Annotated in this window: 118 protein-coding genes, 1 tRNA gene and 17 pseudogenes (2 of these 136 only partly in view); 95 read left to right on the top strand and 41 right to left on the bottom strand. The window is 48.4% G+C overall.

Features of this window, described 5'->3' with window-relative positions:
• A protein-coding gene (locus ACYF68_RS11855; RefSeq protein WP_344704168.1) for a DUF2929 family protein crosses the window boundary here: on the bottom strand, positions 1–191 show its 5' portion. The gene continues 7 nt to the left of window position 1, outside the view; only the first 191 of its 198 coding nucleotides appear in the window; its start codon is at positions 189–191; the stop codon falls past the left edge of the window.
• Positions 192–673: 482 nt separating this feature from the next.
• Between ACYF68_RS11855 and ACYF68_RS11850 the strand changes: the two genes are divergently transcribed.
• The 8 genes and pseudogenes from ACYF68_RS11850 (at position 674) to fabF (ending at position 9,159) form a co-directional block, all read left to right on the top strand.
• Positions 674–1,720 (top strand): ABC transporter ATP-binding protein, encoded by a 1,047-nt coding sequence (locus ACYF68_RS11850; protein WP_461047077.1) that lies wholly within the window; start codon positions 674–676, stop codon positions 1,718–1,720.
• A pseudogene (locus ACYF68_RS11845) lies at positions 1,720–2,648 on the top strand (ATP-binding cassette domain-containing protein). The gene ACYF68_RS11850 and the pseudogene ACYF68_RS11845 overlap by 1 nt, the downstream one beginning before the upstream one ends.
• A gap of 7 nt (positions 2,649–2,655) precedes the next feature.
• A complete protein-coding gene (gene opp4B, locus ACYF68_RS11840) occupies positions 2,656–3,618 on the top strand; it encodes an oligopeptide ABC transporter permease (protein ID WP_461047075.1) in 963 nt (320 codons plus the stop codon).
• 264 nt (positions 3,619–3,882) lie between these two features.
• Positions 3,883–4,716 (top strand): annotated as a pseudogene (locus ACYF68_RS11835) (ABC transporter permease).
• 287 nt (positions 4,717–5,003) lie between these two features.
• Positions 5,004–6,551, top strand: coding sequence for an oligopeptide ABC transporter substrate-binding protein (locus ACYF68_RS11830; protein WP_461047073.1), 1,548 nt, complete (start codon positions 5,004–5,006; stop codon positions 6,549–6,551).
• Positions 6,542–6,850 (top strand): hypothetical protein, encoded by a 309-nt coding sequence (locus tag ACYF68_RS11825; protein WP_461047071.1) that lies wholly within the window; start codon positions 6,542–6,544, stop codon positions 6,848–6,850. Before ACYF68_RS11830 ends, ACYF68_RS11825 begins: the two co-directional genes overlap by 10 nt.
• Positions 6,851–6,962: 112 nt before the next feature.
• Positions 6,963–7,925 (top strand): beta-ketoacyl-ACP synthase III, encoded by a 963-nt coding sequence (locus tag ACYF68_RS11820; protein ID WP_461047069.1) that lies wholly within the window; start codon positions 6,963–6,965, stop codon positions 7,923–7,925.
• The gene (gene fabF, locus ACYF68_RS11815; RefSeq protein ID WP_461047067.1) at positions 7,918–9,159 is read left to right on the top strand and encodes a beta-ketoacyl-ACP synthase II; all 1,242 of its coding nucleotides are present in this window, start codon (positions 7,918–7,920) and stop codon (positions 9,157–9,159) included. The genes ACYF68_RS11820 and fabF overlap by 8 nt, the downstream gene beginning before the upstream one ends.
• Before the next feature lie 84 nt (positions 9,160–9,243).
• Here the strand turns inward: fabF and trpS are convergent, their stop codons facing one another.
• Positions 9,244–10,242: a tryptophan--tRNA ligase gene (gene trpS, locus ACYF68_RS11810; RefSeq protein ID WP_461047065.1), complete on the bottom strand. Its 999-nt coding sequence runs from the start codon at positions 10,240–10,242 to the stop codon at positions 9,244–9,246.
• 286 nt (positions 10,243–10,528) lie between these two features.
• Between trpS and spxA the strand changes: the two genes are divergently transcribed.
• The 4 genes and pseudogenes from spxA to pepF all read left to right on the top strand — a co-directional run bounded on the left by spxA (position 10,529) and on the right by pepF (position 14,636).
• Positions 10,529–10,927 (top strand): transcriptional regulator SpxA, encoded by a 399-nt coding sequence (gene spxA, locus ACYF68_RS11805; protein ID WP_344704150.1) that lies wholly within the window; start codon positions 10,529–10,531, stop codon positions 10,925–10,927.
• 169 nt (positions 10,928–11,096) lie between these two features.
• Complete coding sequence (locus ACYF68_RS11800) at positions 11,097–11,747, top strand: adaptor protein MecA (protein ID WP_461047063.1); 651 nt, start codon at positions 11,097–11,099, stop codon at positions 11,745–11,747.
• A gap of 66 nt (positions 11,748–11,813) precedes the next feature.
• Positions 11,814–12,769, top strand: a pseudogene (locus tag ACYF68_RS11795) (competence protein CoiA).
• Positions 12,770–12,837: 68 nt separating this feature from the next.
• Positions 12,838–14,636 (top strand): annotated as a pseudogene (pepF, locus tag ACYF68_RS11790) (oligoendopeptidase F).
• 644 nt (positions 14,637–15,280) lie between these two features.
• Here pepF and ACYF68_RS11785 read toward each other — a convergent pair.
• From ACYF68_RS11785 to ACYF68_RS11770, 4 genes are read right to left on the bottom strand one after another with little or no spacing between them, the layout of a single operon-like run.
• Positions 15,281–16,072, bottom strand: a complete 792-nt coding sequence (locus ACYF68_RS11785; protein WP_461047062.1) for a DsbA family protein — start codon at positions 16,070–16,072, stop codon at positions 15,281–15,283.
• Between the two features lie 13 nt (positions 16,073–16,085).
• The gene (locus ACYF68_RS11780) at positions 16,086–16,457 is read right to left on the bottom strand and encodes a globin domain-containing protein (protein WP_344704128.1); all 372 of its coding nucleotides are present in this window, start codon (positions 16,455–16,457) and stop codon (positions 16,086–16,088) included.
• Positions 16,441–16,893 carry a CYTH domain-containing protein gene (locus ACYF68_RS11775; RefSeq protein WP_461047060.1) on the bottom strand — a complete coding sequence of 151 codons (453 nt, stop codon included), beginning with the start codon at positions 16,891–16,893 and terminating at the stop codon, positions 16,441–16,443. Before ACYF68_RS11775 ends, ACYF68_RS11780 begins: the two co-directional genes overlap by 17 nt.
• 13 nt (positions 16,894–16,906) lie before the next feature.
• Positions 16,907–17,044, bottom strand: a complete 138-nt coding sequence (locus ACYF68_RS11770) for a CYTH domain-containing protein (RefSeq protein ID WP_461047058.1) — start codon at positions 17,042–17,044, stop codon at positions 16,907–16,909.
• A 118-nt stretch (positions 17,045–17,162) separates the two neighbouring features.
• Between ACYF68_RS11770 and ACYF68_RS11765 the strand changes: the two genes are divergently transcribed.
• The 6 genes and pseudogenes from ACYF68_RS11765 to fabI all read left to right on the top strand — a co-directional run bounded on the left by ACYF68_RS11765 (position 17,163) and on the right by fabI (position 23,219).
• Positions 17,163–17,504: a UPF0738 family protein gene (locus tag ACYF68_RS11765; protein WP_461047056.1), complete on the top strand. Its 342-nt coding sequence runs from the start codon at positions 17,163–17,165 to the stop codon at positions 17,502–17,504.
• Positions 17,505–17,531: 27 nt separating this feature from the next.
• The gene (locus tag ACYF68_RS11760) at positions 17,532–18,155 is read left to right on the top strand and encodes a GTP pyrophosphokinase (protein WP_461047054.1); all 624 of its coding nucleotides are present in this window, start codon (positions 17,532–17,534) and stop codon (positions 18,153–18,155) included.
• 26 nt (positions 18,156–18,181) lie between these two features.
• Entirely contained in the window at positions 18,182–18,976 is a 795-nt protein-coding gene (locus ACYF68_RS11755) for an NAD kinase (RefSeq protein WP_380569870.1), read from the top strand.
• 103 nt (positions 18,977–19,079) lie between these two features.
• A pseudogene (gene mgtE, locus ACYF68_RS11750) lies at positions 19,080–20,424 on the top strand (magnesium transporter).
• Positions 20,425–20,434: 10 nt separating this feature from the next.
• A pseudogene (locus ACYF68_RS11745) lies at positions 20,435–22,293 on the top strand (cation:proton antiporter domain-containing protein).
• Positions 22,294–22,452: 159 nt separating this feature from the next.
• Positions 22,453–23,219, top strand: a pseudogene (gene fabI, locus ACYF68_RS11740) (enoyl-ACP reductase FabI).
• Between the two features lie 434 nt (positions 23,220–23,653).
• Here fabI and ACYF68_RS11735 read toward each other — a convergent pair.
• The 3 genes from ACYF68_RS11735 to ACYF68_RS11725 form a co-directional block, all read right to left on the bottom strand.
• Positions 23,654–24,016 carry a 2'-5' RNA ligase family protein gene (locus tag ACYF68_RS11735; protein ID WP_461047624.1) on the bottom strand — a complete coding sequence of 121 codons (363 nt, stop codon included), beginning with the start codon at positions 24,014–24,016 and terminating at the stop codon, positions 23,654–23,656.
• 214 nt (positions 24,017–24,230) lie between these two features.
• Positions 24,231–24,956 carry an alpha/beta hydrolase-fold protein gene (locus ACYF68_RS11730; protein WP_461047052.1) on the bottom strand — a complete coding sequence of 242 codons (726 nt, stop codon included), beginning with the start codon at positions 24,954–24,956 and terminating at the stop codon, positions 24,231–24,233.
• A 65-nt stretch (positions 24,957–25,021) separates the two neighbouring features.
• Positions 25,022–26,584: an alanine/glycine:cation symporter family protein gene (locus ACYF68_RS11725; RefSeq protein ID WP_461047622.1), complete on the bottom strand. Its 1,563-nt coding sequence runs from the start codon at positions 26,582–26,584 to the stop codon at positions 25,022–25,024.
• A 144-nt stretch (positions 26,585–26,728) separates the two neighbouring features.
• Here ACYF68_RS11725 and ACYF68_RS11720 point away from each other — a divergent pair, with 144 nt between their 5' ends.
• Both ACYF68_RS11720 and ACYF68_RS11715 read left to right on the top strand, forming a co-directional pair.
• Positions 26,729–27,817, top strand: a complete 1,089-nt coding sequence (locus ACYF68_RS11720; protein WP_461047050.1) for an AI-2E family transporter — start codon at positions 26,729–26,731, stop codon at positions 27,815–27,817.
• A 192-nt stretch (positions 27,818–28,009) separates the two neighbouring features.
• Positions 28,010–28,660 carry an MBL fold metallo-hydrolase gene (locus tag ACYF68_RS11715; protein WP_461047048.1) on the top strand — a complete coding sequence of 217 codons (651 nt, stop codon included), beginning with the start codon at positions 28,010–28,012 and terminating at the stop codon, positions 28,658–28,660.
• A gap of 62 nt (positions 28,661–28,722) precedes the next feature.
• Here ACYF68_RS11715 and ACYF68_RS11710 read toward each other — a convergent pair whose 3' ends face one another.
• Complete coding sequence (locus ACYF68_RS11710; RefSeq protein WP_461047047.1) at positions 28,723–29,118, bottom strand: hypothetical protein; 396 nt, start codon at positions 29,116–29,118, stop codon at positions 28,723–28,725.
• 77 nt (positions 29,119–29,195) lie between these two features.
• Here ACYF68_RS11710 and ACYF68_RS11705 point away from each other — a divergent pair, with 77 nt between their 5' ends.
• The 6 genes and pseudogenes from ACYF68_RS11705 to ACYF68_RS11680 all read left to right on the top strand — a co-directional run bounded on the left by ACYF68_RS11705 (position 29,196) and on the right by ACYF68_RS11680 (position 34,726).
• Positions 29,196–29,879: a gluconate 2-dehydrogenase subunit 3 family protein gene (locus tag ACYF68_RS11705; protein WP_461047045.1), complete on the top strand. Its 684-nt coding sequence runs from the start codon at positions 29,196–29,198 to the stop codon at positions 29,877–29,879.
• Entirely contained in the window at positions 29,801–29,977 is a 177-nt protein-coding gene (locus tag ACYF68_RS11700) for a hypothetical protein (protein WP_461047043.1), read from the top strand. Before ACYF68_RS11705 ends, ACYF68_RS11700 begins: the two co-directional genes overlap by 79 nt.
• Positions 29,977–31,704: pseudogene (locus ACYF68_RS11695) on the top strand (GMC family oxidoreductase). The gene ACYF68_RS11700 and the pseudogene ACYF68_RS11695 overlap by 1 nt, the downstream one beginning before the upstream one ends.
• A gap of 164 nt (positions 31,705–31,868) precedes the next feature.
• Positions 31,869–32,603, top strand: a complete 735-nt coding sequence (gene tatC, locus ACYF68_RS11690) for a twin-arginine translocase subunit TatC (RefSeq protein ID WP_461047041.1) — start codon at positions 31,869–31,871, stop codon at positions 32,601–32,603.
• 109 nt (positions 32,604–32,712) lie between these two features.
• The gene (galU, locus tag ACYF68_RS11685) at positions 32,713–33,606 is read left to right on the top strand and encodes a UTP--glucose-1-phosphate uridylyltransferase GalU (RefSeq protein WP_461047040.1); all 894 of its coding nucleotides are present in this window, start codon (positions 32,713–32,715) and stop codon (positions 33,604–33,606) included.
• A gap of 139 nt (positions 33,607–33,745) precedes the next feature.
• The gene (locus ACYF68_RS11680) at positions 33,746–34,726 is read left to right on the top strand and encodes a nuclease-related domain-containing protein (RefSeq protein ID WP_461047038.1); all 981 of its coding nucleotides are present in this window, start codon (positions 33,746–33,748) and stop codon (positions 34,724–34,726) included.
• 376 nt (positions 34,727–35,102) lie between these two features.
• Here ACYF68_RS11680 and ACYF68_RS11675 read toward each other — a convergent pair whose 3' ends face one another.
• From ACYF68_RS11675 to ACYF68_RS11665, 3 genes are all read right to left on the bottom strand, one after another.
• Positions 35,103–36,251 carry a CapA family protein gene (locus ACYF68_RS11675; protein ID WP_461047036.1) on the bottom strand — a complete coding sequence of 383 codons (1,149 nt, stop codon included), beginning with the start codon at positions 36,249–36,251 and terminating at the stop codon, positions 35,103–35,105.
• A 108-nt stretch (positions 36,252–36,359) separates the two neighbouring features.
• Positions 36,360–36,430: transfer RNA gene (locus ACYF68_RS11670), tRNA-Thr, on the bottom strand.
• An 82-nt stretch (positions 36,431–36,512) separates the two neighbouring features.
• The gene (locus ACYF68_RS11665) at positions 36,513–37,709 is read right to left on the bottom strand and encodes an MFS transporter (protein ID WP_461047034.1); all 1,197 of its coding nucleotides are present in this window, start codon (positions 37,707–37,709) and stop codon (positions 36,513–36,515) included.
• Between the two features lie 170 nt (positions 37,710–37,879).
• Between ACYF68_RS11665 and ACYF68_RS11660 the strand changes: the two are divergent.
• The 10 genes and pseudogenes from ACYF68_RS11660 (at position 37,880) to ACYF68_RS11615 (ending at position 46,299) form a co-directional block, all read left to right on the top strand.
• Positions 37,880–39,376: pseudogene (locus ACYF68_RS11660) on the top strand (UDP-N-acetylmuramoyl-L-alanyl-D-glutamate--2,6-diaminopimelate ligase).
• Positions 39,351–39,590 carry a YueH family protein gene (locus ACYF68_RS11655; protein WP_380569853.1) on the top strand — a complete coding sequence of 80 codons (240 nt, stop codon included), beginning with the start codon at positions 39,351–39,353 and terminating at the stop codon, positions 39,588–39,590. The pseudogene ACYF68_RS11660 and the gene ACYF68_RS11655 overlap by 26 nt, the downstream one beginning before the upstream one ends.
• Before the next feature lie 10 nt (positions 39,591–39,600).
• Positions 39,601–41,155: pseudogene (locus ACYF68_RS11650) on the top strand (peptide chain release factor 3).
• 239 nt (positions 41,156–41,394) lie between these two features.
• Positions 41,395–42,191 (top strand): annotated as a pseudogene (locus tag ACYF68_RS11645) (TerC family protein).
• A gap of 42 nt (positions 42,192–42,233) precedes the next feature.
• Positions 42,234–42,587 carry a hypothetical protein gene (locus ACYF68_RS11640; protein WP_461047032.1) on the top strand — a complete coding sequence of 118 codons (354 nt, stop codon included), beginning with the start codon at positions 42,234–42,236 and terminating at the stop codon, positions 42,585–42,587.
• A 41-nt stretch (positions 42,588–42,628) separates the two neighbouring features.
• On the top strand, positions 42,629–43,666 hold the full coding sequence (locus ACYF68_RS11635) for a S1C family serine protease (RefSeq protein ID WP_461047620.1): 1,038 nt from the start codon (positions 42,629–42,631) through the stop codon (positions 43,664–43,666).
• On the top strand, positions 43,663–43,902 hold the full coding sequence (locus ACYF68_RS11630) for a PDZ domain-containing protein (RefSeq protein ID WP_461047030.1): 240 nt from the start codon (positions 43,663–43,665) through the stop codon (positions 43,900–43,902). Before ACYF68_RS11635 ends, ACYF68_RS11630 begins: the two co-directional genes overlap by 4 nt.
• A 239-nt stretch (positions 43,903–44,141) precedes the next feature.
• Positions 44,142–45,416: a TrkH family potassium uptake protein gene (locus tag ACYF68_RS11625; RefSeq protein ID WP_461047028.1), complete on the top strand. Its 1,275-nt coding sequence runs from the start codon at positions 44,142–44,144 to the stop codon at positions 45,414–45,416.
• 29 nt (positions 45,417–45,445) lie between these two features.
• Entirely contained in the window at positions 45,446–45,757 is a 312-nt protein-coding gene (locus ACYF68_RS11620) for a hypothetical protein (RefSeq protein ID WP_461047027.1), read from the top strand.
• Positions 45,754–46,299: a hypothetical protein gene (locus ACYF68_RS11615; RefSeq protein ID WP_461047025.1), complete on the top strand. Its 546-nt coding sequence runs from the start codon at positions 45,754–45,756 to the stop codon at positions 46,297–46,299. The genes ACYF68_RS11620 and ACYF68_RS11615 overlap by 4 nt, the downstream gene beginning before the upstream one ends.
• A gap of 275 nt (positions 46,300–46,574) precedes the next feature.
• Here the strand turns inward: ACYF68_RS11615 and ACYF68_RS11610 are convergent, their stop codons facing one another.
• The 4 genes from ACYF68_RS11610 to ACYF68_RS11595 form a co-directional block, all read right to left on the bottom strand.
• Positions 46,575–46,751, bottom strand: a complete 177-nt coding sequence (locus ACYF68_RS11610; RefSeq protein WP_380570017.1) for a YkvS family protein — start codon at positions 46,749–46,751, stop codon at positions 46,575–46,577.
• Positions 46,752–46,852: 101 nt separating this feature from the next.
• Positions 46,853–47,284 carry a spore coat protein gene (locus ACYF68_RS11605; protein WP_461047023.1) on the bottom strand — a complete coding sequence of 144 codons (432 nt, stop codon included), beginning with the start codon at positions 47,282–47,284 and terminating at the stop codon, positions 46,853–46,855.
• Between the two features lie 38 nt (positions 47,285–47,322).
• Positions 47,323–47,529 carry a hypothetical protein gene (locus ACYF68_RS11600; RefSeq protein WP_461047021.1) on the bottom strand — a complete coding sequence of 69 codons (207 nt, stop codon included), beginning with the start codon at positions 47,527–47,529 and terminating at the stop codon, positions 47,323–47,325.
• A gap of 83 nt (positions 47,530–47,612) precedes the next feature.
• Positions 47,613–48,086 (bottom strand): sigma-70 family RNA polymerase sigma factor, encoded by a 474-nt coding sequence (locus ACYF68_RS11595; RefSeq protein ID WP_380569845.1) that lies wholly within the window; start codon positions 48,084–48,086, stop codon positions 47,613–47,615.
• Between the two features lie 208 nt (positions 48,087–48,294).
• Here ACYF68_RS11595 and ACYF68_RS11590 point away from each other — a divergent pair, with 208 nt between their 5' ends.
• From ACYF68_RS11590 to ACYF68_RS11580, 3 genes are all read left to right on the top strand, one after another.
• Positions 48,295–49,863 (top strand): competence protein ComK, encoded by a 1,569-nt coding sequence (locus tag ACYF68_RS11590; protein ID WP_461047019.1) that lies wholly within the window; start codon positions 48,295–48,297, stop codon positions 49,861–49,863.
• 751 nt (positions 49,864–50,614) lie between these two features.
• The gene (locus tag ACYF68_RS11585) at positions 50,615–50,851 is read left to right on the top strand and encodes a MarR family transcriptional regulator (protein ID WP_461047017.1); all 237 of its coding nucleotides are present in this window, start codon (positions 50,615–50,617) and stop codon (positions 50,849–50,851) included.
• Positions 50,852–50,888: 37 nt separating this feature from the next.
• Entirely contained in the window at positions 50,889–51,047 is a 159-nt protein-coding gene (locus ACYF68_RS11580; RefSeq protein ID WP_461047015.1) for a hypothetical protein, read from the top strand.
• 90 nt (positions 51,048–51,137) lie between these two features.
• On the opposite strand, the gene ACYF68_RS11575 is transcribed toward ACYF68_RS11580, so the two are convergent.
• The 5 genes from ACYF68_RS11575 to ACYF68_RS11555 form a co-directional block, all read right to left on the bottom strand.
• Positions 51,138–51,560 carry a GNAT family N-acetyltransferase gene (locus ACYF68_RS11575; RefSeq protein ID WP_461047013.1) on the bottom strand — a complete coding sequence of 141 codons (423 nt, stop codon included), beginning with the start codon at positions 51,558–51,560 and terminating at the stop codon, positions 51,138–51,140.
• Between the two features lie 11 nt (positions 51,561–51,571).
• Entirely contained in the window at positions 51,572–52,045 is a 474-nt protein-coding gene (locus ACYF68_RS11570) for a DUF2538 family protein (protein ID WP_461047011.1), read from the bottom strand.
• A 5-nt stretch (positions 52,046–52,050) separates the two neighbouring features.
• Positions 52,051–53,094 carry an LCP family protein gene (locus tag ACYF68_RS11565; protein ID WP_461047618.1) on the bottom strand — a complete coding sequence of 348 codons (1,044 nt, stop codon included), beginning with the start codon at positions 53,092–53,094 and terminating at the stop codon, positions 52,051–52,053.
• A gap of 175 nt (positions 53,095–53,269) precedes the next feature.
• Positions 53,270–53,461: a hypothetical protein gene (locus ACYF68_RS11560; protein ID WP_461047009.1), complete on the bottom strand. Its 192-nt coding sequence runs from the start codon at positions 53,459–53,461 to the stop codon at positions 53,270–53,272.
• A 97-nt stretch (positions 53,462–53,558) separates the two neighbouring features.
• Positions 53,559–54,872: a nucleotide sugar dehydrogenase gene (locus ACYF68_RS11555; RefSeq protein WP_461047007.1), complete on the bottom strand. Its 1,314-nt coding sequence runs from the start codon at positions 54,870–54,872 to the stop codon at positions 53,559–53,561.
• A gap of 322 nt (positions 54,873–55,194) precedes the next feature.
• On the opposite strand from ACYF68_RS11555, the gene ACYF68_RS11550 reads away from it, so the two are divergent.
• The 37 genes and pseudogenes from ACYF68_RS11550 to ACYF68_RS11370 all read left to right on the top strand — a co-directional run bounded on the left by ACYF68_RS11550 (position 55,195) and on the right by ACYF68_RS11370 (position 83,789).
• A complete protein-coding gene (locus ACYF68_RS11550; protein ID WP_461047006.1) occupies positions 55,195–56,526 on the top strand; it encodes a UDP-glucose dehydrogenase family protein in 1,332 nt (443 codons plus the stop codon).
• Between the two features lie 96 nt (positions 56,527–56,622).
• Positions 56,623–57,735 (top strand): glycosyltransferase, encoded by a 1,113-nt coding sequence (locus tag ACYF68_RS11545; protein WP_461047004.1) that lies wholly within the window; start codon positions 56,623–56,625, stop codon positions 57,733–57,735.
• A gap of 23 nt (positions 57,736–57,758) precedes the next feature.
• Complete coding sequence (locus ACYF68_RS11540) at positions 57,759–58,913, top strand: glycosyltransferase (protein WP_461047002.1); 1,155 nt, start codon at positions 57,759–57,761, stop codon at positions 58,911–58,913.
• On the top strand, positions 58,913–59,716 hold the full coding sequence (locus tag ACYF68_RS11535; protein WP_461047616.1) for a glycosyltransferase family 2 protein: 804 nt from the start codon (positions 58,913–58,915) through the stop codon (positions 59,714–59,716). The genes ACYF68_RS11540 and ACYF68_RS11535 overlap by 1 nt, the downstream gene beginning before the upstream one ends.
• Before the next feature lie 27 nt (positions 59,717–59,743).
• Positions 59,744–60,522, top strand: a pseudogene (locus ACYF68_RS11530) (ABC transporter permease).
• A 33-nt stretch (positions 60,523–60,555) separates the two neighbouring features.
• Positions 60,556–62,196: an ABC transporter ATP-binding protein gene (locus ACYF68_RS11525; protein ID WP_461047000.1), complete on the top strand. Its 1,641-nt coding sequence runs from the start codon at positions 60,556–60,558 to the stop codon at positions 62,194–62,196.
• 25 nt (positions 62,197–62,221) lie between these two features.
• A complete protein-coding gene (locus tag ACYF68_RS11520) occupies positions 62,222–62,758 on the top strand; it encodes a hypothetical protein (RefSeq protein ID WP_461046998.1) in 537 nt (178 codons plus the stop codon).
• An 88-nt stretch (positions 62,759–62,846) separates the two neighbouring features.
• Positions 62,847–63,305, top strand: coding sequence for a glycosyltransferase family 2 protein (locus tag ACYF68_RS11515; RefSeq protein WP_461047615.1), 459 nt, complete (start codon positions 62,847–62,849; stop codon positions 63,303–63,305).
• Entirely contained in the window at positions 63,302–64,369 is a 1,068-nt protein-coding gene (locus tag ACYF68_RS11510) for a hypothetical protein (RefSeq protein WP_461046996.1), read from the top strand. Before ACYF68_RS11515 ends, ACYF68_RS11510 begins: the two co-directional genes overlap by 4 nt.
• A gap of 56 nt (positions 64,370–64,425) precedes the next feature.
• Positions 64,426–65,019, top strand: a complete 594-nt coding sequence (locus tag ACYF68_RS11505; RefSeq protein ID WP_461046994.1) for a hypothetical protein — start codon at positions 64,426–64,428, stop codon at positions 65,017–65,019.
• Positions 64,902–66,149, top strand: coding sequence for a glycosyltransferase family 2 protein (locus ACYF68_RS11500; protein ID WP_461047613.1), 1,248 nt, complete (start codon positions 64,902–64,904; stop codon positions 66,147–66,149). Before ACYF68_RS11505 ends, ACYF68_RS11500 begins: the two co-directional genes overlap by 118 nt.
• A gap of 13 nt (positions 66,150–66,162) precedes the next feature.
• Positions 66,163–66,393 carry a hypothetical protein gene (locus ACYF68_RS11495; RefSeq protein WP_461046992.1) on the top strand — a complete coding sequence of 77 codons (231 nt, stop codon included), beginning with the start codon at positions 66,163–66,165 and terminating at the stop codon, positions 66,391–66,393.
• Entirely contained in the window at positions 66,324–67,514 is a 1,191-nt protein-coding gene (locus tag ACYF68_RS11490) for an ATP-grasp fold amidoligase family protein (RefSeq protein WP_461046990.1), read from the top strand. The genes ACYF68_RS11495 and ACYF68_RS11490 overlap by 70 nt, the downstream gene beginning before the upstream one ends.
• Before the next feature lie 42 nt (positions 67,515–67,556).
• The gene (locus ACYF68_RS11485; protein ID WP_461046989.1) at positions 67,557–67,970 is read left to right on the top strand and encodes a hypothetical protein; all 414 of its coding nucleotides are present in this window, start codon (positions 67,557–67,559) and stop codon (positions 67,968–67,970) included.
• Positions 67,883–69,016, top strand: coding sequence for an acylphosphatase (locus ACYF68_RS11480; protein WP_461046987.1), 1,134 nt, complete (start codon positions 67,883–67,885; stop codon positions 69,014–69,016). The genes ACYF68_RS11485 and ACYF68_RS11480 overlap by 88 nt, the downstream gene beginning before the upstream one ends.
• Positions 69,017–69,033: 17 nt before the next feature.
• Positions 69,034–69,192: a hypothetical protein gene (locus tag ACYF68_RS11475; protein ID WP_461046986.1), complete on the top strand. Its 159-nt coding sequence runs from the start codon at positions 69,034–69,036 to the stop codon at positions 69,190–69,192.
• Between the two features lie 144 nt (positions 69,193–69,336).
• On the top strand, positions 69,337–70,866 hold the full coding sequence (locus ACYF68_RS11470) for an acylphosphatase (protein WP_461046984.1): 1,530 nt from the start codon (positions 69,337–69,339) through the stop codon (positions 70,864–70,866).
• 21 nt (positions 70,867–70,887) lie between these two features.
• Positions 70,888–72,522 (top strand): acylphosphatase, encoded by a 1,635-nt coding sequence (locus ACYF68_RS11465; protein ID WP_461046982.1) that lies wholly within the window; start codon positions 70,888–70,890, stop codon positions 72,520–72,522.
• Between the two features lie 80 nt (positions 72,523–72,602).
• On the top strand, positions 72,603–73,037 hold the full coding sequence (locus ACYF68_RS11460; RefSeq protein WP_461046980.1) for a CapA family protein: 435 nt from the start codon (positions 72,603–72,605) through the stop codon (positions 73,035–73,037).
• Between the two features lie 15 nt (positions 73,038–73,052).
• On the top strand, positions 73,053–73,388 hold the full coding sequence (locus ACYF68_RS11455; protein ID WP_461046978.1) for a hypothetical protein: 336 nt from the start codon (positions 73,053–73,055) through the stop codon (positions 73,386–73,388).
• Positions 73,389–73,412: 24 nt separating this feature from the next.
• The gene (locus ACYF68_RS11450; RefSeq protein WP_461046976.1) at positions 73,413–73,601 is read left to right on the top strand and encodes a hypothetical protein; all 189 of its coding nucleotides are present in this window, start codon (positions 73,413–73,415) and stop codon (positions 73,599–73,601) included.
• Positions 73,602–73,619: 18 nt separating this feature from the next.
• On the top strand, positions 73,620–73,910 hold the full coding sequence (locus ACYF68_RS11445) for an ATP-binding protein (protein ID WP_461047612.1): 291 nt from the start codon (positions 73,620–73,622) through the stop codon (positions 73,908–73,910).
• A gap of 2 nt (positions 73,911–73,912) precedes the next feature.
• The gene (locus ACYF68_RS11440; RefSeq protein WP_461046975.1) at positions 73,913–74,104 is read left to right on the top strand and encodes a hypothetical protein; all 192 of its coding nucleotides are present in this window, start codon (positions 73,913–73,915) and stop codon (positions 74,102–74,104) included.
• Positions 74,105–74,150: 46 nt separating this feature from the next.
• Positions 74,151–74,471, top strand: a complete 321-nt coding sequence (locus ACYF68_RS11435) for a hypothetical protein (RefSeq protein ID WP_461046973.1) — start codon at positions 74,151–74,153, stop codon at positions 74,469–74,471.
• A gap of 9 nt (positions 74,472–74,480) precedes the next feature.
• Positions 74,481–75,170 carry a sugar-transfer associated ATP-grasp domain-containing protein gene (locus tag ACYF68_RS11430; protein ID WP_461046971.1) on the top strand — a complete coding sequence of 230 codons (690 nt, stop codon included), beginning with the start codon at positions 74,481–74,483 and terminating at the stop codon, positions 75,168–75,170.
• Between the two features lie 17 nt (positions 75,171–75,187).
• Positions 75,188–75,508, top strand: coding sequence for a hypothetical protein (locus ACYF68_RS11425; RefSeq protein WP_461046969.1), 321 nt, complete (start codon positions 75,188–75,190; stop codon positions 75,506–75,508).
• Entirely contained in the window at positions 75,484–76,080 is a 597-nt protein-coding gene (locus ACYF68_RS11420; protein ID WP_461047610.1) for an ATP-grasp domain-containing protein, read from the top strand. Before ACYF68_RS11425 ends, ACYF68_RS11420 begins: the two co-directional genes overlap by 25 nt.
• A 7-nt stretch (positions 76,081–76,087) precedes the next feature.
• Positions 76,088–76,855 carry an acylphosphatase gene (locus ACYF68_RS11415; protein WP_461046968.1) on the top strand — a complete coding sequence of 256 codons (768 nt, stop codon included), beginning with the start codon at positions 76,088–76,090 and terminating at the stop codon, positions 76,853–76,855.
• A 68-nt stretch (positions 76,856–76,923) separates the two neighbouring features.
• Complete coding sequence (locus ACYF68_RS11410) at positions 76,924–78,378, top strand: acylphosphatase (protein ID WP_461046966.1); 1,455 nt, start codon at positions 76,924–76,926, stop codon at positions 78,376–78,378.
• A 101-nt stretch (positions 78,379–78,479) separates the two neighbouring features.
• Complete coding sequence (locus ACYF68_RS11405; protein ID WP_461046964.1) at positions 78,480–79,661, top strand: YheC/YheD family protein; 1,182 nt, start codon at positions 78,480–78,482, stop codon at positions 79,659–79,661.
• A 448-nt stretch (positions 79,662–80,109) separates the two neighbouring features.
• Positions 80,110–80,940: a hypothetical protein gene (locus ACYF68_RS11400; RefSeq protein ID WP_461046962.1), complete on the top strand. Its 831-nt coding sequence runs from the start codon at positions 80,110–80,112 to the stop codon at positions 80,938–80,940.
• On the top strand, positions 80,910–81,368 hold the full coding sequence (locus tag ACYF68_RS11395; RefSeq protein WP_461046960.1) for an acylphosphatase: 459 nt from the start codon (positions 80,910–80,912) through the stop codon (positions 81,366–81,368). Before ACYF68_RS11400 ends, ACYF68_RS11395 begins: the two co-directional genes overlap by 31 nt.
• Positions 81,369–81,445: 77 nt before the next feature.
• A complete protein-coding gene (locus tag ACYF68_RS11390; protein ID WP_461046958.1) occupies positions 81,446–82,174 on the top strand; it encodes a hypothetical protein in 729 nt (242 codons plus the stop codon).
• 8 nt (positions 82,175–82,182) lie between these two features.
• The gene (locus ACYF68_RS11385) at positions 82,183–82,581 is read left to right on the top strand and encodes a hypothetical protein (RefSeq protein WP_461046956.1); all 399 of its coding nucleotides are present in this window, start codon (positions 82,183–82,185) and stop codon (positions 82,579–82,581) included.
• Between the two features lie 83 nt (positions 82,582–82,664).
• Complete coding sequence (locus ACYF68_RS11380; protein WP_461046725.1) at positions 82,665–82,982, top strand: transposase; 318 nt, start codon at positions 82,665–82,667, stop codon at positions 82,980–82,982.
• On the top strand, positions 82,979–83,644 hold the full coding sequence (locus tag ACYF68_RS11375; RefSeq protein WP_461047465.1) for an IS3 family transposase: 666 nt from the start codon (positions 82,979–82,981) through the stop codon (positions 83,642–83,644). Before ACYF68_RS11380 ends, ACYF68_RS11375 begins: the two co-directional genes overlap by 4 nt.
• 7 nt (positions 83,645–83,651) lie before the next feature.
• On the top strand, positions 83,652–83,789 hold the full coding sequence (locus ACYF68_RS11370; RefSeq protein ID WP_461047608.1) for an IS3 family transposase: 138 nt from the start codon (positions 83,652–83,654) through the stop codon (positions 83,787–83,789).
• A gap of 92 nt (positions 83,790–83,881) precedes the next feature.
• Here the strand turns inward: ACYF68_RS11370 and ACYF68_RS11365 are convergent, their stop codons facing one another.
• From ACYF68_RS11365 to ACYF68_RS11345, 5 genes and pseudogenes are all read right to left on the bottom strand, one after another.
• A complete protein-coding gene (locus tag ACYF68_RS11365; RefSeq protein WP_461046955.1) occupies positions 83,882–84,262 on the bottom strand; it encodes a WecB/TagA/CpsF family glycosyltransferase in 381 nt (126 codons plus the stop codon).
• Positions 84,210–84,641, bottom strand: coding sequence for a WecB/TagA/CpsF family glycosyltransferase (locus ACYF68_RS11360; RefSeq protein ID WP_461046953.1), 432 nt, complete (start codon positions 84,639–84,641; stop codon positions 84,210–84,212). The genes ACYF68_RS11365 and ACYF68_RS11360 overlap by 53 nt, the downstream gene beginning before the upstream one ends.
• A gap of 25 nt (positions 84,642–84,666) precedes the next feature.
• Positions 84,667–85,872 (bottom strand): ABC transporter ATP-binding protein, encoded by a 1,206-nt coding sequence (locus ACYF68_RS11355; protein WP_461046951.1) that lies wholly within the window; start codon positions 85,870–85,872, stop codon positions 84,667–84,669.
• Between the two features lie 136 nt (positions 85,873–86,008).
• A pseudogene (locus ACYF68_RS11350) lies at positions 86,009–86,829 on the bottom strand (ABC transporter permease).
• Between the two features lie 45 nt (positions 86,830–86,874).
• On the bottom strand, positions 86,875–88,059 hold the full coding sequence (locus tag ACYF68_RS11345; protein ID WP_461046950.1) for a CDP-glycerol glycerophosphotransferase family protein: 1,185 nt from the start codon (positions 88,057–88,059) through the stop codon (positions 86,875–86,877).
• Positions 88,060–88,193: 134 nt separating this feature from the next.
• Between ACYF68_RS11345 and ACYF68_RS11340 the strand changes: the two are divergent.
• From ACYF68_RS11340 to ACYF68_RS11330, 3 genes and pseudogenes are all read left to right on the top strand, one after another.
• Positions 88,194–88,391, top strand: a pseudogene (locus ACYF68_RS11340) (adenylyltransferase/cytidyltransferase family protein); the annotation flags it as partial.
• Positions 88,392–88,482: 91 nt separating this feature from the next.
• The gene (gene tagD / locus ACYF68_RS11335) at positions 88,483–88,878 is read left to right on the top strand and encodes a glycerol-3-phosphate cytidylyltransferase (RefSeq protein ID WP_461046948.1); all 396 of its coding nucleotides are present in this window, start codon (positions 88,483–88,485) and stop codon (positions 88,876–88,878) included.
• Positions 88,853–90,037 carry a CDP-glycerol glycerophosphotransferase family protein gene (locus ACYF68_RS11330; protein WP_461046946.1) on the top strand — a complete coding sequence of 395 codons (1,185 nt, stop codon included), beginning with the start codon at positions 88,853–88,855 and terminating at the stop codon, positions 90,035–90,037. Before tagD ends, ACYF68_RS11330 begins: the two co-directional genes overlap by 26 nt.
• 2 nt (positions 90,038–90,039) lie before the next feature.
• Here ACYF68_RS11330 and ACYF68_RS11325 read toward each other — a convergent pair whose 3' ends face one another.
• From ACYF68_RS11325 to ACYF68_RS11295, 7 genes are all read right to left on the bottom strand, one after another.
• Positions 90,040–90,897 (bottom strand): CDP-glycerol glycerophosphotransferase family protein, encoded by an 858-nt coding sequence (locus tag ACYF68_RS11325; RefSeq protein WP_461046944.1) that lies wholly within the window; start codon positions 90,895–90,897, stop codon positions 90,040–90,042.
• Complete coding sequence (locus tag ACYF68_RS11320) at positions 90,816–92,159, bottom strand: hypothetical protein (RefSeq protein WP_461046942.1); 1,344 nt, start codon at positions 92,157–92,159, stop codon at positions 90,816–90,818. The genes ACYF68_RS11325 and ACYF68_RS11320 overlap by 82 nt, the downstream gene beginning before the upstream one ends.
• Positions 92,160–92,176: 17 nt before the next feature.
• Positions 92,177–92,701: a hypothetical protein gene (locus ACYF68_RS11315; protein WP_461046941.1), complete on the bottom strand. Its 525-nt coding sequence runs from the start codon at positions 92,699–92,701 to the stop codon at positions 92,177–92,179.
• A 108-nt stretch (positions 92,702–92,809) separates the two neighbouring features.
• A complete protein-coding gene (locus ACYF68_RS11310) occupies positions 92,810–93,313 on the bottom strand; it encodes a pyrimidine dimer DNA glycosylase/endonuclease V (RefSeq protein WP_461046939.1) in 504 nt (167 codons plus the stop codon).
• Complete coding sequence (locus tag ACYF68_RS11305) at positions 93,313–93,753, bottom strand: YtoQ family protein (RefSeq protein WP_461046937.1); 441 nt, start codon at positions 93,751–93,753, stop codon at positions 93,313–93,315. Before ACYF68_RS11305 ends, ACYF68_RS11310 begins: the two co-directional genes overlap by 1 nt.
• Before the next feature lie 66 nt (positions 93,754–93,819).
• Entirely contained in the window at positions 93,820–94,440 is a 621-nt protein-coding gene (locus ACYF68_RS11300) for a flavodoxin family protein (protein ID WP_461046935.1), read from the bottom strand.
• A 64-nt stretch (positions 94,441–94,504) separates the two neighbouring features.
• Positions 94,505–95,575, bottom strand: a complete 1,071-nt coding sequence (locus tag ACYF68_RS11295; RefSeq protein ID WP_461046933.1) for a YkvI family membrane protein — start codon at positions 95,573–95,575, stop codon at positions 94,505–94,507.
• Between the two features lie 870 nt (positions 95,576–96,445).
• On the opposite strand from ACYF68_RS11295, the gene ACYF68_RS11290 reads away from it, so the two are divergent.
• The 4 genes and pseudogenes from ACYF68_RS11290 (at position 96,446) to ACYF68_RS11275 (ending at position 103,968) form a co-directional block, all read left to right on the top strand.
• Positions 96,446–101,350 carry a collagen binding domain-containing protein gene (locus tag ACYF68_RS11290; RefSeq protein WP_461046931.1) on the top strand — a complete coding sequence of 1,635 codons (4,905 nt, stop codon included), beginning with the start codon at positions 96,446–96,448 and terminating at the stop codon, positions 101,348–101,350.
• The gene (locus tag ACYF68_RS11285; RefSeq protein WP_461046929.1) at positions 101,350–101,766 is read left to right on the top strand and encodes a Cna B-type domain-containing protein; all 417 of its coding nucleotides are present in this window, start codon (positions 101,350–101,352) and stop codon (positions 101,764–101,766) included. Before ACYF68_RS11290 ends, ACYF68_RS11285 begins: the two co-directional genes overlap by 1 nt.
• Before the next feature lie 166 nt (positions 101,767–101,932).
• A pseudogene (locus ACYF68_RS11280) lies at positions 101,933–102,075 on the top strand (Cna B-type domain-containing protein); the annotation flags it as partial.
• A 15-nt stretch (positions 102,076–102,090) separates the two neighbouring features.
• Entirely contained in the window at positions 102,091–103,968 is a 1,878-nt protein-coding gene (locus tag ACYF68_RS11275; RefSeq protein ID WP_461047607.1) for a Cna B-type domain-containing protein, read from the top strand.
• A gap of 224 nt (positions 103,969–104,192) precedes the next feature.
• On the opposite strand, the gene ACYF68_RS11270 is transcribed toward ACYF68_RS11275, so the two are convergent.
• Positions 104,193–104,849 carry a class A sortase gene (locus tag ACYF68_RS11270; RefSeq protein WP_461046927.1) on the bottom strand — a complete coding sequence of 219 codons (657 nt, stop codon included), beginning with the start codon at positions 104,847–104,849 and terminating at the stop codon, positions 104,193–104,195.
• 612 nt (positions 104,850–105,461) lie between these two features.
• On the opposite strand from ACYF68_RS11270, the gene ACYF68_RS11265 reads away from it, so the two are divergent.
• The 6 genes and pseudogenes from ACYF68_RS11265 to ACYF68_RS11240 form a co-directional block, all read left to right on the top strand.
• Positions 105,462–105,596 (top strand): Wzz/FepE/Etk N-terminal domain-containing protein, encoded by a 135-nt coding sequence (locus ACYF68_RS11265; RefSeq protein WP_461046925.1) that lies wholly within the window; start codon positions 105,462–105,464, stop codon positions 105,594–105,596.
• 81 nt (positions 105,597–105,677) lie between these two features.
• A complete protein-coding gene (locus ACYF68_RS11260) occupies positions 105,678–105,869 on the top strand; it encodes a hypothetical protein (RefSeq protein ID WP_461046923.1) in 192 nt (63 codons plus the stop codon).
• Between the two features lie 36 nt (positions 105,870–105,905).
• Positions 105,906–106,055 carry a hypothetical protein gene (locus ACYF68_RS11255; protein ID WP_461046921.1) on the top strand — a complete coding sequence of 50 codons (150 nt, stop codon included), beginning with the start codon at positions 105,906–105,908 and terminating at the stop codon, positions 106,053–106,055.
• Positions 106,056–106,211: 156 nt separating this feature from the next.
• Positions 106,212–106,880, top strand: a complete 669-nt coding sequence (locus ACYF68_RS11250; RefSeq protein ID WP_461047605.1) for a CpsD/CapB family tyrosine-protein kinase — start codon at positions 106,212–106,214, stop codon at positions 106,878–106,880.
• On the top strand, positions 106,877–107,671 hold the full coding sequence (locus tag ACYF68_RS11245; protein WP_461046919.1) for a tyrosine-protein phosphatase: 795 nt from the start codon (positions 106,877–106,879) through the stop codon (positions 107,669–107,671). Before ACYF68_RS11250 ends, ACYF68_RS11245 begins: the two co-directional genes overlap by 4 nt.
• A 20-nt stretch (positions 107,672–107,691) precedes the next feature.
• Positions 107,692–107,904, top strand: a pseudogene (locus ACYF68_RS11240) (hypothetical protein); the annotation flags it as partial.
• Between the two features lie 130 nt (positions 107,905–108,034).
• Here ACYF68_RS11240 and ACYF68_RS11235 read toward each other — a convergent pair.
• The 5 genes from ACYF68_RS11235 to ACYF68_RS11215 all read right to left on the bottom strand — a co-directional run bounded on the left by ACYF68_RS11235 (position 108,035) and on the right by ACYF68_RS11215 (position 111,342).
• A complete protein-coding gene (locus ACYF68_RS11235) occupies positions 108,035–108,187 on the bottom strand; it encodes a hypothetical protein (RefSeq protein ID WP_461046918.1) in 153 nt (50 codons plus the stop codon).
• Positions 108,188–108,454: 267 nt separating this feature from the next.
• Positions 108,455–108,922, bottom strand: coding sequence for a hypothetical protein (locus ACYF68_RS11230; RefSeq protein ID WP_461046917.1), 468 nt, complete (start codon positions 108,920–108,922; stop codon positions 108,455–108,457).
• Positions 108,923–109,109: 187 nt separating this feature from the next.
• Positions 109,110–109,331: a hypothetical protein gene (locus tag ACYF68_RS11225; RefSeq protein WP_461046915.1), complete on the bottom strand. Its 222-nt coding sequence runs from the start codon at positions 109,329–109,331 to the stop codon at positions 109,110–109,112.
• Positions 109,332–110,161: 830 nt separating this feature from the next.
• Positions 110,162–110,476, bottom strand: coding sequence for an acyl-CoA dehydrogenase family protein (locus tag ACYF68_RS11220; protein WP_461046913.1), 315 nt, complete (start codon positions 110,474–110,476; stop codon positions 110,162–110,164).
• Complete coding sequence (locus ACYF68_RS11215; RefSeq protein ID WP_461046911.1) at positions 110,476–111,342, bottom strand: acyl-CoA dehydrogenase family protein; 867 nt, start codon at positions 111,340–111,342, stop codon at positions 110,476–110,478. The genes ACYF68_RS11220 and ACYF68_RS11215 overlap by 1 nt, the downstream gene beginning before the upstream one ends.
• A gap of 189 nt (positions 111,343–111,531) precedes the next feature.
• On the opposite strand from ACYF68_RS11215, the gene ACYF68_RS11210 reads away from it, so the two are divergent.
• The 5 genes from ACYF68_RS11210 to ACYF68_RS11190 all read left to right on the top strand — a co-directional run bounded on the left by ACYF68_RS11210 (position 111,532) and on the right by ACYF68_RS11190 (position 114,666).
• The gene (locus ACYF68_RS11210; RefSeq protein WP_461046909.1) at positions 111,532–112,275 is read left to right on the top strand and encodes an amino acid ABC transporter ATP-binding protein; all 744 of its coding nucleotides are present in this window, start codon (positions 111,532–111,534) and stop codon (positions 112,273–112,275) included.
• 80 nt (positions 112,276–112,355) lie between these two features.
• Positions 112,356–112,676: a transporter substrate-binding domain-containing protein gene (locus tag ACYF68_RS11205; protein WP_461046907.1), complete on the top strand. Its 321-nt coding sequence runs from the start codon at positions 112,356–112,358 to the stop codon at positions 112,674–112,676.
• On the top strand, positions 112,676–113,134 hold the full coding sequence (locus ACYF68_RS11200; protein ID WP_461046905.1) for a type 2 periplasmic-binding domain-containing protein: 459 nt from the start codon (positions 112,676–112,678) through the stop codon (positions 113,132–113,134). Before ACYF68_RS11205 ends, ACYF68_RS11200 begins: the two co-directional genes overlap by 1 nt.
• A gap of 31 nt (positions 113,135–113,165) precedes the next feature.
• A complete protein-coding gene (locus tag ACYF68_RS11195; RefSeq protein WP_461046903.1) occupies positions 113,166–113,891 on the top strand; it encodes an amino acid ABC transporter permease in 726 nt (241 codons plus the stop codon).
• Positions 113,884–114,666 (top strand): ABC transporter permease subunit, encoded by a 783-nt coding sequence (locus ACYF68_RS11190; protein ID WP_461046901.1) that lies wholly within the window; start codon positions 113,884–113,886, stop codon positions 114,664–114,666. The genes ACYF68_RS11195 and ACYF68_RS11190 overlap by 8 nt, the downstream gene beginning before the upstream one ends.
• Here the strand turns inward: ACYF68_RS11190 and ACYF68_RS11185 are convergent.
• Positions 114,648–114,947, bottom strand: a pseudogene (locus tag ACYF68_RS11185) (IS30 family transposase); the annotation flags it as partial. The gene ACYF68_RS11190 and the pseudogene ACYF68_RS11185 overlap by 19 nt on opposite strands.
• A gap of 352 nt (positions 114,948–115,299) precedes the next feature.
• Between ACYF68_RS11185 and ACYF68_RS11180 the strand changes: the two are divergent.
• Positions 115,300–115,343, top strand: the 5' end (the start) of a protein-coding gene (locus tag ACYF68_RS11180) for a LacI family DNA-binding transcriptional regulator (RefSeq protein ID WP_461046899.1). It continues 232 nt past the right edge of the window; the window shows 44 of its 276 coding nt (coding positions 1–44); the start codon lies at positions 115,300–115,302; its stop codon lies beyond the right edge, outside the window.

The raw sequence follows: 115,343 nt of genomic DNA, 5'->3' as shown, positions 1-115,343 counted from the left end.
TTATGCTGTACTTCGTCGGTATCTTCAGGTTTGAGCATGAAATCCAGAACGAAGATCGTCAGTGTGACGATTACTGCGAGCAGTAATCCGCTCCAGACATTCAGAGGGCCACCGCCGCCAAGGCTGTTGATTACAAAGTTAACCATCTGGGTCAGCATCAGTGCCCAGATGAAACTGATAAGATACTTCATGGTCCTGCCTCCACTACAAATTTATATATTTTAATGATACCCTAAATGGATTTCCATGTATAGTGGCAATCGATCGAAAATATTCCTTTGAATTTTATATTCATAAAATATTTATTCTCTAGACTGAAATGTGTTTAATTGAAAGCGATTTCATATTTTGTCGTTTTTTTATTTGAATACAGTTGAAAAGCATTATTTACTAGTGTATATTTAATTCTTGGAAATAGTTAAAAATTGCTACAATTCAAAAAATGGTTGTTGCGTTTTGAAATATAGGAACTTACAATAGTGTTAGAGACACTTAATCTGCTATTTATTGCTACACAATAAGTATTATCTCTTCGGAATAATATTACATGTTTGCGGCAGATGGATATAGGTGACTGCGAGTCGATCTCCAGCAGCCTCAGATTTAAGGTCACGAAAAGCAGTGGAGCGATAGAGCGCACATTATGAAACAGAGGAAGAATGGGTGAAATAGAATGTCTGAAAATTTGTTAGAGGTTAAAAATCTTACAACTGCCTTTAAAATAGGCGGCGAATACTTTCCGGCAGTAGACGATGTTTCATTGAATATTAAACCGAATGAAGTGCTTGCACTAGTAGGCGAGTCGGGATCTGGCAAAAGTGCGACGGCTTTTTCGCTTATGGGTCTTCATACTAAGGCACGCATGGAAGGAGAAGTGAATTTTCTCGGTCGGAATCTGCTCAAGCTAAACGAAGGCAAAATGAATAAAATACGCGGTGGCGACATGGCAATGATCTTCCAAGATCCGATGACGGCTTTGAATCCACTTATGAAAGTCAAACAACAGATCATCGAAACACTGAAAATACATAACACCAAACCAAAGAATGAGAGAGAATCATATGCTATAGAACTGCTAGACCGGGTGGGGATCCCACGGCCAAAAAGGGTTGGAGAAGCGTATCCGCATGAATTGTCGGGTGGCATGCGCCAGCGTGTGGTCATCGCCATCGCCATCGCAAACCGCCCGAAGATGCTGATAGCGGATGAGCCGACTACGGCACTTGATGTCACAATCCAGGCCCAGATATTGGACCTCATCAGGGAACTGCAGGAAGAATTGAATTCAGGTGTCCTACTCATCACGCATGACCTCGGTGTCGTCGCAGAAATGGCGGATCGCGTCGCAGTCATGTATGCCGGTCAAATCGTTGAAGTGGCACCTGCCAGGGAATTGTTCAAGAATCCCCAGCATCCCTATACGAAGTCGCTTCTCAATTCCTTGCCGACTGAAGATATGCTCGGTAAGAAGCTGCATGTCATCCAGGGCGTCGTCCCTGCACTCGACAAGATGGACCGCACAGGCTGCCGGTTTGCGCCGCGCATTCCCTGGGTCCCGGCTTCGGAACACGAATACAACCCACAGCTGCGTGAAATCGCACCAGGCCATCATGTACGCTGCACGTGCTATAAGAACTTCAGCCTGGAAGATGCAGGAGAGACTTATGTAGACATTGATGAGCATGGGTATGAAATGGCCACCCGGGGAGGAAATGTGTAATGAATCTACTGGAGATAAAAGATCTGAAAGTCCACTACCCGATAAAGGGGGGTTCTTCAACACAGTCAAAGACTATGTCAAAGCAGTCGATGGCGTCAGCATAAGCATACCGGAAGGTACGACATATGGTCTGGTCGGTGAGTCCGGTTCAGGCAAGACCACGACCGGCAAGGCGGTCATGGGCCTCAACCACGTTACCGCCGGAGAAATTTATTTTGATGGCCAGAAGCTTAACGAAAAAGGCCGTAAAGTGAATGTACGTGATGATATCCAGATGATCTTCCAAGATCCCTACTCTTCATTGAATCCACGTAAACGCGTTTTCGATATAGTGGCAGAGCCCATCAGGAACTATCATAAAAAATCGAAGAACGAACTGATAAATGAGGTCCTCGGCTTGTTGAACCGGGTCGGTCTGCCACCAGGCTCACTGTATAAGTACCCGCATGAATTCTCGGGCGGACAGCGCCAGAGGATTGGCGTGGCCCGGGCGATTGCATTGAACCCTAAGCTCATCATTGCGGATGAGCCTGTATCGGCACTGGATGTATCCGTACAGGCCCAAGTGCTCAACTTCATGCAGGACATCCAAAAGGATATGGACTTGACGATGATGTTCATCGCCCATGATCTGGGCGTAGTCCGCCATATGTGCCGCCATATCGGTATCATGTACCATGGCCGTCTCGTAGAGGAGGGCACGACTGAAGAAATATTCAGCAATCCCCAGCATATCTATACGAAGCGGCTGATTGCAGCAATTCCGGATACGGACGTGGATGAAGTGGAAAGGAATTTGGCCCTGCGCCAGAAGGTCAAAGAAGAGTACGATCAGAATTTCGACGAAAACCTCGACGAAGAAGGTCGGGCGTTCCCGCTGCAGTCCATTTCAAAGACGCACAGAGTTGCGCTACCGGTGAAAGGTTGATGAATATATGCTGAAATTTACAATTAGACGGTTGCTGATCACTTTCCCGCAGCTGGTCATTTTGAGTATCCTCGTATTCTTTCTTGGTTCGCTCATGCCGGGGGATGCACTCTCAGGTCTGCTTGACCCGAACATCCCTGCAGAGGCAATTCAGGCCAAAAGGGAAGAGCTTGGGCTTGATAACCCATGGTACATCCAATACAGGGACTGGATATTCGCCATGTTCCAAGGGGATTTCGGGACTTCGATATTCCACCAGAGGCCCGTCATGGACGTGATAGGGGATCGATTAATGAACACAGTATGGTTATCCCTGTTCTCCACCATCCTGATCTACTTGATCGGCTTGCCGCTTGGTCTCGTTTCAGGACGCTACAATGACTCTCTCCTTGACAATACAATCACCGGGTATACATACCTCGGATTCGCTACACCCCAGTTCATATTCGGCCTGGTCATCCTGTGGCTGTTCGGTTACAACCTCGGCTGGTTCCCGACCGGCGGTTCAGTCGGCCCAGGGCTCGAACCAGGCTCGATCGATTATATACTGAGCAAGATAAACCACCTTGTCCTGCCAAGTTTCGCAATAGCATTGATCGGTCTCGTCGGTACAGTGCAGTACCTAAGGAGCGGCATCATAGAAACGAAGCAGAAAGACTTTATTATACTCGCCCGTGCGAAAGGTGTGAAAGAATCGTCCGTCTACAACAGGCACATCTTCAGAAACTCAATCTTGCCGATCGCAGCCTTCTTCGGCTATGAGATTGTGGCCCTTCTTGGCGGTTCCATCTTCATTGAAATGATCTACAGCTACCCTGGCATGGGCCGGCTGTTCCTGGACTCCATTTCGACACGCGACTTCAGCGTAGCGAATGTTCTGATCCTGTTCTACGGCATCCTGGCCATCTTAGGTGCGCTGCTGTCCGACATCATTTTGAGCATCGTTGATCCTAGGATCCGAATAAAATAGGAAGGAGCGTAAAAATTGGATAATAAAGATAACTATAATAAAAATATAGATCATGAAAATGAAGAGTCTCGTTTGCATAACGAACAAAGAGAAGAGCGTCAGATCCAGGGGGATCCGTTCGAAGCCCATGATAAGGAAGCCCATGAATATGAAAAGGGCGACATGGACATGACAGTCAAAGCCGACATCCCACATGGCGCCTCCGGACATGGTGCACTCGACTCCAAAAATCTACCCAAGAGTCCGCCGGGCTGGAAAGTAATCATGAAGGAAGTGATTGCAGATAAGCTCGCGCTCTTTTCACTGATCCTATTCGTCATCATCACCGCGTACGTGTTTGGTCTGACGATGTTCCTGAACCGCCAGGAAATCGTCACGGTCGACCTTTTCGCGATTAATGAGCCGCCGAATGACATGTTCAGGCTCGGCACAGATTATGGTGGACGGGACATTTTCGGCCAATTGATCATAGGGACACGGAATTCATTGGCGATCGGTATGCTAGTCACTCTGATGAGTGTCGGCTTCGGTGTCGTCTATGGAGTGGTGTCGGGATACTTTGCAGGCCAGATTGATAACGCCATGATGCGTGTTGTGGACTTTTTCATGGTGCTGCCTTTCTTGATGATCATCATCGTGTTTGTAACAATCTCGCCATCCTATGACATCTTCTCATTCTCCTTCATCATGGCGGCCTTCCTATGGACAGGTACAGCCAGGCTGGTACGTTCATTGGCCATGCAGGAGAAGGAGCTCGACTACATCAACGCATCGAAGACACTTGGCAGTTCCCATATGAAAGTCGTCTTCACCCAACTGATTCCAAACCTGGTCGGGATCATCATCGTCAATGGGACGCTGTCCCTGGCGGCAAACATCGGAATAGAATCAGGTTTGTCTTTCATTGGATTCGGCTTTCCGGAAGATTATCCTTCACTTGGGACACTGATGGCCTATGCAACCAACTCCAGACACTCCAGCATAGACCTTGGATATGGGTGCCGGCTGCCATCATGATTCCTGGTTCTGATGCTATGCGTACGCAACATAGGAGAGGCAATGAGACGCGCTGGAGATGCAAGACAACGTAAAGCGTAAAGTCTTGTCCTACCCCCATTAATTTGGGGGTTCGGTTTTCAGTATAATTGTAAGCGATTTCATATACTTAACAGAAAATTTTCAAAAGAACAAAAAATTAATGCAATAATACACTTATAATGGAAAACTTTAACTGATAGCCGTTGATATTTCTGACAATTGTGATAATATTGTGGATGGATTACATTACATATCCACAAAGGCACGACACTTTTTGATACTAAGATTCAGCACAAAGCTGAACTGAGTATATATTGTTTTAATTTCATCAATAGGGAGGAAATAAGATGGGGAAATATTCATGGTCCAAATTGATGTTCTTCATGATGCTGGTACTTGTATTGGCACTTGCTGCATGCGGCGGGGGATCATCGGAAGAAGAATCGTCAGAAGACTCCGGCGACTCCAGTTCTGAAGGCTCATCAGAGGAATCGAAAGATGAGAGTGAGGCAGAAGGGGAAACTGGAGAAGTATATAATTATGAAGACTTCAACCAGGTCGTATCCAATGACGGAGAGGCAACTGGGGAAGGCACTTTGAAAGTCGGCCTGACTTCAGATACGCCTTTTGAAGGGACATTGAACTGGAACTTGTATCAGGGTAACCCGGATGCTGAAGTATTGGGATTGTTCGATGAGCCATTGCTTACAATGGATGAGGACTTCCAGTTTACAAACGACGGGGCACTGAACTTTGAAGTCAATGAAGACGACAAGACAGTGACATTCACAATGCAGGAAGGCGTCAAATGGCACGATGGCGAACCAGTTACAATCGATGACTACGTGTACTCATATGAAGTCATCGGTCATCCTGACTATCCGGGTATCCGCGGTGCTACCGATGGATTCACTCTGATTGAAGGGTATGATGAGTATAAAGCAGGAGATGCAGACTCCATTTCAGGCATCGAAGTAATCGATGACCAGACTGCTGTCTTCACATATAAGGAAATCGCACCATCACTTACAGCGGGCGGTTTCTGGTACTATGCAATGCCTGAACACCACTACGAAGGTGTCGAGATCGCCGATATGGCTGAAGCGCCTCAAACGCGTGAAAACCCACTCGGCATAGGACCATACAAAGTAGATTCTGTGACGCCAGGGGAATCTGTAGTCATGAGTAAGTTTGAAGACTACTGGAGAGGTGAACCAAATCTTGACGGCATCGAATTGAGCGTCGTATCGCCATCATCAATCGCGAACGCTCTTGAAACAGGTGAAGTGGATTATGCAATCAACTTCCCGACCGACCAATATCCGGACGTAGCTGAAATGGACGGTGTCGAATGGCTTGCCAATATCGATGGCGCCTATACCTACATCGGCTTCAAGCTGGGTGAATGGAACGAAGAAGAAGGCAAAGTGGACTACAAACCTGAAGAATCGAAAGTCGGCGATAAAGAACTGCGCCGCGCGATGTGGCACGCGATGGACAACGAAGCTGTAGGTAAACGCTTCTACAACGGCCTCCGTTGGGAAGCAACTACACTGATTACGCCGTATCATGCCGAATGGCACGATGACAGCATCGAAACACCGGAATATGATCCTGAGAAAGCGAAACAGATTCTGGATGATGCAGGTTATGAAGATACAGACGGTGACGGTTTCCGCGAAACACCAGAAGGCGAACCACTCGAATTGAACTTCGCTTCAATGTCCGGTGGGGATACTGCTGAACCACTTGCAAACTACTACATCCAATCTTGGAAGGATGTCGGCTTGAACGTCAGCCTGACAAATGATCGCCTGATAGAATTCAATACATTCTACGATATGCTTGAAAATGACGATCCTGAAGTCGACATCTACCAAGGCGCATGGGCGTAGGCTCCGATGTAGACCCGTATGGTCTATATGGTCCGGATGTGGCATTCAACTATCCACGTTACGAAACTGAAGAAAGCACTAAATTGATGGAAGAGGGCAACTCGCCTGATGCGCTTGATGTAGAGAAGAGGAAAGAAATCTACAATGAATGGCAGGCACTCATGGTTGAGGAAATGCCAGTCGTACCGACTCTTTACAGAGCATATGTCGTACCAGTCAATGATAGGGTTACAAACTTCGGCATTGAACTTGGACACGATGAAGAGACGCTTCCGTACAAATGGGGCGTAACTGAATAAGGTTGCACCCAGTAGCACCCATGCAGAGCATGGGTGCATTTTTGTTGTGCAGGATAATCGATTATGATAAATTAGTACCTAGTTATAATATGAGAGTATAAGGTGTGGTCTAATGAAAAATGTTGGCGTATTGGGGCTCGGAACCTACGTGCCGGAAAAAGTGTTCACCAATCATGATTTCGAAAAAATTCTGGATACATCAGATGAATGGATTACAGAAATGACAGGTATAAAAGAACGGCGCTTCGCTGAAGGAATGGAAACAAGTGATATGGCGTACGAAGCTGCGGAAGAAGCGATAGCAAACTCCGGGGTCGCCAAAGAAGATATCGATCTGGTCATTGTTGCGACATCGACCGGTCACCATAAATTCCCGACTGTCGCGACGACAATCCAAAACAAGCTCGGACTCGAGGCGGTACCATCAATGGACCAGCTCGCTGCCTGCACCGGCTTCATCTATGCCATGGTGACAGCCAGCCAGTTCATCGGGGCTGGCACATATAAAAATGTGTTGGTGGTCGGAGCGGACAAACTATCCAATATCACCGATTTCGACGATCGCTCCACTGCAGTGCTCTTCGGTGACGGAGCTGGGGCTGTAGTAATGGGTCAAGTGTCTGAAGGATATGGCATACGCTCCTTTGAACTCGGCAGCAACGGCAAAGGAGGACCTTATCTGTATGACGATGAGGACACCGGCGACATTCGGATGAACGGCCGCGAAGTGTTTAAATTTGCGGTCAGGCAGATGGGCGAATCGAGTGTCAATGTTACCGAAAAAGCAGGTCTTACAAAAGAAGATATTGATATGCTGGTGCCCCATCAGGCCAATATACGCATCATGAATGCTGCGCGCGAACGCATGGGGCTGCCTGAAGACCGTATGAGTGTGACAGTTGATAGGTACGGTAACACTTCAGCTGCCTCAATACCGTTAAGTATCCATCATGAAGTTAAAAATGGTAAGATAAAGGACGGAGACACCCTCGTTCTGGTCGGCTTCGGAGGCGGACTGACCTGGGGTGCAATTTGCCTGACCTGGGGAGATAATAAGGAGGAGACTCATGGATAAGAGAAGAGTAGTTGTAACAGGGATTGGAGCGCTGACGCCAATTGGAAACACAGCGCCTGAAACCTGGGAGAACGCCCTAAAGGGAGTAAATGGTATAGATAAGATCACACGGATAGACAACAGCGAATATAATGTCCATGTGGCAGGGGAACTGAAAGATTTCAACGTCGAGGACTATATTGACAGGAAAGAAGCGCGCCGCATGGACCGTTTCACCCAATATGCCATGGTGGCTGCTGATGAAGCAGTCGCAGACAGCGGACTCGACATTACAGATGACAACCGTGAACGCATCGGTGTCTGGATCGGCTCCGGCATCGGCGGCATCCAGGCCCTTGAAGACGGCTTCAAAGTCCTGTATGAGCGCGGACCACGCCGCGTGAGTCCGTTCTTCGTCCCAATGATGATTCCGGACATGGCAAGTGGCCAGGTGTCCATCAAACATGGCTTGAAGGGACCGAACGGTGCAACGGTTACAGCATGCGCCACAGGTACGAACTCGATCGGTGAAGCGTTCAAGTTCATCGCACGCGGTCAGGCTGATGCGATGGTCACAGGCGGGACCGAAGCGCCAATTACACGGATGGGCATCGCCGGTTTCCAGGCCAATAAGGCATTGACTACGGCAGAAGACCCTGACAAAGCATCCAGACCCTATTCCAAGGACCGTGATGGTTTCGTCATCGGCGAAGGGGCAGGCGTCGTCATGCTTGAGGAACTGGAACATGCCAAAGCACGCGGTGCCACAATATACGGCGAGGTAGTCGGCTACGGCACGACGGGCGACGCCCATCATATCACAGCACCGGCTGAAGGCGGCGAAGGCGGAGCGCGTGCAATGCAGGAAGCGATGAAAGATGCAGGCCTGAAACCGGAGCAGATCGACTACATCAACGGACATGGTACAAGCACGCCATACAATGACCTGTTCGAAACGATGGCAATCCGTTCGGTATTTGCAGATCATGCAGACAAACTGCTTGTAAACTCCACAAAATCCATGACGGGTCACCTGCTCGGCGCAACAGGCGGTATGGAAGCAATCATTACGGTGCTCAGTCTGAAAGAAGGCAAAGTCCACCCGACCATCAATCTGGAAACACCAGATCCTGAATGTGACTTGAACTATGTCCCTGAAGGCATGGTTGAAGCTGATTTGGAATATGCAATTTCCAATAGCTTCGGTTTCGGTGGGCACAACGCAAGCCTTGTATTCAAAAAGTATGTAGATTAATATTCAAATACAAAAGCGCCTCCCTTCATGAAGGGAGGCGCTTTTGTATGTTGGGTGAATCATTTTGTATGGAGATGATGAGCGCTATTTCCGCTTTCTGCCGAGCCCCATGGCCCGCTCCATCTTAGCGACTGTCTTATCCGCTTTGCGGGATGCCTTAACGGCGCCCGCGTCAAGGATGTCGTCAAGTGCGCCACTTTCAAGGTAGTGGTTGACCTTCTCCTGGAAATCAATGAGGAACTGCTCCACCACTTCCCCAAGGTCGGATTTGAATGTGCCATAATTGCTGTCCGCATATTCCTGCTCCAATTCCTGGAGGCTTTTGTCGGTCAGGGAAGCATAGATTGTCAGAAGGTTTGCGATGCCCGGTTTATTTTCCTTATCATATTTTATATCACTGCCCGAATCAGTAACGGCGCTGCGTATCTTTTTGGCAGCTGCTTTAGGGTCATCGAGAAGGGATATGAATCCCTTTTGGTTATCGTCACTTTTCGACATTTTTTTGGTGGGGTCGTTTAGGCTCATGATGCGGCCTCCGTATTCCGGGTGCTTGACTTCAGGGACGGTCAGGACATCATTGTATTTGGTGTTGAAACGTTCCGCGAGTGTGCGGGTGAGTTCAAGGTGCTGGCCCTGATCTTCCCCGACGGGTACGATATCGGTTCCATAGATCAGAATATCAGCCGCCATCAGTGAAGGATATGTAAGGAGGCCCACACTGATGCCGTCGCGTTGGTTTTGTTTACGTGCCTTATCCTTATATTGCGTCATACGCTCAAGTTCCCCGACATATCCGACGCACTGCATCATCCACGCCGCTTTCGCATGAGCCGGTACTTCGCTCTGTATGAACAGCGTGATCTTCTCGGGATCGAGTCCCGAAGCCAGATAGATTGCTGCGAGTTTTTTTGTATTATCCCGCAGTTTAAGACGATCTTGGGGCACGGTTATGGCGTGCTGGTCGACGATGCAGAAGTAGGCATCGTATTCATCCTGCAGCTCGACGAATTGCTTGTAGGCGCCGATGTAGTTGCCGATTGTAGGGATCCCGCTCGGCTGGACGCCGGAAAATAATGTTTTCATGTGTCATCACCTTTAAGTTAGTCATTACTCCTATAATAATAGACTTCTCGAAAGCTTGCAATAAAGCAGATGGCCTTGTATAAATATAAAACCATCATAAATTAATTGAAAATTTGCGGGATTATTAAGGAATTCTCATTTTATTTTAATGTTCGTGCAGTATAATACAAAGTGTAGATGAAGTTGAAGTCGGTTTTCCATTAAATTTAACCAATCGGGATTAAAAAGTGATGGAACCGGGTAAAGACTAACATTACAAATCTTTTGAAATTGGAGTGTGAGCCCCATGGTAACATTATTTACTTCTCCAAGCTGCACATCATGCCGTAAAGCGAAAGCATGGTTACAAGAACATGAAATTCCATATACTGAAAGAAATATATTTTCTGAACCCCTCACATTGGAGGAGGTCAAGGCAATTCTTCGCATGACTGAGGATGGCACGGATGAAATCATCTCCACCAGATCTAAGACGTTCCAAAAGCTTAATGTGGATATCGACACCATGCCGATGCAGGAGTTGTACACATTGATCATGGATAACCCTGGTCTATTGAGAAGGCCGATTATCATGGACGAAAAGCGTCTCCAAGTCGGCTATAACGAAGATGAAATACGTCGTTTCCTTCCACGCAAGGTAAGGACATTCCACCTCAAGGAAGCAAAACGTCTCGCCGAACTCTAAAAAGAGCACCCGAGATCAGCCATATACTTAAAGTGCTATGCCCGCAGATTGCTTGAAAACTGTGGGTATTTTGGCGTATAATGATATGACAATTCCAAAAGTGGTTTTACCCTGGCACATTAAGGTATAGTATAAGTAAGACCATACTTTATGGAGAGGAGTGAGGAGTATGAGGATTGAAAGGATCGATGAGTCTACGATCAAATTTTTCATCACCTACCAGGATATTGAAAAACGCGGCTACGATAAAGAAGATCTGTGGTTGAACCGTAAACGTGGAGAAGAATTCTTCTGGTCAATCATGGATGAAGTGAACCACGAGCACGAAGAAGAATTTTCAATGGACGGGCCGCTATGGATTCAAGTGCATGCCTATGACAAAGGAATCGAAGTGGTCGTGTCCAAATCTCAGGATGACAAACCATTCTCAATGGAGCAGAACCCTATGGATATAAATAATAAAGATGTTGAATCATTCCTTGAAAACATTTCAGGGGAGAAAGACCAGACGACGCCTGTTACGAAAGAGCCAGTAATGGTCAGGTTCGCAGACTTGGAAGACCTCATCAAGTATTCCTATGAAGTCGAAGTCGATGAAACACAGTATGAAGATCTGCTTATCGTCCATGAAGGCAGGTATTACTACCAGATATTCTTCGACCACCGTATGGATTATATGGATACTGAACGGATTGAAGCAAAACTTCTCGAGTACAGTGCACCTGCTGAAACATCCAGCCTCATTGTCGAAGAATACGGAAAAATCATCATGAGTATGAATGTGAGGGGCAAAGTAAGAAAAGTTTTTCAAGAAAATTAAATTATCTGCATCTAAAATAAATCATTTTTAACCTTTTCATCCATATATAGATGAGGAGGTTTTTTTATGTTTATAGCCCACGATGAAACTGGCGGCAACGTCACTGCAAGTGAAGCAGTCAAGAACAGAAAATATTTCTGCCCGGTCTGTCTCGAGCGGGTCGTATTGAAATCAGGCAATGTAAAGACACCCCATTTCTCCCACCATCGCATAGTAGACTGCATCAGGCATCTCTACAAAAAGGAATCATTGGCTCACTTGTCGGCGAAGCATGAACTGTACTTGAGCCTCAACAAAAATCACACTGCTGCAATGGAATATTATCTGCCCGAAATAGAACAGATTCCAGATCTGCTTGTAGGGAAGCGCGCCATCGAAATCCAATATTCCCGATTTCTCCAACACTCATCATCGAACGCTCGAAAGGGTACCATACACTCGGCATGGATGTTATATGGGTGCTTGACGAAACGGCGCTCCGCATTAACGCCGCGCATGTGATTCCAACCCATTTCCAGTTGTCGACACAGTTTCAACATGCCTTGTTTACATATCATGGCACGAACAGGCAATTGAAGAAATGGATGTTGCATCATCACATCGGCGCAGGCCGTTGGCTGTACCATGTAGAGGGTATGGATGCAGAAGCACTAATGTTGGACCATGAAGCAATGCCTAGACAGATGCATCAGATGAATGGGCAGGATATCAAACGGCTCATCCAACATGAACGCCGGCAGAAAAGTCGGTTGAACCCCACGCTTACATATATTTATCAGCTTGGCCTCGATCCGGCTGATCTGCCGAAGCATTTGCTGTACATTACAGAGTCCGAGCGCTGGATCATGAACAGTCCCCTCGAATGGAAGCTGTATTTGATGTTTGCCCTAGAGCGGGGGCGCTTGACGATTGAAGATTTCAGACGCTTCATACACCTGCGGGAAATCCAAGGGGCGCCTCAAAGCGAGCAGGTAATCCACAAGCTGCTTAGCGACTATAAGACGTTATACAATTCACAATAAGTTTCGAGACTTGAAATTTATACGCAATATTGAGAAAATTGGACTATCTGAAAATTGGAGGGTACATAATGGCAAAAGTAATAACACGTGAAGAACAACAGGAGAAGTATACATGGAATCTCAAAAATATCTTCGAGTCGGACGAAGCATTCGAAGAAAAGTATAAGGAACTGGAAGGTAGGCTAGACGAAGCGGAACAATTCGAAGGGGACATCGGTTCCCTGGAAAAACTATCAGAAGCGCTTCATACCCAGCGCGAGTTGACGGAGGAGATAGGCAAATTATTCGTCTACTCACACCTTAAGCATGACCAGGATACATCTAATGACACTTATAGCGGCATGGAAGCCAAGGCGCGCACACTGGTCGTCAAATTCAATACGGCATGGAGTTTCCTGGTGCCTGAAATCCTGCAGATTGATGAAGATACGCTCGAAGAATGGCGCCAGGATGAGCGTCTTTCCGAGTTCTCCTTCGATCTTGAAAAATTGAACAGGAAGCGGGAACATATACTCAGCGACAAGGAAGAGAAGCTTATGGCGCAGGCAGGGGAAGTGCTGTCCAACCCGACGTCGACATTCGGCATGTTCAATAACGCAGACTTGGAATTCCCGGATGCGATCGATGCTGAAGGAAATGCGCATACACTCACACAAGGCACTTACATTGATCTCCTCAAATCGAGCGACCGTGAACTGCGCAGATCAGCCTATGAAAATCTATATAAGACTTACGGTTCATTCAAGAACACATTGAGCCAACACTGCAGGGTGTAGTATCCACACATGTCTTCGAAGCACAGGCACGCGGCTATGAATCGGCGAGGCATCAGGCCCTCTCCAACAACTTCATTCCGGAGGAAGTGTATGATAACCTTGTGGCGACCGTCAACAAGCACCTGCATCTGCTGCACCGGTATACTGAACTGCGCAAGCAGCTGCTCGGGCTCGATACACTGAAGATGTATGATGTCTATACACCGATGGTGAAAGATGTCGATTTCAAGATGGAATATGAGGAAGCGAAGGAATGGATGCTCAATTCATTGGCACCGATGGGTGAAGAGTACGTAGGCATCGTCAAGGAAGGCCTCGAAAACCGCTGGGTCGACGTCTATGAGAATAAAGGCAAGAGAAGCGGTGCCTATTCCTCCGGTACCTACGGCACTAATCCTTTCATCCTCATGAACTGGCAGGATAATGTCAACAACCTATTCACCTTGACGCACGAATTCGGACACAGCGTCCACAGCTACTACAGCAGGCAGAACCAGCCGTCGAACATGTCCGGCTACTCCATATTCATCGCCGAAGTGGCGAGTAATTTCAACGAGGCGCTGCTTGCAGACTATATGTTCAGGAATCTTGAGGATAAAAAGAAGAAACTATATCTGTTGAATGAGCAGCTGGAAGGATTCAAGGGATCGGTATTCAGGCAGACGATGTTTGCTGAATTCGAACACAAGATCCATACGATGAAGGAAGAGGGCGAGCCGCTGACTGCCGGAAGCCTAAACGAAGTGTACGGGGCGCTCAACCGCAAATACTTTGGAGATGTGATGGAGTACGATGAATATATTGAAGTGGAGTGGGCACGCATCCCGCACTTCTATATGAACTATTATGTCTATCAGTATTCTACAGGTTACGCAGCTGCAGCCAGCCTCTCGAAGCAAGTGCTTGAGGAAGGCTCTGAGACAGCTGAGCGCTATATCAACGAATTCCTGAAGAAGGGGTCTTCAGACTATCCGATCAACGTCCTCAAAAATGCAGGTGTTGATATGACGACTGCTGAACCAGTTGAGAACGCGATGAAAGTATTCGAATCACAACTCGACCAGTTCGAAGCACTGCTCAAGGAAATATGATGATGGAATCCGAACCTCTTAGGTTCGGATTTCTTTAATTATGTAGACATGTAGACGAAAGTTGTACAAGTATAATCTGAATACGTTTTCATTTTGTCTGTATTGTGAAAAGACATGCAAAATGTTGTTTGAGGTCTTTAACCGTGGTATATTACGTATATGGAATTTTTCTCACTGAAACATACCCCTTTGTTGTAACAGTGAAAAATTTCTCCCATCCCCTTTGTTTGAGCAGCACACTAAAGAAGGTGTGCTGCTTTTTTTAAAAAAAGATGATAATATATATGAAGCACGGAATCCTTTTGGATTCCGTGTTTTTTTATTGGCGGAGAGACATGAAGAATGGATTGGGTGTCTAACTCCCGTTCGTCTGGGCGACGAAGGCGAATTAGCGGTCTAACTCCCGTTCGTCTGGGCGACGAAGGCGAATTAGCGGTCTAACTCCCGTTCGTCTGGGCAACGAAGGCGAATTGGCGACCTAACTCCCGTTCGTCTGAGCAACGAAGGCGAATTGGGGGTCTAACTCTCGTTCGTTCCGGAGACGAAGGCGAATTGACGAGCTAACACCTCACTCATTCCAGCAATCAAAAAAACCCCCTGGGGACCGGATTTTTATCCAGTTGACAGGGGGTGTACTGTTAAAATTATTCACTCAATGCTGACGATCCGCCGCGGATCTGATAGTAGAAGCCCGCTTCCGTCTCGACTTCTTCAATCAGCCGCTGCAGTCTGAGTTTTTTCAATTCATTTAATAAAAGACCGGTACGCCATTCGAAAACTGTCTTGAGTTCGTGGAAGCTGACGACTTCATATGTCTCAATGTAGTCGTGGATGCTTGGCAACGGATTCTTTTCTATTTCATGGTCGATGAGTTCATTGATGATATACGTGTAGATATGGTACGGGTACACACCTTCCACTTTAATGCCTTCCGCTTCGACATCTCCTGAAAAGAAGACGAGTGACGGAAGGGATTCGACATCCATTTCACGGTAGACCATCAGATCGCGTCTGAGGAGGCTCCGTACCGAACCTGATTGGGCATCTGCCGTGAACGACTTGACATCGAGTCCCGCAAGGCGCGCGCTCTCTTCCATATGTTCAATCGTGCAGATGTTGCGGTTCGGCATTATGCGGTTCAGCACATAGCGCATGAATGCGCGGGCTTTGTTGCGGCCTTGGATTTCGGCAGCTTTGTAGGCTAGTGCGATATTGTCGATATCTGTTGTGGATTGGGCCTGACATTTGGTCAGGACCTGAAGGGAAGGTGCAAGTATTTTTTTGACTGTCACATGCCCGCGATATTCAATCTGAAGCCGGTTGATGACGGGCTCCAGGGCGCGACAGTCTTCTGAGAACGGATCGAAAAAGTAGAATATCTCAATCTGATGGGATACGGGTTCTAATACAAGTGCCTGTTCTCCAGTTCTATTCATGTCCTCACCCTGCTTATTCTTCTATCGTATTCACCATATGATTGGCCGTCATTTCGTAACGCTTCATGATGAACGTGCGTAAATCACCATCAAGTCCGACGTCATCCATCGCTTTATCCATATTTTCAAGCCATGCATCCTTTGCTTTTGGAGTGATGCGGAATGGATTATGGCGTGCCTTCAGCATTGGATGTCCATATTCTTCCATGTAAAGGTTCGGACCACCGAGGAATTGTGTTTGGAATAATTTCTGCTTGTACGCCGTTTCGGTCAAATCTTCCGGAAACAAGTGGTTGATGCGTTCATCGTTACCCACATAACCGTAGAATATATCGATCATTTCATACAGCTTTTCACGGCCGATATCGTTATAGGGTATTGGCATAATTGTCACCTGTCCTGATTTCCGTCAGTTTATTGTAGAAACGCTCCACTTTGGTTATCTCTTTGCGCTGCTTGATATCATACTCCTTAAGGAGGTCCTGGAAGATGGTCTCACCCTTGTCCCGATTCGACACCTCATATTCCAACTCCAGATCTTCTGTATCAAGGTAATTGTTCTTATCCAGCACAAGCAGCCCATCCTTATACGGTACTTCCCGTCTCTCGGTCGATAAAGCACCATATATCCTGAGCTGCGTCGTATCGATATTGAAGCGCTCCAATTCGTTGCAGATGATTGCGGGGAGTTCCTCTCGTCGGATGTTCTGGTCGAAGCTGAGGTCGTTCTCCACTTCTCCATGGTATTCCATGACGCCTTTATCGGTCGGTTCTTTAAGGGTCATGACCTGGTTGCCGCGCGCTGCACGGATTCTGAGCAATAGGCGGTTGTGTTTAAGATCCAGAATCCGGGGTATCTATATAGAAATTGGTCTGTATGACCGGTTCGGCATTTTGGAAGAATGCTTTATCCAACCGGCCATATTCATCGCCTGTCAATAGATTTTTGAATTCTATCTCGAGTTCTTTCATTAAATCCACTCCTTAATGTATATTATCTATAAATTGAAAAGGACTGTAAAGTAAACAGTTTATGTCGTTATCAAATACCATTTACTATGGTAGAATAAAGTGCGCAAGGAGTGAGGAAATGGACATTTATGTTAATGAAATCAAATATGAAGATGAAGCGCTCAAATGCCTATCCGAAGAACGGACGGAAGGGCTTCAGGCAGCGGCGCGCATGACTGTCGACCCGGATGACCAGAGCTTCATCTATCTACTGGACGACGGCGAGGCATCCAGTAGAGTGCATTTTGGAGAAAAGACATGGCACATGCTGCGCGAGCACCACGGCAGCGAAATCATTTTGAACACCGATGTCATATTGACTGACTTCTGGGATCAGCTGGATCACCTGGTCGATACCATCGAAGGCAACAACTACGGGGAAGCATTCGAAAGGGCAGTCAAGGAAACATTCAAACAATAGAAGCGTTTTAAGACTGGAGTGTAGAGGATGGAACAATGGGAGAAGTTCCTCGCACCGTACAAGCAGGCAGTGGAGGAACTTAAGATCAAGCTTAAAGGCATGAGGCGGGACTACCAGCTCAACCGCCAAGCCTCCCCTGTAGAATTTGTGACGGCGCGGGTTAAACCAGTACAGAGCATAATCGAAAAGGCAAGTGCCCGCAACATACCTTACGACAAGCTGCAAGAGGGGATGTATGACATTGCAGGCGTCAGGATCATGTGCCAGTTCGTGGACGACATCGAATTGATATGCAGTCAAGTCCGCAACCGTACCGACATGAAAGTCGTCGAAGAAAGGGACTACGTGACGAACACCAAGGAAAGCGGCTATCGTTCCTACCACCTTATTGTGGAATATCCGGTCGAACGGATCGGCGGACCGGTGATCATACTGGCGGAGATTCAGATCCGCACCTTGGCAATGAACTTCTGGGCGACGATTGAGCATACATTAAACTATAAGTATAGCGGGGAATATCCACCGGAAATCAAGAAGCGTCTGCAGAATGCAGCAGAAGCGGCGTATCTGCTCGATCAGGAGATGTCTGAAATACGTGAAGAGATACAGGATGCACAAAAATACTACACAAAAAAACGCAGCATGCGCTAGCGCTCTATGGAAAGGCGGGGTGACACATGAAGTTCTTCATAGTGTCCAAGGGGGACACGAAATCGAACGCACTTAAAGATAAGATGATGAACTATATGATTGATATGAACATGGAACTGGATGACAAGAAGCCGGATATCGTCATTTCCGTCGGCGGGGATGGCACGCTGCTGCAGGCTTTCCACAGCTATCAGCACCTGCTCGACCATACGGCTTTCGTCGGTGTACATACCGGGCATCTCGGTTTCTATGCAGACTGGCTGCCCCACGAAGTGGAACGGCTCATCATCGCCATCCAGAATGATGAATTCCAGGTCATCGAATATCCACTTCTTGAAACGATTATACGGTATGAGTCGGAAGGGACCGAAACGAGGTACCTCGCACTCAACGAAGCGACCTTGAGGACGGATGACGGCACCACCTTGGTGATGGATGTCGACCTCAGGAATCAGCATTTCGAACGCTTCCGTGGAGACGGATTGTGCATCTCGACCCCGTCCGGCTCGACAGCCTACAACAAGGCGCTCGGCGGTGCACTGATCCATCCTTCGCTGGAAGCAATCCAAATCACTGAAATCGCGTCGATCAACAACCGGGTCTTCCGGACCGTAGGCTCACCGTTGGTATTGCCTAAACACCATACCTGTCAGGTGCTGCCGGTCAACAGCGAAGTCTACAAGATGACGATCGACCACATCAATCTTGTGCATAAAGGCGTCAAATCGATACAATTCAGGGTTGCTGATGAAAAAGTGAGATTCGCCCGCTTCCGTCCGTTCCCATTCTGGAAACGGGTGCACGATTCTTTCATATCGTAGGAAAAGCACTCGCAGGGTGCTTTTTTCTTTTGTTTTGATGTAGAATGAAATTCAATATGAACAGGTGGTGGCAAAATTGGTTGAGACAATCGAGAAGACTGAGATGGAGATGGAGTACGATGTGCTCCTGGATCACCTCAGGAATGAACGTATAGATGACTTCCGGGAGGCTTTCCTGGACCTGCATAATTATGATCAGAGTGAATTTTATCTTCTGCTTGAAGAAGAGGATCGGCAGCGGCTCTACCATTTCCTCAGCCCGGAAGAGGTAGGGGAGTTCTTCGACAGCCTGGAGCTTGATGCGGACGAGTATGATGAAATATTCGAAACGATGGACGCCCGCTACGCTGCAGATATGCTTGCAGAGATGCAGTACGACAACGCAGTGGATATATTGAGCGGCGTTTCAAAGGAAAAACTGACCTCATTCCTGACGCTGATGCCGAGGAAGGACGCGCAGGAAATACGCAAGCTGATGAATTATGAAGAAGATACCGCCGGTGGTATCATGACAACGGAGTTTGTCAGCCTCACTTCACTGATGACCGTCAGGGAGGCCATGCGCCACCTCAAGCTGAAGGCGCCGGACTCGGAGACGATCTACTACCTGTTCGTCGTCGATGAAGGACGCAAGTTGGCGGGGATCCTTTCTTTGCGTGAGCTGATCATTGCAGATGATGATGCCTATATCGGTGATATCATGATCGAGCGTGTCGTCTCCGCCCGCGTTTCGGACGATCAGGAGGAAGTGGCGCAGATTATGCGTGACTATGACTTCCTGGCGATGCCGGTCGTCGACTACCAGGGTCATCTGGTCGGTATCATCACAGCCGATGACATCATGGACGTCATCGACGAAGAGGCAAGTGAGGACTACTCCAGGCTTGCCGGTATGAGTGAAATCGAGCCGACTTCGGATTCTTCCTTCTCCACAGCCAAAAAGCGCCTGCCGTGGCTGATCGGTCTGACCTTCATGGGGATGATCACCGCCACGATGCTCACGCGCTTCGAAGATACGCTGGCGCAGGTTGCGATATTGGGTGCATTCATCCCGATCATTGGCGGGATGGCGGGAAACAGCGGCACACAATCTCTGCGGTTGCGGTGCGGGGATTGCGACCGGTGAAATAAAGGAATCGAGCAAGGTTAAACTTGCCCTCCGTGAGATGGGTTCTGGCTTGATAACAGGGTCGGTCTGCGGCATTCTTTTATTCACCATCATTACCTTATTGTATGATTCGTCAATTCTTGGTATGATCGTGGGCGTCAGTCTGCTGATTGCGATGACGTTGGCGACACTGCTCGGCACACTCATCCCACTGGTGATGGATCGTCTGAATATCGATCCGGCGGTGGCGAGCGGGCCGTTCATCACCACGTCAAACGATATCATCAGTCTGCTCATCTATTTCACACTTGCTAATGCACTAATGTCTTACCTCATATAAGGAGTAGCTTATGGAACACGGACCATCCGTAGTGTCGCTGGCCATCGTTGTGCTGGCGGCATTACTGACCCCTATACTCATCAGCAGATTGAAAGTCAGCTTCCTGCCGGTCGTTGTGGCGGAGATTATCGTAGGCGTCATCATCGGCGACTCCTTTTTCGATATCGTCGACGGCAACGACCCTTGGCTGAAGGTATTGTCCACACTTGGATTCATCTTCCTGATGTTTCTGAGTGGACTTGAAATCGATTTTGACGCATTTACGCAGAAAGCGAATCGCAGAAGAAATCGAAGATCCTGAAAAGGCCGTTGCCGAACATACTGATGCTGACGACGGGTATATTTGCAGCGATGCTCGGCCTGAGCCTCTTATTTGCGCTGCTTATGCGGGGCCTTGGGATATTTGATGATGTCTTTCTGCTCGTCATCATCATCTCAACCATTTCGCTTGGTGTCGTAGTGCCGACTTTGAAGGAGGCGAATCTGATCAGCACCCGGATGGGGCAGATCATCCTGCTGATTGCAGTCATTGCGGATTTGACGACGATGATAATGCTCGCCCTCTATTCCCAGCTCTACGCGGATGCAAGCAAGCCGTTGTGGCTGATGGGGATACTTGTGGCCTTCGCCATCCTATTCTATTTCCTCGGCCGTGTCATGAACGGCTCGGAGTTCATCAAATCTCTGAATAACGGTACGATGCAGATCGGGATGCGCGGCGTTTTCGCACTTATCATCATGCTTGTCGCTTTGGCTGAAGGTGTCGGGGCCGAGAATATACTCGGTGCCTTCATCGCCGGCTGTATCGTCAGCCTGCTGAAGCCAGATCAGGATATTGTCCATAAATTGGATTCGTTCGGCTATGGATTTTTCATCCCGATATTTTTCATCATGGTGGGTGTCGAGCTGAATCTGCCTGCGCTGTTTTCGGACAGCCGGGTGTTCGTACTGATTCCGGTGCTGCTGTTTGCGTTTCTGTTCAGCAAACTGATACCGGTGGCGTTCCTGCTGCGGTATTTTGACGTGAAGCGCGTCACGGCAGCCGGCTTCCTGCTGACCTCGACACTGTCGCTCATCATCGCAGCGGCAGTCATCGCTGAACAGATCGGCATGATAACGAATTCCGAGAGCGGCATGTTCATTCTGAGTGCCGTAATCGCCTGCATCATCACCCCGGTCGTCTTCAAGCAGCTCTATCCGGAAGGCGAGAATGAAGACCGCGTCATCAATGTGACGATTTTCGGCAACAACCAGCTGACAGTGCCGGTGGCGCACAGCATCGCCGGGGGTCTGTATAACGTCAGGCTCATCTTCCACAAGAATTTTTCCGACTCCAGGGAAAGGAATACAGAGAACCTCTCATTCCAGGAGATACCGGAGTATTCCGAAGAAGCCCTGGACGCAGTCGATGCATTCGACAGCGATATCGTGGTCGTCGGCGCCAATGCGGCGGACATCAATTGGCGTGTCGCGGAGATGGCTAAAAACCGCGGAGTGGAACGGATCATCTATAGAGTTGAAGATCCGACAAGGGAACAGGCCATCAAAGAACATGGGTATGAGCCTTTCTCTGCACTATTGAGCTCGAAGACGCTGCTGCGTGGATTGATCGAATCTCCACATATGATGGATCTGCTGACGGATGAAGAGACGGCCATCTATGAAATACAGATGAACAACTACCGCTACGATGAAATGATTCTCCGTGACTTCCCGTTCACTGCAGATATCATATTCCTTCGGATCATGCGTGGACAGGAGTCGATTGTGCCCCACGGGGACACCAGACTCCAGGTGGATGACCGTATATTCATGACCGGATCTAGGGAGTATGTGGAAGAACTGAAGCGGGAACTCGAACTATATTAACGAATGCACCCTTCGGGGTGCATTTTTTTCTTATAAGACTGTGCTTTCTTTTTTGTTGCAATCAGAGATGAAAAACTGTAGATTAGTAGTAGGTACTAACATTAAATCATAAGCGCGTGGATATGGATCCATGTGTGATGAAAAGGGAGTTTATGACTTATGAATCTCGAAGGTAAAACTTTTGTTATCATGGGCGTTGCCAATAAGCGCAGCATCGCCTGGGTGCCGCGCGGGCCCTCGATAAAATGGGTGCAAAACTGGTATTTACAATATTGAATGAACGCTTCAGGCGCGAACTGGAGAAAATCTTGGGTGACTTGGAAGGCAACCACGACATCATCGTGGAATGTGACGTCACGGACGACGAGCAGGTAGAGGCAGCATTCAAGGAAATCGGCGAGAAGACAGGCGGCATCGATGGTCTGATGCACGCGATCGCATATGCTGGAAAAGATGAACTCCAAGGTGGCTACAGCGATACGACCCGTGAAGGCTTCAAAAACGCGCTCGACATCAGTGCGTATTCCCTGGCAGTGGTATCAAAACATGCTAAAACAATCATGAATGAAGGCGGCAGCATCGCAACGATGACTTACCTCGGTGGAGAGCGCGCAATGCCTAACTACAACGTCATGGGAGTTGCCAAAGCAGCCCTCGAATCCAGCGTACGTTACCTTGCACTCGACCTCGGCGAGTCCGGCATCCGCGTCAACGCCGTTTCAGCCGGCCCGATCCGTACCTTGAGCTCTTCAGCAGTCGGAGATTTCAAATCCATCCTGAAGGAAATTGAAGAACGTGCACCACTTAAACGCAACGTTGATCAGCTGGAAGTCGGCAACACTGTCGCATTCCTGCTCAGTGATTTGGCGAGCGGCATCACAGGAGAAGTCCTCCATGTCGATTCCGGTTACCACATCATGGCTTAATATAGCTGAAGAAGCAGCACCTCCGGGTGCTGCTTTTTTTATTTCGGGATGTATCGGTTGTTGAGTTGAGTGGTGCTAATTCCCGTTCGTCGAGCAGACGAAGGCGAGTTGGGATGTTAATTCCCGTTCGTTGGGCGGACGAGGGCGAGTTGGGGTGTTAATTCTCGTTCGTTGGGCGGACGAAGGAGAGTTGAGACGTTAATTCTCGTTCGTCGAGCGGACGAAGGCGAGTTGGGATGTTAATTCTCGTTCGTTGAGCAGACGAAGGCGAGTTGGGATGTTAATTCCCGTTCGTCGAGCGGACGAAGGCGAGTTGAGATGTTAATTCCCGTTCGTCGCAACAAACGAACGAGAGTTACATCAACACTGACCGCCATCCAGCTTAAGCGGGCAATAAAAAAGCGTTCCAAATATATTGGAACGCCTCTTATCACTCAGCCTTCGCCGAGTTTATATGTTTCATATACCTGCCAGACGCCATTGTCGAGCTGGTAAAGAAGACTCATTTTATCAAGTGTTTCTTGGTGATCGATGCCCACCATGCTGAGTTGACCGAAGATGTCTTCGTACTCCTGGGTAGTCTGTCCCTGGGCAATCGTCAGGTGTGGCACGAAAGGATGGCTGTTTTCGCCATAGAATTCGCCATCATTCAAATCGTCATGGAGAGCGACAAGTTCATCATTCTTTTCTACTTTGAAATAGATGACTAGAGAGTTCGGTGAGAAACTTGAAACTTTCTTGATTTCGATGTCAGTTGGTTTGTGCTTTTTAGCAATTTCTTTCAGATGTTGTGAAATTTTTTCTTTTTCGGATTCATCCGCTTCAAACTTTTCTTTTAGAGTGATGTGTGGGGGATCAGTGCATAATGCGCATCATATCTTTTTCTATATTGGTTGACTTTATCCTGTAGCTGTTTAGATGGAAACATTGCTATTCCGAAATTCATCGTAATTCCTCCCTGCTTTGTTATACCTTAAGTATATCAAAGTTTTCTCAAAATGCCATAATATTCTAACTTAAGAAGTGTTTCATCGCTGGTTCCAAAATGGGTTTCCACGTTTTCCAGATGTGGCCCCCGTCCAACTCTTCATACTTATATTCAAGCAACCGGGTGGAAAGATGCTCATGCAGTTTGCGGTTCGGCGTCAGGAAATCGGCACGATCTTTCGAGATGCTTTCAAAATCATCCTCTTCCAACCCTATAGTATGGTACATGTCAAGATGCATGAGTGAACTTTGGGATTCGAAGCGGGCGATGAAATCATCATCTACGTACGGACTGAGTGCCAATACATTGGAAAATGTGGCCGGATAGGTGATGGCGACCGACAATGCGAAGCTTGCAGCGAGCGATTCCCCCATCAACGTGCGGGAAGTGCCGACTTTTAGTGTCGGGAAGTGTTCATCAATCCAACTCATCAGCTCATGGGCAGTGAAAGAAACGAATTTCTCATGGTGCTTGCCGTTCGGGCTGAAGTAGTCATAACGCCAGTCGACGTCAGGGTAGGGCACCCCGATGATGATGGCTCGGTCTATCTCTTCTGCTTCACGTAATTTTTCATACGTACGCTCAATCTGTCCGAAGCGGAAGAAGTCCTGGCCATCGAATGTAATGATGACCCTATGTTTATAAAGGTCTGAAAAGTTTTTTGGTATATAGTACTGGATTTCATAAGTGTCATTTAAAATTTCCGATTTGAAATCAATACTGTGTATTTTTCCTGGTGTCATTTCCATAAAAATTACCCCCTCTTGGTTATTCTACCAACAAGGGGGCAAGTGTGAAACATCAATGATGATATTTAACGCTCATCATCTCCGTAATTCATATTATATTCCTGTTCATCTTTAAGGCGTTTCGGATAGTCCACATGCCAGAAATCTGCCGATTTGACTGTGGCTGGGTCTGGAGAGTAGATTGCGTACTTTCCTGATCCCTTTTCCTTCTTCTGCTTCTCGAAGTCCTTCAGTGCGGCGATGGCCGGCTTCTGCAGGATGAGTATGCCGATGACGTTCAGCCAGGCCATGAGGCCTACACCGAGGTCACCCATATCCCAAGCAAGTCCCGCCGAGTTGATCGTGCCGTAGAATACCGAGCCGATCAGCAGTACACCCAGCAGGGTCTTCACGATCGGCCAGCGGCCTTTCGTCAGATAGACGAGATTCGTCTCTGCGATATAGTAGTATGCAAGTATTGTAGTATAACAGAAGAATAGAAGTGCAAATGAGATGAAATAAGAACCGAATCCGACGAAACCAGCCTGGAAAGTATCCTGGCCACTGAATGCCTTATCGAGGCCGGCCTGTGTATAGGCCACTGTGCCTTCTACGTTCTGTTCCCCACCCGGTGTTTCCTGATAGACACCACTGTCTACGAGGAGGCCACCTTCACCATCTGAAACATTGTACATGCCTGTCATAAGAATCATGAGCGCCGTCGCCGTACATACGAAAAGTGTATCGACATATACGGAGAATGCCTGTACAAGCCCTTGTTTGGCAGGGTGTGAAACTTCAGCTGCACCTGCTGCGTGAGGTCCGGTTCCCTGACCGGCTTCATTGGAGTAGATGCCGCGTTGGACGCCGATTGCGATCATCGCACCGATGATGCCGCCGAACTGCTGCTCCATGCCAAAGGCACTTTTGAAGATGAGAGCGAACATGGCAGGTACTTCCTGGATGTTCATGATGACCACTATTATGGCTACAATCACATATACGAGGGCCATGAACGGAACCACTGCAGTTGCAACGTTGGCGATTGATTTGATACCGCCGAAGATGACCAGGCCGACCAGCACTACAAGAATCGCGCCGATTACCCAGTGTGGCATGGTGAACGAGTTCGTCATGGAGCCTGCTATAGAGTTGGACTGGATGCCCGGAAGCAGGAAGCCGGTGGCAAGAATTGTTACAAGTGCGAAAACTGCGGCGTAGATTTTACCGAATTTCCCACCTATCCCCTTTTCTATGTAGTACGCTGGACCACCGCGGTACTGATTGTCTTCATTCTGCTTATAGATCTGCGCCAGAGTGGATTCCACAAATGCGCTGCCTGCTCCTAGAAAGGCAATGAGCCACATCCAGAATATCGCACCTGGGCCTCCGATGTAGATGGCTGTAGCGACCCCGACTATGTTTCCCGTACCGACACGGCCGGATAAAGATACCGCCAAGGCTTGGAAACTGGAAATTCCGACTGGTGATTTCTCCCCTTGGAACATAAGCCGGATCATTTCCTTGAAGTGCCTGATCTGGAAGAAGCGCATCCTCAAACTGAAGTACAGTCCTACGGCCAGCAGGCCGTATACAAGAGGCGAGCTCCAAACGAGGCCATTAAGAAAATCAACGATTGTCTGCATAATATTTCCCCTTCCCCTTTGTGCTGAATATTCTGATAATGTTAATTTTACTTGTATACAATTCATTTGTCCACATAAATATTATTCGGTATTCTAATTTATGATACAATGGGTTCTACTTTAACAACCTGTAAGGAGATTATGCCAATGACTAATAAAGTGTGGTTCCAAACTGGTATTGCAATCATCATTACACTGCTGATCATCATGCTGGTCATCAGGGTCCAGGTCATTTTTGAACCGATATTCACGGTAGTCGCGACGATTTTCTTCCCGCTTCTGCTGGGTGGCCTCCTGTATTATATCACTGAGCCGATACAGCGCTTCCTGGAAAAACGGCGTGCCGGGCGCCTGACGAGCATTCTGGCGGTTTTCGTCATCATCCTGCTAGTGATTGCTCTCCTCACCATCCTGATCGTGCCGATGGTGACGCAGCAGGTGCAGAACTTGATTTCCCGTGCGCCGGTAATTCAGAATGAGATAGAACAGCTGTTCAATTATGCGCTCTCCCAGCGGGATAAACTGCCGTTCGACCCGCAGAAATATATCCAGGACGCCCTGGACCGCGGTTCCGAGATGCTGTCGAACGTAGCGAGCAATGTCATGGCGATCCTGTCAGGTACGGTCAGTGTCCTGATTACGTTCATCCTGATTCCGTTCTTCTTCTTCTTCCTGCTGAAGGATCACGAAAAATTCGTGCCGGCCATGGTTTCTCCGTTCAAAGGCACATTCAAGCAGTTCATGACCGAGCTGCTGCATGACATCGACAATACTTTACGCGCATTCATCCAAGGGCAGATGCTGGTCAGTTTCATCCTTGGCATCATCCTCTATATCGGATACATCTCCATTGGGCTTGAATATGCACTATTGCTTGCGATATTTGCACTGTTCATGAATCTGATTCCCTTCATCGGACCTTGGATGGCATTCGTGCCGGCTGCGCTGCTCGCGTTGATCCAGGATCCGTTCATGCTGATATGGGTATCTCTGATTACCCTGATCGCCCAGCAGATTGAAAGCAACCTGATCACGCCGAACGTCATGGGGCAGACGCTGAACCTTCATCCGCTCACCGTCATCACGGTCGTCCTTGCAGCAGGTAATATCGCCGGATTCATCGGCATGCTGATTGCGATCCCAACCTATGCAGTGATCAAGACCGTCATCAGAAATATATGGAATTACCGTTCCAACATCAAAAACACAATGTTGTCAGAACCACGCAACACTTAGAACTGACGGGGGGATCCCCGTCTTTTTTGATGATGAAATGCCACATTGCCGCTTGGCTGGTGTAGAAAACGGGTATAAGTAATGGAATAATCCTGATGGGGGATGATGCCATGAAAGTGACGATAGTGGGCATGTGGAACGGTTTCCCAAATATCTGGAGCCGACATCCGGCTGTCTGATCAGAAAAACGGTGTGAACCTGCTGATCGATGCAGGAAGTGGCGTAGCCGCCCATGTACAGAAGTATGTTGATATCCACGCCATAGACCACATATTCCTGACGCACTACCATCATGATCATGCAGGGGACATCCAAGCTTTTGTACTGGCGCGCAAGGTTGCGCGGCAACATAAAAAGACCGATCGGAATCTGAAGGTGTATGGGCCGGAAGGTGGCCTGCCCGTACGTGAGATCCGCCGTGCACGATATAGTACATTCCAGCCCATCCGGGCTCAGAAGGCTTATACAGTCGGTCCTTTCAAACTGGAGTTCCACCGCAATGAACACAGTACGGAAACTTATGCAATACGGGTGACGGATGATACGGGTGCTGTCCTCGTCTATACGTCGGATACATGCTATCGGGGCAGCCTGGTGCGTTTTGCATTCGGGGCGGACCTGCTCATTACCGACTGTAGGCTGTATGAGGGCTATGACGGCAAAGTGGAGGGTCATATGAATGCAGAAGAGGCTGGACGCCTGGCTTCAAAGGCAGACGCCGCCGAGACGATACTGACAAATCTACCCCACCACGGCGCGTTGGAAGTACTGATTGATAGTGCCAAGCAGCACTCCATCAAAAATGTCAGATTGGCCGAGGCCGGCATGCAAGTTGAAATATAGAAGGCGTAAATTTTATATTCCTAACAAAAAAGGATGGTCCCCAAATAGGGTCCATCCTTTTTCTATGCGGCATCCGAAGTACGCCGCTCCTCTGAATCAATCTGATACAATACCCGGTTGATCTCCACCTGGTTGATCGCTTCCACAACGAAGTATGCAATGATGGAATAGATGATGATAACCGCAATCAGAAGCACATTCGATTGGATGACGCTTAAAACGAGCGCCGGCATGAAGACGAGAGCCATGAAGATGAGGAGCATCCCCATACGGTTACCGCTTATCGCCCGTTGGGCTGAGGCGACCTCTTCGCCATATTCACGGTTGATGCGTTCAAGGTCTATCGCAGACGGGTCCCGGTAGAGTTTTGTTATCCTGATATCTCCACCATATGGATTTTCGACATAACGCAAGTCCATATGACTGTTATTCCATGTCAGATACTTAAAAAAATTCACAATATTCCCCTAACTATTCAAAAGATTGTGAGTTTATTATATACTGTATACATATTTAATTCAAAGGGGTGTTTTATATGGCTCAGAAAGGATCGGATGACAAACAGTTTTCGAGACGCGATTTCCTTAAAACGACCGGTGTGGCGACAGGAGGCATCATAGGCGGCTCTTTGCTTGGTGGCTTTGTCGGCTATAATTTGGACGACGGCGACACCGCGTCAGACACCAGTGGCGAGAACAAGGGTGAGGGCGCGGCAGACGGCAGCGCAGAGAACCCGGGCAGGATCTTCTTCCATAATGATGCACAGTTCGAAACGATTTCACAGGCTATGGAGCGCATTTATCCGGAAGATGATATGGGGCCTGGCGCAATCAAGCTCGGTGCACCTTATTTCCTGGATATGCAGCTGGCAGGCGCATACGGCAACAACTCCAAGGAATACATGAAAGGGCCATTCTATGAAGGGGAACCAACCCAAGGCTACCAGTCGCGCCTGACGCGGGCAGAACTGTTCACTTTAGGCATAGAGCGCCTGGATACGGAAGCCAACGAGGCATTCGACGATGACTTTTCAAAACTTGATGGTGAAGACATGGATGAAGTATTGACGCGCTTCCAAAAGGGCGAAGCGGATATGGGGGTGCCCCGGCGACAGCAAAACCGGAGGATTTCTTCAATCTGTTGCGCTCTGCGACAATCGAAGGGGTCTACTGCGATCCGATGTACCGCGGCAACCGTGGTATGGAAGGATGGAAGATGAAACAGTTCCCGGGACACCAGCACCAGTATATCGATAAGATCGACAGCGGAGAATTTGAGGATATCAAACCGCAATCTCTATATGGAGGTAAGAGCTGATGGCAAAAGAACTTGAAAAAGTGGATGTATTGACGGTCGGTGTCGGATGGACAGGCGGCATCATAGCAGCTGAAGCAGCCAAAGAAGGCCTAAAAGTAGTGGGGCTTGAGCGCGGTAAGGAACGGGGTACGGAAGATTACCAGAATATCCATGACGAATACAAATACGCGATACGCTATGAATTGATGCAGGATGTCTCCAAAGAGACGCTGACATTCAGGAATTCTCCTGACCAGCGGGCATTGCCGATGCGCCAGCTCGGATCGTTCCTCCTCGGTGAAAACCTCGGTGGAGCGGGCACGCACTGGAACGGGCAGACATGGCGGTTCCTGCCGTACGACTTCGAAATCCGCAGCATGACGGAAGAGAAGTACGGAGAGGATAAACTGATGGAAGATGACGGTTACAGACTCCAGGACTGGGGCATTACATACGATGAGCTTGAACCCTACTTCGACCGGTTTGAGAAGACATGTGGCCTTTCCGGTGAGGAGAACCCACTCGGCGGCAAGCGTTCGGATGCCTATCCGACCCCCCGATGATCAAAACACCGATTCTTAAGAAATTCGAAAAAGCATCATCCGGGCTTGGTTACAGCCCAATCATGATGCCTTCAGCAAACTTGAGTGAAGCATTCGAAAACCCGGATGGCCAAAAGATCCAGGCTTGCCAATACTGTGCTTTCTGCGAACGTTTCGGCTGTGAATACGGCGCGAAGTCCTCTCCTGAAATCACGGTAATACCAACCGCCCGGGAGACCGGCAATTTTGAAGTGCGCACGCATGCCAATGTCGTTGAAATCCTGACGGATGAAGACGATGACAGCCGGGTGACCGGCGTCAAATATGTCGACACACGTACACGTGAAGAGTTTATCCAGCCGGCTGATGTCGTCGTCCTGAACAGTTATGTGTTCAACAACTACAAGCTCCTCAGGGTATCAGACATCGGCAAGCAGTATGATCCGGAGACGGAAGAAGGCACACTTGGACGCAGCTACTGCTATCAGATATTCGGCGGCGCAACGGGCTTCTTCGATGAACAGTTCAATACATTCATGGGGGCCGGTGCCCTTGGAATGGCATTCGATGACCATAATGGCGATAACTTCGACCACTCGGACCTCGACTTCCTGCATGGCGGCAACATCTCGGTCACGCAGACCGGCAGCCGGCCGATTGCGAATAACCCGCTCCGTCCGGACACGCCGTCATGGGGCAGCGAATTCAAAAAGGAATCCATTGAAAACTATACGCGCACGTTGAGTGTGTCAGGCCAGGGTGCAACGCTGCCGCATAAGGACAACTATATCGACCTCGATGAGACATATAAGGACGACTACGGTGTGCCGCTCGTCAAATTGACGTACAACTTCAAAGATCAGGACCGCGCCCGCCACCAGCATCTCGCCGAGCGTTCGGCTGAAGTGCTTGAAGAGATGGGGCGAAAGAGGTATCGAAAGCTGCAGAGCTCGGCGACTACAGCATCGTACCTTACCAGTCCACGCACAATACAGGCGGCACGATCATGGGGATGATCCTGAGAAGAGTGTCGTAAACAATTGGTTGCAGCACTGGGACCGCGATAATCTTTTTGTGGTCGGCGCGGGAAATTTCGTGCATAATAGTGGATATAACCCAACAGGTACTGTGGGTGCACTTGCATACCGCTGTGCTGAAGGGGTGATCCGATTCGCCAAGGAAGGCGGACGTCTTGAAGATAAGTAGGTGATATAAATGGATCCATATCAGAATATGAACATCAGCCCGTCTGATAAGCGTAAAGCGGAGAGGAATAAAAGCGCTAGCGCGGGGGCAATGGTGGAAATGGGAATGGGTCTGGCAATAATACGCCGACACCACCGGAAGAGCCGCCGCGGAAGCGGAAGCGGGTGACGCATGAAGAGCCCTTTGCGCCCCTCATGGATCATATCGAAGATCTGAGGTCTATGCTCCTCAAGTCGGCGATAGTGTTCGTCATCTGGTTCTTCACCATATTCTCCACTGTCGGCTGGTGGTTCCCGGTAGTGTCGAAGGGCGCGGATATCGTGGTGCTCGGACCGTTTGAAGTGATCCGCTTCTATATCCAGACCTCAGCGGCCATCAGCCTTGGGCTGAGCATCCCGTTCATATGCTGGTTCCTATGGCAGTTTGTACGGCCGGGCCTGGTCGAGAAGGAGACCCAATTCCTGAAGGGGTCCCTGCCAATCATGCTCATACTGTTCGTTATCGGAGTGTCGTTCGGCTATTTTGTCGTGCACCCGATCAGCTATTTCTTTCTGATTCAGATGGGGCAGGTCAATTTCGATGTGCTCGTGACGGCGGATGAATATATGTCCTTCCTGCTGATTACTACGATTCCTTTCGGTCTGATCTTCCAGCTGCCGATAGTCGTCCTGTTCCTGAGCCATATTGAACTGCTTGACTCAGAGTTCATGCGGAAATCAAGGAAGTATGCATATTTCGCCTTGATGGTCGTCACAGCCATCATCGCACCACCCGACTTCTTCACGCATATCATCACTTTGCTGCCGATGATCGGACTCTACGAAGTGAGTATCGTGCTGGTCAGGCGCAAAGAGCGGCGCGCGGCCAAAAAAGAAGCAGAGAAAGCAGAAGCGGCTTAAAAGGAGGCTCTTAGAGTCTTCTTTTTTGTGCCTGCTTATTTTATCCAGAATGTACCTGCAAGGTGAATATCTGGTATAGTACAATATAGGAAAAGGAGGGGCTTCATAAATGGAAAAAGTAAGAAAAGCAGTCATCCCGGCTGCAGGGCTCGGTACCCGGTTCCTGCCGGCGACCAAGGCGATGCCCAAGGAAATGCTGCCGATCCTCGACAAGCCGACGATCCAGTATATAGTGGAGGAAGCGGTCGAAGCGGGCATCGAAGATATCATCATCGTCACCGGCAAGCACAAGCGTGCCATTGAAGACCATTTCGATCATCAGCTGGAACTCGAGATGAACTTGAAAGCGAAGGAGAAGTACGAGTTGCTTGAGAAGGTCGAGCATGCGACTGGACTCGCAAATATCTTCTATGTCAGGCAAAAATCCCCTAAAGGGCTCGGACATGCCATACATACTGCCAAGCAGTTCATCGGCGACGAACCGTTCGCCGTACTGCTCGGGGATGATATCGTCGATAATGAAGGCGGAAAGCCCGCCATCGGCCAGCTGATCGCCCATTACGAAGAATGCCAAAGTTCGGTCATCGGTGTGAAGCAGGTGCCGGCAGAGGAGACTTCCCGCTACGGTATAGTCGAATACGATGGCCAAAAGGATAACCTTTACCATCTGACCGATATGCATGAGAAACCGGGTCCCGGCGTGACGGATTCCACACTCGCCATCATGGGGCGCTACGTTCTTGCGCCTGAGATTTTTGATCATCTTGAAAAAGGGGAAGTTGGGGCAGGCGGTGAAATCCAGCTGACCGATTCCATCCGGGCGATCATCGAGTCGGGCGGCGATGTCCATGCCGTCGATTTCGAAGGGACACGCTATGACGTCGGCGACAAGGCCGGATTCGTCAAAACGACGATGGAATATGCGCTTAAATCCGATATGCGCGATGAACTGCTTGAATTTATGGAAGACTCCCTGAAGCGTTACGACAGGATAAAAGAATAGAAAAACAGCGGCAGTCCATGCCCCGAAATTCCGGGGATTCGCATGGGTGCCGCTTTTTATCTTCAAGGTGTAAAATTAACCAAAATAAAAAGAGCAAATCAGGCATTTTCCTCCATATATTATACAGGAGGTGCATGTCATGTTTATAACAGATAGAAGAAAGTCAAAAGAATTATTGTTTTACGAAGCATTGGAAGCACGCTGTAGCTTGACGGGTCAGGAAGGGAAGCGGCTTAGGGCGTTGCGCCGGGGCTTCGAAGGAGAGAGCGCCTATGACGCGCTGTGGGAAACGATCGGCCATGACCATCTTTTGATTTTCCGAGACATCTGGCTACAGGTCGGAAATGCAGTGCTTCAGGCAGATGCGCTTATCATTGATGACGGCCAAGTGACTGTGAATGAGATCAAAAATTATTCAGGGTTATATCGGCTGGAGAATGCTGTGTGGTCGGTCAATGGCTATCGTATTTCTGAAGACCCGGTCGCCCAAGTGAGGCGGACTGTCGGCAAGCTGACATATATAAAGTCGAAAGGCGGACATTCATTTCAGATTGACGGGAAAGTCATTTTCATCAATCCCGACTTTAACCTCATCTCTGATTCAGAGGCGGACAACCTGCATATCATCAACCGGGCAATGCTGAAACCCTACATGGGGGACGTTGCAGCGGGGTATGCCGGTAGAGAAGCATCGGACATCGCCGAAACCATCAAGTCATGTATCATCGATGACCCGATGCGCGTCCCAGAACTCGATCCCGGTCGTATAAATCCAGGGATCCGCTGTGCCCGCTGTAGCGCCGTTGATTTATCGATTGGACGGTATGCAGTCGAATGCCGGCAGTGCAGCCACCATGAAACCATCGAGCGGCTGGTCGTGCGCGCTATAGTCGATTATTCCAATCTATTTCCTGATGGCTTCATCGATAAAAAGCAGATCCAGTGGATGCTTGCCGATCAGGTTGGGCTCAGATGTATAGAACACGCCCTGTCGAAATATTGCATAGCCACAAAAAGAGGCAAACATGCAGCATACACTGTCGAAACACCCTATCTTGAAGAATTATTGGCAATCAAGCAGTATAAATCAAGATATGAGAAGAAACCCTCTCAAATTTGAGTTGGCCCTCCAATTCTCGTTCGTCGTCGGAACGAAGGCGAGTTGGCCCTCCAATTCTCGTTCGACGCCAGAACGAAGGGGAGTCGGCCCTCCAATTCTCGTTCGTCGCCGGAACGAAGGCGAGTTGGGTCTCTAATTCTCGTTCGACGCCGGAACGAAGGCGAGTTGGCCCTCCAATTCTCGTTCGACGCCGGAACGAAGGCGAGTTGGCCCTCCAATTCTCGTTCGTCGCCGGAACGAAGGCGAGTTGGCCCTCCAATTCTCGTTCGACGCCGGAACGAAGGCGAGTTAACCCCAACTCCACCCTCACCCCGAACAAAATAAAAACCACTCCCACAAGCGGCGCATTCCGCATGATGGAAGTGGTTCAATATGTCTATTCCAAATATTCGACGACTTCGACTTCGTCGGTATAGTATTTCATATGGTCGCTGACATCCTGATAGACACCGTCGGCGTCATTGAGGCCGTACTCGGCGGCGTCGGTGAGCGGAACGAGTTCAAAGTCATCAAACTCATTGCTGTGCATATAGGTAGGCATGAATTTTACCGCATCGACGGAGATTTCTTCATCGCCTCCACTGTAGGTGATGTCAAAGCCGATTATGCCACCGAGCTTCGTCTCCAAACTCTGCTGGGCGCTGAAGAAGTTGCCGAGTGAGTAGGCGATCACAGTCTCCTCACCGTCCTCGCGCTCGTAGATATCGACGGGCTGCAGCACGTGGGGGTGGTGCCCCAGTATAATGTCGGCCCCGGCATCAGCGATCTGTTCAAATTGCTGGACATGTTCATCCCTCGGGAATTCCTCGTACTCATTCCCCTGGTGCATGCTGACAACCAGCATGTCGACGTCATCCCGCAAGTCTTCCATATCGGATAAAATCGTCGGCATATCGATCAGATTGACGAGATGGTCCTCCCCTTCAGGAACCGGGATGCCGTTCGTGCCGTAGGTATAGGCGAGGAAACCGACCGACACCCCTTCGACGTCGATGATGCGCTGGCGTTTCCGGTCCTCAGGACTGACATTCGCCCCGACATATTCTATCCCTTTCTCCTTCAGAACATCGGTTGTGCGTTCGACCCCTTCGGTGCTGCGGTCGAGTGTATGGTTGTTGGCCAGTGAAACGACGTCTGCGTTCAGGTGTTCAAGCAGATCGGCAGCTTCAAGTGGCGCGTTGAACATCGGATAGCCACTCAGGCGCAGCGCCTCGCCGCCGATCGGGGTCTCCTGGTTCATGAATACGAGATCTTTATCCTGCAGATAGGGCGCAACCTCATCGACCCGGGAATTGAAGTCGTAGCCGGATTCGGTCTCGACATCTTCATAGAGATGGTCATGTATCAGCACATCACCCGTTGCGGCGAAGTTGAAGGATGTCTTCAGGTCGAAATGGGTATCGACCACGGTATGTATCGCGTCTCCGGATATCTGTTCGAGCGTTTTATCATATACAGCATGCGCCTCGTAGTCAGCATCACCGAAAGGGAAGCTGAGCATCAGAAGCATCATCATCTTCAACATATATAAATCCCCCTTGTCCTTTATATTGATTCTACAATGAAGGCACATATATAACCAGTGATTGCATAAAAAAACTTCCCGATCCTAAAATGGATGGGAAGTCACAAATGCCGGTAGCGAGAATCGAACTCGCAGCTCTGCCTTACCATGGCGGTATTTTACCATTAAACTATACCGGCTAGGTGGTGTGGTCGGATTAGGTCCGCCAAACACCATTCATATTATCATGCGTCTTGGAAGTTGGCAAGGGTCATTTTGACACTATTGTCGGGCTGTGCGCCAATTTGTGAAGAAAAGGCCGCCGTAGTACAGGAAGAGGATGATGAAGATCAATCCGCTGGCCGTAAGTGTGGCGGTCACCGTCCCGAATATATCTGCAGTCAGGCCGCCAAGGACCGGACCGATCATTGCGCCGATCCCTTGGATGGAACTGATGACACCCCATGACTCCTCCTTACTGCTCGCGCCGATGCTGCCGGCGAGATATTTATTCCATGCAGGCAGCATGATGCCGTAGGAAAGCCCGATGAAGCTTGCGATGATGAAGATCAGCCACACCGTTTCGAGTGTGCTGAACCAGATGACGCCAGCAGCGTATATGAAGAAGCCGCCGACGATGACGGTGCGGGTGAACCGCTCTGTATGGGCATCGAGTGCCCGGCTCAACACGGTCATTGAAAATCCGACGAGGCCGAATACGATCAGGATAAAGAACGTGTATTCAAAATAGTTCAATTCAAGCAGCGAGGTGATGTATGTCGGCAGGACCGGCAGCAGCATGCCGACGCCGAGCCCCTGAAGCATGATGCCGGGCATGTTGCGCATATGATGGCGCAGGATCTCCCACGTCTCGCCAAGCGGCAGCCGGCGCTTGCGGCGGCTCGCGGTGGCCTCCCCATGCGTCTCTACTTTGTAGTCGCCTGGCAGGATCAGGAAGATGATGAAGTTCAGGGCGAAGACGATCACCATCGCAACGACCGCCGCAGCATCGAATATGCCGATCAGGAAGTTCATGATGACCATGCCGGCACCGAGGCCGGAGAGCCAGGAAAAGAAGATGAGGCCCATTTCCCGCCCGCGGTTTTCATCCTGCACATTGGATAATGCGATGATCCAGATCGGACAGACGCTGATGCCGAGCAGGCATGCTGCGATCAAAAGCGAGTAGAAGCTCTGATCGAACATGACGAGCGCCATGGCACCGACGCCGACGAGGTAACTCAGGAACATCGTCCACCAGGCACCGATTTTACGCATGATGAACCCGAGCCAGATGTTGGTCACGGCATCGAATACATAATGCATCGTGATGACGATGGACGATAGGCTCAGTGAAATGATGCCGATCGTCGGCAGGGCCGGTAGGTAGCTGAGTATGAACATGCCCCGGACGACTTCCGTCAGGCACAGTATGAAAGCGAGTTTCCAGAATCGTTTCTTTTTTGTATTGGTTGTCATTATGTCACCTTTTATAACGCCGTCATCTCCTGTACGGGCATGAGGGCGCTGTATTTTATGGTTGTCATCATTGTTCAGATGATACGGAACGGTTTGCCCTTCTGTCAATTCCCACTATTAAAGAACATTCTTCTATTGTATAATATAAAAGTTGAAAGGTGGCAGGAAAAATGAATTCGAAGACATTGATTTCCCTACTGAAAATTAAAAAGACATACGGGGAATTTCCAGAAACGGTAGCGCACATCTCCATGGATTCCCGTGAAGTGGATGGAAATGCCATATTCGTAGCGGTGCGGGGCCATCAGGTCGATGGCTTCGATTTCATTCCGCAGGCTATGGAATCAGGGTGCCGCTTCATCGTAACAGACCGTCATGCCGATTTGCCAGAAAATGTCGGGCTCCTCGTCGTCAGAGATCCCGTCAAAGTGGCTTCCCTATTCTCGGAATACATCTACAGCTTCCCCATGAAACCCAGACGATGATAGGGGTGACGGGCACGAACGGCAAAACCACCGTGGCCACTATGATCCACAATCTAAGCCGTGCACTCGGCAAGAACAGCGCCTACCTCGGGACCAACGGTTTCGTGGTGAATGATGACCGCTATGCCAGCACCAATACGACCCGGAAACGACCCGGCTCCATAAGAGGATCAAGGAAGCGAGCGAACGGGATTCCGAAGTCTTCACAATGGAAGTATCGTCGCATGCCCTGGGCCTCGGCCGGACGTTCGGCATCGACTACGACATTGCAATCTTCACCAACCTGACCCAGGATCACCTCGACTTCCATAATACAATGGATGAATATGGCTATACGAAGGGATTGCTGTTCTCCCAGATGGGCCAGAACGTCAAAGACCCGAAATACGCCATCCTCAATGAGGACGATCCCTGGTCGGCGCGCTATCGCGCGATGACGCCGCATGAGGTCATCACCTACGGCATGACCGACGCAGCCGACTTCTACCCGTCCGATATCGCGGGCACGCTTGAAGGCTTCACCTTTACATTGAATACCCAGAAGGGCAGTATCATGTCGAATCACCCTTCATCGGCCACTTCAATATTCAGAACCTGATGTGCGCGATCATCAGCGAATGGCTGCAGGGCTATAAGCTGCCGCGCATCATCGGCGCAGTCAGCGACATGGCACCCGTGGAAGGGCGGCTTGAGGTGCTTGACCGCACGCTGCCGATCGACATCATCATCGATTTTGCCCACACACCGGATGCCCTCAGTAAAATCATCGACACAATCGAGCCGTTCGTCACCGGCAGATTGATCTTCCTGGTCGGCATGACCGGCGAACGTGATCTGTCGAAAGCGAAGGAAATGGGCCACATATCGACGCGGGCCGACGTGGCGATATTCACACCCGACAACCCCGCCAACGATGACCCTGCCATGCTGGTCGAAGCGCTCGCCGAAGGGGCGGCGCACGACAATTACCGAACCTTCCTGGACCGGGCTGAAGGCATCGAATATGCAATCGCCCTGGCGGAGCCCGGGGACACGGTGGTGCTCGCCTGCAAAGGCCGCGAGCCATACCAGATCATGGAAGACTATGTAAAGGTGCCCCACCGCGATGACCTGATTGCACTGGACTGCGCCTACCGCAAGTACAGGAGGGATGAGTATGTTTCAGACGACATCATCGATTGAGGGGCAAAACATGCCTGTCTTCATCCATGAGTCCGAGTCGCGCGGAACATTCATCATCAGCCTCCCGGATATCCACTTCAGCATCGAATACCCGCAGTCGTTGACCAGTGAAGAGCAGATCGAAACGCTTGTCCTGCATCTGTTCAGCATGATGGACGAAAATCAGGCTGAAGCAGTCGCCCGGGACATTGTACACGCAATTTTGCGAAAGTAAGGAGACAATTATGGATTTTACTCAAGAAATAGAAAAACGGAAGACATTCGCCATCATCTCCCACCCGGATGCCGGTAAGACGACGCTCACCGAAAAGCTGCTTCTGTTCGGTGGGGCCATCCGCAGTGCGGGTACCGTCAAAGGCAAGAAAAGCGGCAAGTTCGCCACGTCCGACTGGATGAAGGTCGAGCAGGAGCGGGGCATCAGTGTCACCAGCTCCGTCATGCAGTTCGACTTCGACGGCTATAAGATCAACATCCTGGATACCCCGGGACACGAAGATTTCTCGGAGGATACGTACCGTACGCTGATGGCGGTCGACTCGGCCGTCATGGTCATCGATGCGGCGAAAGGCATCGAACCCCAGACCCTGAAACTGTTCAAAGTCTGTAAGATGCGCGGCATTCCGATCTTTACGTTCATCAACAAACTCGACCGTGTCGGCAAGGAGCCGTTCGAACTGCTTGAAGAGATCGAATCGACGCTTGATATCGAAACATATCCGATGACGTGGCCGGTCGGCATGGGGCCATCCTTCTTCGGCATCATCAACCGTAAAGACCACTCGATCAACCCTTACCGGGAAGATGATACGATTCAGCTTGATGAAGACTACGCACCGGTCGGCGGGCACGCCATCGAAGAAGATGAAGCGTTCCGACGGCGATCGAGGAGTTTATGCTCGTTGAAGAAGCGGGCGATGATTTTGATGATGAAAAGATCGCCCGTGGTGATCTGACGCCGGTCTTCTTCGGTTCCGCGCTGTCTACATTCGGCATCGAGGAATTCCTCGATACGTACGTCGACTATGCACCAATGCCGACGCCACGTAAGACCAAAGAAGAGTCGCTTGTATCGCCGAAGAGTGAAGACTTCAGCGGTTTCATCTTCAAAATCCAAGCCAATATGGACCCCGCCACCGCGACCGCCTTGCATTCATGCGGGTCGTCTCAGGGAAATTCACGCGCGGCATGGAAGCCAGGCTGGCACGCACCGGCCGCAAAGTCAAAGTCGCACGCGCTACGATGTTCATGGCAGATGACACTGAAACGGTCAATGAAGCCTATCCCGGCGATATCATCGGCCTCTATGATACAGGAACCTTCCAGATCGGAGATACGCTGTACGCCGGCCAGAAGGTCGATTTCGAAGACCTGCCGCAGTTTACGCCTGAGCTCTTCATGAAGGTGTCGGCAAAGAACGTCATGAAGCAGAAGCATTTCTACAAAGGAATCGAGCAGCTTGTGCAGGAAGGCGCCATCCAGTACTACAAGACGATGCATACGAACCAGCCGATACTCGGCGCGGTCGGACAGCTGCAGTTTGAAGTGTTTGAGCACCGCATGAAGAACGAGTACAATACAGACGTCATTATGGAACCGATCGGCAAGAAGATTGCCAGATGGGTTGAAAATGAAGAAGACATCACCGATGCCATGCACTCATCCCGTTCGAATCTTGTGCTCGACCGCTATGATAACCAGGTGTTCCTGTTCGAAAACGAATTCGCCATGCGCTGGTTCAGCGATAAGTTTCCAGGCATCAGGCTCTATTCGCTGATGTAGGTTTTCGCTTTACATCAGGAACGGAATCGGCTATATTCAATAAGTAACTAAAAGAACATACCTTTCCAATCGGAAAAGGGGAGTAACGAATGGGGCGACCCATCGATGCATCGTCATGACGGAGAAATTCCCGGTGCATCGAGCAATACTTTGTATTGTATCGTGAGACCTTGGCCGCATCTCTACAGAGATCTGCAGCCAAGGTCTTTTTTCGTTCACTCGGAAAAGGAGAGAAGTCAATGGATTTTGCAGTAATTTTAGAGTATTCATGGGTGTTGATCGTCCTCATAGTGCTCGAGGGGCTGCTCGCAGCGGATAACGCAGTGGTGCTCGCCGTTATGGTCAAGCACCTCGGGTTCAAGGAACGCAAGAAGGCATTGTTCTATGGATTGCTTGGTGCCTTCATCTTCAGGATGGTCGCCATCCTGCTGCTCGTCTGGCTCGTCCAGTGGTGGTGGATGCAGGCGCTTGGTGCCATCTATCTGTTCTATGTGTCCATCTCACACCTCTATGCCATCTGGCGCGGGGAGAGGACGCAGCAGCACATGAAGCGGCGGCCGAAGGCAAGAAGCCGAAGAAGAAAGCAGGCTTCTGGCTGACGGTCTTCAAAGTGGAAGTCGCTGACGTCGCCTTCGCCATAGACTCCATTTTAGCGGCAGCGGCAATCGCCCTGGCGCTCCCGGAAGTCGGCGGCGACTTCTTTGGCGTCAACGCCGGACAGTATACCGTAATGCTTGTCGGTGGCCTGATCGGTGTCATCATTATGCGGTTCTTCGCCAACTGGTTCGTCGAACTGCTCAACAAGAAGCCGGGACTTGAAATCGCCGCCTTCGTCATCGTCGGTTGGGTCGGCGTCAAACTATCGGTTCTGACGCTCGCCCACGACGCACTAGGCGTCATACCGGAAGCCTTTCCGCATTCAGTCACGTGGAAATTGATCTTCTGGAGCGTCATGGTGGTTGTCATCGCTGCAGGCTGGTTCCTCAGCAGCGATAGGGCCAATCAAGATGGTGAATCAGTGGAAACAAACAGATAAACGTTCTATAATTGAAGCAATACTGATGAGGAGGGGTCGCCTTTGGACAAGTCTAGGAAGCATATCATTCCGAAAGACCGGTACCGCCGTAAGCGCAGAACATTCAACACCGGCGGTGGACGTGATGAAGAGAAGCAGACAGGACAAGTAGAGGGTCAGATAGATGACCATAAAAGCACAGTCGAGTACAAAGGACCTAATCCGCACGATTATGGCAGTGACGGCAACACAGAAGATATGCAGGCTCGCCGGGAGAATATGGGGACACCATGCATATGGCACCTTCAGGTGGCTATGCCAGGTCCGGAAGTGCACGGCGGAGCAAGGGTAAAGACGACGGCGCTAAAGAGGCAGACACGGGGCCTGATACACGCGATCATGCGGCAGATGGCATAAGTGCCGATGCCAAGAACGGTCCGGAGAACGTGGGAGACACCATGCATATGGCGCCTGAGCCGGGTCCAACCGAGAACACTGCACCGGGGAAGCGCCGGGGAGACGGCGGAGGTGGCCGTAAAGGCGGACGGGGTGGCTGTTTGAGCACCATCCTTCTGCCGCTTATCGCCGGATTGATCGGTGCCTTGATTGCACTTGCCCTATTCAGTGCATTCACTGACGACACGAACCAGGATGAATCTGCGGAAGGTGTCTCAGGAAATGATCAGAATGAGCAAAAAGAGGGAGGCGATCAACAGGAAGGCGACAATAGCGGTGACGCAGAAGTTTCGGATACGACGGCCGCCATCCAGAAGGCGCGCAAGTCTGTGGTATCGATCGTCAACCTCCAGAAGATCGGCGACATCCTCCCTGGACTTGAGCAGCAGACTGACAGTGAACCGGAAGAAGCAGGGACCGGCTCTGGTGTCATCTATAAGCTGACGGAGGAAGATGCATACGTCGTCACGAACAACCATGTGGTCGACGGGGCCCAGGAGCTCGAAGTGACACTTGAGAACGGCACCCAGAAATCAGCTGAAATTGTTGGTACCGACCTATGGACGGACCTTGCTGTATTACGGATGGACCGCGGTGAAATCGAAAATGCCATCGAGTTCGGCGACAGTTCGGACCTCCAGGTGGGTGAAACGGCAATCGCAATCGGTTCACCCCTCGGCCAGGCATTTTCAGGTTCGGTGTCACAAGGTATCATCTCAGGCCTCGATCGTAGTGTGCCTGTCGATATAGACAATGACGGCAACTACGACTGGGAGGCGAACGTGCTGCAGACCGATGCGGCCATCAACCCGGGTAACTCAGGCGGCGCGCTGGTCGACCAGTCAGGTGACTTGATCGGCATCAACTCGATGAAGATCAGCATGCCGACAGTGGAAGGGATCGGATTTGCAATCCCTGTCAACGAAGTGCAGGAGATTGCCACCCAGCTTGAAGAGCAGGGGAAATCTCCCGGCCGTTCCTCGGCGTCCTGCTGCAGGACCTCTATACGGTACCGGCTGAAGTGCTGGTCAATGAGATGAACCTGCCTGATGATGTGGAGTCGGGTGTCATCATCAGCAACGTTGAGGATGGCAGTCCGGCAGACGCGGGCGGCCTCAAGCAGTTCGATGTCATCGTATCGTTCGACGGCAATGAAATTGCGAACATGATAGAACTCAGGAAGTATCTGTATTACGAAAAGGAACAGGGAGAGGAGATGACGGTCGGCTATTACCGCAACGGTAATCTGCAGGAAACGACCATCACCCTGGAATAGTGTGGAGCACCGGGTGACCGGTGCTTTTTTATATGAGTAGGAATGTAGTGGATAGGGTACTGTCAAACAGTATGAAAGTCACCTTGACACAGCTTGATCGGGTGCGTGATAATAAGATGTATTTATGAGAACCGCACGGTTTTGAAAGAAGGGATTGCAATGTTCAAATCGTTGGAGCGTTTCCTCGACTCGCTCACCCCCAACGCGGGATTTTTCTGTACTATCTGATTGCGCTTTTTGTGGCAAGTTCTGTCCTGAGCCTGCCTTTCCTCTATCGTGGGGAGAAGGATACGGCGCTGATCGACACGATTTTCGTCGCAGCCTCCGCCTTGTCGGTGACGGGCCTGACCCCGATTACGATCGCCGAAACGTTCAATACGAGCGGCTACGTGGTCATCATGGTCATCCTGAACCTTGGTGGGGTCGGCATCATGGCCATGGGTACCATGCTGTGGGTGCTGTTCGGCCGTCATATCGGCCTGAAGGAGCGCATGCAGATTGCCGTCGACAACAACCAGTATAAATTCTCGGGAGCGGTCAAGCTGGTCATCGAGATACTGAAGACGTTGCTGATCATCGAAACGATCGGCGCGGTGATGTATTTCATCTATTTTATGGCAGAGTCCAATGATTTCTACTATTCCCTGATGAACGGCCTGTTCCTGTCGGTTTCGGCCACAACGAACGGCGGTATGGACCTGTTCGGCAACTCATTGATCAGCTATGAGGAAGGTTACATACTGCAGGTGCCGGTGATGATCCAGATCATGCTCGGTGCCATCGGTTACCCAGTATTGATAGAAGTCCGCCGCTTCCTCCGGTCGCGCAAACGGAGTTTCCGGTTTACGCTGTTCGCCAAGATTACGACACTCACTTACCTGGTCTTGTTCCTGGTGGGGACGTTCTTTATCTTCGTCATGGAATCAGCGAATTACTTCTCGGAGGATTCATGGTTCAAAACGATGATGAACAGCATGTTCGCCTCTGCGACTACACGGAGCGGTGGGCTGACGACCGTCGATCCGAGCCTGTTCAGTGACGCGACACAGCTTGTCATGAGCGCCCTGATGTTCATCGGCGCCTCCCCGAGTTCCGCCGGGGGCGGCATCAGGACGACCACGTTTGCGCTGCTGATCCTGTTCCTCGTATCGTTCAGCCGGGGACGCAGTGATATCCGCATCTTCAACCGCGAAGTCGACGGTGAAGATCTGCGCCGCGCATTCGCCGTCATCATATTGGCGGTCTTCCTGGTATTCAGCGGCATCATTTCAGTGGTCCTATTCGAGGGCGGCCGCTTCGACCTGATCGATATCATATTCGAAGTCACCAGTGCATTCGGTACGACCGGCTTATCGACTGGCATTACAAGCGGCCTGACCGATTGGAGCAAGGTGGTCGTCATGATCTTCATGTTCATCGGACGGATCGGTTTCATCTCCTTCCTGTTCTCCATGGGCGGCAAGCAGAAGGAACTGTCTTTCCATTATCCGAAAGAACGCATCTTGATCGGCTGATAAACTTCAAATGAGAGGAGTATCCAGACATGCAGGAATTTTTCAGTGTGAGCCTCATACTGACCCAGCATCTCGGACGCAACCTCGGCAGTGCGCCAGGCGTGACGCTGTCGAAGGTGGCCAAATATAAGAGGGGGCTGCTCTTTGAGCAGAACCATCATGTCATCCTTGCCGACCTCGGCGGCACCATCGGCATCGATTTGGACTATATCACCCCGCGCAACCCTGCCATCACGGCGATGAACTATATGGATTATGGCTTCGGCGTGTTGAACCATAAGGATATGGCCAACATTTCACGGCTCAGGCGGTCTTTAAGTTTTCGAAGTTCCCGTGGATGAGCTGCAACATCACCCATCCTGCGACAAAGGAACCGTTTTTCGGGGAGCCGTACGACATCTACAGGACCAACGGCATGAAGCTCGCCATCCTCGGCGGCTATGCCGGCACCTATGATCCGTCCCGCAGTAACGGTGAGCGGGATCTCCATATATCGAACCTCAGCAGCTCCATCAAACGTTGGCTCAGATACATCTATGATACCGAAAATCCCGACTACGTCATCGTCTGCCTCGCCGATGCCGACGATACGATCAGCCGCGTCATCCATGATATGGAAGGCGTCGGGCTCCTCATCACCGGCAGCTGTGACGCGGCATCATATGAGGAGAACCACCACGCGTCTTATTCTGCAGAAGATGACCGGCATATCCCGAGATATCATCACCATCACACCGGCAAGGTGATGCATGTCGAACTCAACTTCAAGACCCGCACCAGCACATATGAATATTTGAGCCATTCCGTCTCACGCATCGACCGCGAAGTGTCCCAGCTCCAAGAAGACCACCGTCTCCTTGATCTGGTCCACTATCACTTGTAGAAAGACGGTACAGACGATAAAAGAGCAGCGCCCCGCAGGTTGTGTGGGCCGCTGCTCTTTGTTTTGGCGGGAATTGGGCGTCTAACTCTCGTTGGTCCGGGACAACGAAGGCGAATTGGGCGTCTAACTCTCGTTCGTCCGCACAACGAAGGCGAATTGGGCGTCTAACTCTCGTTCGTCCGCACAACGAAGGCGAATTGGCCGCACCACACACATCCCACCCCAGATCACAAAAAACCCGCTACACTGCGTCTCGCAGTATAACGGGTCGGGGATTATTCTTCGACGATCTTGTATCTTTTATGGTTGACTACAGTCTTTTCGAACATTTCATGCTCGTCGAAATTTTTATCGATTGTAATATCAACAATGACAGAGTTGTCGTTGACTTTCTCAACTCTTCCTTTCATGCCTTGGAATTCTATTATATTCCCTACTTGTGCTGCTACCACTTCTGTTTCTTCATCCATGCGTCAAACCTCCACTACCAATGATGTAAGACATTATACTAGATGTTCGGCAATATTGAAAGCGTTCGGCCATCCATCACCTGTTAGGCATCCGATGTACCCTGCGCCTTATCGTCCGATGCCACGACCGCTTCAGGCTCCTGCTGTGAAACGGTGGTGTCAGACGCCGCTTCCGAGTCATCAGGGCGCCGCTTTTTCAGCTTATTCTCCGGCTGTCTGCTCTTGGCTATGATCTTACGCGTCTTCTTCACCTTCTTCTTATCCTGCTTGACCTGTTTTTTGAGGTCATACGGGTGATAGGCGCCGATTTCGACCATATAGTCCGCAATACGTGAATGCTGATTGATTGCCTGTGTAAGCTGCCGCCTCAGCACATCGCGCACTTCCGGGGAAATCGTCTCCGTCAACGCGACCGAGTAGGCCCGAACGGCCGATTTGGACGAGACGAGCATTTCATGGACGATCAGTTCATCCTTCTTGTTGCCGGTGTGTTCCAAAATATCATCAAATTCCATTACTGCAGCCTCCCTAAAAGATAAAGGACATGTGCCTTCTATGGTAACAGTGCTTCTATTTCTTCTATGGCTTTCTCGGATATCTGCTTTTCCTTTCTGAGCAGGGATCTGAGCTTGGGATCATCCACCAGGGATTCCAATACGTGCGCTTTCATCAGAGATGCTTTTCTGAGCGTCACGATTTCATGCAGTTCCAGCGTTTCATGCACGCCGAGTGGCACTTCGTTCTTGTCGCTTTTAGCCATGGTCAGCCTCCTGTTGGTATTTATGGCATAAGGATAACATGCTTCTTGTTATTATACGAGAATCTTATCAGAAATCATAAAATTCAATCTTCAATGCCGTAAATCTCCCTTAACTTCACCCGTGCCGAAGCCCGCCAGTTCTTGACGCTCGATGCACTGAAACCAGCAACAGAGGCGATTTCACGCACCGTAAAGCCTTTCAATGTATAGGTCAGCCACAACATCTCCCGGTCATCAAGGACCCGGCGGGCGCTCTCATAGTAGAGTGTCGGCATGTCATCATCGGTCCCGGTATCCATCCCGGCATCGCCGTCAGCACTTACATGTGAAGTATAGCGCGAAACTTTACGGATTTCATCGATCATCCGCTGCTGGATGCGCGTATAGACGAATTGGGATTCGGTCGCCCCTTTGCCTTTGACGGCATCGAAGGCAGTCAGGGCAGAGTAGACGGCCAGCCGACCGACCTGCATATAATCATCTTTATCGTATTGGATGTTCAGTTTATTCATGATGCTGTGGATCATCGGTTCATACCGTTCTATTTGTTCATTCATATGGAGTGTCCCATAACGCATCGATGCATCAGTTATTTCCGGATAAGCCAATCATATGGTGAAACTGAGCAATCTGCCCGGGGACAACACCTAATAAGTCGACTTAACTTACCGTTATATTAACATAATATAAAATATTGTTAATTATATGTTAAATAATTAGCTTTTAATGTATAATTTAAAGATCAACACATTGAAGAGGTGACACATGATACCATCACTACTCAACCCGGGGATCTGCTGCATTGAACCAGTCGACCACCCCGAGTTTCTCTGCGAAGCGGTCTACCATGACCGTGTACTGCCCTCGGTCAAACCGAGCGAGGACCTGATCGATGAACTGCTCGTCTATTGCCATGGTACAAACTTAAAAGCCAGACGGGCCCATCTGAAGGCCGCGCATGACATCCACCGGCTCGGTCCGATCGTCATCGATGAACGCATCGATTTTACATTGTTCCCCGTAACGGTCTCACGGCGCCGCAATCCCTGCTGGGTGAACTTGCATCAGCTACTTGAATTCAGACCCGGGGTGGGAGGTACGGAAATACGCTTCAACCATGGTATGATGAAATGGATAGAAGCCGATTACAGATTGTGCGAAAAACAATATGCCAAAGCATTGAAAGTACTCGACCGCTCCACTAAAATACGGAGCAGAGTGCGCTCTACATCACACGATAAGAAGGGGCGCGGTTCCTGCTGGAGGATGCAGGCGATCGGCGGAAAGGGGGAGGCTATGGAGATTCTCGCAGCGGGTGGCATCTATACGAAAGAGGACTCGACCTTTACAGGCGGGCATGTCATCAGCATCTGCCTCGGCAGCCATTCGGCCCACCATGTCCGGCTGCACACCAACCTCAGCAGTGATTCCACAAAGACGTCTCCACTGTTGAAACGTCTCCGCCAAAACGGAGTGGACCCGAGGCTGGCCGCACGGGTTTCGGCACCATACGGTACCATCACCGGTGATGGCGTCACGCCATCAAGCAATGTCTTTGAAACAGTGCGCCGGGAGCGGATGCAGAAGCAGATGAATCATGACTGTGTCATCCTGTCCACCGACATTTCAGAGCGTGACTTCAGGTGGCTGACGGAAGAAGCGAACAACCGTAATATTCCGGTCCTCGTCTTTACATGCGGGGAGTACCCGGTCCGTACTGGAGGGGGCATTGAAATCATTCATCTCGATGATTCCGGCATCCCGGACTATGCGCACCACTTGGAGGAAATAAAAGCCGTCCTCATCGATCACGGGTGGATATATGATCACCCCGTAACCAGAAGCCGCAGAGAGCAGGTGCCGCATCCGTCCACTGCCATCCTCCGCACCATCGGCCAGCTTCTGCTGTTCGGTATGCTGACCGGCGCGGTGCTGCTTGGCATATTATATCTGCTTGGACTGCCCGGCGAAGATGGCGGCCATCAGGCGGAGATAGCGCCAAAGCAGCCTGTCGATCATCCGGACTGCAGTACAGTGGCGGCATGCACGACGCTTGGCGATCAATATCTCGATGCGCTCGATGACTACATCGATATAGAAGATACGAAACATCTATTCATCGAAAACCGGAGCCAGATCGATTACCTGACATATCCGGTTGAAGATGTGACGCTCGGGCGCCGGAAGTGCACCAGCCGCTCCCGTTTGGGGATGAAGCAGCGTTCAGGGAGATATGGACACGCTTCACGCATTTCTTTCCTGCCCGTGAGATCGCCGACGTCGATGCCTTCAGGCTGTTTTCGGATGGTGAAGGCAATACGCTTGCCTATGTAGACGTCAAGCCTTCCGGCACCACGCTGGCGATGGATATACGTGACAATCAGACGAAGCCGGACGAATACCGGACGCTGATCCATGAATTCGCCCACGTCTGGTCATTGCCGCCCGAAGACTTCAAGGATGACAGTACTGACGTGGCATCGTTGAAAGAAGATACTTTCATGAAAGCCTATACCGAACGATTCTGGTCCCAGTATGGTGAGGAATGGGTTGAAAACAAGTATAAATCAGATCCTGAACGGGAAGCGTTCTACAACAGTCATATCACCCATTTCCATGAGCCGTATCAGGCGACGAATCCGAAAGAGGATGTCGCGGTGACCTTCGTCAAATTCGTCACCGAACCGATGCCGGAAGGACAGCAGCTGAAGGACGTCAAAGTACGGGTATTGTATGAATACCCGGAATTGGTTGCGCTGCGGGCGACGATACTTGAAAACATGGTGGACTATGAGAAAAATAACTGACCAGTTTTTCGATAAATGAATGAATATGCATATATTCGGGTATTAAAAAATGTCAGAAAAAGTATTGGGATAAACCGCGCTCGCATTATTGTATAGCAGAACCATCAATTCATTTGCCTCTTGTAGTGCCAATAGGGTTGAAACACAAAATACACGTTTCTCAGGCACAGTCACTGAGGAATACAGAGACTTTTTTCACCTAATTATATTGTGCACAACATAGTTTTGTGTATAATGGTAAGTGTCTGAGTAAATGTTAGGAATGGCGGGCAGATAATATGAGCGAAACAACAAATGATGTAAACATACGGAATGTGTGCAGATATATTTTTATGCTGAATGCAAAAATCGATCATTTGGCTGAATTCAAAACCGAACTGGGCACTCTATCCAGGGAACAGCTCTATATCGTAGAGATGGTTTCAGAAGAGCCAGGACTTACACAAAAAACGATTATAGGCCGATTGAAGAAAGAACAGACTTCAGTCTCACGAGCCGTCCAGACTTCTGGTTGACCAGGGTTATATCGTCAAACGACGCAACGAGAACGATATGCGTGCGTCCTATCTGGAAATGACTGATGCAGGGAACGAAGCATTGGCAGAATTGGAGCCTTCAATCTGTGAGCTCAGTGAACATGTTGTGGAAGCGTTGGATGATGAAGAAAAACGCATATTGATGGATACCTTACGTAAAATTCAAGTTCAATGACCCTCTCCACCCGCGTGGAAAGGGTTTTTTAATGCGGGAAACATGGCATATAAAAAAATCCAAGGGAGTCTCCCTTGGATTTTATTTTGTCTACAGTGTGCGTTCCATATATATGTGCGGGATACCCGCATCCTCGAATTCCTCTGAAGCCACTTCATAGCCGAGCTTCCTGTAGAAATCGGCGGCATGGACCTGCGCGCCGAGTTTCGCTCTGACATACCCGGCTTCACGGGCGTGCTTATGCACAAAAGCCATCAGCTCCCGGCCGTATTTCAATCCACGCGCTTTTGGCAGTACTGCCATACGCTCGATTTTGATCATTCCGTCGCCTACCGGGCGGTATCTGACGGTGCCGACGGGTGTATCTGTTGTCAGCAGGATATGTGTCGAAGTGTCTTCATATGCGTCTATTTCCCGGGTCATCGGCACATTCTGTTCTTCGACGAAGACGCGTTTACGGATTTCGAGACATTGATCGTACATCTTTTGGCTGTCCGCCACTTTTATTTCCATCAACATTCTCCTTACATCGCATTTTTTCTTCTGATGGCAGTGAACTGCCAAAATACCCGCATCTGCTCGAGATTCCAGTATTCCAGTCCAAGGGAGAGTGCAGGTGGAGTATTGAACTTGAACCCGCTCGCCTCAGCAGCGGCCAAGGCCAGATACTGGATATGGGGGCGCAGATTTTTGAAGGATTGGGACAATCTGCCGTCTTCCCCGCGGATCCAGTCCATCGGGAAGGTGAGTTCGAATATGTTGATCTGCTTGTATATCTCAGGCAGCGCGATCATGTAGCACGCCGCATCCACCTCGGCATTGGATTCGGACTCTGCAAAATAGCCCTTTATCGACAGATACATCTCCTTATGGTCATGGTTCTGATAAAAATACCTATCCTCCGGCTGTGCTTCTCCGCTGCGCTTTATCTGCTCTTCCAGGTAGTCGAACATTTCATTGATGTTCGTCTCCTTATCGTAAGTTCTGCGCATCATCATCCCTCCTAGACCCCATCATATGAAGGGGTTTCCTGTGTGTTCTCCTCATAGTATGGTGCTTGGTAAGGTTCTTGTGTATTTTCCTTATAATAAGGTTCCTGTGTTTCTTCCTCGTAGTATGGGGCCGCATCTTCCTGATACGGTTCCTGCGTCTCTTCCTCGTAGTACGGTTCTTGTGTACTTTCTTCATATTGAGGCATGGTGCCGTTTTCTACGGATGGCTGCTCTGTAGTCGGCTCCTCATCGGTGAATTCCGGATTCATATCCCTATCAGGCTCTTCAACAGATTCTTCATCTTGACCTTCTTCCATATTGAAGCCATTGCCGATCTGGCTGTCATAACCGTCCCGCATGAAGTAGGGTGGCTCTGCCGGCTGGTAGTCTTCAAGCTCAGTGCCTTCGATGAACCGGTAGGGCACGATGACGTCAGATAGGCGGATGTTGATCAGGTCGTATGGATCAGGCGCTTCAAGGCCCAGCACTTCCCTCAAGGTTTCTGAAATGCGGTACAGATGCTCTTCATTGGCCCAGTAGAAGTAGGCGCCGTTCTGCTGGAACCAGAAGTCGCTGCCTTTGATCTGGGTCGTGTTGAAGTTGATGTCGTTGAAGGAGTAGTAGGCAGCGAGGCTGCGGATCGTCTTCGACTCCATATTGTGCTTTGTATTATCTGCGACGACTTCTATCAGTTCGTCAAGCTTTGAGAGGGCGCCCGTCGATTTGGCCTTGGACAGGATCGCCTGGACCAGCTCCAATTGGCGCTGGCCGCGGCCCAAGTCGCTGTCGATATCACGGCTTCTGACGACGGCGAGCGCTTCTGCGCCGCTTAGGGTCTGTTCGCCTTCTTCGACGACGACGTCCGGCCCACGGTCGGTCTGGCTGGATACTTCCATATCAAATGGCACATCGAACTCCACACCGTCCAGTGCATCGACGATATCGACGACAGCAGTCATGTTGGCACGGACATAAAAGTCGACCGGCACATTCAACAACGATTCGACCGCGCTCATCGAACCGTCCGGCCCGCTTTCGCGGTGGGCATGTGTAATCTTATCGAAATAATTCTCTTCCGGAAGATATGTCAGTGTATCCCGGGAATGCTGACAAGCTTCACTTCTTCCTGATCTTTATCGAAAGTGGCTAGAATCATCGTATCGGTGCGGAAATCCTGTGAATCAAGATTTCCTTTTTCTTTGCGCGTCTCGTTCTCGTCGATGCCGAGTATCAGGACTGTAAAGCTGTCCAGGGAAGGGTCGATGTCATCCAGACGCAGTTCTGAACGGTCGCGCTCGGTGGCTTCGAATGATTCCGAAACCCCCTTTCGAATGAATTGAAAAGGTTGTAGATATAGACGCCGATCACGACAAGTGCTACCAGCAGCACGATGAGGATACCGTAAAAAATTTTTCTTTTCATAATTTAATTAAACCCGCTTTATTATAGAGTGGCGAAAATGGCGCAATTTGGCTGGACGTGCGTTGGAGTCTGTTGTGAGAGATCTGCACGATATTACCTAGAGGCTCCAGTAGAGGTACCCGGCTGATTCGAGTGCCCCGCGGTCCAGCACACCTTTAATGTCGACCAGCACCCTTTTGTCGCTCTTATAGGCCGACTTCAAGGCGTCGGAATCGAAAGTGTCGAGATAGGCGTCATGCGGTACGGCGAGTACGACGCAATCAAGATCCGTAAGGTCCTGCTCCTCACTCAGATGCAGGCCGAATTCCTGCAGCACATCATTTTTATCGGCAGCGGGATCATGCACGAGCACTTCCACACCGTAGTCGCGCAGTTCATCGACGATGTCGATGACTTTAGTGTTGCGCACATCGCCGACATTCTCCTTGAAGGTCAGGCCGAGTATCGCCACGCGGGAGCCATCGATCTCCTGCTTGGCCTTGATCATTTTTTTGATGATGTTGCCGGCTATATACTTGCCCATATCGTCGTTGATCATCCGGCCGGAGAGGATGATCTGCGAATGGTAGCCGAGCTGTTCCGCCTTGTAGGTGAAGTAGTAGGGATCCACACCGATGCAGTGGCCGCCGACCAGGCCAGGGGTGAAGTTCAGGAAGTTCCATTTGGTGCCGGCCGCTTCCAGCACGGCCTTGGTGTTGATGTCCATCTTGTTGAAGACCATCGACAATTCATTCATGAAGGCGATGTTGATGTCCCTTTGGGAATTTTCGATGACTTTTGCAGCTTCGGCCACCTTGATGGATTCCGCTTCATGCACGCCAGCTTCTATGATGGAGGCGTAGATGGCGGAGATTTCGCGCAGGGCCGCTTCATCTGAACCGGAGACGACTTTGATGATGCGCGTCAGTGTGTTCTTTTTGTCGCCTGGATTGATGCGCTCAGGCGAGTAGCCCACTTTGAAGTCTTCGCCGAATTTGAGGCCGGATTCCTGCTCGAGTATGGGGATGCAGATTTCCTCGGTCGTCCCCGGATAGACCGTCGATTCATATACGACGATGGAGCCTTTGGTGAGGTTGCGTCCGACGGCTTCACTTGCGCCGATGACCGGGCCGAGGTTCGGCGTCTTGTCGGTGTTGATCGGCGTCGGTACCGCGATGACGTGGAAGCGGCAGTCTTTCAGGTCCGCTTCATCACTTGTGAATGTCATGGTGCTCGCCTTAAGCGCATCGTCACCCACTTCCTCAGTCACGTCATGACCGCTTCTGTACTGATCCAATTTCTGTTCGTTCAGATCGAATCCCAGGACATCGTATTTCTTGGCGAATTCAACGGCGATGGGCAAGCCGACATAGCCGAGGCCCACGACCGCAAGTTTGTCTTTTTTGCTTCGGAGGTTTTCGAATAGTTCCATGGTGGGTTTATCTTCCTTTATATGTGTAGTTATTATGACGCCACCGTCAATCATATCGCGATTTCAGGATGGCATCGGTATAATTGTAGTCAATTATACATTCTCTGGACTTTAATGCACTTTTTCGCCGCAAAAAATGGAAAAATGTATGGCATATGATAAACTAGTCAAGTGAATCATATCAAAAAATAAATTTTCTACAATCGGAGCCAGGCGTCATTCGGAGCGTTATTTTGGCCGGGTGCATGCTGGTGGATATAGAGGAAAAGCAAAACTTCAGTGCGGCATCTGGATGCCGTATGAATAAGGAGCTAACCATAAAATGGATATTTCAGTGATAGGGACTGGTTATGTCGGACTCGTAACCGGCGTCTGCCTAGCAGAAGTGGGAAACAAGGTAACTTGCATCGATCTCGATGAAGCGAAGGTCGAGGGGTTGCAGAGGGGCATCAGCCCGATCTATGAGGCGGGGCTTGAAGAGTTGCTCAAGAAGAATATCGACAACGGCTCAATCGATTTCACAGCGGACTACGAAGCAGGCCTACGTGGCAAGGCAGTCATCTATATCGCAGTCGGTACGCCGCAGGCGGCGGATGGCTCAGCCGACTTGACCTATGTCAAGGAAGTCTGCGCTTCACTCGCCGAGCATCTCAGGGAAGATGCGGTGATCGTCACCAAAAGTACAGTGCCGGTCGGCACGAATGAATGGATCAAGCAGGAAATAGAGGCGAACCTCCGAAAAGACGTGCGTATCCGGATGGTATCGAACCCCGAATTCCTGCGTCAAGGTTCTGCAGTCCATGACACCTTCAACGGCGACCGCATAGTGATCGGATCCGATGATGAAGCGGCGTTGGACATCGTGGCAGACATCAATGAAGGCTTCGATCTGCCGATCGTCAGGACGGACTTGAGGAGTGCCGAGATGATCAAATATGCCTCCAATGCATTTCTGGCGGCAAAAATCAGCTTCATCAATGAAATGGCCAACCTGTCCGAACGGATTGGAGCGAATATCGACCATGTCGCAGAAGGCATGGGGATGGACCGGCGGATCGGCAACGCCTTCCTTAATGCCGGCATCGGCTACGGCGGCTCCTGTTTCCCGAAAGATACGCGGGCCATCATCTCGATTGCCGGGGCGGTCGATTACGATATGCCGATCCTTGAGAACGTTGTCGACTCCAATGAGCGCCAGCGGGTCATCATCGTCGACAAGATCCAGTCCAGGTTCAAATCATTGAAGGGATTGAAAGTGGCGGTGCTTGGATTGGCCTTCAAGCCGGGCACCGATGACATCAGAGAGGCACCGTCCATTTCCGTGACGGAAAAGCTGGTGGATGAAGGTGCTGAAGTGCGGGCCTATGACCCGGCTGCCTTGAAGAATGCGCGGGCCCAGCTGTCCGGGGCCATCCATTTCACGGATCAGATTGAGACGGCCCTGGATGGGGCGGATATTGCCATCATCCTGACAGAATGGCCGGCCATCAAGACACTGCCGCTCGCTACGTACAAAAGGCTTATGGCGGCGCCAGTCATCTTTGATGGACGGAACTGCTTCACTTTGGTGGAAGTCGAGGGCGAGGGGATAGAATACCACTCCATCGGACGGCCGTCCGTGAAACCGAAAGAAGGGGTGCATCCTTCCGAATAGATCAAAATCGGCAATTACCCTATAAAAGATTGAGTTTATCGCAGTGAAAGTGATATAATACACTTTTGATTGAGTGTACGGGAAGGCTGAGCGGGCATGGAGAGAAAAAAGATAGTGTGCTTCATATATGAATTGGGCGGCGGTGGTGCAGCAAGGACCATGCTCAACATCATCAATAATATGGATAGGGAAAAATTCGAACCTGTGCTAGTGACATTGGACTATGTTGGGGACTACGAGGCGCATCTGGACCCTGACGTGACGTTTTTGAAGCTTAGGACGAAGCGGCTAAGGCACGCTGTGATGCAGCTTTCTAAAGTGCTCAGAAAAGAGCGGCCGGACCTCGTCTTCAGCACCATCCCGAACTATAATATCGTGGCGATACTGGCGACTGTATTATCAGGCACCGGGGCAAGGAATGTGGTGCGGGAAGCGGCGTTCCTCGGTGGCAGCCTTCGTGAGAACCTCAAGCTCAAGGCATCAGGCGCGCTCTACCGCCGTGCATCGAAGGTCATTGCATTGTCGGGGGGCGTCAAAGCCAACATCATCGCACGCTACGGTGTCCCGGCGCGCAAGATCGACGTCATATACAACCCTGTCGATATCGCCGGGATACGCCGTGCAGCACTGCGGGATGATGTGCCTGTAGGCCTTTTTGATGACAATCACAAAGTGATCGTCACAGCAGGTCGGCTCCATCCCGATAAAGACCATGCGACACTGCTGCGGGCGTTTTGTAAGGTGAAGGAAAAAGAGCCTCGTGCCATTTTGGTAATCCTCGGCGCGGGAGGAGAGGAAGCCTCGCTGAAAGCGTTGGCTTTAGAGCTGGGCGTGCATGGATCGGTGCACTTCCTCGGCTTTCAGCCGAATCCGTATGCCTATTTTGCCCGCGCTGACCTGTTCGTCCTGTCGTCGCAGAAGGAAGGATTCGGCCATGTATTGGCGGAGGCGTTGGCCGCAGGCACCCCGGTCGTCTCGACAAAAGCGCATCCCGGTGCGCGGGAAGTGCTGGAAGACGGTCGTTATGGGACGATGTGCCCCATGGGAGACCCCACGGCTCTGGCAAACGCGATGCATGCTGTACTGACACTGGATGACGCTGAGCGTGAAGTGCGCATCCGACAAGGGCGTGCGCGTGCTGAAGCGTTTCGGGTGGACGCGATCGTGCGCCAATACGAAGAGATGTTTCTTGGCGTCGCCCGCCAGTAATCTAGAGGAGTAGGAGAAATGACATGAAGAAGAAAGCTGTACATATGACGACGGTCCACCATCCCTATGATCCGAGGATCTACCATAAGCAGTGCCGTTCGCTCCAGGAGGCGGGCTTTGATGTTACGCTGATAGCGCGGCGCGATCCGAATGGCGGCGTGCGCCCGGCACCGATTGAGCATGTGCCGCTCCGCACTTACAAGAGCCGGCTGGCACGCATGATCTTCGGCACATTTGACGCCTATAGGAAGGCCAAAGCCATTGATGCCGACATCTATACGTTCCATGACCCCGAGCTGCTGCCTGCAGGGTGGCTGCTCAGGAAGACGGGCAGCGCGGTCGTCTACGATGTCCACGAAGACTATATTACGAGCATCATGCAGAAGGACTACTTGGGTGAGTCGGTCAAAAGAGTGGTGGCGACCGGCTACAAGGTCCTTGAAAAGTTCTTTATAAAGGACATGGGCGTGTCACTGGCCGAAAAGTACTATAAGGACGCGTATCCGGATGGTGTATGGATATTGAACTATCCGGTCGTAAACGAGCGCTTTTTGGCCCATGAACGTTCAGGACACGCTGAAGGCAGCGTGCTGTATACAGGGAACGTCTCGCATGTGCGCGGCGCCCTCTATCATGCGAAACTGCCAAAAATCGCACCGGACATGGACGTGCATTTCATCGGCAAATGTCCGGGCGCCTTGGCGGAAGAGATGTATGAGACGGCAGGCGAAGGCAGGTCACGGCTCCATATAGAAGGCATCGACAGCTTCGTCGAAAAGGGGCGGATCGAGGATAAATACCTGGAACGCCACTGGTTGGCGGGCCTTGCGATCTTCCCGAAAACGGAGCACTACCGCAACAAGGAACTGACCAAATTCTTCGAGTATATGAATGCCGGATTGCCGATCATCTGCTCGGACTTCCCTGTATGGCAGGCATTCGTCGACAAGTACGCCTGCGGCATCGCCGTCGACCCGGAAGATGACGACGCGATAAAAGCGGCACTCGACTATTTGAAGGATAATCCGGAAGCGGCAAGGCAGATGGGCGAGAACGGCAGACAGGCAGTAGCGGAGGAACTGAACTGGCAGACACAGGAGCGGATACTCGTCAAATGGTATGATGCCCTCTCGGACAGGCCAGCATCTTTTAGCAAGGAAGGTGTTAGAGGCAAATGATGGAATCACACAGGCCGACGGTTTCAGTCATCACGCCGGCATACAATGCAGAACGGTTCATCAGGGATGCGATCCATTCCGTCCTCGACCAGACATATACGGACTGGGAGATGATCATCGTCGATGACCGGTCAACCGACCGGACAGTCGATTACATAACGGCGATGCAGCAGAAGGACGCGCGCATCCGGCTGATCGCGCTCGAGGAGAATTCGGGTTCTGCCGTGGCGCGCAATACCGCGATCGAAAATGCCCGCGGGCGCTATATCGCGTTTTTGGACAGTGATGACAGATGGTTGCCGGAAAAGCTCGCGCATCAGCTGCGGTTCATGCAGGAGAAGGACATCGCTTTTTCGTTCACATCATATGAGCGCACTTTGGAAGACGGGACGCCGACGGGCTATCTGTCGAAGACGCCAAAAAAAGTCGATTGGGATGCGCTGATGAAGCGCTGCGTCATCGGCTGCCTGACGGTCATGCTGGACACGAAGAAGACCGGTGAAGTCCGGATGGTCAATATCCGCACCCGCCAGGACTATGCATTATGGCTCGAGTTGACCCGGCGCGGCTTCACGGCCTATGGGCTAAACAAGACGCTTGCGTGGTACCGGGTGGTCGGCGGGTCGATCTCAAGCAACAAATGGAAGGCGGCCAAGCGCAACTGGTACCTCTTCCGAAACATCGAATCACAGAGCCTCATCAGCACCATATGGTACTTCAGCCATTATGCGATGATTGCGGTGAAGGACCTCATAAAATATAAACTGATCATAAAGAAGGATCAGATCAAATCAGAACCTTAGTGGAAATGGGCGGTGTCTTATTTAATCATGAAAATATATTTGCAGGAAATGCTGGATCGCAAAGATCTACTCTATTATCTGGTGCGGTCGGGGCTGAAGGCGGAACACCGCAACAGCTATCTTGGCTACCTGTGGTGGCTGCTCGACCCACTTCTGAACGTGCTCGTATTCTACTTCCTGGTCGTCATCATACTGGACCGGGCGGGCCCTGAGAACTTCCCGCTGTTCTTGGTCATCGGACTTATAGTATGGCGGTGCATCAGTTCGACGTTGAATTCATCATCGAAATCGATCATGCAGTACAGCTCGATCGTCAGCCAGGTCTACCTGCCGAAATCGCTGTTCCCGATTTCATTTACGCTGACCCAGCTGTTCAACTTCTCATTCGGTTTCCTGGTCATCGCGGCATTCCTCGCCGTGTACAGGGTGATGCCGGGTGGGAGATCGTATTCCTGCCGCTGCTGGTCATCATCCAGACCGTATTCCTGCTTGCGATCGGCATGATCCTGGCCTACGTGACGGTATTCGTCCGGGACCTCGAGAACGTGCTGCAGTACGTCACCCGCGTATTCTTCTACGCATCCCCGATCATCTGGGAAGGCGGCAGGCTGCCGCCTGAATACGGCTGGGCAGTGACGTACAACCCTGTTGCCGTCATCGTGACGGCCTACCGGGACATACTCATGTACGGCAATGTACCGAACTTCATGGGGCTCGGCATCATATTCGTGGTGTCGGCTCTGGCAATCGGCTTCATGCTGTGGTACTACAGCCGCAACGAATACAAGATCATCAAAGCGCTGTAATAGGCGATCATTATAAAAAAGAGGGTTTTTGGATTGACTCAAGTTAACGGACCGGAAGTGGATCAAACACATAAAGATGACAAGGAAGCAGTCGTCAAGGCCGAAGGGGTCGGCGTCAGCTTCTTCTCGGGCAACCATGCCGCCGACTTCAAATCCAGGGTGCTCGACTTCTTCAAGGAGTGGCGTCTGCCGGAGAGGCAGCTCGTCCATCCGCTCAAGGACATCAGCTTTGAAGGGATGGAAGGCGAGATACTCGGCATCATCGGTTCCAACGGGGCAGGCAAGTCCACGATTTCGCGCATCATTTCAGGCATACTGCGGGAAGACTACGGCGTGATGGACGTCAAAGGCAAAGTCACCGCCCTATTCTCATTCGGCATGGGCTTCAATCCTGAACTGCCCGGCAAGGAGAATGTCTACCTGAACGGTATGATGCTCGGCATCGATAAGAAGGAGATCGACCTCTACATCGAAGACATCAAGGAATTCTCCGACCTCGGCCAGTTTTTCGACGAACCCATGAAGTACTATTCAAGTGGGATGAAATCAAGGCTCGGCTTCAGTGTGGCATCGCACCTGCATCCTGAGATTCTGATTCTCGATGAAGCGTTGAACACCGGGGATGCGAAGTTTTCGAAGAAGGCTGCCGAAAAGATGCAGTCGCTCGTCAAACAGGCGAAGATGGTCATTCTGGTCACGCACAGCCTGCGCTATGCACAACGGCACTGCGACAGGGTGATGTGGCTCGACAAAGGAGAAGTGCGTGAGATCGGCGAACCGAAGACGGTCATCGCCAACTACCGCCAGACCGTGCCGAAACGGCCGAAGCGGAAACAGGGCAAACTCGAGCTGCAAAAGACGGAAACCGAGATGAAGGACAATGTGGTCATCCGCGCATCAGGCGTCGGTGTCTCCTATAAGTTGAATACAGGCACATTCTGGGCATTGAAGGACGTGAACTTTGAGGTCCATGAAGGTGAAGTGGTCGGCATCATCGGCCATAACGGCGCCGGCAAGAGTACACTATGCAAGACATTGACCAAAATATTGCGGCCGGATGAAGGCGAGATGGAACTCCACGGGGAAACGAGTGCCCTGCTCGGCTATGGCACAGGCTTCAACCCGCACCTGACCGGGGAAGACAACATCTACTTGAATGCCCTGCTGCTCGGCATCCCGAAAAAACGCGTCGATGAGAAATTCGATCAGATTGTCGAATTCACCGGTCTCGGCGATAAGGTCAAAAAGCCGGTCAAGGATTTCTCAAGTGGCCAGAAGGCTCGCCTCGGCTTCAGCATCGCCGCCAATCTCCAACCAGACATCTTCATCGTGGATGAGGCGCTGTCAACCGGCGACCTCGCCTTCCAGCAGAAGGCGAGCGAGCGCATCCAGGAGATGATGAGCCGCGCCAAAGTGGTTATCATCGTCTCCCACAGCCTGCCGTTCATCGAAAAGCTCTGTACACGGGGCATATGGATGGAGCAGGGCAAGGTGATGTTTGACGGCAGTGCCGAAGAGGCGGTCTATAAATATAGGGAGGCCCAAGGCCTGCTAAAGCCGGCGCAGAAGAAACTGGCAGGACGCAGAGGTGCAGGTAAGAATTCCCCAGAAAAATCAGGCAGTAGAAAAGAAGCAAGGGGCCAACAAGCAGCCGGCGTCCCAAGGCGCAGATAAATAATTGAAGAAGGCGGTACTTTCCATGATCAAGAAAATACTCTCCAAACCGATAGACTGGGTAGTCTATTCACTATTCAACGAAAATCAGCGCAAGCAGATCGGCGATATGCTTACACAAACCCAAAAGGATACGGTCATCCGCCTGTTGAACGGCAAGAAGTTCACGGAACGGCGCCGCGTGAAATCATTGAAGCACCATCTCTATACGCTCGGCTTCACAGAGCGGGCGCTCGATGATATGCAGACGCTCCGCGATGAGACCGATAATCCAGAGATCAAAAGACTCATCTCCTGGGAGATGAGTCTTTGGCATGCCAACAGAAATGATGCAGTGGGCGCACAGCGTGCCCTCGACTATCTGGATGATGCCTATTCAAAAGAAGATGGCCCGACCAGAAGCGGCGGCTCGCCATCGTCAAAGCCGAGTGTCTGGACCGCACCGGTCAGAGGGAAGCAGCCGTACGGCTCCTGTCAAACCATCTCGAGGCACAGCCGCATCCGGACCTATGCCTTGGTCTGGCCAACCTTGAATCGGACATCAGCCGACGCATGGTGCTGATCAATGAAGCGTTCCATATGCACAGCCTACAGCCAATCGGCTTCGCCGATGGAGCCGTGCCGGCCTACGATGCGCTGATGACGGAACCATCCACACACACCATTACCGACGGTCCGAAAGTGTCCGTGATCCTGCCGGCATTCAAAGCGGGGCGGGCATCCGCATTGCGATCGAATCGATTCTTGGCCAGACATGGCAGAATCTGGAGCTCCTCATCGTCGATGACTGCAGTCCAGACGACACAAAGGCGATTGCCGAAGAATACGCTGCCCGCGACCCGCGGGTGCGGGTATTATCCACACCAAGAAACAGTGGCCCTTATGTCGCACGCAACATCGCCCTCGAGGCGGCAGACGGGGAGTTCGTGACGGTCAACGATGCGGACGACTGGTCGCATAGCCAGAAGATTGAAGTGCAGGCGAGACACTTGATGGACCATCCGAAAGTCGTGGCAAATACTTCCGGCCATGCACGCTTGACGGAGGAACTGACACTCTACAGGCGGGGACACCAGGCAAGTATATCTTCCCGAACATGTCATCGATGATGTTCAGAAGGAAAATGGTCACCGACGCAATCGGCCACTGGGACAGCGTCCGCTTTGCCGGGGACGGTGAATTCAAGCGCCGTCTGGTCAAAACATTCGGCCAAGGACGCTACGTTGACCTCAACACCGGCCCGCTGTCACTTCCAAGGCAGTCCACGGCTTCGCTGACAGGCAGTTCCGCTTTCGGTTATGATGGCTTCTTCATGGGTGTGAGAAAAGAGTATGTCGACAGCCTGGAGCATCATCATGCGATGTCAGATAACCTATACTACAGCTATCCGCAGAACCCAAGGCCATTCCCGGTCCCTGAACCGATGTGGCCCGAGCGTGAGGAGAAGACGGATGGCTGGCGGGATTTTGACGTCATCATAGCCGGAGATTTCCGTGCCGATGAGCATGCGCATATAAAACGCATCCGGACGCTCAAAGAGAATCACGCGCGGATCGGGCTCGTGCAGCTCTACACATATGACCCGGATGATGATGGGACCATCGCCACGGATATACGGGATATGCTTGATGGGGAATCCCTCCAGATGCTCGTCTACGGGGAGAAGATTGGTGCCCAAAAACTGATCGTGACTGATCTTGAAGTATTCAATGAATGGCAGAAATACCGCCCTGAAATAACAGTCGAGACCCTTCACGTAGCAGGCAATCAACAGATGGATGACAGCAAGCGTGCTGTTGCCATCGACCGAATGAAAGCGTATTTCACTGTGACGGGGCCTTGGCACTTTGAGGATGATGCTTTACGTGGGGGATCGGCACCGATCAGACGGGGGACACGTCATATGAATAGCATAAAAGGACTCGAGAATGAACTGGCACATATGAAGAAACAGCTCGAAGCGGCAAGGGAAGAGGAGCGGGCGGCTGCTGCGACACTGAGGCAGCGCCGTGCATCATTCAATGAAGCAGAGCGGCGGCTCGCCTTTACCACCGCCTTGCCGCGTGGCATGAAACAGGCAGTGCGCACGACGGGGGGCTTTATATTGGGGCGGCGCAACCGCAAGTGGCTCTACAGCAGCACCTACAGGAAAAGGACGCCCACAACAAACTAAAGCCATACACCCGCCACCTGTACGAGCTCGGCTTCACAGAACAGGCGCTGCGTGACTTGAATACGCTATACCGTACAACGCGGGATAAAAACCTCAAGCAGGCGGCAGCTTGGGAACTGGCCCTGTGGCACGCCAATGCCTATACGCCATCAGACGCCGAGCAGGTGTTTCACTACGCACCAGACGCTGTCAAGGGCGTCCGCGACCGAGATGATTTAAGGCGCACCGCAATCATTACGGCAGAAAGTGCCGTGCTGCTCGGGCTTACGCAATCGGCCAAGGCCATACTATCAAGCGTGATGCACCAGCACCATGCCGATCTATACTTGGCGATGGCGAATCTCGAAGAGACTTTGGCGCGTCGCGCAGAATGGATCAATAAAGCCATGGCGCTATACAATCTGGCGCTGATCACCTTTACCGGCAATTCGTATGAAGGCTTGACTGTAGCAGACAAACCGGAGGAAGTGCGGGGACCGAAGGTGACAGTGATCATGCCGGCCTACAATTCAGCGGACGGCATCAAGACGGGATCAGCTCGATCCTCGCCCAGACATGGCACAACATCGAACTCATCATCGTCGACGACTGCAGTACGGACGACACGCTTTCAGTCGCCCGAGAGTTCCAGGCGATGGACGACCGGGTGAAGGTCTTGTCCACTCCTGTAAACAGCGGCCCATATGTGGCGCGCAACATTGCACTGGAGCAAGCTACAGGATTGCTCGTTACGGTGAATGACGCCGATGACTGGTCGCACCCCGAAAAGATCGCCATACAGGCCCGCCATCTGCTCTGCAATGACGGCATCATCGCCAACACTTCGGCGCACTCCAGGCTGACGGAGGCACTGATGCTGCATAGGCGGGGCACACCAGGGCGCTACATATTCCCCAATATGTCGTCATTGATGTTCAGAAGGAAAGAAGTGCTTGAACGCGCGGGATTTTGGGACGAGGTGCGCTTTGCGGCGGACAGTGAATTCAAAAGGCGGCTCGCGGCACTTTTCGGTGAAGAGGTCCTGGTCGACCTTGACACCGGCCCGCTTTCCTTCCCTCGCCAGGCCTCCGGCTCATTGACCGGCAGCGCAGCTTTTGGTTATAAGGGCTTTCTGATGGGGGTCAGGAAGGAATATGCGGAGGTGCACAGAAGGCATCATCAAAACACTGCGGCCGGGGCTCTGAAGTATCTCCCTGGGCAAACCGTACGGCCCTATCCAGTGCCGGAACCGATGTGGGTCAGACGGGAAAAGCAGCCGGATGGCTACAGGGCATTCGATGTCGTCATAATCGGCGACTTCCGCCTGCCTGCAGCACGTCATCAGGCAACAATTAGGGAAATCGAAGTGAACAGGCAACGGGGCTTACGCACCGGTCTGGTTCAGATGAACCATTATGATGCGACGCTTCCGAAAAAAGTGGACGAAAGCATCCGCCGGATGATCGACGGGGACAGCGTCCAGATGCTCGTCTACGGTGAATCGATCGAGGCCAGCGTATTGCTCATCAGACACCCGGAAGTGTTCATGGTGCCCCAGCACTATGTGCCACACATCAAGGCACGCATCGCACGCGGCATCACGGATGGTGCTGAACGCGACCTCAGGAGATGTGCCAGGCATGCCGCCGAATATATCGGCAAGGAGATAATATGGCATCCTGTAAGCGGTGCCGCGAGACAGACAATCAACCGGAGCGGCATCAGATTATCTGCTGAGGATTGGACGGATTATGAATCCAAACTGAAGGACTGGCTGATAGAGGACAGACCCAAAACATGAAGGAGGGCACATCATGGCGACGGAGCAGGATGGAACAGGCAGCAAGAAGCTGCTGAAGGCATTGATGGAAACGAAGGCGGAAATCAGAAAAGCATCACGGCATACAGCGGCGATGACCAAAAGGATCGGCCAGATTGAAGGCAGCCGGACATACCGCACGGCACAACGGCTCGGATGGGTACAAAAAGGCGCACCACAGGAGGGGAAAAGGAAATCCTTGAAGCGGCGCTTGCTTCTGCCATAAGGGAAAATGAAGAACTGGCCATGCAGCACCATCTTGCCGAGCTCGACAGCGGTGCGATGAACCGGATCAGGACACAAAACGCTGTGCGGGAAGCCCACAATGATGGGACCCTCATGCGCTTCATCGAACAGGCCGTCAGACAGAAGAATCAGCTTGATGAAGACTACAGGGACGCATTGACATTCGCCGGACGGCTGTCGATGAAAGAAGAAACACCTGTCAGGCAGATGATCTATGCCATGCTGGCGGACGGATTGAAGATTGAAGATATCCCCGAATTCATGATGCGGGAAGCATTTGTCGATGACCCGATGCCGCTCAAGCAGGCAGCCTCCTTCAGTGCAAGCCTCAATATGCGCCTAAGGAAAGGCCAGCTTGCAGGGGACTTGCCGGAATGGCGATTGGATGACAAGCAGACTGGCATCCGGTTCGCCGATGCCTTGGGCATCAAGCGCCCGCATACACATGACCGGACATACACGATAGATACGTTACCGGTTGAAGCCATGACCGTCGTCAAGCCGGTGGAGGGGGCGGGTGCCCGCGGGGTGTACCTCATCAACAGCCAAAATGATATAATAGACCTCAAACGTGCAAAAGCGCTCACCAGCAGTGACGCACTCATCACAAGCATGAAACAGGATCTCGCCGACAAATCGGTGGCACAGGACGACTGGATGGTTGAGGAACAGATCCTTGAGGATAAAACGAACCAACTGCCTGCAAGCGACGTCAAATTCTACTGCTTCTACGGTAAAGTCGGCCTGGTGCTTGAAATCAAGCGCTATCCGGAACTCAAATACTGTTGGTGGGATACACAAGGCAACAGGGTGGTCACCGGCAAATACGACGAAGTCCCGTTCAACGGCAAAGGCGTCAGCCAAGAGGAGATGGATATGGCAGCTGCCATCAGCGCCGAAATCCCAGCACCATTCATACGGATCGATTTCCTGCGTTCGGAAGCGGGGTTGGTATTGGGGAATTCACACCGAAGCCCGGTGACTACGACGGCTTCAGTAAAGAGACGGACCGGCGGATGGGCGACTGCTTCCTTGAAGCGGAAGCCCGTCTTGAGCAGGATCTGTTTGAGCAGAAGGGATTCAGTACATATAAGGAATTGAAGGAATGAAGCGGCACGTGAAGATGGAAATTAGGAGGAATGCATGATGGAGATGAACAGGAACTGGCTGCCTCACTTATCGGCGGAAATCGTAGCGGAAGTTGAAGGCATATTTTTGGATGCATATGTCGTCGCATTGGAAGGCTGGCGACGGGGACTGAAGCTCAGGTGGCATGTAAAGGACTCGGAGCATTTCAAGGATATGGAGACGTGGTCGGTGGATCGGCCGGGCCAGCTCTTTTCACTCAGTTCTAAAGACAGGACCCACTACTTCTTCAGGTCGCGCGGCGATAAGGTGACGAATGAAGCAGTACTTGCCGGCAAGGATAAGCACGAAACGAAAGTGGCATTGACGAAAGCGGGTGTCCCGTGCCGGAAGGCCGACAGTTTGGCGCCGATGAAAAGGATGACGCCATCATGCAGTATGCAGCCGAGCTCGGCTATCCCGTCGTGCTGAAGCCGACGGATGGCAGTTTCGGCAAGGGGGTCGTCACGAACATATTGAGTACCGGCGAACTGGAACGTGCACTGGTAGATGTGCGCGAGAAGGACGGGTTCCAGGAAGTCATATTGGAGCAGTACGTTAAAGGGCAGGATCATAGGTTCTATGTCGTCGACGGTCAGACTGTTGCGGCCATGCACCGGATTCCGCCAAATGTCACTGGCGACGGAGAACACGCCATCAGACAGCTGATCAGGCAGAAGAATACCTTAAGGCGGGAAAACCCAAGACTCATAAGCTGTCCGATCATCATCGACAAGAACACAGAAAACTACCTCGCCCGCAGCAACTATGACCTCAGCACGGTACCGGCGAAAGGTGAAAAGGTGTATTTGAGCGATAAAGGGAACATCTCGATCGGGGGCGACCCTGTAGATGTGTTCGACACGCTGCCGAATCACATAAAAGAGACTGCAGCGGCGGCTTTAGCGGCCATACCGGGATTGAACCATGGTGCGGTCGATATGATGATTTCAGGTGAAGAAGGAAAAGAGACAGGCCATGTCATCGAATTGAATCCGACATCCCAGCTTGGTGGACTGCTGTACCCGGTAGAAGGCCAGGCGCGGGATATCCCAGCACGTATCATCGACTATTATTTCCCGGAAACGAAGCATCACGATGTGGACCGCACACGTACCTATTTCGACTTCCACGATCTGCTCGATCCATTGCAGTCGAGGGACGCGGTCAAGACAACTGTTGCGCCGTCGCCGGTCGGTACAATCTACGCGAAGAAATATAGGGTGACGGGCTATGTCCAGAATGTGGGCTACCACCGTGGCTTGCGTAAGCAGGCGTTCGAACGCAATCTTCATGGTTATGTGATGAGCATTGAAGACGGTGCCATCGAAGTGGTGGTCGGCGGCAATGATCAGGAAATGGTTGACGACTTCGAAAATGGATTGTGGGAAGATGAGGAACGCGCTCAAGTCTTCGAAGTCACAAAAGAAGAATATAATGGGCCGATAAGGCAGGATTTGAAATCAAATCCGATCTGAAGGACCAGCTGAAGACATTGAAAGAATATAAGAGGGAACTCGACATCACCGACTATGAAAGAAAAAAAGCAGAAGTCGAAAATAGAAAATTCCAGGGCAGTACATCCTGGAAAGTGACATTACCGGTGCGCCTGGCTGGCGGCATCGTCAAAAAGGTGAAGAAGAACCGCAAATGAAAATGATGCAAGGGGGAAACCAGAAGTGAATGAAAATGAAGGCATCAGTCTACCCCAACTCACGGGGAGATCGTCAAAAATGCCAGAAAGACACGTCTCGATGCCTATGCTGTAGCGCTTGAAGGCTGGCGCAGAGGACTCAAATTGACTTGGTATACGAAAGATTCAGAGCACTTCGATGATATGATCATATTCGGAGTGAACCCACCCGGCCGGCTATTCTCGCTGGCGTCGGAAGAGAAGACGCATTATTTCTTCAGGACACGTGGCGACCTTGTCAGCAATGAAGCGGTCATCATCGGATCCGAAAAAGACGATACTAAAGAAGTGCTCAAAGAGAAGGGCGTGCCGGTCCCGCTTGGTAAAGGGTTTTCGGAAGAGGCGACCGATGAGGAAATCATCAGCTACTCAAAGACACTCGACTATCCACTCGTCTTGAAGCCAACCAACGCAAGCCAAGGTGATGGTGTCGTGACCAACATCAGGAGCGATGAGGAATTCCTTGCTGCGATCCATTACATCCGTCAGGAGCTCGGTTATCAGGAAGTGATCGTCGAACAGCACGTCGATGGCGAAGAATACCGGGTATACGTGGTGGATGACTCGGTCATCGCCATCTATAACCGTAAGCCGGCGAACGTGATCGGTGATGGGGTGCACGACATCAACGAGCTTATAGAGCTGAAGAACAGGGAAAGACGAAGGAATGCACGCCTGAACAGCTGTCTGATAGAAATCGACAAGGAGATTCCAGAGTATATCCAGGAAGCGGGATACGCTTTGACCAGCATTCCCGAGAAAGGGGAGCGGGTCTATCTGAGGAAGAAGACCAACGTCTCGACAGGCGGCGACCCGCTTGATGCCACCGACGAACTGTCCGACGAAATCAAGCAGATCGCCGTCGATGCATTAAAAGCCATCCCAGGCTTCAAGCACGGTGGTGTGGATATCATCGTCAATGAAAACCGGGCACAGGATGTCCCGGCCGTCGTCATCGAGCTCAATCCAACCGCCCAGATTGGCGGTGCGCTCTTCCCGCTGCGTGGTACGGCGCGTGATATTCCAGGTGCGATCATCGATTATTATTTCCCTGAAACAAAAGGGATGGATACAACCAGTTCCAAAGTATATTTTGATTTCATCAATGTGCTGGAGCCGCTTGAGAATCGGGCGGCACTGGAAGTTGAAGTCGCACCGGCACCGATGGGTGAGCTATACGCCAGACGATATGTCGTAAAGGGTGATGTCCAGCGCTACAGCTTCCATCGTTTCCTGAAGAAGGAGGCGCTCGACCGCGATCTCCACGGCTACGTCAAAAATATGGTGTTCGACGAGATTGAAATCATCGTCGCCGGCACCGACAAGTCGATGATTAATGAGTTCAAGAAACAGATCCACAACTATCCGCAAGCGTCAAAGATAAATAAAGTCACCGCCGAGAAGTGGGACGAGCCTGTCACTGTCGGCTTTGAAATCGCAGAGAAATACAACACGAGGAGCATCAAATCCGTCCAGCATGCCCTGCGCAAGATGGAAGACGACCTATCCCATATCAGACAACAGCGAGACAGAATCGTCAAAGACAATAAACATATCGTGAACAGCACTTCATGGAAAGCGACGAAGCCACTTCGCATGTTAAGTCAGCAGATCAAGAAGAGAAGTGACAAATAGAACAGGATGAGGGGGATTCAAATGACAGAAATCTATCCCGACTGGTTGGATAAGGAAATGGCGAGAGGCGTGCGCCGCTTCAACTTGGACGCCTTTATGCTGGCATTGGAAGGATGGCGCCGAGGGTTAACGCTGACCTTCCATGAGCACGGCACCAAAGAAACCAATATAAGACTGATTGGGTTCGATCCCATCGGTAAACTCTTTTCACTCGCTTCAGACGATAAGACCCATTTCTTCTACAGGTCGAGGGGCGACATGGTTTCAAACGAAGCAGTGGACATCGGCACGGACAAAGGACGGACGAAACAGTATCTCGAACAGGCTGGTGTGCCGGTTCCGGAAGGGTTTGGATTTACAGACGAAGATGATGCCGAAGCCGTTGCTAAAAGAATCTTCCAAAATTCAGGCCCCTTTGTACTGAAGCCGAGGTTCGGCAGCCTCGGCAAAGGGGTGGCCACCGACATACAGTCATCTGAGGCATTTCTTGACAACCTCGCGTACACCAAGAAGACATTCGACTATACCGACTTCCTTGTGGAACAGCATATCGACGGTGAGGAGATGCGGGTGTATGTAGTGGGCGACGAAGCCATCGCCGCCACCAAGCGCATACCGGCAAACGTCACAGGCGACGGGCGGTCTTCCATCGAACAGCTGATCAACGACAAGAACGAATTGAGGAAAGAGAATCCGCATACCGCCACACGACTGATAAAGATTGATGACAGGCTCAGAGATTACCTGGCCAAACAAAATTTCGACTTGCACGATGTCATTGACGCAGGAGAGACCGTCTACCTGAAAGGCGAAAGCAACATGTCTTCAGGCGGCGATTCGGTCGATGTCACCGATGATATCAGCCCTGAAGTGAAGGACGTTGCGGTAGAAGCGGTCAAAGCCATCCCCGGATTGGTGCATGCGGGTGTGGATATGATAGTGAATGGAGACCAAGCCGTAGTGATAGAAGTCAACAGCACTGCAGGCATAGCACTCCACACGTTCCCGATCCATGGGACACACCGCAACATCGCAGAGAAGATCATCGATTACTATTTCCCGGAAACAAGAGATGTTGAGCGGAGCAATGTGCTCTATTTTGACTATAAAGGGATACTCGACCAATTCCGCAGCAACGCAATCCAGTCTCTCACCGTCACCGATGCACCAAAAGGTGAAATCTATGCGAAGCGCTACGTCATCTCAGGCAAGGTCCAGGGAGTCGGCTACCGCGTGTGGGCTGAAAGGGCCGCCATCAAAGAAGGGCTTCATGGTTACGCCCGGAACTTAAAGAATGGCGATGTGGTAGTCGTCGTCGGAGGCCCCGACAAAAATCGGGTCGAAAAGTTCAAAGACTTGTGTTTCGAAGGGCCAAGGCGTGCCCGAGTAACAGCCATAAAAGATTACGTGTGGAAAAAGAATCCGGATAGGATTCGAAATAAAAAGAAGATGAATAAAGATAAAGATGGTGGGAAAATGACGAAGAAGATTACATTAGTGGCAACGGGGGATATCCTCCTCCATACAAGATTGTGCAGAAAAGCCAAAAGGAAAATAAGACCCGGATATAATTTCGTTTCACTTTTAAGTGAAGCCAGACCCCACTTGGAACAAGGGGATCTGACCATTGTAAATCAGGAATCGATTATTGGATGAGAGGAACTTGGCATATCGAATTACCCTAAGTTCAACAGTCCGATGGAGATTGGCTACACACTAAAAAATTTGGTGTGGACATGGTAACCCTAGCCAATAACCACATAATGGATAAAGGGGAAGAAGGCGTCCTGAAATCCATTGAAAACTGGGAAAAAATAGGGTTGGATTACGTTGGTGCCTACAAGTCAGCAGAAGACCAGGAGAGGCTTAGAATAGTCGAAAAGAATGGTTTGAAAGTGTGCTTCATATCATATACTCGTAAGATGAAGGCAGTCAAACTGCCAAAGGATAAACCCTACATGGTCGATCATTATGAGAGTATGAATGTAAGAGAAATCGAACGGAAGATAAGGAAGGTCAAATCTGAAGGCTTGGCTGATGTAGTGGTGCTTTCGCTTCATTACGGTAAAGAGTACCAGATGCGTCCGACAACTGACCAGAGGGAAATATCTGCTTCTTTATCAGATGCTGGTGCTGATGTGATAATAGGACATCATCCCCATGTTCTGTAGCCGCCTGAATTCATATTGAACTCCAGAGGCAAAGAAACGCTGACGATGTATTCCCTAGGGAACTTCTTCTCGGGCCAGAAGGGATTGTATAGACAGATTGGCGCAATAATGACGGTCGATATCGAAAAACCTTCAGGTGATAACCCGATACTTAAAGTCGATAAGCCGAATCTGAAATTGACCTTCACCGACAGTACAGATAAGAAAAATTATAAATTGTATATGCTTGAAGATATAGTGAAAGAAAGAGAATATATCAAAACAGATCACGGAGATTTCGAGAGTGAACAGGTATACCATGACGTGAAAAAGCGACTAGGACAATTCATCCCGGATATGACCATTTCATAAAATCAATAAAAGGAGCATCCTGATATGAGTAACAGCGATGAAAGATATCTCCGGCACCTCAAGGACGCACTGCCTAAGCATGCCCATGGCTATATGTCCAGCGGTTACAGCATTGCGCTGGAAGGTTGGAGAAGAGGCTTGGATTTAAAAATCAGAGTGAACTATTTCAGAAAGAAATCAAAGGTGATTGAGTACGTACTGGGTAATAAATAAAAATCACATTACTTCCAGATAACAAGAGGCGATCTGGTCTCTAAGGAAGCCGTTAAGATATGCATAAATAAAGATCTAACCAAAAAACATCTGGTTGAAGCGGGAGTCAAAACGCCTCAAGGAGAAGTATTCAATAAGAATGACAGTGACGAAGAAATCCAAAAATATGCTGAGCAGCTAGGCTATCCTCTAGTCCTAAAGCCGACTGACGGCACAGGTGGGGCCGGCGTCATAGCGAATATCAAAAATGCTGAAGAAATACAGCAAGCACTCCAATATGTAAGGGTCCAACTCAAAAATGAAAAGTAATAGTGGAGAAGCATTTCCAAGGGGAAGATCATCGCCTATATGTGGTCGGAGACGAGGTCGTTGGCGTCTTTAAACGGGATCCTGCAAGCGTCATCGGAAACGGAAAAGATACCATTCAGCAGCTATTGGAATATAAAAATGAGGAACGTATGAAAATTCCATACCGGCAAAAAAGAACCGAGGCTGATACATAATAAGGTATCTTGGAATCAGGTCATTCCTTTCTTCAACGATCAGGAGATGAATGAGAGCTATAAGGAGAAGAATTTATATGACAAGTTAATTCTTGCAGAGAGAGCAGCTGAGACTGTCATCAAGAGGGCACATGGACTTTATTTCGATCAGCAAAACAATTGTTTGGATGAGTCGGACGCTTTAAATGAGATGTTGTCTTTTAAAGAAGATTTTATAGTGAAACCAAGTAATACGAACAATGGGCAAGGCATTAAAAAAATATATTACCGTGACGGTTTCCTATATTTCGATGACAGAAAGTTGACGATGCGGGCACTGGGAAAGTTATACGGGGGTAACTTCTCGGTCCAGAAAGTGGTACAATAGCATACGATAATGTCTAATCCCCACCCGGATTCAGTCAATACACTGCGAATGGTTACGTTCAGATGGAAAGGTGAGGTAAGGTATCTTTTAACTTTTGCGAGGTTCGGGGCCAATAATAATGTCCTCGATAATACAAGCCACGGAGGCGTTTCCATCGGCGTTAAGGATAATGGCGAATTTATGGATAAAGCCCTCGATAGAAGCTTTAAAATCCATGATACGCATCCCACCACGGGCTTTCCGTTTAAAGATATGGAACCCATCCCTAACTTCGATGAATTTAAGCAATATGTAATCGATCTGCATAAGAATATACTGCATCACGACTTCGTTTCTTGGGATATAGTGGTGGGGTCTGATGGATTACCTGTATTTCTAGAGGCCAATTTTAAAGGTGGAACGTGGTTTTATCAGCTGCTTTCAGAAAAGCCATTGTTTGGGGATTTGACAGAAGAAGTGCTGGCGTACATCTATAAAGAAAGAAACGATAAAAAATCGCCGCGCCATAAAAGTTATGCGAAACTCCAGCCAACACAGAAAAAGCAGAATAAACGGATTAAGAAACTCGAGGATGAAAAGGAAGAACTGATAAAAGAACGTGATCAATTTAAGAAAGAATATAATAAGATGAAGAGAAGTACGAGCTGGAAAATCACTGCTCCTGTCCGTAAAATATCTTCAATTTTAAAAAGAAAATAGTGAAAGACGTGATATTTTTGAATAATGAGGAATGGCTCGACCACTTGAAAGACAGCATACCTGCTACAATCAGTGGAGATAAATTGAGTATCTACGCAATAGCACTTGAAGCTTGGAGGAGAGGCCTCAAAGTCAGCTTTTATGAATTCAAATCCAAATACCGTGAAGAAATCAGAATAAACTACACAGTATCAGACGGGGTTAGGGAAGTGAAATTCAGGTATTCAACTGGCTCAGATGTAACAAGCAAAGCCAAGGGCATCTCTTCAAGTAAGACAAGGACAAAAAAGTATCTGAAAATGAAGGTGTACCAATTCCCAAAGGACAAAAATTCATAAATAAAAGCAATCAACAAATCATTGAATATGCTGAGGACCATCTTGAATTTCCCATAGTGTTGAAACCGACCAGCGGAAAAATGGGGAAAGGCGTCATAGCCAATATCCGGAATGAGGAAGAATTAAAGGACTCACTTGTATATGTAAGAGAAAGACTTGGTTTCAACGAGGTCATTCTGGAAGAGTTCATTCCCGGTGAAGAATACAGGATATATGTATTAAATGGCGAAGTCATCGCAGGTCTCAACCGGCTGCCGGCGAATGTCATAGGAGACGGGGTGAATAGCCTACGAAAATTGATAAAAATAAAAAATGCAGAACGGCAACAGATACCAAGTGTCCGTGGCCGGTCGATTAAAATCGACTCGGAGGTCAAACGTAACATTAAAGATTATGACTATAATCTGGATAGCATCCCACAAAAAGGTGAGAGGATCCTGCTCAGGAAAAATAGTAACCTCTCTACTGGGGGAGACCCTGTGGATGCCACTGATATCCTTGATGTCAAGGTCAAGGAAGTGGCGGTAAAAGCTGCTAAATCTGTGCCAGACTCTGGTTCAATGTGGTGTTGACCTCATAGTGGATGAAAGAGACGGAACAGGCAAAGTAATTGAATTGAACTCAAGTGTGGGGTTAGGCGGGCATTTGTTCCCGCTGGAAGGAAAGTCACAGGATATACCATCAGCCTTGATGGATTATTACTTCCCTGGAACAGAACGTATTACAACGGACCTTTACTTTGATTTCACTAAAGTGACGGGAATGCTGAAGGCGGGAAATGTACATGAAATCATAATGCCCGTGCTACCGCAGGAAAAAATCATAAAAAAATCATTTATCATTAAAGGAAAACTGGAGAAAGTTGGTTTTGTAAGTTTCGTCCGTAAAAAAGCAAGGTATTTTAGTCTGAATGGTTTCGTAGAGATGCGAAGTGATAAATCTGTATTAATCGTAGTGGCTGGTACAGAAAGAAATGTCAATAATTTCCGAGAAATATTGGCAAAGTACTCTCCTAAACGCGTACGGATAGACAATATAACAGAAGGGGAGTGGCAAGGTGTCCTGGAGGCAGGATTTGAAGTGATTCGAACTGCTGAAAGTGAAAAAGCTGAACCTGAGCAAAGAGCAGCTATACCAGTTGTTGATGATGGGCACTTGCAGAAACTGAAGAAAACAAATACGAAGTTAAAAAAGATAAATGTAGATTTAAAGAAAACTAATAAAGAATTGGAAAAGGAGATAACCAGACTGAAAAAAGAAAATGAAGATTTCCAAAGCAGCAAGTCTTGGCAAGTCACCAGACCTTTGAGGTTATTATCCAAGAAAATGGCAAAGAGAAAGAATTAAGATAAAATTTGTTGGAACATTCGATAAAAAACAGTAATTGAATAAATCTAATATTAAGGAGACACAAAATGGTGGGACGAAATGTTGAACTTAAAGATAACCTCACTGAAGAGGTGGTAGAGGGAATCAAGGGGTTTAAATTATGTGCATATTCAGTTGCTTTAGAAGGATGGCGCAGAGGTCTCAAATTAACATGGTATAAAGATGAGACAGATCTGTGTAAAATGCATCGGGTCGGAGGAAGCACCCAAGGTAAATTCTTCTCACTGTCCTCAGAAGATAAAAGCCATTATTTCCTGAGATCAAGAGGAGATGGAGTGACGAATAAGGCAGTAAATCTATGTGGCAACAAAGAAAGTACGTTGAAGCTTTTAAAAGAGCAGGGCGTACCGACTCCACAAGGCAGCATTTTTAATATAGAAGACGAGCGTATGTTTGAGTATGCAGAGATTATCGGTTTCCCAGTCATCATCAAACCGTTGAACGGCAGCATGGGCCGAGGCGTCTATACTAATATAAATTCTACTGGAGAACTGCAGGATGCGTTGGATGATTTCAAGAGGAGATATAAGAAGTATAAGAGCATCATCCTGGAAAAACATCATCACGGTCAGGAATATCGGATATATGTAGTGGATGAAGAGGTAATTGCCGTAACTAACCGAATCCCTGCAAACATCACTGGAGACGGTGTCCAATCTGTGTGTAAACTGATAGAGGAAAAGAATGAAGCCAGGAAAGATAATCCTTATCTTGCGTCAAAGCCGATCAAGATCGATTATGAAGTCAAACTCGCATTAAAGAATAATGGTTTAGAAATGGACAGCATATTACCTGAAGGAAAGGTGTTATATCTACGGGAGAAAAGTAACTTGTCTTCAGGTGGTGATTCAATCGAAGCTAATGATAAGATATCAGAAGAAGTTAAACAGATAGCAATCGACTCCCTGAAAGTCGTGCCTTCTCTTCCGCACGCAGGGGTGGATATCATCGTTGATTCTGAAGATGATCGAAAAGGAGTAGTACTTGAAATAAATGCAACTGCTGAAATCAGCTTCCATCTATTCCCTTGGGAAGGAAAAGCGAGGGACGTCCCGGGTGCAATCATCGATTACTATTTCCCGGAAACAAGGGAGAAGGAAAAATCCTTAGCCTATTTCGATTATCACAGTGTTATCGAACCATTAAAAACTTGGGCTTCAGATGAAGTAGTGGTTGCTCCAGCTCCGATCCAGGAAATGCACCGTAAATGCTTCACCGTCAACGGTAAAGTTCAAAAAGTAGGATATATGAACTATATCAGACGACAGGCGCTTAAACGGAACATACATGGCACTATCCGGAAGAATGGGCCAAAGCAAGTTGAAATTGATGCCATGGCTACAGATGAAAAGATTTTCGACGAATTTATAGATGTCTGCTACAAAGGATCAAAAAAATCCAAAGTCGATTATGTGAAGATAGAAGATAAGGGAATGGAAAATAGCCCCTATAAAATAGGATTTGTATTAGAAACGGAATAGGGGGATGCCCGTCAAGTTTCGCTGAAGTACATTACAGATCATTAGAGGAATGTTGTCATATCGCATCTGTTTTATGACTTATTTTAAAAGGAGAGGAAATCATGCTTGTAGGGATAATGGGCGCTTTCAGAAACCCAACGGAATTAGCTAAAATAACATCTTTGATATGCACCAATTACGGAATTGAAATTGTATATCTCAGGCCCAACGATATAAATATAGAAAAAGGGACCGCTACAGGCAAGCTATTCCTGAATAACGAGTGGGTTAAAAAGGAGACGGAGATTCCGCAATTCATAGATATCAATCCATATAACTTTAAGAAGCGTAACAGAGAAGTAATCAAGTACTTAAAAAATAAGACTTTTTTATCTGATAACAGGAAAAAGGTTTTGAATAAACGGGCATTCCAGGAAGCATTGGAAAAAGACCCGAAATATAAGGATTTTGTAATACCTACTCATGATGTGAAATGTTATGAAGATATAAAGACCCATGAAACAACTTATCACAAATTTGTGCTGAAGCCCGCCGGGGGCATCCAAGGCAAGGGTATATATATAGTCGAGAAGATAGACGACAAATATAAAGTGGGACATCTTAAGGAAGAAGTTCTTTTCAATGAAGATGAGATGAAGGACTTCTATTACGAAAATATTGATGGCAAGAAGTTCATCCTTCAAAAATATATCAGCTCGAGAACTTTGCAGGGAGACCCTTTTGACTGTAGGTTACATCTAGAGAAGAATGGCGAAGGCAAGTGGCAGATCGCAAAAAAGTATGTCAGGATAGGCATCGGACAAAAGGTAATATCCAATATGGCTCAAGGCGGTGGCATTGCCGACGTTAAGCAATTCTTGGAAGCAAACTACGGCACAGAGTCGAAAGTCATTAACAAGAAATTGGATGATTTAGGTGCAATCATCCCTTATAAAATAGAAAAACTTAGGGGCACCCACATCATGTCACTTGGTGTAGACGTTGGAATTGATCGCGATGGGAAGTTATATATTTTTGAAGCGAACGATGGTCCAGGCACTCAAACCATTGTCTCTGAAGTGGCCTATTTGAGGAGCAATTATTATAAGTATGTCTTTGACCATATACTTGGAATCAAAGAAGAAACCAAAAAAGAGGAAGACGAAAAATACACTGCCTTGGTCAATGAAAGAGATTTCTACAGGAGGGAATACAATAAGGTCAAATCAAGCACTTCTTGGCGTTTAAGTGCTCCAGTCAGAAAACTCAGTGAGGTGAAAGATAAATTGTATAAGAATAGATGATTATTTAGTTTGGCCAACGTCTTGAAGAGGAATCGGTATGAAAAACTTCAAATTTAGTTATGGAAGCTTCATTTTTATCATTATACTTGGATTCCTCTTTATGATGTTGGTAACCCTTAAATGATGAATTACAAGGTTATACTGTGCTCTTTAATCTCTCTTTAACATTTATCGATAATATCAACTCATCTATAGATTTAGAGAAATCCTTTACTGGCATCCTGTGTTCCTCCATGAAAGATGAACATGCCAATACATTTCACCTTGCACTCTATTTATTATCTCATTACTTTTTAAGTGTAAATACTATACAATATAACATATAACAAATTTATCCACGCCATTTATATTGGAATATAAAGTGTGCTTCAGAAATTAGGGGACTTGATAAAATGCTAGAAAAAGATGAACCATCTTTTGGCACAATGTCTGATCGTGTCAGGGAAATATGCTGAGAGGGTACAGCACGGCACTTGAAGGTTGGAGACGCGGACTTAACTTGCAAATCAAGATTGACCATACCAATAGAATGGACGAAGTGGTCGAATACATATTGGACGATGGAATCACCACCCATCATTTTGAAGGTTCTGTAGGAGACCGTGTTTCCGAAGACGCCGTAGCCATCTGTGCTGATAAAAGCATACTGAGGGAGCATCTGCAGAAGGCTGATATAAAAATTCCTGGTGGCAAGGTGTTTGATGAATCTTCTCCGCTCGAAACAATTAGGGAATATGTCCAGAAAGAAAGCTATCCCCTCGTTTTAAAATCAGCTGACGACAATTTAGTCAAACATATACATGATGACCAAAGTACGGGGCAAGCAATAGAATATTTACAAAATAAAATGGATGGCCATAAAATTATAGTGGAAAGGCACCCTGAAGGAGGGAACAGTCAGCTGTATGTAGTGGGGGAGAAGGTCTTTCATCTTACGGGCCAAGCGGTTAATGAAGATGCAAGAAAACTTGCGTTGGAAGCGGTCAAATCGATACCCGGACTTCTTCAAGGGAGTGTGATTATAAATACTGATGAGGATTCTAAGGAACATAGTGTTATCGACATCAATCCGCATGCTGACATAAAAAAGAACGAGTCTCATCTGGTGATGCCTTACGGGATGTACCGAAGGCGATTATGGATTACTATTTTCCGGCCACAAAAGATTATGATCGCGAAATGGCTGAACGTCTATATTTTGACTTCGACCATGTTTACACTTCATCCAAAAGAGGAAAGTCAGGGTATATGGAAATCCCGAGCATACCAGAAGATATAAGATTGACACGCTTCATTTTAATGGCAGAGGGGTTTCCTAAAAGCTTTTTGGGATGGGTACAATCAACAGCAGTCAAAAGTGGCGTGAGTGGCTCTGTGAGAAAGCTTTCCGAAAAAAGGATTTCCCTAGTGCTTGGAGGCAGCCGTGAGGACATTAATGCATTCACGACCCTCCTAAGAAAGAAATGCCGACGGTTTAAGCATCCGGTGAAATTCACACGCAAAAAACGCGTCACTCCCGTAATGCAAGGATTCAACATCATTGAGAACCCATCTTTAGATCCCAAGAAAGTTAAAAGTCTGATGCAGGAAAACAAAAAGTTGAAAAAGGAAATAGCTGCCTTGAAGAAGACCCGACCGGACACATCAAAAAATAATTATAGAAAATTCACCCGCAGACTGGCTAGTGTAAGAAAAAGAGGCCAATAAGAAAAACGATTGCGACGGGTGGCTTATCTCAAAGCCATTCGTCGCTATCGTTCGACCCCATGAGGAGGAAAATACTGATGGCTGGCATTAGTATAAAAGACATCAAGCCTACATACGAAGGATTTATTTTCACCATGATATTTGCACTCCTCTTTATAGTGACGAACCTCTATATGATCGATTATAAGGCGATGCAGAGCCTGATGACATCACAGGACCCGTTCATGATTCTGATATTATTTACGGTCCTTGTGTTTCTAAGAAAAAATAGTCAGGTTGACTTCAATAAATACAGGCTCTACTTTCTCGTGCTGTGGGGGCTCTATGTTGCAACTATGACCGCGAGCATGCTGATGAAGGACCATTTCGTCTGGTCGGAGATGCTCATCTGGCTGATGCTCACTGTTGTACTGATGTATCGGATCCCCGCTCGCCTGGTGACGTATCTGATCATTGCGGCGCTTATCAGTCTGCCATCACTGTTGATGATTGACCATACGCTCAATGAATCGGGGGCGACACTTGTATTTGTCTTTACAGCGGGCCTGCTTCTGATGCCGAAGAAGAATGCTTACATGCTCTTTTATATGTTGCCGGCCTTCATCATGCTGAACGTCATCACGCCGAGCCGGACGGCGATGGCGGCCTTTATCGCTGTGGCGCTGGTCCAACTTGCCTGGATCAACCTGCCGGGGGCCACGCGGACTCAGAAGAAATGGTTTGCCGGTGTAGTGGGTGGGCTGGCCGTCATCACCTTGGTGGTATCTTCCGCCCGATATATGAGTTCTTCATCGGTCGCAATATAAGTAATGGCGTGACTCTGAATAATTTCACATCAGGACGTTATGTACTGTGGGAAACCATCTGGAATGAGAAGGAATGGTTCGGCCGGGGACATGGTTACTTTGACTTCACCGAACTGCTGCACGCGCATAATATTTTCTTCGATACGCTTGGGCGCTACGGCATCCTGGCGGCGCTGTTGTTCGTGCTGGTGCTCGGGGCGGCCTGCGTCGTCGCGTTGACTCGGCGCAATTTTGGCATCCTGCTCTATTTTGCGATCTTTATCTTCATCGGCATGTTCGAGTACAGCTATCTGTTCATGTTCGTCTATTTTTCACCAGTGGTGCTCTTCTTCATATTGCTGGCCTATGTGTTGGGACCGGGGAAGAATGTAGCGAAAAGACATAAAAAAGAGACCCTAGGGGGTTAGACTAACCTAATTATTTGAGACAATATAAAACACCTTCGAAATGGTACAATGTTCATCAAGTACTGAATCGGAGGTGTTTTTGCATGGGCAAAAACGTATATTCAAGTGAGACCAAGTGGGCAGTGGTCAAAGCGAAAATGGCGGGTGAATTGACTACAAATGAAATTATGGAGAAATACGGCATCAAGAATAAATCTCAAATTTCCACATGGGTCAGATGGTATAAGCAAGGGGAACTTTATCGATTTGATCAACCGATTGGAAAGCAGTATACCTATGGACATGGTCCTGAAGCGCGCTCAGCTGATGAACGAAAAGATCGTCAGATTGAACATTTGAAGATGGAGAACGATATTTTAAAAAAGTATATGGCGATCGAAAAGGAGTTGAAAAAGAAATAGTTCTGACACTTGTTGAAAGAATGCAGACCAAATACACGATTACTGCCATTTTAAGTGCATTGCTTGTGCCGCGTTCAACCTACTACCGATGGCGATCGGAAGCCACTGATTCATCGTTGACCGATGTCGAGCGGACAATCATTGATATATGTGAGTCGACGAAGTATCGATACGGCCATCGCAAGGTGAGAGCGTTGTTGCAGCGAGACTACAATATCAAAAGGAATCGGAACACTGTGCAGCGCATCATGCAGAAATATCATCTACAATGCCGGATTAAGCCGAAAAAGAAATGGCAGTCACAAGGGGAAACCATTATTATCGCACCCGATCGAATCAAGCGTGACTTTCAGGCTGCCGCGCCCAACCAAAAATGGGTCACGGACATTACTTACATCCAATACGGGCGCACTGTGCAGTACCTGTCAACGATTATAGATCTTTACAACAATGAGATTGTCGCAGCCAAATTGTATAATCATCAGCAGACGCCATTAGTGCTGGATACACTGAAAGAAGCTTTGGAGAAACGGGCACATCCTAAAGGCGTAATCATTCATTCGGACCAAGGGAGTGTGTATACATCATATGCCTATCAGTCATATGTAATGGAAAATAATCTGGTGAGCAGCATGTCCAGAACGCGGGAACTGTTGGGATAATGCGGTCATCGAATCGTTCCATTCTAACCTGAAGTCTGAAGCGTTTATATACACCAGATTCAATTCACTCAGTAATGTTGAGACGATTTCACGTGTGAATCAATACTTAAAGTACTATAACGAAGAAAGAATACAAGAAAATTAGGCTACCTTCCTCCAATTCATTTTGGAGGAAGGTAGCCTAATGAAGGTGTTTTATATGTGTCTCATACTGCTAGGTCAGTCTAGGTCTCTTTTTTATTTTTTATTTGAGGCGAATAAACGCCTTACGATTGGGGCATGCATCGCCATGAACTGTCCGGTCTTCAGCACGCGCCTGAAGCGTGTGGGTTCCTGGATCAGGCGGTACAGCCATTCGAGCTGCAACTTGATCCATATATCCGGTGCACGTCTGATGTTGCCGGACATGACATCAAGCGTACCGCCGACGCCGATGAATATGCCCTTGTCGAACCGCTCGATATTTTCGTTTATCCACCGCTCCTGGCGCACCATCCCGAGCGCCACAAGGACGATGTCCGGTTCGCTTCTGACCACTTCTGCAACCTTGTCTTCACTGAAGACATCAGTATAGCCATCCTGTCTGCCGGCAACGATCAGACCGGGGTATTTCTCCATTGCATTTCTGGACCGCCTTTTCATTTGAGTCTTCACTCGCTCCGATAAAGAACACGCGGTAGCCATTTTGCGCAGCATGCTTGAGCATGCCCTGGGCGACGTCGAACCCGCTGACCCGCGCCTTTAGTGGGGTGCCGAGCATGCTGGCAGCCCTGACGATGCCAATGCCGTCCGGCAGCACATAGTCGGCCGATTGCACAATCGCCTTGAATTTCGGGTTGTTTTGGGTGGCCATAAGGAACTCTGGGTTGGCGGTGACGATGAAGCATTTATCTCTATTGTACAGAGCCGGATAGATGGTCTGATTCAGGAATCCATCGAGTGTCGTATCGATGAAATGGACCCCCATTATAGGGACGGTACTGTAGTGTGAAGACATGATATTCCTCCTGTTCCGGGGAGGTCTAGACGGCTTCCACTTGGGTATAGTGGAGCCAGATGGGTGTAGTCTCCCCTTGAATCAGCCCTTTGTACCATACGTTCTGACCCACCAGAATGGTTTCAGAAACATTGAAAAGCTGGCCTTCAAATTCATCCAAGACCTCATGTATACGCTGCTTTCTGCCACCCCACGGCGCGCTCGAGGCAACGCCAGAGCCGTTTAGCTTAAAGGACTTTTCATCATTATCTATGAATATATGGACATGGGCGTTTACTTCTGATGATTTTACCCATCCTATGACCCCGTCAACCCCACTTTGTTCTGTGCTGAGCAGATAATAGTTTTCAAAATGGTAGGTTGCCTGGCGTTTTACATGGTAGACAGTGTGCTTATAGTGCTCGGTGCTCGTCTTGCCTTCCTCTGTATTCGGTGTCTGGTAGATATACGTGCTGAAATCTTTCAGATGGACGAGGAGGCTGACCGGACTCACGGTATAGTCGTTCGAGACTTCGAGCTGCTCATCGTCATCCAATATCATCAGGTCGCCGAGCTTCCTATAGTTGTCGCTTTTGGTATCCTGGGTCATCATGCGCGTCCGGTACGTGTCACGCTCTTCCTTGGTCATCGCCTGCCATTTGTTCAAAAAGGATTCGTAGAGGGGGATGACGTCATCCACTTCGCCGAACGCCTTCACCCGGCCGAATTCAAGCCACAGTATCTTGTCGCAGAAGTTCTTCACCTGGTTGATGGAGTGGCTGACGAAGATCATCGTCTTGCCCTGTTCCTTGAATTCCATCATCTTCTGGAGGCTTTTCTCGGCAAACGCCCGGTCACCGACCGACAGTGCCTCGTCTATGATGAGGATATCCGGATTGACGTTGACGCTGATGGCAAAGCCGAGGCGCGACTTCATGCCGCTTGAGTACGATTTGACGGGTTGGTCGATGAAGTGCTCGAGCTCCGAGAAAGCGATGATATCCGGCTCAAGTTCGCGGATCTCGCTTTTGGAGAAGCCAAGCATCAGGCACTTCAATTCGATGTTGTCGCGGCCACTCAATTCATTGTTGAGCCCTGCGGCCACCGCAATGAGTGAGGTCTGACCGTTGACTTCGACTTCGCCCCGGGAAGGCGGCACGATGCCGGCGATGATATTCGATAAGGTCGACTTGCCCGAGCCGTTGATGCCGATGAAGCCCACGACATCACCTTGTTCCGCCTCGAAATCCACCCGCGGAGGGCGTGGAACACTTCGCCGTGCGAACGAGGGGAGACGAGGTCAAGTATGCGCTCCTTCTGGTTGTCGTACATCTTATAGTGCTTTTCCAAGTTTTTCGTTACGATTGTTTTTGTCATATATATCCCTCTTATAGGTAGTCGATGAAATTGCGTCTGAATTTGACGTGCAGTGTCGCACCGATTGCCATCATGATGAAGATCACACCCAGAAGTACAGCGTCAGCTGCCAGTGGGTGACGATATACCATTCAGTGCCGAAGAATACCGAGCGGTATCCTTCAATCAGGTAGACCAGTGGGTTCAGCTGCATGAGCTTCATCAGCAGCGGAAATTCAGAGAGCAGCGACAACGGCCACAGCACCCCTGACAAGTAGAGCCCCATCCTGAGGAAGGAGTTGAGCAGGAGGTGCACGTCCCGGATCAGAGTCGAGAGCGTCGAGGTGATCAGCGAGAACGCGAATATCAATATATATGTAGCCAGTACAAAATAGACGAGCTGGAAATAGTAGATGTTGATGTAGTAGCCGGCTATCTGAAAGACGACGAAAACGATCACCAGCATCATCAGGTGCGTATAGAACTTCGAGAAGATCGTAATGTTCGGGATCACGCTCAGCGGGAAGTTCATCTTCGATAGGAGTTTCAGCCGCGTATAGATCGATTTTGAGGCTTCTATCGTACTCTGGAAGAAGAATGTCCAGACGATGAACCCGACGAAGAGCCAGAAGAAGAACGGCACTTCCCCGCCGCCCATTTCGATCGGCTCGCGTTTCCGCAGAGTGGAGAAGACGAACCAGTAGATCAGGATGCTGACCAGTGGCGTCAGGACTTCCCACACCATGCCTAGGTAGTTGTTTTGGTTTTTGCTTTTTATGTCATACATCGACAGGCGTCTTACAAGATAGAAGTGCCTGAATTGCTCTTTCAAGACGATTAATATGGATTTCATTCTTTTTTTCACAACCATTCTTTCATCGTTGTTGAATTATACAATTTAACGCTCCAATTGACAAATCATCCTGTCACTGACGCGCTTAGCGGCCTCTCCGTCTTCCAGATGACAGAAACGCGCACGGAAGCGGGCGGTGTCGTATTCCGTATTGAAGTCCATGGTTTCGGTCTCACGAACCACATCGATCAGCGCCTCGGTCGTTTCGACAAGTGGGCCCGGGGCCAGTTTTTCAAAATCAAAATAGAAGCCGCGGATATCTTCCCGGTAATGTTCGAGGTCGTACGTATAGAAGATCATCGGCCGCTTGAGGTTGGCGTAGTCGAAGAACACCGAGGAGTAATCGGTGATGAGCATATCAGACACCAGATAAAGGTCGCGGACATCCTCATAATCGGAACAGTCATAGAGGAACCCTTCATAGGCCGACAGGTCCAGATTTTCAGCAATCAGGTAATGGAGCCGGAGCAGGATGACATAGTCGTCGCCGAGTTCCGCCTGCATCTTCGCTGCATCGAACTGCAGCTCGAACTTATACTTGCCGCGTTCATGGTAGGCGTCATCGCGCCATGTGGGCGCGTAGAGGATGACCTTTTTGCCCTCGGGTAGATTGAGTTTCGTGCGGATGTAGTCCTGGAACGCCGCATCATTATTATGGAACAGGTAGTCGTTCCGCGGGTAGCCCGTCTCGAGCATCACGCCGTAGAAGTGGAAGGCGCGCTTGAAGATTTCGGTCGAGTAGGGGTTCGGTGAAATCAGATGATCCCACTTGCGCGATTCCGCGATGAAGTTCCGCTTATATTTCTCCGTGTCGGTCCCGGGCATCAGGACGCTGTCGATATCCGTGCCGAGCTTCTTCAGTGGAGTGCCGTGCCATGTCTGCAGATAGATTGTATCCTCAGGCTTCGGGATCCACTGCGGCAGCCGGCTGTTCGTCACCCAGAGTGCTGCTTTATTCATATAGATCATCCAGCTCGGGGTAAAGCGCGTCACGTACGGGATGCCGAGTGTCTTGAAGACCTGTTTATGGCGCCTATCCACGCTCCAGAGCAGCCGGTAGTCCGGGTAATGGGCGCTCATGTATTCATAGATCGCCCTCGGATTGTCGCTGTACTGCTTACCAAGGAAACTCTCGAACATGATGAGCCTGTAATCTTTATGGAAAGACTTGCCGAGCAGCCAGAACATCACTTTATAGAATCTCGTCAGTATCACTCTCAATAGTTTCATAATCATCCACCACACTATAATAATTAATCGATATGATATAATTTAACATGACACACTTTTTGGCGTATGCTTATCTTAATACTCATATGATATATAAATAATATTATACCATTACATGGTATATCGGGGATACTATGAAGAAAGTCATCACTTACAGTACATTCGATTTGCTCCATACGGGACACATCAATATTTTAAGGCGGGCAAAAGAACTTGGCGATTATCTCATCGTGGCAATCTCCACCGATGAGTTCAATATGCTCAAGCATAAGCAGGCCTACTATCCGTTTGAGCAGAGGAAGCAGATTCTGGAAGCCGTGCGCTATTATGATATAATTTAACATGATACGGCTTTTACAGTATGCTTATCACAATAATCATATAAATAATATTATACCATTACATGGTATATAGGGGGATACTATGAAGAAAGTCATCACTTACGGTACATTCGACCTGCTCCATACTGGGCACATCAATATTTTAAGGCGTGCAAAAGAACTCGGCGATTATCTCATTGTGGCAATCTCCACTGATGAATTCAATATGCTCAAGCATAAGCAGGCCTACTATCCATTCGAACAGCGTAAGCAGATCTTGGAAGCCGTACGCTATGTGGATGAAGTCATTCCTGAAAATAACTGGGACCAGAAAATTGAGGATGTTAAGACGCATGACGTCGATATCTTTGTCATGGGGCATGACTGGGAAGGGGAGTTCGATTTCTTGAAAGACTATTGCGAAGTCATCTACCTGCCTAGGACTGAAGGTGTATCGACGACGAAGATCAAGCATGATCTTTCACACCGTGATGATTAAGGAGACAGCACTCGCCGTCTATCTGACCTTTGTCCGCATCGTTTTCCGAATATGTCAGCTCGCACCGCTCCAGCACAAGACGGTCATGTTGGTGTCGTTCGGGGATAACATCCAGGCCGTGACGAGAGAAATATCAGCGCGTACGGATTCACGCGTTATCATTTTAAGAGAACCCGGCTGCCGGCAAGAATTCGACGATGTGCCAGATCAGAACATCATTTCCTTTTCACCGAAGCGTCTTATAAGCCAATTGGTTGGCCTATACCATCTTGCGACGTCAGAGGTGGTATTCGTCGACAACTACCATCTGATACTCGCAGCGTGCGATTTCCGTAAAGAAGTGGTGTGCGTCCAGCTGTGGCATGCGAACGGCGCGGTCAAAATGTTCGGCCTGTACGATAAAACAATAATGGACAGGCCACAATCCGCCATCCGGCGCTTCAGGCAAGTCTACAGCCGTTTCCATAAAGTTGTGGTGAGTTCAGACGAAACGGCCAATATATTCAAGCAGGCCTTCGGCCTAGATGAAGCCAATATATTGAAGACCGGCATGCCGCGGACTGACTTCTTCCGCTCAGAACAGCGTGTGGTCAAGGCACAGGACAAGATGAAGGAGGCACTACCGCAGATTCACGGTAAAAAGGTGCTCTTATATGCACCGACATTCCGGGACGATGGATTTACACTCGACGCACTGCCACTCGATATCAAAAGGATGGAAGTGGCACTTGGCGCAGAGTACCACCTGCTCGTCCAGCTGCACCGCACTGTAAAGCTCACGGATATGGATGACTCAGACTTCGTCACCCATGTTTCCGGCAAATATGATATTGCATCACTGCTCAGTATCACCGACATCCTCATCACGGACTATTCATCGATTCCATTCGAGTTTTCGATGCTTAAACGCCCAATGATTTTTTTCGCCTATGACCTCAAGCAGTATGAAAGGACGCGCGGCATCTGGTTCGACTTCAAGGAGACGATGCCAGGCCCGGTAGTCCAGACTACTGACGGACTGATACGGCAGATCGAGGAAGATCAGTTTGATGAGGCGGAGATAGCGGCGTTCGATGCCACCTGGAACAAATATGCAGATGGCCAAGCAGCAGCCCGACTGGTTGAAGCAATATATAAAGCAGATTGGACACTGACCTGATATCAGTGCCCAATCTGCTTTATTTTGTCTATGACGGCTTCATAGATGCGCCTGCTGTTGTTGTGGTCCTGGTATTTGAAGATGCCTGAGAGGTCGCGCGGTTCTGGTTCGAAACCGTTCAGTATATGGTGTTCGATCATATCAACCAGCGCCTCCTCCTGCTTGACGATATCGCCGAGGAAGGTTTCCTTTATAGGGCGCAGCTTGCCGTTGCGGAAGAAACGCGGTGAGTCGAAGTGGTAATAGATGACCGGCTTGCCCATCATCGTGAAATCGAAACTGACCGTCGAATAGTCGGTGATGAGCAGCGCATGCTCGATCAGCAGATCTTGGACACGCCGCTCGCCGAGCCGGATGAAGTGTACATTCGGTCCATGTGCGAGCTGTTCCGCATTGAAATACTGTTGCGCGCGGTAATGCGGATAGAAGTGGAGATGGACATCATGCGCTTCCAATATGGCATTGAGCCGCGTGTTTTTGACGAGCGTTTCATAGCGGTTGAAGTATTGGCTGTCCAGGAAGCCTGCATCAGTGGTGATCCAATCCCGCCAGGTGGGCATGAGCAGGATGTCGCGCCCCTTATGCGCCGTCGGCAGCTGGTCGAAGCGGGCAAGGCCGGTGACTGCCACTTCATCATCGCCATAGCCCATCCGGCCGGCAACGATCTTGTCCTTCTCCGCATCGCTTGAAACGATGAAGAGGTCGAACGGCAGGTCGTAGTACCTTCTGTCATATTCAACCGGTTTGCGGCCGAGGACGCCATGCTGGAGGAATACCTTCAATGTATCCTCATAATGGAAGAAGCCACGTGCCGCTTTATAGGGCAGCAGATTTTCAAGGTCATGTGTTCCGAGAAGCACACCTGCACGGCAGGCAACATCGTAGTGGGCTTGTGAGCCGAAAGTGACGACATGTGGTTCATCCTTGATCTCTGGTAATCCTCTGATGGCGCTTCGATGACATAGTAGGCATTGACGCTTGCGTGCTGCCTTAACCAGCTGAAGAGGGCGTAGCCATTGTCCTGGGCGGTATCGTAGCGCTCGCCGATCAGCCACATGTTCATATCCTTCTGTTCTGTATGTGCAGGGATCTGGATGTCGACTGGAATCAGGAAGGACTCTATCTTCAGGTTATCGTAAGGTGTCGTGGTCACCAGATGGTGATGCGTACCCGATGCATCCATCTGTTCATGCCAGCTGTAATAGTTGTCTTTTCTATAGTCTGATTCGAGGTATTTGATCTTGCCTCTACGGATCACCTCACCTCCAGTGTCAAAGAGTTCGACGAAGAGGTCGATGATGGTCTTGTCCTTACTTTTCAGTGAGGTCAGGGGGATGCCCTTAAGGTCGACGGTAAACGTCTCCTTAATCGGCACCCGGTGCACCGCCCCCGAATAGCGTTCCACGAAAGCCAGATGAGGAGTACAGCCGACGAATGACTCCAGATTGCTCAGGTAGCCGGCTATGTCTGTGTCCGTTATATCGGTGACAGCCCGTCCTAAGATCGGATAGCGGCATTTGAACCCGAGCTGGCCATCCTTCCGCCTGTAGAACCACGCGGTCGTCCAGGCACTGTTAAACAGCACCTGTTCAGGTGACTTGAGATCGGATGCTTCCAGATTATCCACCATCGGCAGGAAGCGGCGGGGTGACTCCGTCCCCGTCTCCAGCATGAACCGTCTGCGTGACTGGGTATCCATTATCATCTGGAAGGGCACCCCGACAGTGGCAGTGCCGCCCGTCATTTCTATAGGCACGATGCGTTCCTCTTTTGAAGTCACATCAACGATTACAAGACGCTGGAAATCCAGCTCGGATCCACAGGTGAAGGTCATCTTAACAGTGTCCGCTTCCATCGTCGATTCAAACGCGGACAGTGCTGCAGTATGCGGTTTTACAGTGGCATGCAGCTGTTTATTATGATTATGGAAAACGACGTGGTGATGCAGCGTATCCATGACGGCGTCATCCTTGGCGGACAGTGGCCTCAATATATCATCGTCAAGCAGATATAAAGCAGCTTCTCCCTTCAGGAGATCATCGAAATGCATGGCAGTAAACATATATTCATCGTGTGATTCATTTTCAATGGTACGTATATGATTCGGGTAGACGAAAGCCAACTGCATCTTCCGGGCGGTCAGGGGCCCTGAAGAGTCATCTGCACTTTCGAGTGGTTCGTTTCAATATCTTCGACCGGCACCGGCCGGCTGCGGTCAAAGGCAAAGTGGGGGAACTTGTGCTGGATCAGTATATTCCGCTTGATTGATACTTTGAAATGGCGTGAATAGGAAAAGAACTCAGTCTTTCCAGACGGCGTGCCGCTTGGGGCATGCACAATCATTTTCTTATCATGGAAAGTAAGCATGATCTTCGAGTCGCCTTCCTGGCACTCCATCAGATTGTAGGGCAGGTAGAGCTTCAGCTGGCCTTCGGTGAGTCGGTAGTCGAGATGATGAATACCGGTGCTGTTTTTCAGCTGGATCTTGAAAGCTTCAGGTTCTGTTGATTTCCTGAAGTTGATGAGTGCTACAGTGATGACTGCCGCATTTTTATATTCCGCCACCCCAGTCAGAATCATCTTCTTGATCAGACGATGTCTGAAGCGGTGTGGGATGAATGTTTTGACGGTCTGTCTGAACTTTCGTTTTATGTTCGCCATCATCAATGCCTCCATATCGATATTATCTATACTATATTACCCGATAAAGCCCTTCCTGTCATAAATGGGCCAATCGTCCGGTTTTTATGCCTGAAAAAAGCCCGAACCCCTTTAGAATCCGGACTTTGTGTTTAATATATTCTCCCGGTGCACGCCACACCGCGGGGCAATCGTATCTGCGAGCCATTTGGCATTCAATAGCTCGATGTATGCCCGATAGGCCGCATCCCCCTCGATGCGGACATCACCGTAGACATAGTAGGGTGGCAAGGGGCCTTCATGCCACAAGCCATCCCCCGCATGATGCGCGATGAGAAGCTTCAAGCCATCCAAATCCTCCCGGAATGCCGGACTGCGCTTACCCCCACGGTGCTGATGTTCCCTGTCGCATGCGTCAAGCAACCGATAGGTATCCGTAATGTACGGACGCCCGTTATTATAGATGTGCTTGACGATGGGGTGGTGCCGGTACCGCGTATTGGTATCAAGCACCCCGATCAGGCTTAAGTTGACGCGCAGTATCTGGTACAGCTCGAGCACCTGTTTCGACAGCCGGCGGTTATCCAGATACCGGGCACTGATATCGTGATCCGGGCTTACTCTGAACACCTGCATTATTCGTAGATGTAGGCGAGGACATCCAACGCCTGCTCGACAGTTTCGACCGTAACGTTGGCTTTGTTGGAGAGTTCCTTGAGTGGATGGATCAAGTCTTCAGGGCGCACGATGATGAGCGGTTTACCGAGTGTGACGGCAGCACTCGCGTCCATCGCCGTATTCCACTGCTTGTACTTCTCGCCGAACAATGCAATGACGACATCCGACTTCTGCATCAGCACTTCGGTCCTTAAGTTATTGATCGCTGAAGCGGCATCATCCTTGAAGTAACCGCTCGGCTGTTCGCCCAAAATTGCTTCGCCAATATCGTCCGAACGGTCATGGACCGTCTGTGGCCCGACGAAGTTGAGTGGAAGGTCCTTTTCTTTTGCCAGACGTTTTACATCTTCGCGCCAATCATCGTGGATCTGTCCTGCAAGATAAACTGTCAATTCCATTGTGTCATCCTCCTAAGTAGTAGTATCTCAATCATAGCCAATCTGGCGACAAGTTGCCAAAAATTGCTACTCCAGCGTGTTGCCTTGTGCCGGAATCGGCGTTTCTTTGAACATGCGTGCCAGATGCATGGTGTTGTAGGCGAGCATTTCAACATGTTTCTTGGTGAAATCGCTGTCCTGGCCAGCTTCGAGGTAGGACGGACCAGGCCCGGCTTCCCCGACCCAATAGGCATCAACGTTCGGTGGAATGGTGAACCCGATGTGGGATAGACCATAGAGCACTGAAGCGGCAGCATTTTTCGCACCATCTTCGTTGCCTGTAACAACTACACCGCCGACTTTGTTGTAGAAAATCGATTGGCCATTCTCATCAGTAAATGAGCTGCTGCCGTACAGGCGCTCAATCGCAAGTGTCGCGATGCTGCTTTTCTCACCGAGCCATAGCGGCGTACCGATCAGCACGATGTCGGCCTGCTTCACTTTGTCGAAGACTTGCGGCCACTCATCGCCGTCGCCCGCGTCATCCGTGATGCCGTACCTAATGTTGTAATCATTCAGACGCACGATTTCAGCTTCGACACCTTCTTGTTTATATATATCTATGACCTCGCGAGCCAATGCTTCAGTATTCGATTGTTCCTCACCGTATTTTAGAGTGGTGTTCAATATCACTGCTTTTAGAGCCATACAATCGCCTCCATATCCTTCATTGTTTAGTTGTACCACTAAAATCGGGCACCAAAACTTGGGCTCAGACGAGCTGCTTCTTCGAGAATTTGTTCGCGACCCAGCGGATGGTCAAGCCCGCCCCGATGAATAGGCCGATATAGCCGAATATCGGATAGAAGATGTTGACCAGGTCAACGAAGCCGACGAAGCTTAAGGCATACCCAAACAGCAGTCCGATGATGAGCATCAGTGTGTATTTCTTGGAATAGGGTTCAGTAAAGCGTGTCAGGAATGGGTACATCAAGCCGACTGCGGTGTTGTAGATGACCAGCAGCATGACGATCGACAATCCTGTGCCGATTACTGGATGTACCGCGTCCGCAAGCAATAGGGTCGGCAGTGCCGCATGATTCGCCGCATCCAAGTTCGCAAGCATACCCCCGTTGATCAATACCATCAGAAGCAGGATGATGATACCGCCAACTAAAGCCCCGCGGCGTGCGGCTTTATGTTTGGTCGCTTCAGACCCCATGATGGATAAGAAGCTGAATGCTGTCGCAAGTGTCAGTCCGCTATATGTCAATGCATCCCACAACCAGCTGCCGGATGGTGTACGGTCAGCTTGGGCATATTGGTCCACTTCACTGAACGTGATGGTGGGGTTGAAAATATTCACCGCCGCTACAATCAATATGAAGGCCACCAGAAAAGGGGTCACCGCACCAAGCACGACGACAATCTTATTGAAATCAAGCAGCAGCGTGATAAGCACCGCCATCATCATGATCAGCGAACCGAGCCATGGTGCCACGCCAAAACTTTCGTAGAACGCCGACCCTGCACCGGCCAACATGATGACCGAAATGCCATACAGAAAAAAGACGAGTACATAGTCGATTGCCTTGCCGATAAACGGGCCGAACATCGTATTGATGGGATCCTCATGGGAGTCCGCATCCAGCCGGTAGCCAAGCTTCGCCGCCTGGCGACCGACGAACATCGTCACCAGCGCCGAAAACAACACCGCAGCATAACTCCACGTCCCGTAGTTGGTGAAGAACTGGAGTATCTCCTGGCCCGTCGAAAAACCGGCTCCCACGATGACGCCCGTGTAGGCAAACCCAATCTTGATCGATTCTCGTCGATAACTCAAAAAACCGCCTCCGTAATTTGATTTCGATTGTGCTACATTTAAAATTAAAGCAATAGTGAGATAATAAATCAAATCGTTGATTAACTGTTTCCCTACGCAAAGTAATTAAAGGAAATAGAGATGTGAGGAAAATCTGGAAAATGTGCAAAAATACTTTTAAATGTGCTATAATCATTGACAGTAAAGTTTTTTCTTATAATGTCATCATATGGAAAAATCGGGTTGCAGCATTTCGGAATCGATTAATTGAAAGCGTTTTATCAAAAACTGAAAAGGAATTATTCAGAAGAGGAGGTTACTAGAAGAAGTACATATCAATATAAATAGAAATCGTACAAAATTTTGAGCGGCGTGCAGAGTGGTTAAGCCTATTATTTTGGGACTGAGATTAGATGACGATTAATATACATAACCGTGTATCATTAATAATTATGATGGATTATAAAGTGAAAGGCCTTACTTAAGCTGGCACTTGACAGCAGAATTCCGCATATCATTGCAGTGTGACACCACCACGGCGGGGTTTTTTTATCAATCACGACATTCAAAACTTATAAGGTAAGAACGAGTGAAATGAAATCATCCAACATCATTAGTTGGATATCAATCTCCATGCAAGTCAAGAGCTCCGTATAATCAGATCTAACAAAACCAATCCGTTAAGCTTCCTTATAGGTGGTTTATGTAAGATGAAGAGTTGTAGTCTATAAATATATTTTTTACAAATTATCTCGAAATGAAATTACTTTTTTTGTATAATGTAGTACTATGTTAATAGCAACTTATCCGTTGCTTTGTCTCAAAATATAAGATTCCCCTGTGCCCCAAGAGCGTTTCTAAATGATTTAAATATCATCAAGGAGAGAGTCAATGAAAAAGCTTATTCCAATTTACATCGCGCTGATATTAGTTTTAAGTTCAGTTTTTACGTCACCTTTGTCTATTATAGCCGCGGAAATGACCAGTGAAGAAGAAAGCATCGAGCATGAAACTGTAGCTCCAACAGGAAAAGGGGAACAAGAAGCAGCTGAGATCAATGAAACGAAAGATGATCAAGTCGAAAGTCAACCTCTTGAAGAAACAGTGGAGGACTCTACAGAAGCCACTTCTGGGGAACTCCCGTCTCCTGAAGTAACACAAGGAGAATCCGAAAAGGAAAAGTCCGAAGTGAAGAAAGAACTTGCAGCTGAGGAAAAACGTGGATTCTCGCTTGGAATAGAAACAGCATTGGATTTGGAAAGAAAAGCAATTGACAGCAAAAATCCAATTAAAGCAGAAGATTCATTTATATTAGAACTAGAGGCGACACTATCAGCAGACCACAATTATGGAGCAGAAGACAAAATTACATATAACTTGCCGACTTCTTTGAGTGTTGTTAAATCTGTTAGTGATGTTGCAGCAAACGGTAATGTGGATGTTGCGAACTACACGGTCAACAGCAATGGATCTGTGCAGATTGAATTTTTAGAAACGGCGGAAGCAGTAAAAAATAAGAAAATTAAACTTGCTGTTGAGGTGGCATTTGATTCAAATTATATTGCAGAAGGTGCACAAGAAGCGGTCATTGATCCGATAAGCAATGAGAATGCAATTGTTGTTCCGCTTGCTGTCGAAGAGGAAGCTCCAGAAGAAGTATCAGAAGAAGCTTCGGAAGAAGTGGCAGAGGAAGAAACAACAGAAGAAGCAACAGAAGAAGAAGCAACAGAAGAAGAAGCAACAGAAGAAGCAACGAAAGAAGGAAAGCCAACAAAGAAAGCAGCGGAGACAGAAATTGCACCTTTAGCTGAATTGTCCCAAAATATTTTTGAGTTCAGAAGTTTAACCCACAATGGTGTGGAAGTTGAAAATGGTTCTAATATTGATCTCAATGACGGCACTAAAGTGGAGCTCATTTTTGATTGGAATACTGAGGGGATGAATGCGCAAAGTGGGGATACTGCAACGATTCAGTTACCAGATGCTTTTGTGCAGGTCTCGACGCCTGCAGTCCCTCTTGTTACAAGTGGGGTGACTGTTGGAACTTATCAGATTCAAAATGGGGAGCTCCAAATAGTCTTCAACGACAATATTGAAAAGGGTGATGTTTCCAACGGTGAGATAGGTTTGAACTTAGAATTCAACTTGCAGAAATTTGAAGAAAATATTGAACAAGTCATCAAATTTAATGATAAGACCGGTACAGAATTAAATGTGCTTGCCAAGCCGAATAATTTGGCAAGTGGCATTACAAAAGAGGGACACCCTGACCAAAGTCACAATGCAAAAGAAATCACCTGGACAATTGATGTTATGAATAACAACAGCGAGGCAGTGACTACAGCGACACTGACAGACATTTTGCCGGAAGGGCTTGGTGAACCAGAAAACTTGGTTATAACTGAGCTATCCACAAATTTAAATGGTGATAAAGTAACGGGTAATACAGTTGATAATGTTACGGCAAACACCAATGAAACAGGATTTGATTTGGCTTTTGATAATTTGGAACCTTATAAAGGATATCGTATACAATACACAACAAAAATTACTGATAGAACCCAAACAGAATTCACAAATAATGCTACATTCTATGACGGGGAATCAGATTTGCCGGCAGATTCTACAGTTACAGGACTTACAGCAAGTAATCCAATTGAAAAAACGGGTTCATATAATGAAAAGACCGGCCAGATCGATTGGACTGTAGTGGCAAATGAAAACGGCTCTGCCATAGAAAACGCAGTTATAGATGATGTCTTACCAGAAGGGTTAACTGTAGATGGAGAAAAGTTTGCAGTCGAAAAGTTTGTTGATGGGGCTAGTGCTGGAGAAATAGCAGTGGAGCCAAAAGACTTCCCGATTAATCTGGGGGCTGTAGCTGCTAACGAACACTTTGAAATCAAATTCAGTACAAACATAGACTACAGCAAAGTTAATGGTGGTGCGTATCAGACTGATAACAGCTTTGAGAACACTGCAACATTAAGTGATGGTGATGAAGAAATCGGCAGGGATGAAGCTGTCGTTGAATACAATAGACAACCGCTCTTGAAGAAAAAGGCATCTTCTAGCGGAGTTAATTATGAAAATAAGAAATTAAGCTGGGCTGTTGATCTGAACAAGGCTCAACATGAACTGAAAGACGTAGTTGTTACAGATACGCTGCCAGCCGGGCTGACACTTACAAAAGATGATATCATCATTACTAATAGTGACGGCCAAAGTGTAGATGCAGATATTTCAATTGCCCAAGGGGTTAAGGATAGTGAAGGTGGCGAAGTCACTTTTGATTTTGGTGACATCGGTACTCAACATATAACCATTCAATATAACACTGAGATTACTGATTTCAGTAAGAACAAATTCACAAATACTGTAGGAGTCGCGGGCGATGGCATTGGTGATGAAGAACATAGTACCACCACTCCAGTAAATCCTCCTGCAAACAGTTTCAATAAAAGGTTCACAGCTATTGATTACAACTTAAAGACAATGGACTGGAATTTAAAAGTCAATCCAATCAGAGAAGGTCTAAAGTCACTTGTGATAGAAGATACCTTCCCGAATAAAGGAATGATTCTAATTCCTGAAACAGTAAAGGTCAGCCATTCTGCAAATGGAGAATTGACACTTGGTGAAGACTATACTTTGGAACCGAGAACTGAAGATGGGGACACAGGATATCAAAAAGGCTTCATCATTAAATTGATCGGTGATTATTCTACCCTGGATGGTGGCGTGTTGGATGTTGCATACCAGACTTCTTACGACCCTCAATTTGAAGTTGAAGGCAATACTTTAGATCCGCACCTGAATGGAGAGGGCCAGGCGAAAGTATATTTAAATAACGCTAATTTCTCAGGTGAAACAACAAGTGGCCATGAAGTTGATGTAAATAGAAAAGCGAACACTACCGTCAGGAGCGATTCGTGGAATAGCGGTAAAAAAGAAGGCCAGCTTGTTCATGAAGACGGTGAAAGTAACATAGTAGATGGTTGGCAAGGAGATGCAGAACGTAAAATTGCATGGCAGCTGTACACTAACTATCAACAGCTAAATCTCGGCAACGATGTAGTCATTACAGACACACTGCAATATGAAGGGTCTATTGATGCAGATAGTATCAAAGTGTCGACATATAAAGTTTCAGCTGATGGTAAGACTACTATTACGGACGAGGTATTAGATCCGAGTGCCTACAGCCTTGATGTAGACGGTAACACGTTCACATTGACGTTCAACAAGGAAGTATCGGAGAGATATGTTGTTGAGTTTTTAACAACAGTGCCGAATGTATCCCAGAAGAATTATACTAATGAAGCGACAGTGTCAGTAGACGGCAACGATTATCCGTACAGTGGCACTGTGAGTTATAAAAACTATAATAATTTCCTGGATAAGTCATCAGTCGGACAAGAAGGTTCAGATGTCTATATTGGTGATGAAGTCAATTGGAAAGTCCAAGTCAACGACAGTCTATCAATTATAGAAAATGCAGAGATCACTGATATTATAAGCACTGGCCTGGAATATATACAAGGAAGTTTAAAGGTTTCAACAGCAGATGGAGATGTATTAAGTGAAGGGAAAGATTATGTCCTTTCCACTACTAAGACTGAGGATGGTAGAACGAGACTTAATATTGACTTGAGTGATCCTTTAAACCAAATATTGGTGCTTAACTATACAACGGCCGTAACAGCTGAAGATGGAGATACTGTAAACAATGAAGTGACTTTAAACGGTGACAACATTGAAAAAAGAACGGTAGCTACCGAAGAGTTGACTGCAGAGCAGTTCAGTTGGGCTTCAGGAGATTTTAATGAAAAACGTGGCGCACTGGAGATTGTGAAACTGGATGCTGAAACAGGCGATCCGATTGCAGATAATCCAGCCATGTTTGAGCTGTACTATGAGTTGAATGGAGAGAGGATTCTCTTCGCGGATGAAGTCCAGACAGATGAGGATGGTAAAATTCAAATCGGCAACTTGCCACTTAGAACATATTACCTGGTTGAAACAAAAGCACCAAAGGGCTATATCATTGATGAAACAGAAAAAGTGATTGAAATCACTGAACCATATGGTAAAGAACAAGTAATATACGATGCTGAGTTTAAAAACACAAAAAAGAAGACTGATGTTTCTGTAACCAAAAAATGGGAGGATGCGGAAGATCAGGATGGATTGCGTCCGGACACAATCGCAGTTCAGCTTCTCGCGGATGGAGAAACAGTAGGAAATGCTGTGACTTTATCAGCAAATAATGAATGGACAAATACCTGGTCAGACTTGGATGCCTATCAGTCAAATGGGAAAGCGATTGACTATAGTGTTGAAGAAGTAAATGTGCCGGAAGGTTATGAATCCTCGGTGAATAGTGAGGATGATAACACCATCACTGTTACAAACACGCATGAACCTAAAACCACTGAAGTATCGGTATCTAAAGAGTGGGATGACGCCGACAACCAGGATGGGGTCAGACCGGAAAAAGTGACAGTCAACCTGCTGAACGACAGTGAAATCGAAGCATCCGCAGTATTGAGTGAAGAAAACGACTGGACCCATACGTTCAGTGATTTGCCGAAGTTTGCTGATGGCGAGAAGATCCAATACAGCATAACCGAAAACACGGTTGAAAAGTATTCGACCGCAATCGAAACCACTGAAACAGACAATGGATTCAACAGTGTGGTCACGAACACCTACACCCAGAAGAAACATCTGCGACCGTCACCAAGATATGGAATGATGCAAATAACCAGGATGGCAACCGCCCAGACTCGGTAATGGTGCAGCTTTCAGCAAATGGGGAAGCTTACGGGGACCCTGTAGAAGTCACAAAAGAGAATAATTGGACGCATACCTGGTCCGGACTCGATCTGAAAGCCAACGGTAAGAACATTGATTACACAGTCGAAGAGCTGGAAGTTCCGGAAGACTATGAAGTGAGTGTAGACAACGAAGATCATGGCAACCTGATAATCACAAATGCCTACACACCTGAAGTTACGGAAGTATCGGTATCTAAAGAGTGGGATGACGCCGACAACCAGGATGGGGTCAGACCGGAAAAAGTGACAGTCAACCTGCTGAACGACAGTGAAATCGAAGCATCCGCAGTATTGAGTGAAGAAAACGACTGGACCCATACGTTCAGTGATTTGCCGAAGTTTGCTGATGGCGAGAGATCCAATACAGCATAACCGAAAACACGGTTGAAAAGTATTCGACCGCAATCGAAACCACTGAAACAGACAATGGATTCAACAGTGTGGTCACGAACACCTACACCCAGAAGAAACATCTGCGACCGTCACCAAGATATGGAATGATGCAAATAACCAGGATGGCAACCGCCCAGACTTGGTAATGGTGCAGCTTTCAGCAAATGGGAAGCTTACGGGGACCCTGTAGAAGTCACAAAAGAGAATAATTGGACGCATACCTGGTCCGGACTCGATCTGAAAGCCAACGGTAAGAACATTGATTACACAGTCGAAGAGCTGGAAGTTCCGGAAGACTATGAAGTGAGTGTAGACAACGAAGATCATGGCAACCTGATAATCACAAATGCCTACACACCTGAAGTTACGGAAGTATCGGTATCTAAAGAGTGGGATGACGCCGACAACCAGGATGGGGTCAGACCGGAAAAAGTAACAGTCAACCTGTTGGCAGACGGCGAAGTAATGAAGACAGCAATAGTTGATGCAGATGGTGAATGGACTTATACATTTACTGATGTGCCTGTATACAACGATGGTAAGACAATCAACTATACTGTCACTGAAGATGCAGTGCCGCAATATACTGCCGACATCATCGAGAATCCTGAGGCTGATAATGAATTTGTAGTTACAAATTCTCATACTCCAGATAAAACAGGCGTGACGGTCACTAAATCTTGGAATGATTCAAATAACCAAGATGGTAATCGCCCAGATTCAATCGAAGTGCAACTCACCGCAAACGGTGAGAAGCATAAAGAGCCAGTGGTTCTTACAGCAGAAGATGATTGGACGCATACCTGGACTGACTTGGATATGAATTCAGATGGTGAAGCAATTGAGTATTCAGTCACAGAGTTGAATGTCCCTGAAGAGTATGAAGTATCTGTAGATGATGAGGACCATGGAAATATAATCATCAAAAACAGTTACGCTCCTGAACTGATTGAGATTCCTGTGCAAAAAGTTTGGGATGATAAAAATAATCAGGATAAGGTACGCCCTGATAAAGTCGAGGTCAATTTACTGGCCAATGGCGAAAAGATGAAAGAAGCACATATTACTGAAGAAACTGAGTGGCAGCATGTATTTACCGACCTGCCGAAGTATGAGAATGGTGAAGAAATTGTCTACACATTGACTGAAAATAGTGTTGAAAACTATTCAATGACGAGTAATCAATACAACGAAGAAATGGGTGTGCATGAGATTACAAACTCGTACACTCCAGAAGAAACAAGTGTCACGGCGACAAAAGAATGGCAAGATGCTGGCAACCAAGAAAATGATCGTCCGGACACAATAAAACTACAATTGATTAAAGTTGTCGATGGTGAACATGAAGCAGTTGGAAGCCCTGAAGAAGTCTCTATTGAAAATGATTGGACATATACATGGACGGGCTTAGACAAGAATGCTGATGGAGAACCAATTCAGTACACAGTGGAAGAGCTGACTGAAGAAGAACACGGTTCATATGAAGTGACGGTCAATGATGAAGACAAAGGTAATATCATTATTACGAACTCCAGAACATACGAAGTAGACCATAAAGTAGTTAAAAACTGGAGTGATGAAGATAATAAGCATGGCGACCGTCCAGATTCAATCGAGGTACAGTTATTCCAAAATGGTAAGATTATGGGTGAGCCAGTGACATTGTCAGAAGAAAACAACTGGACTCATACGTGGGAAAGCCTAGAGAAATATAATCAGAACAATGAAGCATACGCATATACAGCGAAAGAAGTTGAAGTACCTGAAGGGTATACAGCTAAATCTGAGTCAGATGAAGAGAATCCTAATACAACATTCATTACTAATACTTTAGATCCAATAGAGCCAATAGAGGACGAGGAAACCGAAGGCTCTGGTTCAGGCAACGGTGAAGAAGATACTGAAGATAAAGGTGGTAATGGAGACAAAGAGGATACTCCAGACGAAGACAGCAATGAAAACGAAGAGGGTACTTCAGGCGAAGTCAGTACTGGAAATAAAGAAGGCACTTCAGAAGAAGAAAGTACTGAAACCAAAGACGGTACCGGAAACAAGGAAAGTGCTGGAGAAGAAGGTCTACCTGATACAGGCGTTGCTTCTAGCGGTATTATCGCAATTATAGCGACTATCCTGTTAATAGCTGGTGCTTCAATTCTATTCCTTGTAAGACGTAAAAATTAAATATTATAGGTGAGCACCCGACTTATTATGATATGTTTCAAAGTAGTCTGTTTTTAAAATGTCTATTTGGAAGAGAGCATGACAAATTGTCGGGTGCTCTCTTTTTGTTTTTGATTGTAAAAATAAGCTGGACAGTACTTTACTGCCCAGCTTTAGTTATATTCTATTCTGATTAGTTTCGATGACTGCTTGGATCTGATATTTTGTCCTTCTCACATATCACATTATTCAACAATTTGAGCTTTAACAATCATTCTCTCTTCGAACAATAATGTTTCCGGGTTGTATTCATCACATGTAATTAACGTCAGTTCCTGAGGTGTATCTTCCGTTTGATCCATGACTTCAACTTGTGAAGGGTCGACATCAAATATATCTGTAATCTTATATTCCTTCACTTCTTCTCGTGTAACCAGTTCGATGGAGTCACCAATTTCGACACGATCCAAGTAGTTAAAGCGAATGCCTGCACCTTCTACCCGGTGACCAGCGATGGGCAGGTTCTGCATATTCAGATGATCTTCTTCATGGACAAGTGAAATGCCGTTGCGTAGTTTTGTGTCAGTTACTTCTCCATAATACAATGGCTCACTAATATCCGCACTTTCTATATTTAAAATGCCTGCCATATCATCATTTAGATTGATGTTTTGTGATGACTCGTTGTTTTCAATTACCTCTGCGTCCGTGTATGGCTCAATTCCTGTAATGAAACTTTCGACTGGGTTGACATTAACATCGGTACTATCATTTTCAAAGGCTTCTATCACTCGATCATTTACTCTGTCGGTAAAATACTCGCGTATATCCTGCCAGAAAAATAAAACAATGGCTGCGGTGATAAATACTATTCCAGTTATTCTCATCACTAATTTCATCATATATCTCCTTGGGTTAAATGATTTGAATTGTATTTTTAAAACCTGAAAAATCTTATGGTTCTTAGTATGTATGACCTGATTCTAAGCAATGATAAAGAGGCTTTTGTAAGTGTTGGTCTTTAACTGTATAACATTTCAAATTTTTTAGTAGTGAGCAATAATTCTAAATTTAGTTTAATGTAGTTTTTTTTATCATAACAACTTATCAAAAGGTTAGCTATGAAAAACCAGAGATATCATAAGACTTTCATAATTTCGTTTGTCAAAATAATCTAGACAGTTCTTTTTCGCATTGATCATAGTTATATTTCATGAATGAGTGTTGTATAGATACAATAAAAACTACCGATTGAACTCATCTTATAACGAATAATAAATATTGATTCTTAAATAACTGAAGAAACATTCAGACAATTAATCAAGATGATAGTGAAACAAATCTTATCTAAATGTATGTGTATATGAAATAGCGATGCAATAATATATTTTAATTAGAAACAATTTTAAAAAAATGTAAAAAGCGTCTATAGCTGTTATAGTTGTACATTGTAAGGGCATATACTAAATCATGTTATTATGCAAAGATAATGACTCATTTTTCTGAAGACAATCATGGAAGAAACATTGCATTTGGAAGATATTTTAGAAGTTATCAAAAAGGATCTGGCATTGATCGTCATTCTTTTTGTACTGTTCGCTGCCCTCGCAGCATTGGTGACATTGTTCTTGATGACACCCCGGTACTAAGCAAATATTCAGATCCTCGTCAGTCAATCCAAGGAGTAATAAAGCCTTGTCAACAATCTGGACATTCAGACGAGTCTCCAATTGATCAATACATATAGGTGTATCATCAAAAGTCCGATCGTGCTCGATAACATCGTCGTAAACCTTAAACTAAAACAGTTTACAAGTGCATTGGCGGACCAGATTACGGTCAATATTCAAGATCAGTCGCAAGTGGTTACTGTAACGGTAACTAACGAAAACGTGGAGGACGCTGAAACGATTGCCAACTAAATTGGCTCAGTCTTCCAAGAGCGTGTAGCAGACCTCATGAGCGCCGACGACGTCGCGATACTAGCGCCTGTGGATGTCGGCGATAATCCATCTTCAGTATCACCGCAACCACTCATCAATACCGCGATCGGCTTGATACTTGATGGATTGCTTAGACGTGGCATTGCCTTCCTAAGAGCATTCTAGGATAAAAGAATTCGCGTTGAAGAGGGAATTCAAGGTCATCTTGAACTGCTAGTACTCGGCACAGTGGCATACTTCAAGCAGAATGAAAAACAGAAAAGGAGGGAGTATATAATATGTTTAAAAAGAGAAACTTGATGTGCCTCAGGGCAGTGTGAACTGGGTGTAGAAACCTGGCCGAAATATTGGGTCAATGAACAGTTCCGCATCATCCGTACCAACATCATGTACTCCATCATAGATAAAGAGATGAAGACGGTCCTTTTCACCTCTGCCACACCGGGAGCAGGCAAATCTACGGTAGCGGCTAACACCGCAATCGTCTACGCCCAGTCCGGTAAGCACACACTGCTTGTCGATGCTGATCTCAGACACCCAACGATGCACTATACATTCGAGACAACAAATCAGTTGGGACTATCAACTGCAGTCGTCAATGACAGCACGATAGAATTGATTATAAAAGAAATACAAATCGAAAATCATAACCCCATCACTTCCAAGTTCGATTCCGCCGAACCGTCAGAATCCCTTTCTTTGAATAAGATGAAATACTTACTGAAGATGACTACAGCCCATTATGATATTATTTTGATAGACAGCCCACCATTGCTTGTTGTCACTGATGCACAAGTGTTGAGCAAGCTTGCCGATATTACCATTATGGTGACGGACATAGAAGCCAATAATGGGGCCCACTTGTCGGAAGGTAAAAACCTTCGCAAGAAGGCGGAGGCCAACATCATCGGTGTAGTCATGAACAACAAAAAGACCAATACGAAGCATGATGCTTACTACTATTATTATAGGAATGATGATAAACAATGATTGATGTACACAACCATATTTTGATCGATGTTGATGATGGTCCACAGAATGAAGCAGAAGCGGTGTCCTTGCTTAAGCAGGCAGCTGATAGTGGCATCACGGATATCATCACCACGCCCCACCATCATAATAGGGATTTTGTTACCCCTAGAAGTAAAGTTTTAGAAAAATTGGATGAAATAAACAAAGTTATCCAGAACCATCAGTTAGATATCAGAGTCCATCCGGGACAGGAAATTCGGGTGAATGGCAACATGCTTGAAGAGTTCAAATCGGATATCAATATCACGCTTAACGAATCAAGGTATGTACTAATCGAACTCTCATTTAATGAAGTGCCGAACTATGTAGAACCATTGTTGTATGATCTTCAGATGAATGGCTATACGCCGTTGATTGCCCACCCTGAACGCTGCAAGCCAATCATTAGGAAGCCAGAGATTCTTTTCAGCCTCATCGAAAAAGGCGCAATTTCTCAAGTAACAGCTGGTTCGATTACTGGAGATCTGGGAGAAAACCTAAAGCAAACTGCTTTAAAAATGATTAAAAACAACCTCGTTCATATCTTAGCGAGCGACGCACATCATGCGGAACTCAGGCCATTCCGTTTAAAGGAAGCGTATGAAATCATCGAAGAAGAACTTGGGAAAGAGTACACCCAATTACTGCAGTCTAATGCCACGTCAATCCTGTTAAATAAAGATGTACGGGTAAGGCAACCAAAACCAATTAAAACTCATTACAATCAAAGCAAAACGAAACACAAGAAAAAATTCTTTGGATTATTTTAATAGGAAAGTGAAGTGTACGTATGGGAGCAAAGGGTCGGTATATACTTCTTCTCATAATTGATTCAATAATTGTCACGTTTTCAGTATTTGTCGGATATTATATTTTGGCGCCATTATTCTTGCAGTATAATATCTCAGCATTGATCAATACCTCCATCATTCTACTTATCAGTCACCATATCTTTGCATATGTTTTCAACCTTTACCATCGTGCGTGGGAGTACGCCAGTGTCATATCCTCCTTCCAGTCCACCTGGCCCGCCAGGCCGGGGAATAGTTCACCCAGATGGTCGCCTTCTTCTGTTTTTCCTGCTGGGTCTTCCGGCAGTACTGCTTGACGAGGCTATAGCTGCCATCATAACCCTACTTGCGGATGAAGGTGTAGATACTGTAGGCGCTGCATTGGAGTTCCAGTTTCGAGTCGATAATCTCTGCATATGTATCCAGTTTGCTTCGTTTCCTTTTTCGTTGCCTTTCGGGTTGGGGATGTCTTGCCGCCTCATACACTGTCTTCATCGTTCGATAGTCAAAGTTGTACTGTCGGGCCAGTGCAGCGAATTGGGTTTGATGTCGTCATTCACGTAACGTCTCACTCCTTCGCGTATGTCTGCTCTCATCCATCTGTCTCCTTCCTTCCGGATAAGAGAAGCATACTAAAAAATGTAGGTAAACCAACAACTTTAAATTGCCGGTTTCCTACATTTTATAACTGTTATTTACATTACCCTTGACAAGCCCTTTAAAATATTATTAAAGGTTCAAATTTATTCAATATATTAATGTTTAATAGTTAGTAAATACAATGGCATGAGGTACGCTATATTTCTTTCCAATGGATTCTGCATTTAACTCATCAGTTATAATCTTGATTTTTTTATATTGTTCAACCGCTTCACTAATAACATTATCATCAACAGAGTATACCTCCGAACTCATAACAAAGAACCCATCCTTAATTTTCTTAAATAAGAAATTTTTTGAACTATCATCCCCATCATCTCTATCATCTAGTGTTCCGTAGATCATCAATCTATCAAGCGTACATGGAGGACATAATTCTCTAAAGAATTGCTGTAGAGAACGAGTATTTAATTCTTGAGTAACTCTGTCAAAGCGGGGCCCATCCATGTCTATTTGATTAACATATTCTGCGCCCAATACAGTGCAACCAAGTTTATTTAAATTAGCGTTACCGTTATGGTAATCATCTCTGTACACATAATCTGTGTGTAGATATTCTTGTTCATTCACTACCGTTTCATCAAAATAACCATTATAAAAAAATAATATGGTTCATAGTCTATACTGTCGGCACATTCAATAAGTCTATCAATTTGTGTTACGTTCCCAATTCTGTTCTTAATGCCTTTATAATTGGATTTGGGTTTCATGCTTCTTTTTGCTTGTATCGCTAACTTATGTTCTTCCCCATTACATCTTATATTCCAAAAAAATCTGCACCTGTTACTGGCTCTTGATCTTGTACATTCCCATCTAAAAGTACAAAAGTTCTATCTATTCTATTGGCCGTATAAACTAAATCCAAAGTAAATCCTTCTTCATTAATCTTCATGTACGTTGTTAAAGGAGTAATAGAAGTAATCTTTTCCCAGGTCTCAATACTAAATTTTTCAAACTCATCATAAATATTGTTTGGCATAATTAATTTCTCCCTTCTCATAATTAAAATCAGAAAACAGATTAAACAATTCAATTAATGGTGGATTTTATAATGAACTTACCACCTTTGATACAAAAAACGTCATGTGAATTTCATATTACATTGAAAGTTAACCATGACACTCAATAAAGGAATGAAATTGCATGAGAGAATTTCATGATAACACTGAATCCATCAAAGATGACGGGTACAAATTGAGATTTTAATGTGAATATTGCATTCCATTTGAGCCACCCAGTGCAGAAGTATGGTGCCACGGTGAATAATATATCAGCGCCTCCTGTATAATGATTGCGCACACCTATGGTGTGACATCATTATACAGGAGGTTTTTTGATGTGATTCAGTATCAGAAAATACTAGTGCTCTATGAGAGAGGGGTGAGCCAGCGGACCATCAGTGCATCCATCGGGAGCTCAAGACAGACGGTCAGTAAAGTGATTCACCGAGCAAAAGAAAGAGAGATCACCGTACTGACAGATGAAATGACCAATGCATGGCTAAAATCGCATCTGTTCCGTCCCAGACACCGAAAGGACGCGGGTTCGTCGAGGAAGACTGGCGCTATGTGCATAAGGAATTGAAAAAGAAGCATACATCGACTGCCTCCTAACCAATTTGGTCTAAGAATTTGTCCGCATGCCCTTTCCTACATTTTAATACTGCCATTTACAACCCATGATGAACGCATGCTGAAGTATTGTGACCGCGTCTACGAGATTTCGGATGGTGTACTCAAAGAGATGGTACAGACAGTATAATAATATATAGGAAAAGGAGAAGATCGGCTGATCTTCTCCTTTTCATGTCTATATCTTTTGCTTTTCATTCTGCTTATTTCCAACCCTGCCAATGGAGCTCTTGGCGAGGCCGATGATGACCATGTCATCCATCGGCGGGTTGTGAAGGCCTGCTCGCACATTCCTGTAGTAACGCTGAAGTTCGCTGTCTGCTGACAGGCTCTTCGCGCCGACGACGCGCATGGCGAGGTCGACGGCGTCGACGGCCTTGTTGACGATGGATGTCTTGACGGCACCGAGTTCGCTGCCCATCCTGCTTCTTTCTTCTTCATCGCTTTCATCCCACTGCCTGGCGACGGAATAGAGGAAGTGCTCCGATTCCATCAGCAGCATCTCGATGCGTCCAAGCTTCTCCTGGACGTTCGGCAGCTCGGAGATGGTGCCCTTGATGCTGTTGGGGAGTAGGTGGTGGCGAATTCGAGTGCCGCATCCTGGGCGGCGCGTGCAATGCCGAGATAGCACGCCGGGATGTGTAGCAGCCATCCGGCGGGGTCCTTCTTGCCGAGTGTGCGGTAGGAGACGAGGTCCTCCTCCTGTACGTGCACATCCTCCATGATGAAGTCATGGCTGCCGCTTGCACGCATGGCGACGGAGTTCCAAGTCTCATCGACACGGACACCCTTCAAATTACTGTCGACGAGGAAGTTTCCGACTTCATCGCTGCCTTCGATCGCAGCACTGACGACGCCGTACTTCAATATCGGCGAGAGTGTGGCGAAGGTCTTCCTGCCGTTCAGGATCCATTTGCCGCCTTCTTTCCGCGCCGTGGTCTCCGGCCTGCCGCCGCGTGTCGGGCTGCCTGTCGCGGGTTCGGTGGCCAGGTTGTTGATGAGTGCACCGTTCTCGATCACATCCTGGACGACTTTCCTGTACTTCGCGTCATCCCATGCCCTCTTCTCCCCGAGGTCCATGATGATGCCCATATGCCATCCGATGGACAGGGCGGTGGCCCCGTCATATTTTGCGATGATCTCCTGGTGTTTCATCAGTTCACGCAGTGAGATGCCGCCTCCACCATATTCCGATGGGATCGACAGCTGTGGATAGCCGATATCCTTCAACGCTTCGAAATTCTCGAAGGGGAAGGTGACGTCCTCATCGTGCTGCTGAGAAGTCCCGCTGAAATTCTTCGCGGTTTCCTCCATCAGCTGGAAGCGTTCATTCATATCAAGTTCATTTAATGTCTTCAAAGTGATGCTCCTCTCCTCAATTCTATATGTACCGTCATAACCATTTCATTATTCCACCAAACATATTCTTTTTCAATAGAAAAGTGCAATATTACATCTTAAATTCCTAGTTGACAAGTCGGGAATAATAGTTATAATGAATCGTATCATTTCAATTTTCTGATTACATAATGGAAGAAGGTGTGTCATGTGCTGAACATAGAGAATCTGGACTTGTCCTTCGGCGAGCATAAGGTGCTTGATGATATCAGCCTTGAAGTCAAGAAGGGTGAGGTGATTACATTCATCGGGCCGAGTGGGACGGGGAAGACGAGCCTGCTCAGGTGCATCAACCTGCTCGAGAAGCCGGAGGGCGGCCGCATCACCCTCGGTGGCGATACGTATGATTTCTCATCAATCACGAAGAAGGAGACGCTCAACCTTAGACGGAAGACGGCGATGGTATTCCAACAGTACAACCTGTTCAAGAACAAGACGGTGCTCGAGAATGTCATGGATGCCCAGATCGTGGTCCAGAAGAAACCGAAGCAGGTGGCACATGACAAGAGCATGGAGGAACTCGTGCGGGTGGGCCTCGAAGGGAAGGCGGATGCATATCCGCATCAGCTCTCGGGCGGTCAGCAGCAGCGGGTGAGCATCGCACGTGCCTTGGCTGTGGAGCCGGAAGTGATCCTTTTCGATGAACCGACTTCAGCACTCGACCCCGAGCTGGTCGGCGAGGTGCTGAAGGCGATCGGTGAAGTCGCGGATTCGGGCATGACAATCATCCTCGTGACACACGAGATGTCATTCGCCAAAGACATATCCGACCGTGTCATCTTCATGGATCAGGGCAGGGTGGCCGAAGAAGGGCCGCCGAAGGAGATATTCAACCATTCCGAAAACGCGCGGACCCAGCAGTTTCTAAGCAAGTTCTATACGACGACCCATTAAAAATCATAAGGAGGCATACATATCATGAAAAGGTTACTTTTATCAATTTCATTTGCAGCAGTGCTGCTGGTGCTCGCGGCATGCGGCGGGAAGAAGAGAGTGCAGAGGGTGCTGAAGAGAGCGGCGAGGTCAGGACAGTGGAAGTGGCGGTATCTTCATCCTCCCGTCCGCTGAGCTATGTCGGTGACGACGGGGAGCTGACAGGCTATGAACCCGAACTGCTGCGTGCCATAGACGAAAAACTTGAGGGCTATGAATTCAATATGGAAGGTGCAAGCGACAGTGCGGGTGAAATCGGACTCGATACCGGCCAGTATGACATGCTCGCCCAAGGGTTGATCTTGTCTCCGGAAAGGGAGGAGAGCTATCTGGTGCCGACGAAAGCAATGGTCCGAGCCTGATGAAGATATTTGCGACAGGCGACCAGGAAGGTGAAATTGAAAGTCTCGACGACCTGCAGGGCAAGAACGTCGTGCCGGTCACACCGACAGGCGGCGTCTTCAATCTGCTGAACGGCTACAATGAGGAGCATCCGGACAACCAGATCGAGTTCGATACATCGGACGGCGGCATTCCGACATCCGACCGCCTACAGGAAGTGAATGATGGCGTGTATGATGCGCTCGTCCACCCATCCAACCTTGGCCAGCAGGAGATCATTGAAGAGGCGGGTCTCGACATCCATGTGACGGAACCGGTGGAAATCAACCCGACATACTTCCTGATCCATGATTCAGAAGAGAATGTTGAACTGCGTGATAAGGTCAGCGAAGCGCTTGCTGAACTGAAGGAAGAAGGTGCCGTGTCGGAACTGTCCAATGAATTCTACGGTGAAGACATACTGCAGTACGAAGAGTAGAAATGGCAATGAATGAAGAGGAGGGGTAATCATGGATGTACAATATATGCTGGAGATATTTCCACAGTTCCTGTCTGTGATCCCCATAACGATTCTGATCGTCGTACTCTCCGCTGTATTCGGATTTCTGCTCAGCATTCCTGTTGCGGCGGCACGGATCAGGAGGATTCCTGCCCTGAGCCAGCTGTTCGGGGCCTACATATCATTCACCCGGAGTACACCGATACTGCTGCAGCTCTTCCTGTTCTTCTTCGGGCTGCCAGTGCTGCTTCAGCTGCTCGGATTCGACATCAGGAACATCGGTCCCATCACCGCAGCGACAGTCTGCCTGATCTTCTTCAACGGAGCATACATGTCGGAAGTGTTGAGGCCGGCTTATCTGGCGATCGATAAAGGCCAGCATGAAGCGGCCGAAAGCCTCGGCTATACGCCGTTCCAGAAGATGAAGCGGGTCATCATCCCGCAGATGGGGCCGATTGCACTGCCAGGTCTCGGCAATGCGATGATCCACCTCATCCATGACAGTTCCCTCGTCTTCGCCATCGGTGTCGTGGACATCATGGGGATGGCGACGATCATGAGCGGGGATACATTCGGCATGAAGCAGGTGGAAGTCTTCCTGACGGTGGCGCTCATCTACTGGGGCATCTCCATGATTTCCGAGCAGATCATCAGGCTGCTCGAACGCAGGAAGAAACGGGTGCTGAAGAGGACCGGCTACGAACTGAAGGAAAAGGAGGCGGGCTACAGTGTTTGATATCGTCACCGTTTTCGAAAGCTTCATCGAAATCCTCAAAGTCGTTCCGAAGACGCTGCTCCTGGCGCTCGTCATCCTTGTCCTTTCCTTCACGCTGGGTGCCATGATCACATACATCCAGAGTTTGAACATACCGGTGGTGAAGCAGGTCATCGGGGTTCTGCAGTCATTTCTGCGCGGTACACCGAATGTCGTGCTCCTCTACCTGGTCTATTATTCATTGCCGCTCGTGCTTGCATGGTTCCTCGGGCTGTTCAATGTCACCTTCGACCCGACAAGTCTGAATTCCACAGCCGTCGTCATCGTGACGTTCAGCATCTGCTACTCCGTCTTCCAGTCCGAAATCATCAGGGGCGCGCTGCATTCATTGGATAAAGATCAGATAGAAGCCGCACAGTCGCTCGGCTACAGCACGACCCAAGTGTTGAGGAAAGTCATCATTCCACAGATCATGATGGAGGCACTGCCCGATACGATGAATGCATTCCTGATCATCATCAAGGCGCTGTCACTCGCCTTCCTCGTGACCGTCGTCGACATCTTCGCCCAAGCAAGGCTCGTCGGGCACAGAGCTTCAGCTATCTGGAAGCCTTCGTCGCCGCTGCACTTGTGTACTGGGGCATCTGTGTCCTGCTTACGTACGTCATCGATAAGTTGGAGAACAGGATGCGGAGAGGGTATGCGTAGAAAGAGGGGACTGGAGCGAAAGCTCCGGTTCTTTTTTGTGATTTTCGTTTGTCAAAATAAGCTAGACAGTTACTTATCACCCATGTAACTCAAAAAGACTTCCAACGGCGTACGATAGTTCAATGATTTTCTCGGTATGTGGTTTCTTCTTGCGGCAACAGATGAGATAAAAGTTTGGTCGACCGTTTTGAAATCCATGTTTTTGGGCAGTCCATCTCTCCTGAGCACTCCATTGGAATGTTCATTCAGCCCCCGTTGAGACGGTGTCCCAGGATCGGCAAAGTAGATGGACAGATCATTCCGGTTGCTCATTGACTGCCAGTTGTAGAACTCTTTGCCACAGTCGAAGGTGATGGATTTGAACAAATTTCAGTATATCTGATTAATCTACCAATTTTATTACCACTATAACATTCAAAAAGTTCTGAATAGGCTATACTATAAATTGAACTCAAAATCTAACTTATGAGGGGCTGCTCATTCTGAACGGTAAGTATTTATCCCATCAAGAAAATCAAAATACTTTATTCCTTCTTATTTATAAAGACAATTGATTTAAAGTAGAACGATTTCCAACGAGCTTGCCAGGCCTACACCACCAACCAACCCCACTTATATAATAAAATTAATTATACAGTCAGCAATAATATATAAATTTAATATCGCATCCCGCCTATTCTGTGGTAGAATATATGTAAACGTTTACACAGGTGATGCGAAAATGGTGACAATCAAAGACTTGGCTAAAGAGGTTGGTGTGTCTGT

This window comes from Salinicoccus sp. CNSTN-B1 (genome assembly GCF_054792835.1).
The sequence above is the reverse complement of the archived record's forward strand: the minus strand, read 5'-3'. Positions and strand labels throughout refer to the sequence as shown.

What these genes read in the sequence shown, in the direction of transcription:
- ACYF68_RS11205 (WP_461046907.1), top strand. Translation starts at nt 112,356, where the DNA reads ATGCGGCGGGAAGAAGAGAGTGCAGAGGGTGCTGAAGAGAGCGGCGAG.
- ACYF68_RS11305 (WP_461046937.1), bottom strand. Translation starts at nt 93,753, where the DNA reads ATGGAATTGACAGTTTATCTTGCAGGACAGATCCACGATGATTGGCGC.
- ACYF68_RS11460 (WP_461046980.1), top strand. Translation starts at nt 72,603, where the DNA reads ATGGTAACCCTAGCCAATAACCACATAATGGATAAAGGGGAAGAAGGC.
- ACYF68_RS11605 (WP_461047023.1), bottom strand. Translation starts at nt 47,284, where the DNA reads ATGGAATTTGATGATATTTTGGAACACACCGGCAACAAGAAGGATGAA.
- ACYF68_RS11780 (WP_344704128.1), bottom strand. Translation starts at nt 16,457, where the DNA reads ATGCCAATACCCTATAACGATATCGGCCGTGAAAAGCTGTATGAAATG.
- ACYF68_RS11330 (WP_461046946.1), top strand. Translation starts at nt 88,853, where the DNA reads ATGATCTTTCACACCGTGATGATTAAGGAGACAGCACTCGCCGTCTAT.
- ACYF68_RS11730 (WP_461047052.1), bottom strand. Translation starts at nt 24,956, where the DNA reads ATGGAAATGACACCAGGAAAAATACACAGTATTGATTTCAAATCGGAA.
- ACYF68_RS11450 (WP_461046976.1), top strand. Translation starts at nt 73,413, where the DNA reads ATGAGTAACAGCGATGAAAGATATCTCCGGCACCTCAAGGACGCACTG.
- ACYF68_RS11285 (WP_461046929.1), top strand. Translation starts at nt 101,350, where the DNA reads ATGGTGCAGCTTTCAGCAAATGGGGAAGCTTACGGGGACCCTGTAGAA.
- ACYF68_RS11380 (WP_461046725.1), top strand. Translation starts at nt 82,665, where the DNA reads ATGGGCAAAAACGTATATTCAAGTGAGACCAAGTGGGCAGTGGTCAAA.
- ACYF68_RS11580 (WP_461047015.1), top strand. Translation starts at nt 50,889, where the DNA reads ATGCGTGCGTCCTATCTGGAAATGACTGATGCAGGGAACGAAGCATTG.
- ACYF68_RS11655 (WP_380569853.1), top strand. Translation starts at nt 39,351, where the DNA reads ATGTTTCAGACGACATCATCGATTGAGGGGCAAAACATGCCTGTCTTC.
- ACYF68_RS11785 (WP_461047062.1), bottom strand. Translation starts at nt 16,072, where the DNA reads ATGAATAGAACTGGAGAACAGGCACTTGTATTAGAACCCGTATCCCAT.
- fabF (WP_461047067.1), top strand. Translation starts at nt 7,918, where the DNA reads ATGGATAAGAGAAGAGTAGTTGTAACAGGGATTGGAGCGCTGACGCCA.
- ACYF68_RS11225 (WP_461046915.1), bottom strand. Translation starts at nt 109,331, where the DNA reads ATGCCAAACAATATTTATGATGAGTTTGAAAAATTTAGTATTGAGACC.
- ACYF68_RS11680 (WP_461047038.1), top strand. Translation starts at nt 33,746, where the DNA reads ATGTTTATAACAGATAGAAGAAAGTCAAAAGAATTATTGTTTTACGAA.
- ACYF68_RS11245 (WP_461046919.1), top strand. Translation starts at nt 106,877, where the DNA reads ATGATTGATGTACACAACCATATTTTGATCGATGTTGATGATGGTCCA.
- ACYF68_RS11220 (WP_461046913.1), bottom strand. Translation starts at nt 110,476, where the DNA reads ATGGAATCGGAGCACTTCCTCTATTCCGTCGCCAGGCAGTGGGATGAA.
- tagD (WP_461046948.1), top strand. Translation starts at nt 88,483, where the DNA reads ATGAAGAAAGTCATCACTTACGGTACATTCGACCTGCTCCATACTGGG.
- ACYF68_RS11615 (WP_461047025.1), top strand. Translation starts at nt 45,754, where the DNA reads ATGAGCTGCAACATCACCCATCCTGCGACAAAGGAACCGTTTTTCGGG.
- ACYF68_RS11345 (WP_461046950.1), bottom strand. Translation starts at nt 88,059, where the DNA reads ATGAAACTATTGAGAGTGATACTGACGAGATTCTATAAAGTGATGTTC.
- ACYF68_RS11540 (WP_461047002.1), top strand. Translation starts at nt 57,759, where the DNA reads ATGAAGAAGAAAGCTGTACATATGACGACGGTCCACCATCCCTATGAT.
- opp4B (WP_461047075.1), top strand. Translation starts at nt 2,656, where the DNA reads ATGCTGAAATTTACAATTAGACGGTTGCTGATCACTTTCCCGCAGCTG.
- spxA (WP_344704150.1), top strand. Translation starts at nt 10,529, where the DNA reads ATGGTAACATTATTTACTTCTCCAAGCTGCACATCATGCCGTAAAGCG.
- ACYF68_RS11620 (WP_461047027.1), top strand. Translation starts at nt 45,446, where the DNA reads ATGCAGGAATTTTTCAGTGTGAGCCTCATACTGACCCAGCATCTCGGA.
- ACYF68_RS11495 (WP_461046992.1), top strand. Translation starts at nt 66,163, where the DNA reads ATGGCGACGGAGCAGGATGGAACAGGCAGCAAGAAGCTGCTGAAGGCA.
- ACYF68_RS11430 (WP_461046971.1), top strand. Translation starts at nt 74,481, where the DNA reads ATGTCTAATCCCCACCCGGATTCAGTCAATACACTGCGAATGGTTACG.
- trpS (WP_461047065.1), bottom strand. Translation starts at nt 10,242, where the DNA reads ATGAAAACATTATTTTCCGGCGTCCAGCCGAGCGGGATCCCTACAATC.
- ACYF68_RS11490 (WP_461046990.1), top strand. Translation starts at nt 66,324, where the DNA reads ATGGGTACAAAAAGGCGCACCACAGGAGGGGAAAAGGAAATCCTTGAA.
- ACYF68_RS11265 (WP_461046925.1), top strand. Translation starts at nt 105,462, where the DNA reads ATGGAAGAAACATTGCATTTGGAAGATATTTTAGAAGTTATCAAAAAG.
- ACYF68_RS11255 (WP_461046921.1), top strand. Translation starts at nt 105,906, where the DNA reads ATGAGCGCCGACGACGTCGCGATACTAGCGCCTGTGGATGTCGGCGAT.
- ACYF68_RS11435 (WP_461046973.1), top strand. Translation starts at nt 74,151, where the DNA reads ATGAATGAGAGCTATAAGGAGAAGAATTTATATGACAAGTTAATTCTT.
- ACYF68_RS11590 (WP_461047019.1), top strand. Translation starts at nt 48,295, where the DNA reads ATGATACCATCACTACTCAACCCGGGGATCTGCTGCATTGAACCAGTC.
- ACYF68_RS11635 (WP_461047620.1), top strand. Translation starts at nt 42,629, where the DNA reads ATGCATATGGCGCCTGAGCCGGGTCCAACCGAGAACACTGCACCGGGG.
- ACYF68_RS11410 (WP_461046966.1), top strand. Translation starts at nt 76,924, where the DNA reads ATGGTGGGACGAAATGTTGAACTTAAAGATAACCTCACTGAAGAGGTG.
- ACYF68_RS11765 (WP_461047056.1), top strand. Translation starts at nt 17,163, where the DNA reads ATGGACATTTATGTTAATGAAATCAAATATGAAGATGAAGCGCTCAAA.
- ACYF68_RS11290 (WP_461046931.1), top strand. Translation starts at nt 96,446, where the DNA reads ATGAAAAAGCTTATTCCAATTTACATCGCGCTGATATTAGTTTTAAGT.
- ACYF68_RS11300 (WP_461046935.1), bottom strand. Translation starts at nt 94,440, where the DNA reads ATGGCTCTAAAAGCAGTGATATTGAACACCACTCTAAAATACGGTGAG.
- ACYF68_RS11400 (WP_461046962.1), top strand. Translation starts at nt 80,110, where the DNA reads ATGCTGAGAGGGTACAGCACGGCACTTGAAGGTTGGAGACGCGGACTT.
- ACYF68_RS11270 (WP_461046927.1), bottom strand. Translation starts at nt 104,849, where the DNA reads ATGATGAAATTAGTGATGAGAATAACTGGAATAGTATTTATCACCGCA.
- ACYF68_RS11405 (WP_461046964.1), top strand. Translation starts at nt 78,480, where the DNA reads ATGCTTGTAGGGATAATGGGCGCTTTCAGAAACCCAACGGAATTAGCT.
- ACYF68_RS11550 (WP_461047006.1), top strand. Translation starts at nt 55,195, where the DNA reads ATGGATATTTCAGTGATAGGGACTGGTTATGTCGGACTCGTAACCGGC.
- ACYF68_RS11555 (WP_461047007.1), bottom strand. Translation starts at nt 54,872, where the DNA reads ATGGAACTATTCGAAAACCTCCGAAGCAAAAAAGACAAACTTGCGGTC.
- ACYF68_RS11600 (WP_461047021.1), bottom strand. Translation starts at nt 47,529, where the DNA reads ATGGCTAAAAGCGACAAGAACGAAGTGCCACTCGGCGTGCATGAAACG.
- ACYF68_RS11830 (WP_461047073.1), top strand. Translation starts at nt 5,004, where the DNA reads ATGGGGAAATATTCATGGTCCAAATTGATGTTCTTCATGATGCTGGTA.
- ACYF68_RS11200 (WP_461046905.1), top strand. Translation starts at nt 112,676, where the DNA reads ATGAAGATATTTGCGACAGGCGACCAGGAAGGTGAAATTGAAAGTCTC.
- ACYF68_RS11390 (WP_461046958.1), top strand. Translation starts at nt 81,446, where the DNA reads ATGGCTGGCATTAGTATAAAAGACATCAAGCCTACATACGAAGGATTT.
- ACYF68_RS11770 (WP_461047058.1), bottom strand. Translation starts at nt 17,044, where the DNA reads ATGAAAGAACTCGAGATAGAATTCAAAAATCTATTGACAGGCGATGAA.
- ACYF68_RS11545 (WP_461047004.1), top strand. Translation starts at nt 56,623, where the DNA reads ATGGAGAGAAAAAAGATAGTGTGCTTCATATATGAATTGGGCGGCGGT.
- ACYF68_RS11315 (WP_461046941.1), bottom strand. Translation starts at nt 92,701, where the DNA reads ATGATGGCGAACATAAAACGAAAGTTCAGACAGACCGTCAAAACATTC.
- ACYF68_RS11720 (WP_461047050.1), top strand. Translation starts at nt 26,729, where the DNA reads ATGACTAATAAAGTGTGGTTCCAAACTGGTATTGCAATCATCATTACA.
- ACYF68_RS11825 (WP_461047071.1), top strand. Translation starts at nt 6,542, where the DNA reads ATGGGCGTAGGCTCCGATGTAGACCCGTATGGTCTATATGGTCCGGAT.
- ACYF68_RS11585 (WP_461047017.1), top strand. Translation starts at nt 50,615, where the DNA reads ATGAGCGAAACAACAAATGATGTAAACATACGGAATGTGTGCAGATAT.
- ACYF68_RS11800 (WP_461047063.1), top strand. Translation starts at nt 11,097, where the DNA reads ATGAGGATTGAAAGGATCGATGAGTCTACGATCAAATTTTTCATCACC.
- ACYF68_RS11755 (WP_380569870.1), top strand. Translation starts at nt 18,182, where the DNA reads ATGAAGTTCTTCATAGTGTCCAAGGGGGACACGAAATCGAACGCACTT.
- ACYF68_RS11560 (WP_461047009.1), bottom strand. Translation starts at nt 53,461, where the DNA reads ATGAAAAGAAAAATTTTTTACGGTATCCTCATCGTGCTGCTGGTAGCA.
- ACYF68_RS11675 (WP_461047036.1), bottom strand. Translation starts at nt 36,251, where the DNA reads ATGTTGAAGATGATGATGCTTCTGATGCTCAGCTTCCCTTTCGGTGAT.
- ACYF68_RS11760 (WP_461047054.1), top strand. Translation starts at nt 17,532, where the DNA reads ATGGAACAATGGGAGAAGTTCCTCGCACCGTACAAGCAGGCAGTGGAG.
- ACYF68_RS11310 (WP_461046939.1), bottom strand. Translation starts at nt 93,313, where the DNA reads ATGCAGGTGTTCAGAGTAAGCCCGGATCACGATATCAGTGCCCGGTAT.
- ACYF68_RS11595 (WP_380569845.1), bottom strand. Translation starts at nt 48,086, where the DNA reads ATGAATGAACAAATAGAACGGTATGAACCGATGATCCACAGCATCATG.
- ACYF68_RS11575 (WP_461047013.1), bottom strand. Translation starts at nt 51,560, where the DNA reads ATGGAAATAAAAGTGGCGGACAGCCAAAAGATGTACGATCAATGTCTC.
- ACYF68_RS11665 (WP_461047034.1), bottom strand. Translation starts at nt 37,709, where the DNA reads ATGACAACCAATACAAAAAAGAAACGATTCTGGAAACTCGCTTTCATA.
- galU (WP_461047040.1), top strand. Translation starts at nt 32,713, where the DNA reads ATGGAAAAAGTAAGAAAAGCAGTCATCCCGGCTGCAGGGCTCGGTACC.
- ACYF68_RS11705 (WP_461047045.1), top strand. Translation starts at nt 29,196, where the DNA reads ATGGCTCAGAAAGGATCGGATGACAAACAGTTTTCGAGACGCGATTTC.
- ACYF68_RS11850 (WP_461047077.1), top strand. Translation starts at nt 674, where the DNA reads ATGTCTGAAAATTTGTTAGAGGTTAAAAATCTTACAACTGCCTTTAAA.
- ACYF68_RS11395 (WP_461046960.1), top strand. Translation starts at nt 80,910, where the DNA reads ATGGAAATCCCGAGCATACCAGAAGATATAAGATTGACACGCTTCATT.
- ACYF68_RS11465 (WP_461046982.1), top strand. Translation starts at nt 70,888, where the DNA reads ATGACAGAAATCTATCCCGACTGGTTGGATAAGGAAATGGCGAGAGGC.
- ACYF68_RS11520 (WP_461046998.1), top strand. Translation starts at nt 62,222, where the DNA reads ATGATCAAGAAAATACTCTCCAAACCGATAGACTGGGTAGTCTATTCA.
- ACYF68_RS11235 (WP_461046918.1), bottom strand. Translation starts at nt 108,187, where the DNA reads ATGAAGACAGTGTATGAGGCGGCAAGACATCCCCAACCCGAAAGGCAA.
- ACYF68_RS11510 (WP_461046996.1), top strand. Translation starts at nt 63,302, where the DNA reads ATGATGTTCAGAAGGAAAATGGTCACCGACGCAATCGGCCACTGGGAC.
- ACYF68_RS11195 (WP_461046903.1), top strand. Translation starts at nt 113,166, where the DNA reads ATGGATGTACAATATATGCTGGAGATATTTCCACAGTTCCTGTCTGTG.
- ACYF68_RS11570 (WP_461047011.1), bottom strand. Translation starts at nt 52,045, where the DNA reads ATGATGATGCGCAGAACTTACGATAAGGAGACGAACATCAATGAAATG.
- ACYF68_RS11535 (WP_461047616.1), top strand. Translation starts at nt 58,913, where the DNA reads ATGGAATCACACAGGCCGACGGTTTCAGTCATCACGCCGGCATACAAT.
- ACYF68_RS11360 (WP_461046953.1), bottom strand. Translation starts at nt 84,641, where the DNA reads ATGTCTTCACACTACAGTACCGTCCCTATAATGGGGGTCCATTTCATC.
- ACYF68_RS11820 (WP_461047069.1), top strand. Translation starts at nt 6,963, where the DNA reads ATGAAAAATGTTGGCGTATTGGGGCTCGGAACCTACGTGCCGGAAAAA.
- ACYF68_RS11365 (WP_461046955.1), bottom strand. Translation starts at nt 84,262, where the DNA reads ATGGAGAAATACCCCGGTCTGATCGTTGCCGGCAGACAGGATGGCTAT.
- ACYF68_RS11630 (WP_461047030.1), top strand. Translation starts at nt 43,663, where the DNA reads ATGAACCTGCCTGATGATGTGGAGTCGGGTGTCATCATCAGCAACGTT.
- ACYF68_RS11485 (WP_461046989.1), top strand. Translation starts at nt 67,557, where the DNA reads ATGATGGAGATGAACAGGAACTGGCTGCCTCACTTATCGGCGGAAATC.